Origin of the sequence: Iodidimonas gelatinilytica (assembly GCF_008579125.1) — a bacterium.
Classification (GTDB): domain Bacteria; phylum Pseudomonadota; class Alphaproteobacteria; order Sphingomonadales; family Rhodothalassiaceae; genus Iodidimonas; species Iodidimonas muriae.
Genome location: NZ_BKCL01000002.1, coordinates 113,817 through 227,229, shown reverse-complemented (window position 1 = coordinate 227,229; position 113,413 = coordinate 113,817). Strand labels below are relative to the sequence as shown.

Sequence of the window (113,413 nt, the reverse complement as noted above, 5' to 3'; positions counted from 1 at the left end):
AGACCTTGCATCAGCACCGCGCCGGGGCGTTCCATCAGGGCCAGTCCGCGGCCACGGGAAAAGGGGAGGATGGGCGGCAAAAACAACGCCCGCTGAAGGGCGCAGACCGGCAGCAAATGATTGGCCAAAGTCGCTTCCAGCTGTTGGCTGCTATAGGGTTGTCCGGATCCATAAGGGGTTTGTTCGAAGCCCGACCATAAGCCCCTCCGGCGCGGCACAATGGCGATCATCCGCCCACCGGGGGATAAAATCCGCCACACCTCGCGCAGCAGATCGCGCAACGGATCGGCAACTTCCAGAGCATGCACCAAAATCACCCGGTCAAAGGCTCCATCGGGCAAAGGCAAGTCTTGTTCATCCACCAAGGCGGTGGCGTTGCACCGCGGGCTAGGCCAATGCACCACGCCCTGAGCCGCCGGCATCAAGGCTACAAGACTGGCCGGACCGCTTTGGCCTTGCGCCACAGAATGTTGCAACAGGCGGTCCAGAAAGGGCGGTGTGTAACCAATGCCCGCCACATGCTGCCCGCTTAAATCCGGCCATAATCCCATAATTTTTTGCGAGAGAATATCCGCCGTCGCGCGCCCCAGCGGCCGGTCATAGAAGTTTCGCAATGCGATAACATCAGGTCGCATATGGCACGCCTTCCCAACAGCCCCACATCCGCCCAGTATAGCCCAGACTACCCATAATAGATGCGTCCGTCATAGGCCCCGGTCAAGGCACCGCTTCCAACGTGGCTCAGACCGTTTTCACATTGCTCAGGAACTGGCGGATTTCCTCGTCAAGACTATGGCTCAAACGCGTCACCTGCTCTACCGATGCGCCGATACAACCCACCGATTCGCGCATGGTTTTGGCTTCCAGACCGATATGGGTCAATCGCGTGCTGACTTTGGTGGCATCATCCGCAGCGGAACGGACATTGCCGAAAATCCCCTCCATCAAGCTGGATTGACGATCAATTTCCGCCACCGTTTCCTTGGACAGATTATCGACACGGTCAATAATTTCACCAATCTGGCGCACCGCATCCGAAGCTTTTTGGCTGGAATCTTGAAGGCTTTGAATTCGTGCACCAATATCACCCGTGGCCTTCGCCGTTTGTTGCGCCAGCCCCTTCACTTCATGGGCCACAACGGCAAATCCCCGGCCCGCATCCCCCGCCCGCGCAGCTTCAATGGTGGCGTTCAACGCCAAAAGATTCGTCTTTTCAGCGATTTCATTGATCAATCCGGTGATTGCATTGATCTCGCCCGCCACCGCCACAAAGGCATTCACCGATTGTACCGCAAGCTGCACCCGCTCTGATGCGCCGTTCACTTCTTCATCGGCACGGGATTGGCGTTGCGCAATGGCTTCAATGGCGCGGGACAGATCCGATGCAGCATCGGAGGCCGCCGCCACAGCATTGGCGGCCCGTTCCGACAAAGCCCCGGTATCCGCCATGCCGTCTCCCACTTTGCCCGTGGCCCTATCAATCTCTGCTGCGGTTTCGCGCAGCGTGTTCATGGCGTCGGCCACCAAACCAAGAGTCTTGGCAACATGGGAATCAAACTCCCCGATCAATGCCTGCAAATCCTGCTCACGCTTTAATTGCGCTTGGGTCCTGTCCTGATCTTCCTGACGTTTTTGCTCTGCCGCTTTTTCCCGCTGGGCCAGTGCTTCTTGTTCCAACCGAATACGATCTTCGGCCCGCTGTCGGTTTTCTTCTTCCAATCTGGCGCGCTCTGCTGTCGCCTCTTTGAAATGGTCAAGACTGCGGGCGAAATTTCCAAGTTCATCGGGACGGTTCATATCCGGCACATCCACAGAAAAATCACCTTTCCCCAAATGCTCCACCGCCTCTTCCAGCCGGGTAATTGGCCCGGCAATGGCAAAGGCCGTCCAAATCCCATAAGCCGCGCCTATAGCCCCGGAAATCCAGGTCAGGGTCACCAGAGCAATAACGATACGGCTATTGAGGTCATCCACCGGCTTATCAAGCTGATGGGAATAATCGAAAAACGCATTGGCATAAGGGGCCAGACGATCTTGCAAACGGGCAGACCAGCCCGCGCCGGCTTCATGCCCTGACAAGATCGCCATCATACGGTCGGCAGAAGCCACCGTTGCTTCACAGGCTTTTGTAATTTCTGGCGACCCGGCAAGAGTCAAAAACAGGCTGCTGATGCCACCTTGCATGCGATCAAGGCACGCGGCCCCGCTTTCCTTCACCCGCACGACCGCCGTGCGCACATCTTCTATAGATGTCTTGGCGTCACCTGCCTCCAAGCGTTCCATCGCCTGTGTCACGCTATGGGCGCTTTCCAGATGCTCAAAGGTCAGGCGGTGCAAAATACCGCCATCCTTGAGAATCTGGACCGCCATAAAAACGAGAAAAGAGTAAAAAAGAATGGCGGCGGCAATGACGAACAAGCGGCCACGTACTGTAAAGACAAACTTCATTTCAATCCCCATCCTTGGGGCGGGAGCTGCGTGAAAGACATCACCCCAAGGAGAACAGCCTTGCTGCATGGACTGTTAAGAGAATGTAAATTTGAAGCACTCGGTAATATCAAGAAATTGTGCGCATCAGTACATATGCTGGCCACCATTGATCGAAAGGGTTGAGCCGGTGACAAACCCTGCATCCTTGGAGACAAGAAACAGAACGCCCCGCGCAATTTCCGGTGCTTTTCCAAGTCGTCCCACCGGAATTTTGGCGATGATCTTTTCCAACACCGCTTCGGGAACGGCAGACACCATGTCCGTATCGATATAGCCCGGCGCAATGGCATTCACGGTGATATTTGCCCGCGCCCCTTCTTGTGCCAAAGCTTGGTAAAGCCATGGATTCCCGATTTCGCGGCGGCATAATTCACCTGCCCATATTGCCCCGCCTGCCCGTTGATGGAGCCGATATTGACAATCCGGCCATATTTGCGTTCGCGCATACCACCAAAAACGGCATGGGACATGTTGAAGCACCCGCCCAGATTGACATCTATCACTTCCTGCCACATCTCATGCGTCATTTTATGCATGGTGGTATCGCGGGTGATCCCCGCATTATTGACCAGAACATCAACAGGCCCCAGATCGGTGGCCACCTGCGCGCACCCGGCTTGGCAGGCCTCATAATCGGCCACATCCCATTTATAAACGGAAATGCCTGTTTCTTCATTGAAGCGGCGCGCCCGTTCATCATTTCCGGCATAAATTGCGGCAACCGTGAAGCCATTATCCTTCAACATCGTAGAAATCGCTGCACCAATTCCGCGTGTTCCGCCCGTAACAATTGCAACCTGTGACATCGTTTTCTTCCCCTTTGATCAATTCATAAAAGATCCGGTTGTCCTGTCATGTCCACTCACACCCGCTCCACACACATGGCAATGCCCATGCCGCCGCCAATGCACAAAGTGGCAAGGCCACGCTTGGCATCACGGCGGCCCATTTCATGCAGAAGCGTCACAAGAATACGGCATCCGCTGGCTCCGATGGGGTGCCCGATCGCAATGGCCCCGCCATTCACATTCACTTTATCCGTATCCCAGCCCATATCCTGATTGACGGCACAAGCCTGCGCCGCGAAGGCTTCATTTGATTCGATCAAATCCAGATCCGAGGCTTTCCACCCTGCTTTTTCAAGAGCGGCACGGCTGGCCGGAATCGGGCCGGTCCCCATCAAGGCAGGATCGACCCCCGCCACCGCATAGCTGGCAATCCGGGCCAAAGGCGCAAGACCGCGTGTTTTGGCTTCCTCCGCCGTCATCACCACAACAGCCGCGGCCCCATCATTGATCCCGCTCGCATTGCCTGCCGTTACCGACCCATCTTTTTGAAAGGCCGGGCGTAATTTCGATACCGCTTCAAGGGTGGTCCCCGCCCGTGGATGTTCATCCGTATCCACCACAATATCACCCTTGCGGGTTTTGATGGTGACGGGGGTAATTTCATCCTTGAACTTACCCGCCTTCATGGCCGCTTCCGCCTTTTGCTGGCTGGCCACCGCAAGGGCATCTTGCTGGTCGCGGGAAATCTGCCAGCGCTGGGCCACATTTTCCGCGGTGGTGCCCATATGATAGCCGTTAAAGGCATCCCATAGGCCATCCCGAATCATCGTATCCACAAACGACAAATCACCCATTTTCTGGCCCGAGCGCAAATGCGCCGCATGGGGGGCAAGGCTCATATTTTCCTGACCGCCGGCAATCACCACGGTGCTATCGCCATTACGCACCGCTTGCGCCGCCAGCGCCACGGCCCGCAAGCCGGACCCACAAACCTGATTGATGCCCCAAGCCGGCGTTTCTTTGGGCAAGCCGGCATTCATCGATGCCTGGCGTGCCGGGTTCATCCCCTGTGCCGCGGATAACACCTGCCCCAGAATGACTTCGGACACATCCTCAGGCTTCAGCTTGCTACGTTCAAGAAGAGCGCGGATCACATGCTCCCCCAAATAATGGGCGGGAACAGTGCTCAGCCCGCCATTAAACGCCCCAACGGCTGTGCGGGTGGCGGCGGTAATTACAATGTCAGTCATTTTATCGGCTCCTCGTGTGATCCTTGATGCGCTCCTTTGAAATAAGGGAACCCATCCTGCCATGGTGCCCCACCTTGACACGACTGGACACCGGATCAAAGACCTTGAATCTGCCGATCTGCTGCCCTTGAATTGATTGTCTTAAATGAATGGCTGACTTTTCATCATTGGGCCAACAACCAGCGCGCAAGCGGATCCCACAAATCCACGCGGGCGCGGCGCCCCACCACCATGCCCACATGCCCACTGCCGGGCCGGATCAAGGCATCGCACGTCAAGCCCCCGGCCAGACCAAGCGCACTTGGTGGCGGCACGATCACATCCTGCTTGGGGACAGCGGCAAAAACAGGCAGACGGCACGCCTTTGGTTGCACAAGACGATCCTTCAAAAGCCATCCGCTGACCGGGCATATTCAAGGCGTACCAGTCGCGTAGCACTTCGATGGCCACGGGGCCTGCCAACGGCGGGCCGTTATTGGCCCAATCTTCCAAAGCCACGAACAACTCCGCTTCCGCGCTTTGCGGATCAAGGCGTGAAAAGCGCGTGAATTTCGACAGGCTGGCCGATGGATTAAGTCCTGTGAAAAAGCTTTGAACCAGATCCACCGGCGCGTACCCAAGGCGTTCGATCACCGGCACCAACGACAAGGCCATGGCCGCCAAAGATCGGTGCCGCGCAGCATGGGCATGAAAATCCCATGGCGCTGCCAGCACGGCCAATCTGGAAATATGGCTGCTATCCATCAGACTGGCCGCAAGCGATAAAGTACCGCCCATGCAATAGCCCACCACCGAAATTGGCCTACCAAACACTTCAGCCAAGGCCGTGATGCTTTGGCTGATCCGGTCCACATAATGCGCAAGCCCAAAATGTCGTTCTTCTTCGCCCGGCTGCCCCCAATCCAACAAAAGTGGCGACAAACCCTGCGCACGCAACGCGCCGATCAGGCTGTTTTGCGGCAATAGATCAAGAATATAAGCGGGGTTCACCAAGGACGGCACCAGCAGAACCGGTGGCCCATCCCCGCCATAATCCCGAATATTCATGGTGCCCATGGTCAGGCGGATGGGCATTTGGTGGTCAGGTCGATGAAAAGCATGGCCCCGCCACGCCTCAACCCCTGCAAGGGCCGCGGCCAGTTGTGCGGGCTTGCCTGCCGATGCGCAGATCATATTGCCTAGATGCAACCCGAAAGGATGAGGCCCACGGCGCACGCCTTTGGACCAAAGCCGCCGCGCCCCGCCCCGAAGGCGGTTGATCCGTCGCAGAAAATATAGTGCGGTCTGTTTTGGCCATCCGTTTATGCTGCACTTTTTCCCCAAAATGCTGCACGACACCCGATTTTACGTTGCGCAGCAAAATCTTGTTCGCACCTGCATCAAAATAAGCCTTGCCATTGCGCCCCACAAAAGGCCAGACTTAATCTGGCAAAAACAGGATCATCAGGAAACATGGCTCAAAAGAAACAGGACGCCGATTGCGTCATCATCAAAAAATACGCCAACCGGCGTCTTTATAACACAGAGACATCAAGCTATGTAACGCTGGATCATCTGGCGCAATTGGTGCGCGATGGTCGCGATTTCGTTGTACGTGATGCAAAGTCGGGCGACGACATCACCCGCGCTGTTCTGGCCCAGATCATTTTCGAGCAAGAAAGCCGTGGGCAGGAAATGTTGCCCATTCCCTTTCTGCGCCAGCTCATCGGATTTTATGGCGATCGCCTGCAAAGCATGGTGCCCGGCTATCTCCAAACATCCATGGATGCCTTTTCCCAAAATCAAGAACATATGCGCGCCGCCTTTGAAAACAGCCTGAATCCGGCACAAGCCATGTCCATGCTGGATGAAGCCGCACGAAAAAACATGCAGGTCTTTGAACAGACCTTTAAAATGTTCAATCCTTTCGCCGATAAAACGCCTGCGACTTCTCCGCACGACACCAAAGCGGACTCTCGCTCCGATCAGGCTCCAACCGCATCCGAAGGCAAAATCGATGCTCTGGAAAAACAGCTTGCAGCCATGCAGTCGCAACTGGACGAAATGCGGAAAAAATAACGCCCAGAGCACAGCCAATCCCGTCATAGGGGGCACAGCCTCCCTATGAGCCCGGCTTTTGTTCTTTTACTGTGTCTGTTCATCGACCTTGTCGGCTTTGGCATCATTCTGCCGATCCTGCCCTTCATCGTACAATCCTTCGGTGGAGGAGAGATGACCGGCGGGTTGCTTTTTGGCATCTATGCCGCCATGGCCGCGCTTTTCGGCCCCTTATGGGGGCGGTTGTCCGACCGTATCGGCCGCAAACGCGCTTGATGCTCACGCTTTTCGGGGCCGGGGTTTCCTATGTGCTTTTGGGGCTGGCCCATTCCATGGTCATGGTGTTTGTGGCGCGGGGCATATCAGGGGCCATGGCTGGCAATGTGGGCGTTGCCATGGCGGCCATGGCCGATCTCAGCTCCAACGAAGGCCGCACCCGCGCCATGGGCCTGATCGGCGTCAGCTTCGGGCTGGGCTTTGCCGCAGGGCCGGGCTTGGCCGCGGCGCTGGCATCGTTCTCCCAAACCAATGCCTTGGCCTTATCGGCCTTTGCCGCCGCTATATTATCTTTTACCGCGTGCCTTTTGGCATTTTTGCGCCTTCCCAAACATCTCCGCCGCCCCGACACCAATACAGATACAGAAACGGGAACAGCCACCACCCCCGAAGCACAGCAAAGCGCCGCACCACATTCGGATGAGCAAATCATCCGCTCCAAACGCTTTTTGGCTTTCCTTGATAGTCCGAGAAAGACCCTGTTGCTGATGCAGTTTGTTGTGTCTTCCTCTGCACAGAGCATGGTTTTTTCCATGACCGGCTTTTGGGCCAATGATGTATGGAATTGGAACGAACGGCAGGTGGGCTTCCTGATTATGGCAGTGGGTCTGGTGATTGCTGCGCTTCAGGCCTTTGTCGTCTCACCGCTTGCGGACCGCCTGGGCGAGGTGCGGACCTATCTGGTGGCCTTGTGTTGCTCCATTATTGGATGTTTGATGGTACTCTTGATGCCCACCATTCTGCCGGTCGTTTTGCTGGCCTTCCCTCTGATGATGGGAGGCATGACATTGTCTTTTCCCGTTTTGAACAGCTTGGTTTCGCAACGCAATGAAGCCCATGTACAAGGGGCCGCTTTGGGCCTGGCCAACGGTTTTTCAGCCATTGGACGAGTGATCGGCCCCACATTGGGCGGGGGGTTGATGGCTGCCTTTGGGCCTCGGGCTCCCTTTATGGCAACCATGACCTTTGCCTTCATGGGCGTCGTCTGGGCGCTTTTTGAAATCAGGAACGGTCCAAAGCCGCGTTCTGGGCGTCGTCTTGCCGCCCCAACACTTCGCCAAGCCAAATGGCGAGGTCTTTGACCGCCATATCGGTGGCCGCATTATAGGCGGCAATCACATCCGATGGGCTATCGGACGCAGCCTGACGATCCGCAACCAAATTCCGCTGGCCAATGATTTTCGATGATGTCGCCTCTATGATCATGGCCACCCAATTGACCCGCACAGTCAACCCATCGGCCCGGTCTGCATCCGTTTGGGCTTCAAAATTGCGTACATCCAACCGCAAGCGATAGCCAACCGGCAGGTCGATATTAAAATCGCCCACGGCTTCAAGCCCCGCGCGATTATCAAGGGATCGCGCCACATAGCGCTGGAGCAAACGCGATGTACGCTCTTCCCACCGAGCGACAGCCAGATATTCAAAGCGGTTGGCCCCGCGGCGCACCGCAATGCGTGTGGTATCAAGCGCACCGGAAAGCTGGGGCTCTTCCACAAAGATCAAAGGCGCGCGCTGGTCGTCTTTATCGGCACGGGGCAAGGGCTCAAGCGTGAAAATGGATGGGGGCGGCCCATTTTGCCCCAGATCCACAAGGCCGCCACAGCCCGAAAGCGGCAAGGCCAAAGCAACGGACAAAAGGCTTGAGCGCACAGAACGACGGATAAAACATCCGTTAAAACAACGCATGAAATGGGTCATCAGTTTTTCTGCCCTTCAAACTCTGGTTGCTTGGAGCCAAACAGCGCCTCGATCGGTTTGTCTTCAAATTTCTGCGCAACCGTATCAAGCCGTTGAGTCAGGCGCCGCAGATCGCCAATCAGTCGCGCCACTTCCGGCAAGCCGGTATTCACAAAGCGCGATACCCCTTCGCGGTTATCGGACACCAGCCCCGTCAGTTCATCAGCCAAAGCATCGGCAGACCGGGCGGCCTCGGAGGCTTGTTCAAAGGTCTGGCGCACATCCGTGGTCATCACATCATTGGTGGTTGCAGCCAGGCTGGAAAAGGCTTTGGCGGTGTTCTGGAAATCAATGATGGCATCATCCAGATGCAGCAAAACCGCATTGATTTCCTCTGAACGGCCCGCAAGACTGCTCGATAGAATATCGATATTTTCCAAGATATTGGCCACCCGCTGCTGTGTGTCCGGCCCCAAAAGTTCCTTCACATTATTGACCGCCAGAATGGCTTCATTGATCAGATTGGGAGCCTCTTCGAACACCTGCTGGATGGGCGATCGTTCCGACGGGATTTCCCCCACACCCGCATCTTCAGAAATGGGAAGGGCACGGCCCCTTTGGCCGCCGGAAATCTGCACAAAGGCAATGCCGGTAAATCCTTGCAATTCCAAACGGGCCACGCTGCCTTCCAGAATCGGAACGTCATTTTCGATGCGCACCAAAACCCGCACCTTGGACGGATCTTCGGCAGGGATGGAAATATCCAGAACAGACCCCACAGGCACACCGTTCAGCCGCACCGCGCTTCCCTCGCTCAGCCCGGCAACCGATCCTTCGAAGAAAATCTCGTACCGCTTATATTGCTGATCCACATCCACCTTTGCCAGCCAGATCACAAAGGCGAAAAGGCCGCTGATAAGCAGCAGCATGAACGTGCCGATAAGCAGATGATGTGCGCGCGTTTCCATTCGGATCTTCTCTCGCTTAAAGGACAGTCATCGTTTCTACGGGTGCAACATCTGCCGCAAGGCCCCGCCCTGAATATAAAGTGGTCATTCCGCCCTGTGACGGGCTTTTTGCGCCGCCCGCGAGCGTGGCCCATGGAAATACTCTCGCACCCATGGGTGATCGAAGGCCAGCAATTCCTCGATCGTTCCTGTTATGATTACTTTTCTCTCGGCCAGAACAGCGATCCTGTCACAGCTTGTGAATAACGTGTCCATATCATGGGTAATCAAAAATACCGTCAGCCCCAAAGTGTCGCGCAGTTCCAAAATCATTTGGTCAAAAGCTGCGGCCCCAATGGGATCAAGGCCAGCCGTGGGTTCATCCAGAAACACCAGATCAGGATCAAGAGCCAAAGCCCGTGCAAGGCCCGCCCGGCGCTTCATGCCGCCAGATAATTCCGACGGATATTTCGGCCCCGCATGGGCAGGCAGCCCCACCATCGCAATTTTATAAGCCGCGATTTCATTCATCAACCGCGGCGACAAATCGAAATATTCCCGCAAGGGCACCTGCACATTTTGCGCAACCGTCAGCGAAGAGAAAAGCGCCCCTTCCTGAAAGAGAACGCCCCATTCACGGCGTGCTGCTTTTTTATCTTCATCGGAAAGCAGCGCCTGATCGCGCTCTGCCACCTCGATCTTGCCCGCATTGGGCTTATGCAGGCCGATGATCGACTGCAACAAAACCGATTTTCCGGTGCCCGATCCGCCAACAACGCCCAGAATTTCCCCGCGCCTTACATCCAGATCAAGATCGTGATGGACCACAAGGCTGCCAAACTGATTGTGCAGGCCGCGCACCTTGATCACACAGTCATCGGCGTGGTCTTGGGCCTTTTCGGCCCGATCCTTTATGATCATATCCTGAACCATCACCATCCAACCGATGTGAAGAACACAGCGAAAAACGCATCCAGCACAATCACCAGAAAAATCGATTCCACCACCGCTGCCGTGGTGTTCCGCCCCAGGGATTCTGCGGTTCCATGCACCGACAGCCCCTGAAAACACCCGCTTACCGAGATGACACCCGCAAAAAAGAACGATTTAATGAGACCGATATAAAGCTGGTTGAGCAAGCTCAGGTCCGACATACGGTTGAGAAATTGGGACGGGGTGATATCCAATGTGAACCAGGCCATCAAAGCCCCGCCGATCAGGCCCATTACATCGGAAAAAAAGGTCAAAAGCGGCAGAACAAGCGCAAGGGCCACAATGCGGGGCAAAACCAGAACATCAATGGGATTGATGCCCAATGCCTTCATGGCATCCACCTCTTCGCGCATCACCATCGAACCGATTTGCGCGGCAAAAGCACTGCCCGACCGCCCCGCAACAATCACCGAGGTGAGCAAAACACCCAATTCGCGCAACACACCGATGCTTACCAGATCCGCCACCAGAATTTCCGCGCCGAACTGGCGAAGCTGCACAGCCCCTTGATTGACGATCACCGCCCCGATCAAAAAGGAAATAAGCCCAACAATCGGCATGGACCGTAAGCCGACCACTTCCATTTGATAGACAAGCGGCGTCAGGCGAATACGCCGTGGATCAAGGATCGACCTGAAAAGCCGCCCGAAGACATTTCCCAAAAACGAAAGCAGCGCCCCGAAATTAACGATGATCGTTACAGTAGCGATCCCCACATCTTCGACCAGCTTCAGCAAAGCCGATTCACGGGGCGGCTCGATATCACAATAGGCATCGCTTTTGCAGACATGCTCGACAATGCGTTTTTGTTTATCATTGCCAAAGCGGAAAACAGTTTTCACCTGAACCGCATCAAGCTGAAGTTCCAGCCGATGCACCAGCCAAGCCCCCACCGTATCCAAGGCGGTGACCTGACACAGATCGATTTCCGCCCGGTTTTGCGCCATTGGCTGAACACGCGCGACAATATCTTCCAGCCGGGACGCCGTTTCAATCAACCAGGATCCACGGGCGATCAAACGCAAAACATCGCCATGGCCATCAATCTCAAGCCCCGGCTCTTCAATGGTTTTTTGTCCGACACCCGACACAAAGGCTCCCATTCTTATGATGCCCGGAATTTCCACACCGGCATGACAGCTTAGCTATTAATGCCGCGCTTTCCAAACGGATTGACGCCCCCGCGCCCAAGGCACGAAGGCGTTTGCTGCAAAGGCTTAATGATTAGCTCTGGTTTGTTCGCGCACTTCCTGTTTGGCGATCTGGTTGCGATGCACTTCATCGGGGCCATCGGCCAAGCGCAGCGTGCGGGCCTGCGCATAGGCATAAGCAAGGCCGAAATCATCCGATACACCGCCGCCGCCATGGGCCTGTATGGCCCAATCGATCACGTCGCACGCCATATTTGGGGCCGCCACTTTGATCATGGCGATTTCCTTTTTCGCCGCCTTATTGCCCACCGTATCCATCATCCACGCCGCTTTCAGGGTCAAAAGCCGGGCCGTATCGATGCGGATTCGCGCGTCAGCAATGCGTTCCGACCATACCGATTGACGCACCACCGGCGTGCCAAAGGCTTCACGCGCCGTCAGACGCTGGCACATTTTTTCAAGCGCCCGTTCCGCCAGCCCAATAAGCCGCATGCAGTGATGAATACGGCCCGGCCCCAAGCGGCCTTGGGCAATTTCAAAACCGCGTCCTTCGCCCAACAGCATATTCTCTTTGGGAACGCGCACATCGGTGAAGGTCATTTCCGCATGGCCGTGCGGCGCATCATCATAGCCAAACACCGGCAGCATCCGCGTCACCTTAACCCCCGGCGTATCCATGGGCACCAGAATCATCGATTGCTGGCGATAAATATCTTCATGATCGGGATCGGACTTGCCCATGAAGATCAGAACCTTACAGCGCGGGTCCCCGGCTCCTGATGTCCACCATTTGCGGCCATTGATCACATAATCATCGCCATCACGAACAATGCTGGATTGAATATTGCGGGCATCGGACGACGCCACATCCGGCTCTGTCATGGCAAAGGCCGACCGGATCTCGCCCGCCAATAAAGGTTTGAGCCAGCGTTCTTGCTGAGCCGGCGTGCCATAGCGCACCAACACTTCCATATTGCCCGTATCGGGGGCAGAGCAATTGAACACTTCCGACGCAAAGAAAGAACGGCCCATTTCTTCGGCCAAAGGCGCATAATCAAGATTGGACAGTCCGGCGCCTTGATCGCTGTCGGGCAAAAACAGATTCCAAAGCCCTTCCTTGCGCGCCTTGTCTTTCAGCTCCTCGATAATCGTCAGGGGTTGCCAACGGTCCCCCTTTGCCACTTCGGCGAACATATCCGCTTCAAAGGGATAATAATGGGTTTCCATAAAGGCGCGAACGCGGGCCAGCATGTCTTGGCAACGGGCGGAATAAGCAAAGTCCATGGTCGGCGCTCCTGATTGGGGCAAAATCGGTGTGGCCCATAGTATCGGGCCTTCCCGCTTTGAAATCCACCGCTTGCATCATTGCCCTGCCAATTCAGGAGGGAGCTGTCAGGCCGCAAATACTGAAAAGGGGCGGCAATATGCACCGCCCCTTCCCTGATATAGGACGCAGCAACCGATCAGGCCAAGTCTTCCATCATGTCTTCGAACATGGGGAAGGTGAGCGCCTGCGGGCCATCGGACAAAGCCTCTTCCGGCTTGGGATGGAATTCCACAATAATGCCATGTGCGCCCACGGCTTTTGCCGCCTTGGCCATGGGGATCACCATATCGCGCCGACCCACCGCATGGCTGGGATCGACAATCACCGGCAGGTGGCTCATTTGCTTCAACAAAGGAACAGCAGACAGATCCAGCGTGTTGCGGGTGGCAGGCTCGAAGGTGCGGATGCCGCGCTCGCACAAGATCACCTGCTTGTTGCCTTCGGACAGAATATATTCCGCCGCTTGCAACAATTCATCCAGCGAAGCCATCATGCCGCGTTTCAAAAGAACGGGACGATGGGTGCGGCCCACCAGCTTCAACAGCGGGAAATTCTGCATATTGCGCGCGCCGATCTGCAAAATATCCGACTGCTTGGCCACATCCACCACCTGATCGGTGGACAAAACCTCCGTCACGATGGGCAAGCCATGCCGGTCGCCCGCCTGTTTCAGAAGGTCCAGGCCCTCATAACCCATGCCCTGAAAGCTATAGGGATTGGTGCGCGGTTTGAAGCAACCGCCGCGCAGCATGGCCCCGCCATTGGCCCGCACATGTTCGGCGCAGGCCATCACCTGCTCCGGCGATTCCACAGAGCACGGCCCGGCGATCACTGTGAAGCCATCGCCGATGCTGGCAGACCCCACACGGATCACCGTATCATCGGGCTTGTGCTGGCGACTGGCCAGTTTCCACCCTTTTGGTGCAGGGGCTGCCGGGGACGTGTCGGATTTGGGTTGGGCCGGGATTTTTGCCCTAGCCTTGGCCTGCTCTTTGGCCTGCAATTTGCTTTCTTTGTTTTGCACATCACGCAAGGCATCGGGCGTCACTTCGGTGGGTGCCACATCTTCCGATGGATAGCATCCCAAAACCTTCAAGAACCGCGTGCGCCGCGCCAGATCGTCAAGGGCGGCCGCCACAGCCCCGTCGCGGACATTGCCCAGAATGTCGATATAGAACAGTTCCTCCCACGGATTGCCGTGCAAAGGCCGCGATTCCAGCTTCAACATATTGATACCGTGATCGCGGAACACCAAAAGCGCATCCACAAGAGCGCCGGGCTTTTGATCCACCGACAAAACCAGCGTGGTTTTCGCCGGAACGCTTTCAGGAACCGTTGCCGGAGTGCGGGCCACCACAATGAAGCGGGTGTGATTTTGCCGCTGATTGGCCAGATCGCTTTTGATGTCGTAAAGGCCCCACAAAGCCCCCGCTTCCCGTGAGGCAATGGCGGCTGCCGTGCCCCCTGCATCGGCGGCACGCTCCATGGCGTGGGACGTGGTTTCGCAATAAATAATTTCCACATCCCCAAGCCTAGCCAAGAAATGGCTGCATTGGGCATGCACCTGCGGATGCACAAACAAGGTCGTCACCTGATCGGGCTTCAAACCGGTATCGACCGCCAACAGGCTATGTTCGATCTTGTGCGTCACCTCCCCCACAATAGACAGACCCGTGTGCTGCAACAGGTCATACACATCGTTGATGCTGCCAGACGTGGTATTTTCGATGGGCAGAATGGCGCAGTCCGCCTCCCCTTCCTCGGCTTTTTTCAAGACCGCCTCAAAGGTATCACAGCCCAGTTCCACCAACTTTCCGGCGCGGCGGGCAAAATATTTCTGACAGGCCGCCTGACTGTAAGACCCGGACCCGCCAAGATAAGCCACCCGACGCAAGCTGGTCCCGTCTTCGGCATTTTCCCGCGCATGAAGGCTCGCTTGCTGCAACAGCACAGAATCTTCAATGATCCCTTGGAATAATTTGGTTACCAGATGCGCATCCAACCCCAATTCGCGGCCCCGACGGATCATCGACACCAGACTTTTGCGTTCGACCCCGGTATCGCGCACGGCCTGACCGCTTTTGAGCTTGTTTTCTGCCACATGAAGACTAAGGCTGCGTCGCTGGGCCAGAAGCTGCAAAAGCTGCTGATCCACGTCGGAAATTTTGCTCCTCGTCTCGTCCAGTTCTGTCGTTTTTGTCGCTGACATGGTCCTCACCTTGCATAAAAAAAGCCTCCCGGGGTTCCGGAAGGCCTGTCGCTTGGATTGATGCTGTGTGCAATTCAGCAGCCGAGCGCTATACGACCTCCCCGGTGGGGGACGTAAAATAGAACCCAAAATAATAAAAGCTGCGTTGCATAATCATGGGGCGACCATAAGTGCGCCTTACGCGCAATGTCAATAAAGAAATTACCAAAACTACGCAATATTTGTTTCCTTTGAAACCATTAGGGCTCACGAGAAATGGACTTGCATCCCCCGGATCAAGCCTGCAACAAAGAAAGAGAGACGCATTAGACAAGAGACAAGGCGTGATTTGATATGTCGGAACAAGGCGATACTCTGCGCAAACTCTATCCGCCACTTGCCAGTGAATTCTCTGATTATCTGGATGTGGGAGACGGGCATCAGCTCTATTACGAGTTGTCGGGAAACCCTGACGGGCGGCCTGTGGTGTTTTTGCATGGTGGCCCGGGAGGCGGCACATCGCCTGTACAACGCAGATTTTTCGATCCCAAGCGTTACCGCATCATTTTATTCGACCAGCGGGGCTGCGGCAGATCCAGGCCCTTTGCCAGCCTTGACGCCAATACCAGCCAGCATCTGGTAGCGGATATGGAGCGCCTGCGCCGCCATTTGAAAATAGATCGCTGGCATGTGTTTGGCGGGTCATGGGGCAGCACTTTGGCGCTGCTTTATGCCCAAAGCTATCCCGAACGGGTCACGGCGCTTATTTTGCGCGGTATTTTCCTGATGCGGCAGCGGGAACTGGACTGGTTTTATAAAAGCGGCACCAACGCCCTTTTCCCCAGCGAATGGCAGGATTTTCTGGCCCCTATCCCCCTGGAAGAACGGGGGGATATCATCGAAGCCTATTATCGCCGCCTAACAGGGCCCAATGAAGCGGAGCGAATTCAGGCCGCCAAGGCATGGAGCCGGTGGGAAAGCAGTTGCGTGACTCTGGTTCCCGATGAACAACAGATCCGGCAAAGCGATAACGCCCAGTTCGCCTTGGCTTTTGCACGCATAGAATGTCACTATTTCAAGCATCGCGGGTTTCTGGAACATGATGATCAAATTCTGCGCCACGCAGACCGCTTGCGCCACATTCCCACAATTCTGGTGCAAGGGCGCTATGATGCCATTTGCCCGCCAATATCCGCATGGGAGCTAAAACGCGCCCTGCCCGATGCCACTTTGCGGCTTGTCCCCGTGGCAGGGCATTCGGCCTTTGAACCCGCCATCGTGCATGAATTGGTCACGGCAACGGACCGGTTGGCCTGACCGTGCGTCCGCCGTTTTTCATACCGTCTCTTTAAAGAAAGCGCCCGATAGTGCCGTTCAAAACAAAAGCGGTATTGCGCTAGACAGGCAAGTGCGACACTCTCTTGGTGGCTGCAACCTTGTTAGAATTTAAAGGGCTTCATTATGTTTCGCCGATTGTCTTTAGCCATTTTCATGCTTACTGCCGGTCTTGCAAGTGCAAGCTGCGGATCCCCATCGGGTGAGCTTCTGGTTGAAAATGCGTGGGCACGGGAAACACCGGAAGGGGCGCCCAACGGGGCCATTTATCTCACCATTCGCAACAATACCGGCAGCGATGACCAATTGATCTCTGCCGCATCCTCTCTGGCCCGGCATGTGGGGCTTCACACCAGTGGCGAAGAAGACGGCATGATGCGCATGCGTCCCATCGACAGCGTTGCCATTGCCTCTGGCAGCACCGCGCAATTAAAACCCGCGGGCGATCATATCATGCTGATGGGGCTGGAAAAACGGCTGGAAGCGGGAACCCGGATACCACTCACATTGCAGTTTGAAATCGCCGGAGAAAAAACCATCGACGTTCGCGTTATCGGCATGACCGACAGTCCGGATTGATCTGCCTTAATCGTATAAATCCTGCCATTATACTGCCAGATCGACCTGCCTTTATCACGGGAACGGATGAAAGATATTTAAATAGAATATTGAGCGTGGAGACCTTTATGCCCTTCCGCTATCTCGCCTTTTTTATACTGGTTTGTGTCGCGTCTCCGGCCCGGGCGCAATGGTTCATCCCCGGCGATCCGGAAGATTGGAACGCGCAAATCGGCCTTGGCGCTGCCGTGCGCCCCGATTTTCCCGGAGCCGCATCCCTTGTTGCTTCGCCCGTTCCCTATTTCGATATCACCTATAAGAAGCAATTTTTTCTCAATACCGGCCGTGGCCTTGGCACGTTTCTATATGGCGACAAGAACGGACGCCTGAAATATATGCTCGGCGCCAGCATCGGTCCCAGCTTCGACACACGGGGAAGCAAGGATGTCCCCGGCCTGCCAAAAGTGGGCGTTACCGCATCGGGCCAAGCCTTTGGCGAGATATTCTTTGATCGCTGGTCGGTGGAATTGACCGTCCACAAGGATATGATCGGCAAGGGGCATGAAGGCCTGCGCGCTGATCTTGGTCTTAATTACACCCAGCGGATCGATGGCAAACGCGGCTTGTTGCGCGTCGGGCCGCAGGTGCAATTTGGCTCCGGCGATTTCATGGACAGCTTTTTCAGCGTAACATCGGAGCAAAGCCCCGCCGCGAACCTTCCCACATTCAATGCCAAAGCGGGGGCCGCCCGGCTGGGTGGACAAGCCTTCCTGAGCTACCCCATTGCCGAGCACTGGAATGTGGTGTCTGCGGCCACCTATTACCGGCTCGTCAATGATGCAGCCGACAGCCCTGTCACCCGCGACAAAAACCAGCTCAGCCTGTTTCTGGCGCTCGCTTACCGGTTCTAGGCGGGCCAGAGATTACGGAACATTACATCCCTGCGCGATAGACAATCTCACCATCGATGATGGTCAAAACCGCATGGGTTTGGGGAATATCCGCAACGGGAACGCGCATGATATCTTTTGAAAAGGCGCTGAAATCGGCGCGTTTGCCCACTGTGATACTGCCAATTTCATCTTCTTGGAATGAGGCAACAGCAGGCCAAAGGGTAAACATCTTCAGCGCTGTCATGCGGTCCACCGCCTGTTCAGGGTGCCAGCCTTGGGCCGAAAATCCATTCAGGTCCATGCGCCCTACGGCAGCATAAAATTCGATCATCGGATCACCGCGTTCAACCGGCGCGTCAGAACCCGCAACGATCATCGTGCCCTTATCAAGCAGCGTTTTCCACGCATAGGCCCCCACAAGCCGTTCCTGGCCCAAACGGAAGGGAGCAAAATGCAGATCGCCAATGGCATGGCTGGGCTGCATAGAGGCAATCACCCCCATTTCGGCAAAGCGGTCCATATCATCGGGGTCAAGAATCTGGGCATGTTCAATACGCCAGCGGGGATTTTCCACGCCCCGGTCTGCCGCATCCACAGCATCAAACGCGTCTTTGTACCAATCCAGCAGCATCTGATTGGCTTTATCGCCAATGGCATGGGTGTTTATCTGGATGCCGGCTTTCAAGGCCCGTTCCAAAAAGGCCGAAGTTTCTGCCCTTTTCATCATCAAAAGACCGCTGGTTGGCGCATCCGCATAAGGGTCGAGCAAAGCCGCACCGCGCGATCCCAAGGCTCCATCCATATAAAGCTTCACCGCCCGCGTCTGGATACGGCCATTTTCCGACAAGCTTGGCCCCGAAGCCATCAAGGTCGCGGCCCCCTCTTGATCAATGGAATTATAAACCTGAGCGTAATCTGCCCTTCATCGGACAACCGTTCTAGCAAGGGCACATCTGCGGGCAAAACCGACATATTGTGCAAGCCGGTCCAGCCATAGCTGCGATACACCTTATCGGCCTTTTCATAGACCGCCACACGATCCACAGATTGATCCTGATCATCCCCTGTCAGCACCAGATTCATCGCGGTATCGATCAGCATGCCCGTAGGAACGCCTGTTTCATCCTTTAGAATATCGCCACCAAAGGGGGGCGTGCTGTCCGCCGTAATACCTGACTGGGCCAAAACATTGGAGGAGGCCACCGCCGCATGACCATCGGCACGCACCAGAATAATCCGGTGATCTCTAGACACCGCATCCAGATCGGATCGGGTGGGAAACCGCCCTTCGGGCCAGTGGGTTTCAATCCAGCCGCGCCCCACCACCAACGCGCCCGGCGCCACCGTTTCCAGATGCTTGCCCAAGCGGTCCTGCAAGTCTGCGATCGAGCAACGCCTTCCAGATTCAGGGTCATCTCGCGCATGCCAATGCCATAAAGATGTGCATGGGAATCGGTAAAGCCGGGGAAAAGTGCCGCACCGTCAAGATCGATCCGCGTGATATCGGTGCGCCCTTCGGCTTGCGCTTGCGCCTCGGCCAAGGCGCCCACATAGCGGATAATACCATCGTCCACCAGCACCGCTTCAGCCATCGGGGCGGCATCATTGGCGGTATAAATGGGGCCGCCATGGATCAGCAAGCCGTCTGCCTGCGCTGCCTGCAGCCCGGCCACAGACAACGCCACAGATAGACCCGCCGTTTTCACCGCCTGCACTGTCAGAAATCGACACATGATCCGTCCCCTTTGCCCTTATAAACACCGCCACATGGTGCCTGTTTTCACGAATATAGCAAGGCGGCTTATTTCAGATCGAAATCGAAAGGCTCCCGGCGCTTTTTAAAAAAGCGCATGAACAGCTTGGCCAGTGCCACCACAAAAAAAGCCGCCAGCGCAATGCCAAAGATAAACAGCATCATACCGTAGACAATGGTTTCGGCCTGCGTGACATCGCTGGCCCCGTAGCGCACATAAAGCCGCCATGCCGCAAAGCTAAGCGCCAAGGCCCCGGCGATCAAAGCCAGGCGAAAAAGCGGAAAAGGAGGCTGTGTTTTCATGGAGTTCCCTTGTTCATAACCCGCCCGCTGGGCTTTTATCCCTAACAGGGCCGCACAGCATTATAACAAACCATATTTTTTTGCAGCATGGCGGAACTGATCATAGCTCAGCCCCAGCATTTTTGCGGTTTCGCGTTGATTGAATTTACAAGTTTCATAGGCCCGTTCCAGCAAATCCCGCTCATAATTTTCCATGTGCGCGCGAAAATCATAAGGCAAGGACGGGGAAAGGGGCCCGTCCGCAGGGCGAATGATCGTCTGCTTTTCTTCTTTCTTTGCAAAAGGGGCGCTCTCTTTATCTGCATTATCTTTCGCTAATGGGCGATAAGGCGAGGCAAAGGGGTCGAAATCCACCACCTCCACCGCATCATCGGGACGGGCCCAGCGATAAACGGCGCGCTCCACCACATTTTTCAGTTCCCGCACATTGCCCGGCCACTGCCAATTGCAAAGCTGCTCCATGGCTTGGGGAGAAAATCCGGCAAACGACGCCCATCCCAGTTCATGGGCCATCGCCCGGGCAAAATGATCCACCAAAAGCGGAATATCGTCGCGCCGCGCCCGTAAAGGCGGCACCGTCAACACATCAAAGGCCAAACGATCCAACAAATCGGCACGGAAGCGATCCTGATCGGCAAGGCTCGGCAGATCCACATTGGTGGCCCCGATGATCCGCACATCCACTGTCAGGCTATCATTGCCCCCCAGTCGTTCAAACTGGCCATATTCAATAATGCGCAGCAATTTTTCCTGTGCCGCCTGAGACAAAGTGGCAATCTCGTCCAGAAACAGGCTGCCTTTGTCCGCTTGCTCGAACCGGCCTGCCCGGCGGCGCACCGCTCCTGTAAAGGCGCCCGGCTCTACCCCGAACAATTCGCTGTCAATCAAGGATTCAGGCAAGGCCGCGCAATTGAGTTTGACAAAATTCTGCCCCCAGCGCCGCGACAGAAAATGAAGCCGCGCGGCAATCAGCTCCTTACCGGTGCCGCGTTCTCCGATCACCAGAACCGGACGATCCAGCGGGGCCAATTGGCTCACCTGATCCATCAGATCCAGAAAAACCGGATCGCTGCCCAGAATATTGATATCCGCTGGAGACATAATGCAAATTATTCGTAATTTTTGCCACTATTTGTGAATTTTCACAATATCGCAAAATATCAAAAATCACACCCAAAAAAATAATTGATGCAAATCAATGAGTTACGATTTTATAGAAAACTGGCACGCCATTTGCTTTTATGGAGATATCGAGATTAAACACGACAGGGAACGGAGATAAAAACAATGAATATCCTGACACATATGGGCGCAGCCCTTGCCAGCACCGAAGCTCTTCACTGCGAAAATGATGGCATGATGACCTTCTTTGGCAATGCCAGCCGCCACCGTGCAGAATTTGGCTGGGGTCCGCGCCAACGCCGCCGCGACCGTAACCGTCGCCGGGACGCCTGAACCGGACCAATCCAGCCAATCCGGGCGGTCTGATATTCTGCCCGAGTGACGACAGCGAGACAACAAAGATAAAAGGAGCCAAAAGCCATGGGTATTTTTTCCCGCCTCACCGATATCATCAATTCCAATCTGAATGCCTTGCTCGACCATGCGGAAGAGCCTGAAAAGATGATCCGCTTGATGATTCAGGAAATGGAAGACACCCTTGTCGAGGTCCGCTCGGCCGCCGCCAAGACCATTGCCGATCAAAAAGACGCCGAGAGAAAATTGCGGCGCCTGGACGACGCCCAGGCCGAATGGCAGCGAAAGGCCGAATTGGCTCTGTCAAAAGATCGCGAAGATCTGGCCAAAGGGGCTTTGATTGAGAAAAGCAAGCTCGCCGAAATGGCCGCACAAATACAAGAAGACCTCGAGCATCTGAGCGAAGCCCTTGGCCGCCATGAAAACGATGTGATCAAGCTGGAATCCAAGCTGCGTGAAGCCCGTGCGAAGAAAGCCACCATCGAGGCACGTTATAAAACCGCAGAAAACCAGTTGCGCGTAAAGCGGTCTTTGTACGATACCCGGATCGAAGATGCGTTCTTGCGCTTCGACAAGGTGGATAGCCGCCTTGACCGCCTGGAAGGCGAAGCCGAAGCGCTTGACTTGGGCCGTGGGCAAGGTCGCACATTGGCCGATGAATTCGCCTCTTTGGAAACGGAAGATGCCATTCAGGCCGAACTGGATGCGCTGAAATCAAAATTGAAACCAGCCAAGAAAGCTGATCAATAACAGGGGCTGATCATGGAATTTTTGGAAGTCCCGCTTATCATCTTTCTCGCAGTGGTTCTGCCCATCGCCATCATTTTTCATTACGCAACCGAAATGAAAAAGGCCAAAGGGCTCTCTGCACAAGATGAAGCAACATTGGACGAGCTCCGCAGACTGTCAGAAAAGCTCGAGGACCGTACCACCACCCTTGAGCGCATTCTGGATGATGAAGTTCCCGATTGGAGGTCACGTCGCCATGAAACGCTTTAGCCCTAACAAACTCTACAAAGATCCGGCCAATGGCAAAATCATGGGCGTGTGCGCGGGTCTGGCGGATTATACCGGCATCAAAGCAACATCATCCGCGTCGCTCTTGTGGTTGGCTGTATGATCGGCTGGTTTTTACCCCTCGTGCCCATCTATTTCATTCTTGGCTTCGTTCTCGATGAAAAGCCCAAGGATCTTTATGAAAACGAGGAAGAAGAAACCTTTTGGCGCACAGCAAGAAACCGTCCGGATGTCAGCGCCGTCGATTTGAAAAGACGCTTTCGCAGCATCGACCGTCGCATCCAAAGCATGGAATCCTACATGACATCCAAACGCTTCAAGCTCGACCGAGATCTGCGCAGCCTTGAAGACTGATCCATCAGCGATCTGACATCAAAAAAGGCATATAGCCGGGGGATCACCCCCCGGCTTTTTTAATGGCCTTCAAAGGCACGCACTTCAGCCAGTTGCTTGGCAAAAGCAGGACGCGCAATCAGCAGGCACACAAGAGCAATAGGAAGGCACAGCAGCGCCATCCACAAATAGGCCAGATCGATCTTGCTATCGTCGGCGAACACGGTGGTGGTGAAAAAGCCGAACATGGTGGGGCCAAGCCCCATACCGATCAGGTTGACCACAAACAGATAGATCGCCGTGGCCTGCCCGCGCAATTCATTGGGGCTGGCTGCAGCCACCCCCGCATAAGCCGTGCCCCAGACCCAATTATTGAAAAAGATCGACAGCGCCAAAAGCCCCGTTGCCAAAATCGGTGAGCCCACCATAGGAAAGCTGAAAGCAAAGGGCGCACCACACAGAATCGCCAAGATCAACAAGCGGAAATGGGTATCATTGCGGCCCTTTGCCATCCAACGATCGGTAATCACCCCGGCTGTCAAAATGCCTCCGGTGCCCGCAATCAGCATCACAAGCCCAAATACCAGCCCCACCTGTCCCGGCGTAAACCCGTGCACCCGGCCATAAAAAGCCCCGATGAAATAGATGGTGCCATATCCCAAAGCAGACAGAAACGCGATGCCGATGAATCCCAGCACAAACACCCGCCAACGCTGAAGGAAATAACGCACGGTTTCTTTAACGGGCACCGTCGATGATCCTGCCGCCGTCATGGCCCGCCCCCGCCGAAAAGGCTCTTTTACAAAAATCAGCATAGCCGCAGACAGCAACAGACCGGGCAGCCCCACCAAAATGAAGGTCATCTGCCAGCCGCGGATCTCTCCGAATAAAGGCAAGGTGCGAGTTCCGGCACTGCTGACAAGTTCGATCACCGCGCCGCCAAACAAAAACGCAAGAGCCGATCCGAACGGAATACCCAAAGTATAAATACTAATGGCCCGGCCCCGTTTATGAGGGGCAAACAGGTCGGAAATCAGCGAATTGGCCGCAGGTGTCAGGGTCGCTTCCCCAATGCCCACTCCCATGCGCGCCAGAAACAGCATGGAAAAGCTTCTGGCCAAGCCGCAAGCAGCGGTGGCAATGCTCCAGACTGCAATACCAAAGGCAATCAGGCCGCGGCGGCTGCGGCTATCCACCAACCGTGCAAATGGAATCCCGAAAAAGGTATAGAACAACGCAAAAGACAGACCGGTCAGCAGCCCGAATTCCAGATCCGACACATCCAGATCCGCCTTGATCGGGCCTACAAGAAGGGCCAGCACCTGCCGATCAATGAACGACACAGTATAAATCAACAGCAACAAAGCCACCACGGCCCAGGCATAGCGCGGCGCAGGATAAGGCGGCTCTTGATGCGGCAATTCTGATGAAATATCGGGGGATGATGGGGAGGCTTTCCGAGCCGCCTGCGCGGAATTACTGGTTGAGCTACCCTGATCTGTCACGCGGTATTTCCTCTATTTTCACAAGCAACGATTGCCGCTTATGGTCCTCTTTCACTGTCTGATACATTGACATTGACGCATGAGGGGGCCAAATCCCTCAATGAAACCATGAAAAAAACACATCCTGACCTTTAGCGCGGACCCAATGACCCATATGCCCAATGTACAGAATCAAATCGCTTATGAAAGCCTTGATGGCACCACGCTTCAGGATGTGAAGGACAGTTTCGAGCTGCTTGATGATTGGGAAGACCGCTATCGCTATATCATCGAGCTGGGCCGTAAGCTGCCCGAATTACCGCAAGATGCCTATAATGAAGCCAATAAAGTGCGCGGCTGCACCTCGCAGGTTTGGCTGGTCGCGACCCCGGAGCCCGGAACACCGGCTGGTTCTGAAAGGCGACAGCGATGCCCATATCGTAAAAGGGCTGGTGGCGCTGATGCTGCTGATTTTCTCCCGAAAAACGCCGGACGACATTCTAAGGACCGATGCCCGCGCCATTCTGGAAGAATTGGATTTGCGGCAACATCTTTCCCCCATGCGCGCCAACGGGCTGTTTTCCATGTTGGAACGGATCGAAGCTCTGGCCGCCAGTGCCAAAAAACAGACGGCCTGAGACGTGCTGGCCGGGCCATAGATTTGGCCCGGATCATCAACCCTGATCAGAATCGACGGGGCGCACTTTCAAAACAATTCCATCCACATCCCAAACCTCGACCACAGCACCTTGAGGCGCATCGTCTCCATGTGCAGTCCATACCGTGTCACCGGCCTTTACCCTGCCCACACCATTGACAATGTCCCCGGTTACCACCAGCCGCCGCCCCACATAAGCACGCGGCCCGCGATTGAGCAACGCACCATCTTCGTCTTTGGGCCGTGCGCGGAAGTAACGGCGGCCCGCCCATGTAACCAAAACCGCCAATACAGCAAAGGCCGCCCCTTGCATTTCGGGGCTGAGAAACGGCAATTGCAGCGTCAACAACCCGGTCGCCCCGGCGGCAATGGCAATCCACAAAAACAAAACGCCCGGTGCCACCATTTCAACGATCAATAACAGAAGGGCTATGATGAACCACATCCATGGGCCAAACCAAAAATCATCCATAATCATGCCCTTCCTTATTCCTGATCGTCACCGGACTGCGGCACAGAAAAAGGCTGTGCAACATTATAAGGATTCTGAGGTCGAGAAGGCCGTTTGCCAGAGGGCTTTTGTACCTTGTCCTCTTTTTGTACACCGCCTACACCTTTTTGAAACAGCTCTTGCATGCCGCCCAGCGCGCCAATAACCCCCGTGGCCTCCAAAGGCATGAACACCATTCGGGCATTGGGGGAATCGGCAAATTTGCCTAAGGCTTCCACATATTTTTGCGCCACGAAATAGTTCACCGCCTGCGCGTCGCCGCTAGCAATCGCTTCTGACACCAGGCGTGTGGCTTCCGCTTCGGCAGCCGCTAATCGTTCGCGGGCTTCGGCATCCAGCACCGCTGCTTCACGCCGCCCTTCTGCTTCCAGAACCTTGCCCCGTTTTTCCCCTTCGGCCCGCAAAATCTCGCTGGAGCGCTTGCCTTCCGCTTCCAGAATCGCCGCACGTTTTTCCCGCTCCGCCTTCATCTGGCTGGCCATGGCATTCACGATATCACGCGGCGGATTGATGTCCTTGATTTCGATCCGCGTCACCTTCACGCCCCAAGGGGTGGTGGCATCATCAACCACATTCAGCAAGGAAGCGTTGATCTTGTCCCGCTGCGACAGGATCTCGTCCAGATCCATCGAACCGATCACCGTCCGCACATTGGTCATGGTGAGATTGAGGATGGCAATCTCCAGATTATCTACCTCATAAGCCGCCTTGGAAGCCTCCAGTACTTGGAAAAACACCACGCCATCAACGCCCACCATGGCATTGTCCTTGGTGATCACCTCTTGGGTGGGGATATCAAGCACCTGTTCCTTCATGGTCAGCTTCGCGCCGATCCGTTCGATGAAGGGCGTAAGAAAATGGATCCCCGGCTCCAAAGTGCGGGTATAGCGACCCAGGCGCTCAACAGTGCAGGCATAGCCTTGGCGCACCATTTTAACGCCCGCAAAAATGATCAAAAATGCAAGGGCTATCAATAAAATGACAAAAATCTGCATCGGAGTCATGGATCTGCCTTCTTGTTATTTCAATTCACTAAGTTTGGCGCGATAATACCCCTTATGGCAAAAGAAAAACGCCTCCAGCCAAAAGGCCGAAGGCGTTGCGACAAACATCACCTGATCGACAGGGGAAATTATAGCGCTTTCAGCACATGCTCGGCGCTAGACACCTCGAACGCGCCCGGCTCTTCCACGAACAGCTCGGACACCACGCCGTCTTTGACGATCATGGCATAACGCTGGGAGCGTGTGCCCATGCCAAAGCCCGTGCCATCCAATTCAAGCCCCATCGCTTTTGCAAAGTCGCCATTGCCATCGGCGAGCATCTCGATGCCCTTGCATCGGCCGATTTGCCCCAGGCATTCATCACAAACACATCATTGACGGACAGGCAGGCCACCATATCCACACCTTTTGCCTTGATGGCATCCAGATGATCCACGAAACCGGGCAGATGGCGGGCCGAACAGGTGGGAGTGAAGGCACCGGGAACCGCGAACACAACGGCGGTTTTGCCCGCAAACAAAGTATCGGTTTCAACTTTTTCCGGCCCGTTTTCACCCATGCGGCTCAGAGTTTTCGAAGGCAGTTTATCACCTTTTTTGATCGCCATAACATTCTCCTGTTTATGTGAAAGATTCGCATTTGGGTGATCCAGCATGCGGGGCAGAACACGCCCGAAAATGAGGCCATTCCCATGTCAGAATTCGGCCAGAGGATAGCGCCATTTATCCCGAAGTCCAACCATGTTCAAAGCCTTTCGGAAAATAACAAAAAAGGGTGGAGCACGCTTGCTCACCCCGCCCCCGTCCAAAACAAGAAGCCTGTCAATGAACGCTTTTGCGCCGCCGCATAAAACCAAAGCCGATCAATCCAAGCCCCAGCAATCCAAGGCTTGCCGGAACCGGCACAACGCGCACATCAATGGCCGCAAGAACGGTGCCGCCCGTAGGAGAAATGGCGCTCAATTCAAAGGAATACAGGCCCGCAACACTGGGATTGAACCCACCGGAAGGCGCGGTGATGAAAGGCAAGCCATCATCAAACAAGAAGGAGAACAGCAAATTCTGGCTGCCTTCAATGGTGGCCTGCCCCCCTAAAAAGGGATCGAACAGCAATATCCCGAAATCGGTCCCATTGCCTGGGTCCACATCATAGGCCAATTGAAAGCTGTATCCTGCACCGACAAGATCATCAAATGTGTTGCCTTGCCCTTCCAGATTGATATGGAAAGCGAAGTTCCACACGGCCCCTTCTGTTCCGCCTGGGCTGAAATTGGTGCCGGTATTGGCAATGAAGGTGCCTGCACCGTCATTTTGCAAATTCGGGCCGACAAAGCGCTGATGCGCTGTTATCCCCAATGTCAATTCCCCGGCAGATGTTTGCGCCCGCGAAATGGCCACCGCCCCATTGGGAATGCCATCGCCGCCAAATTCCACCCCCGGCAAGGCTCCGAATTCATCGAATATGGGGCCTGCCTGTGCCACCCCGATCCCTGCAACAGATAGAGCAAGCGCCCAAACACCCCGTTTAAAACCTGTTTTGATCCCCAGATTCATCATTATCTTCCCCGTCCCCATCCACAAATTCGTACGGCAAACACGAAGACGTGCCGCACACCCAAAAAACCAACCGGCAAATATATTTACCACGAAGCAAATACCGTGCCGGTTGCAGGAACCTTGAAAATCAGCCGATTTCAAGAGGAGGGTTTTATTTACATAATTATAATGGTTAATTGGACTTTACAAATATCCGCCAAATGTCGGGTATCTGTAAGAATTCCTGACAATGAATAACAAGCCAATCATCAGGCTATTGCATGGCTGCAAGATGCTGCAAGGACTGCTCAAGCCGGTTTTTGTGCTGGCGCATGGTAAACAACGCGAACAACCGGGGGAACAATCCGGAAAATTGCCGCGTTTCTTGCCAATGAAGGCGGCTTCCTTGGGGTGTTTGAGCCAATGTCCAGTGCACCGAGGCGCGCCACATATCGGTGCTGCGTTCCACCGACCAGGAAACCGGATGAGCATAGCCGGTCAGGGTTTCATCAATCTGCCATGTGCGATCATTCGCCCGCATATAGAGCAAGCGCGTTGCTCCCGCCGTGCCGTCCTCTCCCATCAAAGGGGCCACAAGGGTTACACCATATTCCCAATCCACCCGATGCTTGGCATCCGCAAGGGCGACAAAGGCTTGTTCTGGCGTCAGCGGCAAATCAACAGTCAAATCAATGCGCCAGTCTTCTTTCGACCAGGAAAAGGCCACAACGCCAAGAGCAGCCAACGCAAAAAGCGCCAACATCGCTAAAATCGCCCATTCCCACGGCTCTTTCTTATGCATCTTTGCTGCCATTTTTCTTGAGGATTGCAGCCAACAGATCGGCTTTTTTCAGGGTAAAATCACTGGTCACCCAGCGTTGTTCGGCATTTTTCAAAAGCTGTCCCATCTGCGGCCCCGGCTGGATACCAAGAATGGAAAGATCGCGGCCTTGCAGCGGAAAAACAGGGCGGCGCCAGCGTTGAATGTCAGAAAAAACGGCGGGGCTCAATCCCTTGTCTGACAGCAAGAAACGATCCACAAGGGTTTGCGCCCCATCCAACCAAAGCGCCTGCCGCACGGCTTTTTCACCATCATCGGGAAGCGGCCCTGCCATGGCCGTCAAGCGTGTTGCATCGGCCCGCGACAGCTTGAAGCGTTTGGCGACACGTTCATATGTTTCCGGCCGCAATAAGGCAGCCAATCGCCGCAAAGGATCGGCCAGATCCAAGGCATTTTCACGCAGCACCAGCCGATCCAGTGCTTGCAGGCCAGCGGATATGTGCCACTCCGGCAGCAGAGGATCCAAAATACCGCCCTTTTCCATCAACTGCAGGCTTGGCACAGGATCAGGCGCCATCAACAAACGCAAGAGTTCAGCGCGTATCCGCTCCACCGACAACAGATCAAGCCGATCACGCAAGGCAATACAGGCCTCATAGCCGGCCGTATGGGGTACCCCCTTGCCATAATGGGCAAAAAACCGGAAAAACCGCAAAATCCGCAAGGCGTCTTCACGGATACGCTCCTGTGCATCACCGATAAACACGATCCGTCCGGCCCGCGCATCGGCCACGCCCCCATGATAATCATAAAGGTGTCCATCCAGATCGGCATATAAGGCATTCATGGTGAAATCGCGCCGCCGTGCATCGGCCTGCCAATCATCGATGAAGGCCACTTGGGCATGGCGCCCAAAGGTTTTCACATCATGGCGCAAGCTGGTTACCTCGAACGGCTGATGCGCCACAATGGCCGTGATGGTGCCATGATCGATCCCCGTTGGAACCGCTTTCAAGCCTGCAGCCTTTAGCCTTTCAATCACCACATCCGGTGGGTGGCTGGTGGCAATGTCCACATCCTGCACCAAGCGGCCCAGCAAGGCATCGCGCACGGCCCCTCCCACAAAACGCGCCTGGCCTTCGCCCAAAGCCTTGATCACGGCGCGGCTTTTTTCATCCGTTATGAAGGGCGCAGAAAGATGCATGGGCACAGTCAATTATCGGGGATTTTCTCGAAATGTCCGGGAACGATCTCGCCATCCACAGTGGTTGCCGGCACATAGCGCATGTTCTCATCGGCCCGTTCGGTGGTGCCCGCATAAAAATAAAGAACCACAGCATAAGCCAGCACAAACACGCCACCGCCCAGCATCACCGCTTTTTCCAAACGGGGATTGGTTTCATCGCCGGCCTGTTTCAAACGGCGCACCAGCCACAGCCATAACAAGAAAAACGCAAAGGGCAGCAAGAACAGCCCCAATCTCAAGAACACAGCGCTCATAAACCATCCTTTTGTTCATCGTCGCGGCGCAAAACCTGAGACAAATTCACCAACATATGCGCCGTTGCCCCCCAGATATAAAAGCCCTCATAAGGCATGGCATAGAAATGGCGTTTCGTCCCAAGAAACATGCGGCTGTGGCGTTGGTGATTATTGGGATCAAGGATAAAATCCAGCGGCACCTCAAAGGCTTCCGCCACTTCCGACTTCTGCAAATAAAGCTCGAAAGGCGGCGTAACCAGCCCCACAACGGGGACAATGCGAAATCCCGTCATCGTTTCATAGGTATCAAGCCGCCCCACGATATCGATGGCTTCGGCGTCTATACCGATTTCTTCTTGTGTTTCGCGCAAGGCTGTGGCCACCGCATCGCGGTCGCCCTTATCGGCTCGACCACCGGGGAAGCTCACTTGCCCGGCATGGGTGGATAAATGATCGGCACGGCGGGTGAGCAAAATCGTCGGCCTGTCACCGCGATTGACAATAGGCACCAATACGGCGGCCTTTTTATGCTGCTTTGGCCGATCTTGAGGTGCATCCGGCCCATTATAAAGATCGAAATCGCTGCGCAATGGTTTCCGCGGCGCACAGTCCAGCCGGTGTTTGATATGGGCGAAAACCACTCAATCCTCCACCAGATCGCCAAGAGGAAAAAATGCGCCACAGCTCCACACGCCGATTTTTTCCGCACCGTCGATCATCATGGGCTGCGCAAGTTCCGCCAGTTCATAATAAACCGGGCGGGCAATCAATGCTTCCAGTCGGTCGCGCACCAAAAGATGCGGCAAGGGATCGCCCCGTTCATCCTGCCCCAGCCAAATGGGGTGATCCTCATCGGCGACCACCAGATCGCCCACATGGGTTTTAAAGGAAAGAACCTGATCTTCACCCTTCCCTTCCACCTCCATGGAGGTGGCAAGAAACGGCGCATCATCCACAATGATTTTCAATTTTTCCACGGGGGTGACAAGATAATAGCCATCATCATCATGGCGCAGCACACCGGAAAACAACCGCACCATTTCCGGGCGCTTGATGGGCGTTCCCATATAATACCACGTGCCATCGCGGGCGATCCGCATATCAATCTCGCCGCACAGATCGGGATTCCACAGATGGACCGGCGGATATTTTTGTTTCGATAGCTGCGCAAACAGCGCATTCAAGCGCTTTCCGGCCGCCAAATCGGCCTTCGTCACGATTTTTGAATGTAATCCAACCATTGTTACGTCTTTCGTCTCGACCACCTGTCTCTATATAGTGATGATAGCATGCACCACAAACACCGCAGCACCTTGGTGATAAAAGGGGCTGCGCAGCACCATCTCTCAGACAAGAGGCCCGCCTATATGAGCGACCTGCAACACACAGCCCCCGATGCAATTTCCGATGCCTTAACCCATGAAGCCGATGCAGCCATAGAAATGGCGACGCATATCAAGGCCGAAATTGCCCGCCATATCTTCGGGCAAGACAGGGTGATCGAAGAAACCTTAACCACTTTGCTATCGGGCGGCCATGCGCTGATTGTCGGGGTGCCGGGCCTTGCCAAAACCTTGCTTGTGGAAACGCTGGGTACGGTTTTGGGCTTATCGGAAAAGCGGGTGCAATTCACCCCGGATCTTTTGCCTGCCGATATTTTAGGCAGCGAAGTTCTGGAAGAAGATGCGCAAGGGAAGCGGGCCTTCCGGTTTTTACCCGGCCCCATTTTCAGCCAGCTTTTCATGGCCGATGAAATCAACCGCGCCAGCCCGCGCACTCAATCGGCATTGTTGCAATCCATGCAGGAACGGCAGGTTTCCATCGCCGGGGAACGTCACAATCTGCCTGAGCCTTTTCATGTTCTCGCCACCCAGAATCCCATCGAGCAAGAAGGCACCTATCCCTTGCCGGAAGCGCAGCTGGACCGGTTCTTGATGCAGATCGATGTGGATTATCCCGACCGTTTATCAGAGCGCCAGATCTTGCTCCATACCACGGGGATTACCGCCACCAGCATTGCCAAGGTGATCGATGCCAACCAGTTGCTCATGCTGCAAAAACTGGTGCGCAAATTGCCCGTGGGGGAAGCGGTGGTTGATGCCGTGCTTGATTTGGTGCGCGGAGCACGCCCCGGCAATGACCACCCCGAAATCATCTGGCCCCGGCCCGCGCGCTGCCCAAAGCCTGATGCTGGGATGCCGCGCCCGCGCCTTGCTGGATGGCCGCCTCGTGCCTTCGGTGGACGATGTGAAAGCCCTTGCCATGCCGGTTTTACGCCACCGCATGGCTTTAAGCTTTTCCGCCCGCGCCGATGGCTTGACCAATGATCAGGTAATCACCGATCTTGCGGGCAGGCTTTAAGCAATTGGCCATGAAACGCCCCATATCCAACGCACTTGGCCAAAAGGCTTCCCCCGCTCTGGTGCCAATGATGGACCTGTGGCAACGCGCCCAATCCTTGGCCGATCGCCTGCCCGCCCATCAGATACGCGCCGATAAAAGGCTGCATGCCGCCCAAAAAGGCGTGCATGGGCGACGGCGGGCCGGTCCGGGTGACAGCTTCTGGCAATTCCGCCCTTATGAAAATGGCGAACAGGCCTCCAATATCGATTGGCGGCGCTCGGGCCGCTCCGATGCGCTTTATGTGCGGCAGCAGGAATGGGAAACGGCCCAGAATATCTGGTTCTGGGTCGATAGCTCGGCCTCCATGCAGTTTCGGTCCCCCCTTGCCCAAGACAGCAAAGCGGATCGGGCGATCCTTTTGGCGCTGGCCACCGCCCGGCTTTTGACCGGTGCAGGCGAACGGGTCGGCCTTTATGGGCAACATGAAAAGGCCGCAGGCGGGCGCTTCGGGCTGGAACGCTTGTTGGAAGCCATCAGCCGCACCCGAATGACGGACTGCCCGCCCTTTCCCCAAAGCAAACCGCTGGACCGCCACGCCCATCTGATCCTGATCGGGGATTTTCTGGGGGGAGAAGACGACACCCGCCAGAAATTGCGCCAGCTGGTCGGGCTTGGGGTGGCTGGCCATTTGATGCAGATTGTCGATCCTGTGGAGAGTGATTTTCCTTATCGCGGACGGGTGCGCTTTTTAGGCATGGAACACGAAGACAGCCTGCTTCTGGATCGGGCCGACGATCTGGCCGACAGCTATCGCAAGCGCATGAAGGCATGGTCTTCGATGCTGGGCGACATGACCCGACGGGCGGGCTGGACCCATTCTGTGCACCGCAGCGACCACTCCCCCGCGCTGGCGCTTTTGACCCTCATCGCATTAACGGGACGGACAGGCTGATGATGTCATTGGGTGGATTGGGCAGTTTGGGATTTACCGCGCCTTTCGTGTTGCTTGGTCTTTTGAGCCTGCCCGCTTTGTGGTTTTTGGTGCGGGCCTTGCCGCCACATCCCCGAAGCGAACAGTTCCCGCCCATGGTGCTTTTGGGCGATTTGATAAACAGCGAGCCCCCGCCTGCCCGCACTCCGCTTTGGCTTTTGATTTTGCGCTTTTTGCTGGGGGCTTTGTTGTTCTTGGCATTGTCCGGCCCGGTTCTGAACCCCATAGAAGAAACACCCGGCGATGGTCCGGTGCTTCTTGTGGTGGACAATGGCTGGGAAGCCGCCAGCCGCTGGGACGACCGCATTGCACTTTTGGACCGCTTGCTAAACACCATGGCGCGGGAAAACCGTCCGGTGGTTTTGCTGCCCACGGCCCCGCCGCCCGGTGGTTGGCGCAGCGGGGAAGGTGCGGCAAAACCCCAGCCACAGGCCGCCAGCGACATGCGGCGGTCCTTGATGGGCTTTGCGCCGGTTCCCTGGTCGCCCGATCTGCAACAGACCACAGAAATTGTGACGCAACTGGATCATGATTTTGCGCGCATTTTCTGGATAAGCGATGGTCTGGCCCATCCCCGCAACGATGATTTATGGACGGCCCTGAACGCCATGGGCACGGTGACACTTTATGCCGATGGGACCGCCGATTATCCTGTGGCCCTGCTGCCTTTGGTGCAAACCGGGCTGGATTATAGCCTGACGGTGGTTCGACCACCCCGCCAAACCCCTGCCCGTTTTGTCGTGCAGGCGCTGGGATCAGATGGCCGCCGATTGGGTGAAGCGGATGCCGTATTTGATGAAGGGGCCCAAACCGCACAGGCACGGATCGATCTGCCCCGCGATTTGCGCAATCAGGTGGCCCGCATTGATATCGCCAATGGGAAAAGTGCCGGTACTGTCGCCTTGTTGGATGCCCGATCCGGCCGGCCCCTGGTGGCCTTGTCTGCGGGGGAAGCCTCCAGCGCCATTCAACCACTGAAATCGCCCTTGTTCTATTTGCGCCGCGCTTTGGAGCCTTATGCAGAACTGACCGACGGTGCGCCGGCCACATTATTGGATCAATCGCCAAGCGCGATCATTCTGGCCGATGTGGGGCGCATGGCAGAGCCTGTTCAACGGCGCTTGGCGCATGGGTTGAAGAAGGGGGATTGTTGATCCGTTTTGCCGGACCGCGCATGGCGGCAGGCGGGGATGATTTGATCCCGGTGCGCCTGCGTTCGGGGGACCGGGCGGTGGGCGGCGCCCTTTCCTGGGAAGAGCCGCAATCCTTGGGGCCGTTCAATCCCGATGGCCCTTTTGCAGGATTGACGCCCCCCGAAACCGTGCGTGTAAGCCGCCAGCTTTTGGCCGTTCCCGATATCAATCTGACCGACCGCACATGGGCGCGGCTTCTGGACGGCACACCCTTGGTGACCGCCAATCGCCGTGGCAATGGCTGGATCGTACTGTTTCACACCAGCGCCAATGCCGATTGGTCGTCTTTGGCTTTATCGGGCCTGTTTGTGGATATGCTCAAGCGGCTTTTGCCCTTGGCCCAGCATCGGGCAGGAGCAGACCAGCAACATAACGGCCCCGAATTTCTGGCCAATAGAACGGTGATGGATGGCTTTGGTCGCCTTGGCCCCGCCAATACCGATATTGCCCCCATCAGCAGATCGGCCTTTGACCGCACATCCGCCTCGGCGGCACATCCTCCGGGTTATTACGGCCTTGCGGCCAATCCGTTGGCTTTGTCTTTGATGTCGGCCAATGGCCCGATCACCGCCGATTATCAGTTCCTTGAAAGTAGCCGCCCCGCCATGGACATTGCCACCGGCAGCCGCACAGACCGCGCCCTTGCCCCCTTATTATTTGCGCTGATGGTGGCCCTTGTGGCCCTTGATATGATCGCCAGCCTTTGGATGCGCGGTCTGTTCAACCGCCCGCTTACCGCCTTGCGCCGCGCTGTAACACCCGCCGTCATTCTGATAGCGGGCGGGGCCTTGTTCTTGGCAGCCCTCCCCGGCACCGGCCATGCGCAAAACACCGAACGGCTCGAAACCGGCTTTGCACTGGAAGCCACAGCGGCCACCCGCATCGCCTATATCCGCACCGGCAATGCCCAGACCGACACCCGGTCCCATGCCGCCCTTTATGGCCTGAAGCGCATCATGGAATTACGCACCGCCGTGAAGATGGGCGATCCGGTGGGGCTTGATCCGGCCCAAGACCCACTGGTGCTGTTCCCGCTGATTTACTGGCCTGTGCCACCGGATATCCAAAGCCCAAGCCCCGATGCCATCCGTGCCTTAAGCCGGTTTTTGCGGAGCGGCGGTATTGTGTTGATGGATACGGGGGTAAACGATAGCGCCAGCGACAGTCTGGGATTGGAAAATCCCGTTTCACGCCAAGCCTTGCAACGCCTTCTCGGCCAGCTTGACCTGCCCCCCCTTGCGCCGGTGGACCGCGAGCATGTTCTGGCCCGCAGCTTTTATCTGCTGGATGAATTTCCCGGCCGCATCACCGGCCGCACCTTGTGGGTTACCGATGATTCTGTGGGGGAAGAAGCCCGTGTCAGCCCCATCTTGATCGGGGGCCATGATTGGGCATCCGCATGGGCCATCGATGAATTCGACCATTTTCTGGAACCGCGCCTGCCCGGCGGTGTGCGCCAGCGCGAATTGTCTTTTCGCTTTGGTGTCAATCTGGTGATGTATGCACTGACCGGCACCTACAAGGCGGATCAGCTTCATCTGCCCGCCTTGATCGAACGTTTGGGGGAATAAGGGATCATGATGGCGCTTTCCCTTGGGTTCGACCCGATTTTCCCGCCATGGGTTTTGGTCGGTCTGGCAATTTTGTTTGCGGCGTTCAGCGCCCTTTTGTTGCTGCGCCGGGCGCGCGGCAGCCTGATCCGCACCCTGTTTTTCGCAGCCCTTATCCTTGCTCTTTCAAATCCCCATCTGGTGCAGGAAGACCGCACCGCGCTGTCCGATATCACCGTGGCTATGGTGGACCGCAGCGCCAGCAACCGCATTGGCGATCGGGAAAGCGAAACCGATAAGGCCATTGATGCCCTGCGCGCCAATATTCAAGCAACGGGCGGGGAATTGCGGGTGATCGAAAGCGACCGCAAGGCTGATCGCACCGAATTGTTCGGTCCCTTGGCGGCCGCTTTGGCGGACGTTCCGCCAGATCGCCTGTCCGCCGCCCTTTTGATCACCGATGGCCGCATCGACGACATATCCCGTGGGGAGGCCCTTACTGCCGCCGAGCGCCCCATCCACAGCCTGCTGATCGGCAACCGCAAGGCCCCCGACCGCCGTATCGAGGTGATCCGCGCTCCGGAATTCGGGCTGGTGGACCGGCCTGTGACCATCGAATTGCGTATCGAAGAAGACAATATCCCCGAAAGCGGTCCGGTGGCCCTGACCATTCGCCGCTTCGACAAGGCACCGCAACAGCGCATGGTGATGCCCGGCGTTCCCTTCGAGATTACGCTGACCCCGGAACGGCGCGGCGAAATGCTGGTGGATGTTTCGGTGGAAACCGCCCCCGATGAAACGGTTCTGGTCAATAATCGCGCGTTGTTTTCTGTGAATGCGGTGCGCGACCGGCTGCGGGTGCTGCTGGTTTCGGGCGAACCGCATCCCGGTGAACGGGTCTGGCGCGACACGCTGAAATCCGATCCGGCGGTGGATCTTATCCACTTTACCATTTTGCGCCTGCCCACCAGTCAAGATCCCACGCCGGTGAGCCAATTGTCCTTGATCCCCTTCCCCACCGAGCGTTTGTTTTCCGAACAGCTTGAAGATTTCGATCTGGTGATTTTCGACCGCTATTCCCTGCGCGGGGTGTTGGATGTGCGGTATTTCTCCAATCTTTTGTCCTATGTGGAAGGGGGCGGCGCAATCTTTGTCGCCAATGGACCGGAATATGCCGAGCCTTTGAGCATTTTCCGCACCCCCCTTGAGCAGGTCTTGCCCGCCTCTCCGACCGGCACCATCAGCAGCACCGGCTTTGTGCCCGCCCTTACCGAACTGGGCCGCCGCCATCCGGTTACACAAGGATTGGAGCAACCGGGTGCCGCGCCATGGGGCCGGTGGTTCCGTATGGTGGACAACCGGGTGGTTGACGGCCAAGTGCTGTTATCGGGCCCCGGCGAACAACCGCTATTGGTTTTGAAACGCGCCGGAGAAGGCCGCATCGCCGAATTGATGTCGGACCATGTATGGCTGTGGGCGCGGGGTGTGGAAGGCGGTGGCCCATATCAAGAGCTTTTGCGCCGTAGCGTTCATTGGCTGATGAAAGAACCGGATCTGGAAGAAAAGGCCCTGTCGGCCCGATCCGACGGCGAAGACATCATAGTGGAACGGCGCAGCTTGTCCGGCGAACAGGCTACGGTCACCGTCACCGGCCCGGACGGGAGCGAACGCACCCTGATGTTAAACCCCGGTGCCAACGGCATTGCCGAAGGGCGGCTTCTTGCAACAGAGGCAGGATTATACCGCATAAGCGATGGCGAAGATGAAACGGTGGCGGGCATCGGGCCTGTGGGCGGCCATGAATTGTCGCGCATCATGCCAACAGACCAGATCGTGCGCGATGTGGCGCAAAAAACCGGTGGTGGTACCTTCTGGCTGGAAGATGGACTGCCCGATATTCGTCACCCGTCAAAACAGGCCACAGCGGCGGGCAATGGGTGGATGGGGCTGCCCCAGCGCCGCGCCAGCCGCATCGAGGATATCGCCCAGACAGCGCTTCTCCCCGCATGGGCATGGGCGGCTTTACTGGCGGGCTTGCTGGCGCTCACCTGGAGAAAAGAAAGCCGTTAAGTGGAAGACGGCACATGGGTGAGAACCGAAACAGGGCAGAGCGAAAACCGCTCCGGCAAGGTTTTCCACCCGCTTCCCGCCGGGTGAAACAGCAAACGCTCCGGCGGCACCGGCCCGGGCATGATGCACAGGCTTGGCATAACCGGTTGAAAGCCCACCCGGCCATAATAGACGGCATCCCCCACAAGAAACACCGGCCCAAGCGCCCTGTCTGTGGCCACGGCCAATCCCTTGCGCATCAGGGCCGTACCGACGCCGGTGCCTTGCACGGCGGACGACACAACCAAAGGCCCCAATAAAAGCCCCGCTGTTACTGTATCCTCGACATTTATATGCAAAGGCCAAAAGCGTACCGAGCCCAACAGGCCGTTTTGCCCCCGCGCGATAAAGCCCAGACCCTCGACCGGCTGCACATCATCACGAAAGCGGTAAGCGGTGCGTTCAAACCGCGCGGCACCGAATGCCTGATCCAGCAGGGCATCGATAGCCACGGCATCTGCCGCTTTCTCTTGTTCCAAAACGAAGCTCAATGGCTTTCTCCCTGCCAAGGATCGCCTGATAGACGATCACGGATAAGGAGCGCAAGAGAGGGTTTCAAGATATAGGGTCTTACCAATCGACCTGGGCACGAAGTCCGAACATATTCAGCCCGAAATCATCCTCCACGGTCCCATCATTCTTGAGATGCAAATGGCTGGCGCTATCGTAAATTTCCATATGGCTGATATTGGCCATGAAGCGGATATGATCCACTGGACGCCAGCTTAGACCCGCAAGAAAGGTCAATTGCTGGCCACCAAAAATGCTTTCATCGCTGGCATTAAGATCAACCCAATCCGCACCAAAGGCAACGTCCAGCGCACCGAAACCGCCTTTCCCCAAGGGATTGTCGGGCTTGGTGCGCGACCATGTTCCCGCCGAGCGCTTATAGGCCCGCTGCTCACCCGTCAGGAAATAACCCAGATGAAGGCTGGCCCCGTTGAACCGTGCCGTCGAGGACTGACCCGCTTCGTCACGCACCGATAACCCCAAAGTGGCCAGTTCGGTTTCGAAATAGAACGCCCCATATCCTCCGGCCAGTTCCAGACCGGTATAAAGGCTGGAGGTGCTGTCAAGACTGCCGGTATCCAGCAAACGGCTATCGGACGCATGAAACAGCGGACGATTGCGCAAGCGCCCTTGCTCCGCTCCGGAGTCGCGATATTCCACCGATGCCCCCATATGGGTGAAGGCATGTTTCGGGCCGAATGTGTAATGACCGCGCGAACTGACGATCAGGCCATTGACCTCGTCATCCTCATCAAAGGCCCCATCGACGAAAATGCCGGATTTCCAGTGCCAGTTCTCGCCGCTCCAATCGGCGGTGACGCCCATTTCACGGCGCAGATCAATGGCATCGGTAAAGCGGCTGCGCTCCATGAAAACCACATCCAGCGACGACACCTGCTCTTCCATAGAGGCCTGGGTTTTCTGATAGCCGACGATCAGTGCCAGATTGTCGATCCCCTTATAGGCCAGATAGGCATCCGCCACATTCGTTTCACCACCGGCGAAATCCACTTCAAACTTATAGCCCCAATCGCCCATTTCGCCCTGCGCACCGATCCGCACCCGGCGAATTTCCGCAACCGTCCCCAAGCCCCGGTCCGGCGTGAACCCATCTGCGCCCAATGTCCCGATCTTGTCGGGATCACCGATCTGCGCAAAATCCGATTGGATGCGCCCACGGATCTTGAAATTTTTAAAGCCGTCACCTGTGAAGCTGGGGGCACCGGCCGCTTTTACCACCAACGGTTTTTCTTCCGGCACAGAATGTGGATCATCCGTTGATGTTGCCGTCTCACGCTCGGCCAAAGGGGCCGGGGACAAGGGCGCTGCGGGCGAGCGCTCTGCTTTCAGCTTTTCGATCTCCGCCCGCAGAAAATCGATTTGCGCTTGCAGTTCTTCTACGCTTTGCGCTGCCGCTGATACGGCCCCGCCCATCAAAGCCAAGCCGCAAACACCCGCCAAGCGCACATGACGCCACTTCTTGTTTTCCATGCCCTTATCCTGTTCTCGCCCGTCAATAAAGCCCGTACAGTCTGCACATCACGTCACAATGGCCACAGGACTTTCGCATATTTCTTAAAGATCCGGCCATTGCATATCCATGATGCTTTCGTGACGCTTTTATTTCATGCCGTTGTCTTATACGCCGTCTGTTCGAAAATACGCAACAGTGCGTTTCGCACACACCACCCTGACAAACCGGCAGAAAACATCCATCTTCAAAGCCGTAGCAAAACAGGAGACGACGGATGGGACTGCTTGTTGACGGCAAATGGCAAGACACATGGTACGATACCAAATCCACCGGTGGAAAATTCAAGCGGCCCGATACGCGGTTTCGTCATCAGATCACCGCAGATGGAACCGGCCCCTATCCGGCCGAGGCGGGGCGCTATCATTTATATGTCAGCCATGCCTGCCCATGGGCCAACCGTGCCATGATCTTGCGTCACATCAAAGGGTTGGAGGATGTGATCGGCGTTTCTGTGGTCCATTGGCATATGGACAGCGAAGGCTGGCGCTTTGATACCAGCACCCCCGGCGCCACCATCGATCATGTCAACGGCTTTGCGCGCTTGCATCAGGTCTATACCAAATCCCAACCGGATTATACCGGACGCGTGACGGTGCCGGTTTTGTGGGACAAGAAAAGCCAAACCATCGTCAATAACGAATCCGCCGAAATTATCCGCATTCTAAACAGCGCCTTCAATGGCCTGCCGCAAACCCGGCATCCCCAGATCGACACCTATCCCGAAGATTTGCGTGCCGATATCGACCGCCTGAATGACCGCGTTTATCACGCCATCAATAACGGGGTGTATAAAGCCGGCTTTGCCACGACCCAAAGTGCTTATGAAGAGGCATATCTGGAGCTGTTCAAAGCACTGGACGAGATGGATGACCGGCTGGCAAACAATCGCTATCTTTTAGGGGATCGGCGAACGGAAGCGGATTGGCGGTTGTTTACCACCCTTGTGCGCTTCGATGCGGTTTATGTGGGGCATTTCAAATGCAACAAACAGCGCATCGCCGATTATCCGCATCTTTCAGGCTATCTGCGGGATCTGTATCAGGTTCCCGGTGTGCGCGAGACTGTGCATTTCGGCCATATCAAAGCGCATTATTATGCCAGCCATGCCAGCATCAACCCCACCGCCATCATCCCCTTGGGGCCGGATATGGATCTTGATGCGCCCCATGGCCGCGATCACCTCCGCGCACGATGATAGCAAGGAAAATATCCTTCCGGTCTAAAGCCGTCCCGATTATCCTCGGCCATCAAAGCTGTATGGGGAAAAGGGAAACCGGATGGACAGCACAACAACAGACGCATCCCAAAACGCGCCCGATAATGAAAAAACCGGCCACACCCATTGCCTGAATTGTGGCGCCTCTCTCAGCGGCCCCTATTGCTCCCAATGCGGACAACATGATCGGGATCTACGCCGTCCTTTCTGGACCTTCACCATAGAGTTCGCCGACAATATCTTTTCGCTGGACAGTCGGCTGGCCCATACATTGATCCCGCTCTTTTCCCGCCCCGGCCGTATGAGCCGCCTATATGTAGAGGGCCACCGGGCCAATTATGTAGCACCTGTGCGCTTGATGCTCATCAGCGTATTGGTGTTCTTTCTCGCGGTGGAATTGGGCAATGTGGCATTGCTGCAACTGGTGCGGGCCGCCGATCCGGCACCCCTTACGGACCAGGAAGCCATAGCGCCATCCGGACCGGAGACAGAGCCTGCGACAGAGGCGGAGGCAGAAGCAGAGGCCGGCATCCCGGCGATGACCTTGGAGTTTTTTGAACCAATCCAGAAAAACGCCTCCCCCGCCCTTTCCTTTGATGACAGCATCGAGACGATCAAGCGCGAAATCGCTGAAAATAATGAACCGGACATAGACAGCGCCCCCCTTCTGGACTTCATCTCCCGTCTTCTGACCGGAATGGGCCAATTCGCAAAGAATCCGGAACTGATCAATGGTGTGTTCAACACATGGATGCCGCGCGCCATGCTGGTTCTGGTGCCTGTCTTCGCCCTTTTATTGCGCGCGATGTATTGGCGGAAAGACGCTTATTTTTTCAACCAGCTGGTTTTCTCGCTGCATTTTCACGCCTTCTTGTTCCTCTTGCTCACCGGCCTTGTCGTTCTTGGGTCCATGGGCATGGGGGCCGCCAGCGGCTGGATTTATTTTTTCGGCGTGCCGGCCTATCTGCTGCTCTCCATGAAGCATTTTTATAGGCAGGGCTGGTGGCGTACCATCTTCAAATTCCTGACCCTAAGCGCGCTTTATAATATCGTGCTGATCGCTGTTTTATTAGCAATTTTGCTGATCGGATTGACACAAAGCTGAAACAAGCCGGCCGGCTGTTCAAGAAGACTCTGGCTCAAAGGTCAGGGACAAGGAATTAACGCAATAGCGCTGCCCTGTGGGGGCGGGGCCATCGGGAAACAAATGCCCCAAATGGCTGTCGCAAGCACCACAGCGCAGCTCTACCCGCACCATACCCAAACTTTCATCGCGGATTTCGGTGATCGGGGCATCCTTGACGCGATCAAAAAACGAAGGCCATCCCGATCCACTGTCATATTTGGCAGCAGAGGAAAACAACGCCGCGCCGCAGCCTGCACAGTGAAACGTGCCGGGGCGTTTTTCGGCCAAAAGAGCGCCGGTAAAGGGCGGCTCGGTGCCGCCCTTTCGGCAAATATAATAGCGCTCCTCGCCCAATTTCTCACGCCATTCCTGATCGGAGCGAGGAGCGCTCATCTTAGTTTACCTTACAGTGCATGCAGATGGCATAAGCCCCTTTGGGATCTTTCAGCCACTGCAACTCTTCCATCGCCGTCATGAAGCGGCCCTGTATATCGGCAACCACCGGAACCGTCTGCCCCATGCTGTCGGGAACCATTCCGCGAACCTGCGCCTGTTCGAGAACACTCACTATGAAGTTTTCAAAGGGATCCAATTGTTCTTGAACATGACGCACGCCATAATCGCCCTCTTCCAGCCCGGCTTTTTGCGCCGCAGCCTTCACCGCATCATCCAATCCGCCCAAATGGTCCACAAGCCCCAATTCCTGCGCGGTTTCCCCCGACCACACTCGGCCTTGGGCAATGGCGTCCACAGCCTCCACGCTCATGGAGCGGCCCTCCGCCACGATGGACAGGAATTTCCCATAGCCATGTTCGATCGAGCTTTGCACCAGATCCGCCACCATTGGCGACAAAGGCCGGGTAAGATCAAACGCACCGGCAAGCTGGGTGGTTCCCACGCCATCGGTGTGCACACCCAACATATCCAGAGATTGATCGAATGTTGTAATCATCCCGAAAATTCCGATGGACCCGGTAATGGTTTCCGGCATCGCCAGATTTCATCGGCATTGGCTGAAATCCAGTAGCCGCCCGATGCCGCCACGGTTCCATAAGAGGCGATCACCGGCTTGCCAGCCTTTTGCACATCCAACACCGCCTGACGAATGACCTCGGAGGCGAACACACTGCCCCCGGGGCTGTCGATACGCAGCACAAGGGCTTTCACCTTATCATTGGTGCGGGCCGCCTTGATCAGCTTGACCGCGGTATCGGCACCGATCTGCCCCACCGGAGCCTTACCCGGCACGATGGCCCCGCGCAGGCTCACCACAGCCACCAAGCGATCGTCCTTGTCGTCTTTATCATGCGATCTGAGCTGCTTTAAATAATCGGTCAGGCCAATGCCTTTAAAGCCTTCGCCCATATCGGCCTTGCCCACAAGGTCCACCAAGGCGGCGGTCATTTCACTGCGGGTTTTCAAAGCATCTACCCAGCCCAGATCCAGAGCCATTTTGGATACATCCCCGTCGGCGGCACGCAAATTGTCCACCATTCCGTCGATCGCAGCCGACAAGGCCCCCTCGTCAAAGCCGCGCAACCGTGTCACATCCGCAAGATAATTCCCCCAAAGGCTGTCCAGAAAGCCTTTGGTAGCTTCCTTTGCGGCATCGGACATATCATTGCGAATAAAAGGCTCCACCGCAGATTTATAAGTGCCGACACGGAAGACATGCACATCGGCCTTCAGCTTGTCCAAGGCATCTGAAAAATAAGGGCCATAAGCGCCATAGCCCATTATGCCCACGTCCCCCGCCGGATTGAGCCAGATTTCATCGGCATGAGCCGCCAGATAATATTGCGGCTGACCGAAAGAATCACCCACAGCGATGATCTTCTTGCCACTTTTCCGAAAGGATTCCAGAGCGCCTCCAAGTTCGTGCAGAACCGCAGGCCCCGCCCCGGTGAATTTATCCAGATCCATCACCATAAGAGCGATTTTGTCATCGTCCTTCGCCGCTTTAACCGCCTTCATGGCGTCACGCAGCTTCACCTCGACGGGTTTGGCACCACTGAGCACATCATTGATGGTCGGTATTTTTTTCTGATCGACAATCTGCCCGACTGGATTGAACACAAAGGCACCGCCCTGAGGCACCTCAACCCGCTGCCCATCCCCGGAAATTCCCACAATTATCACAAAAACAAGAATGAAAAAAATAAAAGCCGCCACCGTCGTAAAGGCGCGAATAGCCCCCCAGATAAAACTGAAAATAGCTTTCATAATGTCTGTCCGTTCCTCATATTGCACCAGATGGTGGCGGAATTTATCTGCAAGGCGCCTTATAAACCACAGTGATTATTTTTTCACCTGCTGCGTTTCAATAGCCTCATTGCCAATGACATCAAGCATATCATCAAGGCGCGCAAATTTTAAACGCGGGTTTTCACCTTCGGCGGCCTGCCGTTCGGCAGCATCGATTTTCTGCCAATCGCGGAAGGTGACTGCCCGGATCTGGCGTTTGGCGATCAGGGCATCCAGACCTTTACGCCCGGGCTTATCCATGGGTTGCACATCGTTTAGAATACGTTTGGCAATCTCGGCCCCATCGGGCTTGTTGGTACCAATGGTGCCTGTTGGCCCGCGCCGCGCCCATCCTACGGCATAAAGCCGGTCACTGATAAAGCCGTCATTGTTGACAAAACGCCCAAGGCGCTCGTCGAACGGAACACCTTCGATGGCGCTGCTGCGATAGCCGATGCAGCTGATCAGCAATCCGCACGGCACAGTAAACATCTCGCCGGTGCCAATACACGCGCCATTTTCAACACGGGTGCGCTCCATCAAAACACCGTCCACCCGATCATGGCCAAGAATTTCCACTGGCCGGGCATAAAAGCCGAAATGCACCTGAACCGGTTTCTCCTGCGCCGAATGGTCGCCAAATCCCCGTAAGGCGGCCAGCACTTTGCGCTGTTTGGGCTCCAGATCCGCATCACCGTCCATGGGGGGCAGATCGGCCTTATCAACCAAAGGAACAGCGCGTTCCAGGCGTCCCATTTCCCCCAGCTCCTTGGGCGTAAAGCTGGCATCCATCGGGCCACGCCGCCCGAAAATCCGGATGGTGCGCAAGGGCATCCGGGAAATGGCATCTTTGGCCTTCGGAGAAATATCCGATCCTGCCATCTCGCTTCGGTTTTTGCCAGCACCCGCGCCACATCGATGGCCACATTGCCGTTCCCGATGATCACAACAGAAGGGGTGTTCAATTCCGGCGTCAGCGCCACATAATCGGGATGGGTATTGTACCAGCCCACAATATCTGCCGAACCGCGCACGCCGGCAAGATCTTCACCGGGAATCCCCAGCTTTCTGTCTTGCAAGGCCCCCGTAGCCAGCACCACCGCATCATAAAGATCCAGCAATTCCGCCACACTGACATCACGGCCAATGGACAAATTGCCCACAAAACGCACATCATCGCGGCTGGCGGTTTGATCATAGCGCTTTGTGACATTTTTGATGGATTGATGGTCGGGCGCGACACCGGTCCGGATCAGCCCGAACGGCGTGGGCAACCGATCGATCACATCAACCGAAACCGCATGGATACTTTCCGCCAAGGCCTCTGCCGTATAATATCCGGCAGGCCCGGAGCCAATGATCGCCACCTGCAACAAATCTGTGCTCACATCCCCTCCGCAATAGCAGCCCCCTGCCAACATCTACGGACAAGACTGCCACGACCATAGCGCCAAGGCGAGACTTTATCGCATCCCTGTGCCGCGGCTCGGCTCCTAACGCCCTTCATCCGCACCGCGTTCCAGATGCAGCTTTTTCCCGTCGGAGAATTGGTAGAAGGCATGCAGCAATTGAATACTGGTGTCCGTTTCCAAAAGATGATCGCCCCGGCGGCTATAGGCGGTGATATTGCCCACATCCCGGTCATTGTCTTTACCGAAAGAATCCGGTGCGGCCTGGCGGCCCGGCTCCCACAAAATCAGCAAATCATCGGTTTCCAGCCGCCCTGCCTTACGCAACAATTCCAAGGGCCATGCTTCGCGGTCCACCACCACCACACGATCCCATGCCTTCAGACTTCCCGCATCTTGTTCCATGCTTGGGATATAGACCGTTTGGCGCACTTGCTGCGGCTGGCTGCTCAGCGCAGAATCCGCCACCACCATCAAGCCCGGCTTGCCCGCACCCGCTTCAGGAAGGCCGCAAAAGATTCCATTTTCGACGGGATCACATCCAGCGCGCCATCCGCTTTCGGCCCGGACAATCCAAGGCCGTTGATCTGTTGCCACCATGTGCGCGTGGCCTCGTCATAAAGGATGATATTTTCTTCATAAGAGGCCCCGACCAAACGGAGCGGCGTGGCATTGCCGTCCACATCCCGCTTGAACACCATGGCCGAAGAGCACACTTGGCAATAGGTAACGGCAATGGGCACGCCCCCCAGGCTATCATTGATAATCCGGTGGGCCGCCACGATACGCATGGGATAGCCCCGCACCGCGCCATTGATTTCAACGGTGATCAGCGGCTCCAGATTGCCGGTTTTATGATCGGCCAAGGCCGGAAGCAGTGATGGCCTGTCATAAGATGGTGGCACATCTTCGGGGCGATCAAGACGGAAGCCACTGGATCCTACGATCCCCACAGTCAGATCCCGATCCGACCACTGCGTCTTGAAATCTTCCGACAACACCGTTTGCGCGGCTGCCTGAGAGATCCCTCCTGCGAAATTCGGGGATCCCCCCACCAGCGACAGCGTGAGAAACGATCCGAGAAGAATTGATTTCAACATAAAATACCCTTTTGCCCCCAATGGGGCCTCATCATCCAAAAGTCATCCCCGATGACCTTCATATGGTGGCCCACCCAAAGCCCGGAAAGCCCTTCCCCGTCACGAATGACCAGGGGCCTTTCACAAAGCCGTCACACTTAAGATACATGGACAAAACAGATTATGAGAGAAAATACGTCCCTTGTGATCAGAATGGGCCCGGTATTTTTTTCTTTGATAAAGTGCGGAAATTTCAAAAAACCCGCCCGCCCTGCCTTGACATCTTTTCCCGCCATCGTAATTAGAGGTGCAGCTGTTAGCACTCGCATGCTTTGAGTGCTAGCAGGGGGCCGTAAGGCACCACATATCAATTTTCAGGGGCATCAAGCACCTATAGAGCCACAAGGAGGAAACTTCATGGCATTCCGTCCATTGCATGACCGTGTTCTGGTCCGTCGCGTTGAAAGCGAAGAAAAAACCAGAGGCGGCATTATCATTCCCGATTCTGCCAAGGAAAAGCCTCAGGAAGGCGAAGTTGTTGCCGCCGGAGCCGGCGCCAAGAACGAAAAGGGCGAAGTGACACCGCTTGACGTGAAAGCTGGCGACCGCGTTCTGTTCGGCAAATGGTCCGGTACAGAAGTCAAGATCGACGGCGAAGACCTGCTGATCATGAAAGAATCGGACATTTTGGGCATCATCGGCTAAGGCCGCCCCACCCTTTTGTTCCATAAGCTATCATTGAAACAAGGAGTCAGTCCATGGCTGCCAAGGAAGTTAAATTCCACGCTGATGCCCGCGCCCGTATTCTGCGTGGCGTCGATACGCTTGCCAATGCTGTTAAAGTGACACTGGGCCCCAAAGGCCGCAATGTGGTGATCGACAAATCATTCGGTGCCCCGCGCATCACCAAAGACGGTGTGAGCGTTGCCAAAGAAATCGAACTGAAAGACAAGTTCGAAAATATGGGCGCGCAGATGGTCAAAGAAGTGGCCTCCCGCACCAATGATATGGCTGGCGACGGCACCACCACCGCCACCGTTCTTGCCCAGTCCATCGTTCAGGAAGGCGCCAAAGCTGTTGCCGCCGGCATGAACCCGATGGATCTGAAGCGCGGCATCGAACTTGCTGTCACCAAAGTCGTGGAAGACATCAAGTCCCGCTCCAAAGACATTGCCTCCTCCAGCGAAATCGAGCAGGTCGGCACCATTTCCGCCAATGGCGAAGCCGCTGTCGGGCACATGATCGCCGAAGCAATGGACAAGGTTGGCAAAGAAGGTGTGATCACCGTCGAAGAAGCCAAAGGCCTTGAAAGCGAATTGGATGTCGTTGAAGGCATGCAGTTCGACCGTGGCTATCTCTCGCCTTATTTCATCACCAACTCCGAAAAGATGGTGACCGAGCTTGAGAACCCCTTCATCTTGCTGTTCGAAAAGAAACTGTCGAACCTGCAAGCCATGCTGCCGATTCTGGAAGCCGTTGTGCAGTCCAGCCGTCCGCTTTTGATCATTGCCGAAGATGTGGAAGGCGAAGCCCTTGCCACTTTGGTGGTCAACAAGCTGCGCGGTGGCCTCAAGGTTGCTGCTGTGAAAGCCCCTGGCTTCGGCGATCGCCGCAAAGCCATGCTGGAAGACATCGCCATCCTGTCCAAGGGTCAGGTGATCTCGGAAGATCTTGGCATCAAGCTTGAAAATGTCACGCTCGACATGCTGGGCACAGCCAAGTCGGTTACCATCACCAAAGACGACACCACCATCGTTGGTGGCGCCGGCGATGGCGACGACATCCGGGCCCGTTGCGAACAGATCCGCGCCCAGGTGGAATCCACGAATTCCGACTATGACAAGGAAAAGCTGCAAGAACGTCTTGCCAAGCTGTCTGGCGGCGTGGCCGTGATCAAAGTCGGCGGCGTGACCGAATCGGAAGTGAAAGAACGCAAAGACCGCGTTGATGATGCCCTGCATGCAACCCGTGCAGCTGTGGAAGAAGGCATTGTTGCCGGTGGCGGTACGGCTCTTCTTTATGCCACCCGCATTCTGGCCGATCTCAAAGGCGAAAACGACGATCAGACACGCGGCATTGCCCTTGTCCGTCGCGCTTTGGAAGCTCCGGTTCGCCAGATTGCTGCCAATGCCGGTTTCGATGGTGCCGTGATTGCCGGCAAACTTCTCGAGCAGAAAGACACCAATTTCGGTTTCGATGCCCAGAAGGAAGAATATGGCAATCTGGTTGAGCGCGGCATTATCGACCCCACCAAGGTCGTGCGCCATGCTTTGCAAGACGCTGCATCCATCGCAGGTCTGCTGATCACCACCGAAGCCTTGATCGCCGATGCGCCTGAAGACAAATCAGACGCTGCCGGTGCTGCCGGTGGCATGCCCGATATGGGCGGCATGGGTGGTATGGGCGGCATGGGTGGTATGGGCTTCTAAGCCTTTCCCCTTATGCTTGCTGTATCTTCGGATACACCTACAGTCGAAGAAGCCGTGGCGCACCTTGCGTCACGGCTTTTTTTCATATCGGAATGGCGTTATGCTGGCGCCCTGTTTTGCTTTCGTCCTCCCCTTTCGGAGACTGTGATGCGCTCTATTTTTGTATTTCTTGTCCTTTTGTTCATGTTTTTCTTTCGCACCGCCCATGCGGGCGACCATGCGGATAGCCAAAACATATCGGGGCTGTTGCGCTTTGAAGCCAGTGACAGCGTTGCAGCCACCATGGACCGTTTGGAAGCCGCCATTACCCAACGCGGCTTCAAGGTCTTTGCGCGCATCGATCACCAAGCGGGCGCCCGCTCTATCGACATGGACCTGCGCCCCACCCAATTGCTGATTTTCGGCAATCCCGAAGGCGGCACACCCTTGATGCAAAACGCCCAGACAATGGGGATCGATCTGCCCTTGAAGGCATTGGTTTATGAAGCAGAAAATGGCCAGGTCTTTGTGGCGTTCAACGATCCGCACTTTCTCGTTCATCGCCACAGCCTGAAAAATGGCGAGGCGATTACAAAGAAAATGACCGGCCTGATAACGGCCTTGGCAAAAGCGGCAACCGCCTCGGATTAAGACAAGAACTGTTGCTCTTTATCCGCCTCCATTCATCCTGTGCAAATTAACCGTCATCCCCGGGTTTGACCTGAGGGTCCAGTCCGGTCGATCCACACTGTGCCATAAGCCAAGAACGGGATTCCCGGGTCAAGTCCGGGAATGATCATAGAGAACCGCAGACACTCCGGGCTCATTCAAATTCCAGAATCACCTGATCCACGGCAAGGCTATCACCAACCCCTGCCTTGATCGCCGACACGGTACCATCGCGCTCGGCGCGCAGGATATTTTCCATCTTCATGGCTTCCACCACCGCCAAAGCCTGCCCGGCTTTCACCTCGTCGCCTTCGGCCACATTGATGGCCACCACAAGGCCCGGCATGGGGCAAAGCAGGAATTTCGAGGTATCGGCCTCTATCTTTTCCGGCATATGGGTCATCAACCGGTCCACATGCGGGGAAAGCACAGTGACGGTTTTGGACACACCGCTGGTGGACAATTGATAGCCCATATTCAGCCGGTCCAGCTCCAACGTGACCGACCGTCCGTCGATCGTGCCGGAAAACACCGTCTTGCCCGGTGTCCAATCGCTGGCCAGTTCAAAACTTTTGCCGCCCATCACCAATGTGGCCCCGCCCTGTGACGGATAAATGCGGGCGCTTATATGGCTATCGTCCAGATGGATGATCCATTCGCGGCTTTGCACCGCCGCCACAGACGCAATGCGCCCCGGCATCTGGGAATCGCGCGATGTTTCCACCGCATGAATGAAACAGGCCGCAGCACGCATGGCCAGCTCGATCTCCGGCGTCATCACCCCGCCTTCAAAGCCGTCGGGATATTCTTCTGCGATGAAATTGGTGCTCAACCGCCCTTCGGCAAAGCGCGGATGAGCCATCACCGCGCCCAGAAACGGTATATTATGGGCGATGCCGCGGATATAAAACTGGTCCAGACTGGTGCGCATTTCCGCCAAAGCGGCCTCACGGGTTTCGCCCCATGTGGCCAATTTAGCGATCATCGGATCATAATACATGGAGATTTCCGCGCCTTCGAATACGCCGGTATCATTCCGCACGGACCCGGTTTCCGAAGGGGGGCGGTAACGGGTCAGGCGGCCAATGGAAGGCAGGAAATTGCGGTAGGGATCTTCGGCATATATGCGGCTTTCAATGGCCCATCCCGTCAACCGGATATCCTCTTGCGTCATGCCCAAGGGCTGACCGGCCGCCACTTTGATCATTTGCTCGACCAGATCCAGCCCGGTGATCATTTCCGTGACAGGATGCTCCACCTGAAGGCGGGTATTCATTTCCAGAAAATAGAAATTGCGGTCTTTATCAACGATGAATTCCACGGTCCCGGCCGAGCGATAATCCACCGCTTTGGAAAGCGCCACCGCCTGTTCGCCCATGGCTTTGCGGGTGGCCTCGTCAATGAAGGGCGACGGGGCTTCCTCGATCACCTTTTGATGGCGACGCTGGATCGAACATTCCCGCTCCCCCAGATACAAAACGGTGCCTTGGCTATCGCCCAGAATCTGGATTTCGATATGGCGCGGCTCGACAATATATTTCTCGATGAAAATACGCTCATCGCCAAAGCTGGACCGCGCTTCCGACCGTGCCGAGAGAAAGCCTTCCCGACATTCCTCTTCATCCCACGCAATGCGCATGCCCTTGCCGCCACCGCCCGCCGATGCCTTGATCATCACCGGATAGCCGATGTCCGCCGCGATTTTCACCGCTTCGTCATCATCGGCAATTTCACCGATATAGCCGGGAACGGTGGACACACCGGCTTTCTGAGCCAGCCGCTTCGATTCGATCTTATCGCCCATGGCTGAAATGGCATGGATCGTGGGGCCGATGAAGACAAGACCCGCCGCTTCTACCGCCTCTACGAATTTCGCATTTTCCGATAAAAACCCGAAACCAGGATGAATGGCCTGCGCGCCCGTATCTTTCGCCGCCTTGATGATCTTATCAGCCAGCAAATAGCTTTGCGCTGCAGGGGCTGCCCCGATATGCACATGCTCGTCGGCCATTTCCACATGCAGGGCATCCGCATCGGCATCAGAATAAACGGCGACAGTTCTGATTCCCATGCGTTTGGCAGTTTTGATGATGCGGCAGGCGATCTCGCCCCGATTTGCAATGAGAATCTTTTCAAACATAATGGGTCTCTTCCTGATCCCGATCATAAGCGATAAAAACGAGCTTTCCTGTCTAGGCCGATCATCGCTTCGAGGCAACCAATCCCTTGCTGCATAAGACGGAACTTACGATTTCATAAAGGCGGTTTCTAAAAAGAAGGACCATCTTTCCGCCCGATCATGGCAGTGCAGCCTGTGGTTTTTTTTCTTCGCCCCATATGCGGTAAATTGCCGACAAAGATCGGTCTTGATTTTCAAAGAAAGCCCGCTTATTGTCCGCCGCTCAATTCGGGATCGGGATATGTGCGTCTTTTGCCGCCCCCTTTCTTGAACAAATCGGAATTTGGCTCGCGCCGAACAGCGGTGCGGCATCGGGTAGATGAGGACGAGATGGCTGTACCTAAAAGAAAAGTGTCGCCGATGCGCCGTGGCAATCGCCGCGCTCACGACAAGCTGGAGCGGGTCAATTATCAAGAAGATCCGCATACCGGCGAATATGTTCTGCGTCACCATGTGGACCTGAAGACCGGCATGTATCGTGGTCGTCAAGTGATCGCGCCCAAAGGCGATTGATTCCAAAACACGACCAATGAATAAAACCGGCTTGAAGCGTGCTTCAGGCCGGTTTTCTTTATGGAATTTTGCGTTTTCTGCGGGCGAGATACCCCACCCGCAGATAGAAGCGCCTTATTGGGCTGCTTCGCTTTTCGGAGCTGTCCATTCAAGCGGTTTGAACTGCTCGTCCAGCTTCGGCTCCATCATATGATTGCTGTAATTAGACAGGGTTTTGAGCGTAATGCCCAACACCACTTCCAACACATTCTGCTTGGAATAACCGGCATCGAAAAATGCCTTCAGATCGCTTTCATCCGCATAGCCGCGCTTTTCCACAACAGCTTGGGTGAAGGCCCGCAATGCTTGGAGCTTCGCATCGGGAAGTTCGGTGCCAGTCCGCAATGCTTTTAAGACAGCATCATCCATCTGCGCCATTTTGGCAGCGCCGGAATGGGCCGCCATGCAATAGCTGCACCCGTTTTCAAAGCTCGTGGCCAGCAAAACCACCTGGCGTTCCACAGGGCTGAGGCTGGCCTTGTCGTAAATGCCGGAAAGGGTTGCATAACCTTCAAGAGCTGCCGGTGCATCGGCCAGACCACGGAGAATATTTGGAACAAATCCGTATTTTCCCTCCGCCTTCTGCAAAATCCCCTTGGATCCTTCCGGCGCGCTTGCTGTATCGTGAAATGTAAACTCAGACATGACTATGTCCTCCTTCTGTACGGACTTTTTCCTAAAACCGACCACATGGACAGTCCCCGTTCATCTGGTGTCGAGCCTGCGAATAAACACCCCTTCACGAAAAATTAATCCCGATGGTCAAAGCACTTTAAGAGGGGCATGGCTGCACCCTGAAATTCCATGATAAGATGGCCCATGACACATTTTTCAAAACCCGCGACCACCCGTTGGAAATTGGAAAACGGCACTCCGGTAACCGCGCACGACCTTGCAACAGAAATCAAAGGCGTTCCCCGCACCAAATTCTGGCGATTAAGCATTTGGCGATCCTTTGGCCCATAGACGCAGACCCCGACAGCCTGGAAAAGAAAGACGGGTTCGCAGACGGATTCGTTTTGGAACTGGTGCCAACACAAACGGGGGTGGATTGGCTTTTGCAGCCGGTGGATGCGGACGCACAGCAAAGAATCACCGGTAGTGAAACCGATGGCCCCTCTGCGGTCGCCGCAGCCTTCCAACATCTTGATGATATGGCTGAAAAACGCCGAAAGGAGCGGGAAAGGATGCCCGATGCACCCTCCCCCGATTCGCTTATTTGAATTCGATTTTTTCGATCTCGAAATATTTCTCACCAGACGGGGTGATCACTTCCACCTCGTCCCCCAAAGACCGGCCAATCATCGACCGCCCGATGGGCGAGGTGAAGGAAATCCGCCCTTGCTTCACATCGGCTTCTTCCACGCCGACGATCTGGTAGGTGGTGGATTTATCATCCTCATCCAGCAAGGTCACCGTGGCTCCGAACATCACCTTATCCCCCTTCAGGGTGGTGGGGTCGATCACCTCGGCACGGCTGAGACTGTCTTCCAGTTCCATCACCCGCGCTTCGATCATGCCCTGCTTTTCTTTCGCCGCATGATATTCGGCATTTTCAGAAAGATCGCCATGGGCCCGCGCCTCTTCAATCGCTCTGACGACGGCTGGCCGTTCGACGGTCTTCAATTGTTGCAGCTCTGCCTTGAGGCTGTTGAAACCGGAGGCCAGCATAGGGACTTTTTCGGTCATCTTTCGTGCTCTTATTGCAAATTATTTTAAATCAAACGCCGGTCGCACGCAGGAGCCATAAGCTCCAAAACAAGCGGCCGGCGAACGGCGAGCTCCATTCTGGACAATGGCCAGAATCAGCCCGAACGCATAGCGTAGGATTGCAGGGGCGCAACTTCAAGGGTTCCGCGCTTTCCAGTGCCAAGGGCTTTCACAGCAGCGCGGGCGCCAGCCATGGTCGTGTAATAGGGAGTGCCCATAATCAAGGCACTGCGCCGGATTTCATAAGAATCGGCGATGGACTGGCCGCTTGACGTGGTGTTGAACATCAAATCGATTTCGCCGTCCTTTAGCAGATCAACAATATGGGGACGGCCCTCGGCCACTTTATTGACGATTCGCACCTCGATCCCGTGTTCCGCCAAAAAGCCTGCGGTGCCGCGTGTGGCAATCAGATCGAAACCCAATGACAGCAATTCACGCGCCACGGGCACGATGGCGTCTTTATCCGTATCCCGCACCGAAATGAAGACCAGCCCTTGTTCGGGCAAAATCGTTCCCGCCGCGATCTGGCTTTTTAAAAAGGCCCGGTCAAAGCTCACATCAAGGCCCATCACCTCACCAGTGGAGCGCATTTCCGGCCCCAAAATCACATCGACACCGGGGAAACGCGCAAACGGGAACACCGCTTCTTTCACGGCCACATGGCGGCGCGGGAAAGGTGTCAGATCGAAATCCGAAAGCTTTTCCCCGGCCATCAGGCGGGCCGCGATCTTGGCGATGGGAATGCCGGTAGCTTGGCAACAAAGGGCACGGTGCGGCTGGCACGGGGGTTCACCTCGATCAGGAAAATATCCGTCCCGCGCACCGCAAACTGCACATTCATCAAGCCCTTCACGCCCAGTTCCAACGCCAAAGCGCGGGTCTGGCGGCCGATTTCGGCGATGATATCGTCGTTCAGGGAATAAGGCGGCAAAGAGCAGGCGCTATCGCCGGAATGGATTCCCGCTTCTTCGATATGCTCCATCACTCCGGCCACATAAACGTCGGTGCCATCAGACAGCGCATCCACATCCACCTCAATGGCATCACGCAAATAGCCATCCACCAAGACCGGACTATCGCCGGACACACGCACGGCTTCGCGGATATAACGGTCAAGCTGGGTATGGTCATAGACGATTTCCATGGCCCGCCCTCCCAAAACATAAGAGGGGCGCAACAGCACCGGAAAGCCGATTCGTTCAGCGATGCACACCGCTTCTTCCCGCGTGCGGGCAAGGCCGTTGGGGGGCTGTTTCAGCCCCAGATCAGTCAGCATCTCTGCAAAACGGTCGCGGTCTTCAGCCCGGTCGATGGCATCGGTGCTGGTGCCCAGAATAGGAACGCCCGCCTGTTCCAGCCCCTTGGCCAGTTTCAAGGGTGTCTGGCCGCCAAACTGGACGATCACACCAAGGAAATCGCCTTTCGCCTGCTCTGTCCGGACGATATCCAGCACCGTTTCCAGGGTCAGCGGCTCGAAATACAGCCGATCCGAGGTGTCATAATCGGTGGATACCGTTTCCGGATTGCAGTTCACCATGATGGTTTCATAGCCTGCATCCGACAGCGCAAAACAGGCATGGCAGCAGCAATAATCAAATTCGATGCCCTGCCCGATGCGGTTGGGCCCGCCGCCCAGAATCATCACCTTGCGCCGATCGCTGACATCCGCTTCATCTTCTGCGGGCAAGGTTTCGCCGGTCAGGATATTGGAGATGCCGTTTTCATAAGCGGAATAAAGATAAGGCGTTTGGGCGTCAAACTCGCCCGCACAGGTATCAATGCGCTTGAACACCGGGCACACCCCCGCGCGATCACGCAAAGCCGCCACATCCTTAGGCGTGGTCGACGCCAGATGCGCCAAACGCTCATCGGAAAAGCCCAGCTTCTTGAGACCCAGCAATCCTGCGCTTTCGCTCGGAAGGCCCTTGGCGAGAATATCCGCTTCCGCATCGGTGATGCGCTTGATCTGGCCCAGAATCCACGGATCATATTTGGTGATGGCGGCAACCTGATCCACGGTCATCCCTAGGCGAAAAGCCTGCGCAATACGCAACAACCGGTCCGGTGACGGCTGCACAAGACTGGCCGAAATGGTGTTTTCATCCGGCTGTTCGGGGTCGTAACCATCGATCTTTACATCATCAAGGCCGGTCAACCCCGTTTCCATGGACCGCAGAGCCTTTTGCAGGCTTTCAGGGAAAGACCGCCCGATGGCCATGGCTTCCCCCACCGATTTCATCGATGTGGTCAGCAAGGCCGAGGTATGGGGGAATTTTTCAAAGGTAAAGCGCGGCACCTTGGTGACCACATAATCAATGGTCGGCTCGAAAGATGCCGGTGTCACGCCGGTGATATCATTGTCCAGTTCATCCAGCGTATAGCCCACCGCCAACTTGGCGGCGATCTTGGCAATGGGGAAGCCCGTGGCTTTGGAGGCCAGCGCCGATGACCGCGACACACGCGGATTCATCTCGATCACCACCAACCGTCCGGTTTTCGGGTTCACCGCGAACTGGACATTGGAGCCGCCGGTTTCCACGCCGATCTCTCGCAATACCGCAATAGAGGCATTGCGCATGACCTGATATTCCTTGTCGGTCAGTGTCAAGGCCGGGGCAACGGTGATCGAGTCGCCGGTATGCACCCCCATGGGATCAAGATTCTCGATGGAACAGATGATGATGCAATTGTCCGCGCGATCGCGCACCACCTCCATTTCATATTCTTTCCAACCCAGCACCGATTCTTCCACCAGCACTTCATCTACCGGCGACGCATCAAGGCCCGATTTGATGATCTGCTCGAATTCTTCTTTGTTATAGCAATGCCGCCGCCGGTGCCGCCCATGGTGAAGGACGGACGAATAATGGCGGGCAGCCCCACCTGTTCCAGCACGTCTTGCGCTTCGGCCAAGCTGTGCGCCACAGCGGATTTGGGGCTTTCAAGGCCGATTTTATCCATCGCCGTCCGGAACAATTGCCGGTCTTCCGCCTTGTTGATGGCCTCTTCATTGGCGCCGATCATGGCAACGCCATAGCGCTTTAGAACGCCGTTTTTCGATAAGGCCAATGCCGTATTCAGCGCCGTCTGGCCGCCCATGGTGGGCAGCAGGGCATCCGGCCGTTCCCGCGCGATGATTTTTTCCACCATTTCAGGCGTAATCGGCTCCACATAAGTGGCATCGGCCAGTTCCGGGTCTGTCATGATGGTCGCCGGGTTGGAATTCACCAGAATAACCCGGTAGCCTTCCTCTTTGAGCGCCTTCACCGCTTGCGTGCCGGAATAATCGAACTCGCAAGCCTGCCCAATAACGATCGGTCCGGCCCCGATAATCAGAATGGATGAAATGTCCGTGCGTTTGGGCATGATCGCGGCAAACTCCCGAATGAAGGGCCACAACGCACCATGTCATGCGTGTGGCCCAGCAAGGTTCCAGTCCTAAACCGCCTGCCCATAAGGGCTTGCGGCTCTCATATGTCACGCCCCAGAAGAAGCCCCTGCGACGAATGTTTCAAACAGATCGAAATTGTCTTGCGGTCCCGGTGAGGCTTCAGGGTGTTGTTGAACGGAAAATACCCGCCCTCCATCCATCTCCAATGCGCACACAGTACCGTCAAACAAGGACAATTGCGTGATGCGGACATCTTCAGCCAATCCGCTGCGATCCACGGCAAAGCATGGTTCATCGATGTAATGGCCACCCGCCCCGTATCCAGATTCTTGACCGGGTGATTGGCCCCGCGATGGCCTTGATGCATTTTCACGGTTTTGCCGCCCATAGCCAAGCCCAACATCTGATGGCCAAGGCAGATGCCAAAAACCGGCAAACCACTTTCCAGCAATTTACGCACCACCGGCAACGCATAGCTGGCGGTGGCCGCAGGATCGCCCGGCCCGTTGGACAAAAACACGCCATCGGGGGCCAGCGCCATAATATCTTCAAAAGAAGATGTGGCAGGCACCACCGTCACCCGCGCCCCGGCATTGGCCAAATTGCGCAAGATATTATATTTGATTCCGAAATCCATGGCCACCACATGGCGCGTGGGGGCTCGCATATCGCCATAGCCACCATCAATCCGCCACAGGGTTTGCGTCCATTCATAAGCCTGACCGGTGGTGACACTGCGTGCCAGTTCCATGCCTTGCAGCCCCGGCCAGTCCCGCGCCTGCGCCAGCAAGGCAGGCAGATCAAAGCGGCCATCAGGGGCATGGGCAATCACCCCGTTGGGGGCACCCTCGCGGCGGATCTGCCGTGTCAGCCTGCGGGTATCCACGCCACTGATGCCGATAAGGCCTTGCGCCTTCGCCCAATCGCACAAGCCCTGTTCGGCGCGCCAATTGGATGGGGCCGATACCGGCTCACGCACAATGAACCCTCGTGCAGCAGAGCGGGCCGATTCCATATCGTCCGCATTGGTTCCCACATTTCCGATATGGGGGCAGGTGAAGGTGATGATTTGCCCGGCATAGCTCGGGTCTGTCAGGATTTCCTGATAGCCGGTCATGGCGGTGTTGAAGCACACTTCCCCTACGGCATTCCCGACAGCACCGATGCCGATGCCCCAATACACACTTCCATCCGCCAAAACCAAAGCCGCTGTGATATCGTCACGGGGCGGTGTCGGCATTTTGGGATATTCCATGGTCGGGACGGCCCTCGCATTTTAATCGGCACATTGCCTGGTTGCAGGTGCCTTCAGATAGGGTTAGTGAGTCCGCATCAGGACATCTGACACTGAGCGTTCAAAATCGGGGCGGAGATTAGTGAAAGCGGGGCGCAAGGTCAAGCCAAGGACGACACTAAAATGATGAACAATAACAATATGTTACATAAATAGCCAACAGCAGTTCCGCCCACCGGTCAGGGATACTGCAAAAACCGAAGCGACTCAGCCCGATCATAATCGATAAAAAAGAGCCGCCACGGTGATTGAGAAACAGGGATTGAAAGAATGACGTTACGCGAAAAACTGAATGCGGCAGTGAAAGATGCCATGCGCGCCCGCGAACCGCGCAAAGTGTCCACATTGCGCCTGATTCTGGCCTCCGTGAAGGACCGCGATATTGTCCGCCGCACCGAAGCGGATGAACGCGATGATGACGTGATCATCTCGGAAATCATGACCCGCATGATCAAGCAGCGGCAAGACAGCATCACCGCCTATGAAGAAGGCGGACGGCTGGAACTGGCGGAAAAAGAGCGCGAGGAAATCGCCGTTATTGAAGGCTTCTTGCCCCGTCAATTGGGTGACGGCGAAATTTTGGCCGCCTGCAAGGCCGTGGTTGAAGAATTGGAGGCCACCTCTTTGAAAGATATTGGCCGCTGCATGGCTGTCTTGAAAGAGCGTTATGCAGGCAAAATGGATTTCTCGAAGGCCAGCAAGCAGATCAAAGCCCTTTTATCGCAATGAATGACATGCCGGGCCAATTTGGCTGTGGTATAGTTTCGCACCCGAAACAATCAGCTTTCCCCGTAGCGGGAAAAATCAGGGCTTACGAAAACGGATAGAATGATGCGTTTTCAACCACGTTTCATGGATGAGTTGCGTGATCGGGTCCCCATTGGCGATCTGGTGGGGCGCAAGGTCAAGCTGACGCGGGCGGGCCGTGATCTCAAGGGCCTTTGCCCGTTCCACAATGAAAAAACGCCGTCCTTCCATGTGGTGGAAGACAAGAATTTCTACCACTGCTTCGGCTGTGGGGCGCATGGCGATGCCATCGGCTGGCTGATGGAAACCGAGGGCCTGAGCTTTCCCGAAGCGGTGGAGCATCTGGCGGATCTGGCCGGGGTTCCCATGCCCCGCCCCGACCTGGAAGAGCGAAAACGCGCCGCCGTCGCCGCCAATCTGCATGATGTCATGGAAACGGCCACCACTTGGTTCCAGCAGCAGTTGGGCGGCAGCGCGGGTCGGGCAGCGCGGGCCTATCTTGCGGATCGCGGCCTTGATCCGCGCACCATGATGGCATTCCGCTTGGGATTTGCCCCCGATTCTTATGACGCGGTGCATGATGCCTTGACCGCACGCGGCATAAAGCTGGACCAACTGATCGATGTGGGCTTGCTCAAACGCTCGGATAAAGGGGGCAAGCCCTATTCCTATTTCCGCAACCGGATCATCTTTCCCATCACCGACCGACAAGGCCGGGTGGTCGCTTTTGGTGGCCGCTCCATGGAAAAAGACAATCCTGCAAAATATCTCAACAGCCCGGAAACGACGCTCTTTCACAAAGGCCGCACGCTTTACAATCTGGCCGGCGCCCGCAAAGCCGCCCATGAAAGCGGCACGGTTGTTGCCGTGGAAGGCTATATGGATGTGATCGCTTTGGCCCAGGCCGGTCTTGCAAATGCGGTTGCCCCCCTTGGCACCGCCCTCACCCCTGAGCAGATCAAGGCTTTATGGAAGCTCAGCGCCGAGCCGGTGCTATGCTTTGATGGCGATACCGCCGGGGTGCGCGCGGCCAGCCGTGCCGCCGAACGGGCTTTGCCGCTTTTGAAGCCCGGCCACTCTTTACGCTTTGCCTTGCTGCCCAAAGGCCTTGATCCCGACGATCTGGTCCGCCGCGAAGGGAAAGAAGCCATGGAAGCGGTCTTGAAAGCCGCCGAACCTTTGTCTGACCTGTTGTGGCGCAGCCTGACCGAAGGCGTTGATGCGTCCACCCCCGAACGGCGTGCCGGCCTGGAAAAAAATGTATTCTCCCGCCTTGCCGATATCAGCGATGAAAAAATTCGCGGCTTTTATATGCGGGACTTTCGGGACCGTTTTTTCCAAACCTTTCGCACGAAAGGACGTTCTTTCTCGAAAGGGCAGGCCAACAGAAACCAGCAAGGCGGCAACAAAAAATCGCCCTGGGGCAGATCCCAGGCCATGTCCGGCCCGGCTTCACCACAACTGAAAGCCAGCCGTTTGGCGCGATCGGGCCTTCGTGAAGACCTTCATTTGTTTGAACAACTGATTTGCCTTTATGCCATCAATCATCCGGCGCTTGCACAATCTCATGCCGAAGAGCTGGCCGGGCTTGATTTCACCGACAGCGTGCTTGACAAATTGCGTCTGGAACTCCTAGTCACGCTGAGTTCCGATCAAGGTCTTGATCCTGATACTCTGAAGGACCATTTGGCTAAGAACGGATTTGGGGAAACCGTGGCGCATCTTATGCGTGCACCTTTGTTAAGACCGGCTTGGTCCGCATGGCCCGATGCCACAGTGCGTGAAGCGGAGATAGGCTGGTGCCATGTGATGGCACGCTTGCGCCGTTTGGCGCTAAAACGGGAGATTGCCGCCATCGAGGCAGCCTATCGTAAAAACGGGAGCGACGACACTCTGCGGCATCTTATTCAGTTAAAGCGGGAATTCGACAAGGCCGAAGGCACGGAAGCCGAATTGGAAGGCTATGTATTTCGGCCAATTTAAGCGAATTTAAAGACCCGTTGAGTGACGTCGATCACATGGGAATGACTTGAGACAGACGGAAACGAACTGGAACGACACGGTTACAGAACCATTCTGGATGGCGCATCGCATTGGTCGTACGCGCACCGGACGATTTTGAAAGCAAGAGACAGAAAATATGGCAGCCAGCCTGAAGCACATGACGCCATTGACGCAGGCGAGGACGGCGACAGCCCCATTCTCGATTTGAGCGAAGCCTCCGTCAAAAAGATGATTCTTCGCGCCAAAGAACGCGGATATATCTCTTATGACGAGCTGAACAAGGCGCTTCCGAGCGAGGAAATGTCGTCGGAGAAAATCGAAGACGTTATGAGCCTCCTGTCGGAAATGGGGATCAATGTCATCGAGGGTGAAGACCCCGACGAAGACAGTGACACGGAAGAGGCAAGCGCGAAGCCAGCCAAGAAAAAAGCCGCAGCCCGGAGTCGGGCAAAGTCCACCAAATCCAGCCCGGCCGGCAAAGCCGAGGCCGAGGATGACGACGAGGATGACGATAAGGACGAGGAAGAAGAAGAAACCTTCAAAGTCTCTGAAGTAAAATCGGAAAATGATCGCACCGATGATCCCGTGCGCATGTATTTGCGGGAAATGGGCTCGGTGGAATTGCTCTCCCGTGAGGGCGAGATCGCCATAGCAAAACGCATCGAAGCCGGGCGGGAAACGATGATTTTGGGCTTGTGCGAAAGCCCTCTTACCTTCCAGGCACTGGTTTCGTGGTCCGAGGCCCTGAATGAAGGGAATATGCTGTTACGGGACATCATCGATCTGGATGCCACCATGGGAGGCGGGCCAGACGCCGCTGTTGCCGCATCGGCCCAGGACGATTCAGACGGTGAAGATGCCCAAATTGGCAACGACTCGGCTGCATCTGTTGCTGACGACTCGAAAAAAGTCGAACAAAAAGCCACCAATCCGAAAGACGACTCGGAAGAGGCATCCGAAAACACCACCGCATCGGACAATGACGAGGATGATGACGACGAGGCCAATATGTCCTTGTCGGCAATGGAAGAACATCTCAAACCCGAAACCCTTGAGAAGTTTGAAACCATCACCGCCACCTATAAAAAGCTGCACCGTTTGCAAGGGGCGCGCCTTGAAGCCGCTGCTTCCGGCGAGGTTTTGTCCGCCGCCAATGAACGCAAATACAAAAAGCTGCGCGCCGAACTGGTAGAGCTTGTGCGCTCGGTGCGTTTCAATAATCTGCGCATCGAAGAAATGGTGGATCAGCTGTATTCCTTGAACAAACGGCTGTTGACTCTGGGTGGCCGGGTTCTGCGCATGGCGGAAACCTATAAAATTCCCCGTTCTGATTTCCTGAATGAATATATGGGGCAAGAGCTGGAAGAAAACTGGTTGGAACGCGCCTCCACCAAAGACAAAAAATGGGCGAAATTCGCTGCAGCCGAAGCCAGTGCTGTTGCCAATATCCGCGATCAGGTGTCTGAAATTGCCAGTGAAGCGGGCCTGCAGGTGGCGGAATTCCGCCGCATTGTGCACACGGTACAAAAAGGCGAGAAAGAAGCCCGCATCGCCAAAAAGGAAATGGTGGAAGCCAATCTGCGGCTGGTTATTTCCATTGCGAAAAAATACACCAATCGCGGCTTGCAGTTCTTGGATCTCATTCAGGAAGGCAATATCGGCCTGATGAAAGCGGTGGATAAATTCGAATATCGCCGCGGCTATAAATTCTCCACCTATGCCACATGGTGGATCCGGCAGGCCATCACCCGCTCTATTGCCGATCAGGCCCGCACCATCCGTATTCCGGTGCATATGATCGAAACCATCAACAAGCTGGTACGCACAGGCCGCCAGATGTTGCATGAAATCGGTCGGGAAGCGACGCCTGAAGAATTGGCCGAGCGGCTGTCCATGCCTTTGGAGAAAGTCCGCAAGGTGATGAAAATCGCCAAAGAGCCGATCAGCCTTGAAACCCCCATTGGCGATGAGGAAGACAGCCATCTGGGCGATTTCATCGAAGACAAGAATGCCATCTTGCCGGTGGATTCCGCAATCCAGTCCAATCTGCGTGAAACCACAACACGGGTTCTCGCCAGCCTGACACCGCGTGAAGAACGTGTGCTGCGTATGCGTTTCGGCATCGGCATGAACACGGATCACACTTTGGAAGAGGTGGGCCAGCAATTCTCGGTGACCCGCGAGCGTATTCGCCAGATCGAGGCGAAAGCCCTGCGCAAGCTCAAGCATCCGAGCCGCTCTCGAAAGCTCAGAAGCTTCCTCGATACTTAAGAGAACACCAAATACGGCCATCCATATCGGGTGGCCGTTTTGCATAAAAAGCCGGTTCTTAAAAGGACGAGCCGCGCAAAGCCTGTCGCCACGCTATGGGCTTTTCATGCGTTCGTCGGAGGCGGAACCAATCATGGCCGGTCCGGCGGCATGCTGCGCTTTCATAAGAAAGTGCGTAAATCAAAAGACATGAATAACGATTTAAATTAGAATATTCTTATCATTTTGCTGTCACCGTATTTTCAAACGGCGACGTTCGGAATTGAGTATGACGACCGGTCAATTGGAATCAAAAAGTGACGCTGGCCTCACAGCCCTTCCGGCCTCTTCCGCCTGCGCCCAATTATGTCGCTCTGCTGAAATAATCTGCCCGTCCGTCATTCTTATCGGAATCGACATCGAAGGCCATATCCTCTGGATGAACGAACAGGCCCGCGCCGTCTTATATGGGCTTCCCCCTACCCACAAAACCGACACCATCTTCCAGTTGATCGAAACGGTCGATCACCCGGCCTTGACCAGCAATTTACGCACTTTGGTAAGAACCTGCGTCAATGCTGTGCAGATCGCATTTCATCTGAAGACCCCTATGGGGAAAGCACCCTATTTACGGGGCCATATTATCACGACCCCAAAAAATCCAGATGGAACAGATACTTATGTGATATCCGTCCATGCTGTCACGCCCTATAGCTCGGAAGATGATCATTTCCATAAAATCATCCATCAGGCGCTTGAAGCCACCATTGTGCATCGTGATGGCAAAGTGCTTTACGCCAATCAGAAAAGTGCCGACATCTTTGGCGTAGAAGACCATCAAAAGATGCTGGACATTCCCGATTTCCATTCCTTCATCCATCCCCATGACAAGGATTTATTCGAACAGCGCGACAATCACACCAAATCCGAAGGCATCTCTTCGGAAGAATTCGAATGTCGCCTGATCTCGGAAAAGGAAAAAATCACCTGGGTCCGGTGCCGCATTGGAACCATCATGTGGAATGGCCGCCCGGCCACGGTGACAACCTTCATCGACATTACCGACAAAAAATCGGAAGAGCATGCGCAACGGGAAAGAGAAAAGCTCTTCACAAGAATTCTGGAGATTTCGCCCGATGTGGTCGCCATATCAGATTGCGAGAGCGGGGAATATCTCTGGGTCAATACCGCATTTTCCAAATTCTTTGGAATTCCAGCCAAAGAGGTCTATGGGCGCACATCTCTTGAGCTTGGCATCTGGCACAGCCTGAACAACGGGCACAGCTTCTGGAAATTCTGAAAGAAAAAGGGGTTGTGGAAAATTTTGAAGCACGGGCCCATCTGGCCAATGGCCAGATCCATGACACATCGCTTGCGGCCACGAAAATCCGCTTCATGTCCAACGATTATATTGTCACCGTTGGCCGCGACATCACGCAACAAAAGCGGCAACAAAAAGATCTGGAAAACAGCATCGTGGCGGCGGAATTGGCCAACCGCTCGAAAACCGATTTTCTCACCAATATGAGCCATGAATTGCGCACCCCTCTGAACGCAATCATCGGCTTTTCAAGCCTGATATCCGAACAGGTGCATGGGGAAATCACCGCCCCTAAATATATCGAATATGCCGACGATATCCAAGACGCCGGCAGGCATTTGCTGCATATTGTCAATGATCTTTTGGATATGTCCAGAATCGAGGCCGGAAAAATCGATATCTATCTGGAAGCATTCGATATTCTTGAAACCTATGAGCAAATAGAGCGGCTATTGCGCGAAAGGATTATCGAAGAGGGCCTAAAAACAACGATCCATCCCCCTTCGCAGCCATTGCTGGTTTGGGCCGATATAAGCCGCACGAAACAGATCATGATCAATCTGCTCTCCAATGCCATAAAATTCACACCCAAAGGTGGGGAGATTCATGTTTTTGCAAAAGCAAAGGATGATGCTCCATCGCCTTTTCCATCAAAGACACCGGCATCGGCATGACAGAGGACGAAATCGTAACGGCCCTCTCCCCCTTTGGGCAAAGCGATACATCCTATACCCGGCATCATGACGGCATCGGCCTTGGCATCCCCATTGTAGAGAATCTGACCACGCTTCAAAACGGCACCTTTTCCATCCGGTCCAAACCGGGGGAAGGCACCACCGTCACCATCACGCTCCCCCAAGCCTCCTGACCTTCAGATAGGCCGCCGTCCATATCACGGCCCCGCCCTGTTCACCTTTTTCAAAGGGAAGGCTTTCCTTTTCAGTGCGACGTTGAATAAATGGACTGCACGCCATTCCCATCGCTTCAGGCATATGCCCATCATGCAGGAACGCACCACCATGCCTTTGCCCATAACCCTTGCCGCCGCATCGCTTTTGGGGCTTGTTCATCTTTTTCTGGTGGTCCGCAATGCGCTGGCCCGCCCCTCAAAAATCGAAAATGGCACTTATGTTGAGCAATCGCCTGAAAAGGCGGCGATTTTGGAGCACCGCATGCGTGTTGTGGCCAATTTCACCGAATACGCCCCCTTGGGGTTGATCCTTCTGGGCTTGTTGGAAAGTTCACAAGCTCCCCATCTTTTGGTGTTGGGCCTTGCCATCATATTGGTGCTGGGCCGCATTTTACATGCCTGGGGGTTCTCCCACACACCCGGTTACAGCTTTGGCCGGCTATGGGGAACGCTTCTTACATGGTTTTCCATCACGGGCCTTTCGCTGTCAGGGCTTTATGTCACCCTGATCATGGGCTGATCCACCATCCCTGATCAACGCGCCAGCAGAATGCTGGCCGCCGCATCCAAAATGGCATCCTCATCCAAACCATATGTCCGATAAAGGTCGGTCACGTCTCCGGATTGGCCAAAGCGATCCACGCCCAAAGGCGCCACCCGATGCCCACAAACCGCCCCCAACCAGGACAAACCGGCTGGCGCACCGTCCATCACCGTCACCAGTCCGGCATCAGGGGACAAGCGCCCCAAAAGCCTGCGAATATGGCTCTTTGGCACATGGCCTCCGGCGCGCTGTGCCCGGATTTCGGCGCTCCATTCCTGATGCAAGACATCCAGAGATGTCACAGCCAGCAAGCCCGCACCGGGGACATCCTCGCGGATCGCCTCGAACGCGGCCAAGGCTTCCGGTGCCACGGCCCCTTGATAAACAATCGCCAGATCGGCACCGGGGGCGGGCTCCACAAGCCAATAACCGCCATCCACCACATCCTGTTGCCATTGGGCATCCGTCACCCGCTCCGGCTGGGCGATGGGGCGGGTGGACAGCCGTAAATAAACCGACCCGCCATCCTCGGCCTGCATATGGGAAAAGCCAAAGCGCATGATATGGGACAGCTCATCCACAAAGGCGGGCTCATAAGACCGCAGATTGGGCTGCGCCATGCCGATCAATGGCGTGTGGATGGATTGATGGGCGCCGCCTTCAGGAGCCAGTGTCAGCCCGGACGGAGTGGCCACCAGCATGAAACGGGCATCCTGATAACAGGCATAATTCAGCGCATCCAGACCGCGATTGATAAAGGGATCATAAAGCGTTCCCACCGGCAAAAGCCGTGTTCCGAACAGGCTGTGGGACAAGCCCAGCGCCCCAAGGGCCAAAAACAGATTGTTTTCAGCGATACCCAATTCCAGATGCTGCCCGTTTTTTGTTCCGGCCCAGCGTTGCGGGCTGACCACCGCTTCACGCTTGAACACATCTTCACGGCTTTCCCGATTAAATAAGCCACGCTGATTGACCCACCCCCCCAGATTGGTGCTGGTGGTCACATCCGGCGAGGTGGTGACGATATGATCTGCCAAAGCGCTATCCGTGCGCCCCAGATCATTGAGAATCTTGCCAAAGGCCACCTGCGTTGCCTGTTCTGCCCCGCTTGGGCAGGGAAACGCTGCCGGCACATCAAGACGGGCGGCTTGGTGGCGGCGGAGACCGCATGCCTTGAACGGCACTTCATCGAGAAAAGCCTGAAGGGCGGTGACTGTTTCCTCATCAAGGCCCGCAAAACGGTCCCATTCTTCGCCGTCCGCAATGCCGTTCAGAGCGCGGAATTCAGCCATCTGCGCCGGATTCATCAATCCCGCATGATTATCCTTATGGCCTTTGAACGGCAGGCCATAGCCCTTTATGGTATAAATAATGAAACAATGGGGGCGATCATCGGTGATGCCTTGGAAGGTTTCTTGCAGTAAAGCCAGATCATGCCCGGCCAGATTGAGCATCAAATCCTCAAGGGCTTCATCGTCATAGCCCGCCAATAGCGCCGCCACATCCGAACCATCCCCAAGATCGGCCAGCAACCGTTCCCGCCAAGCCTTTGCCCCTTTATAGGTCAGCGCGGAATAAAGATCATTGGGGCAGTTCTCGATCCAGTCACGCAGGGCCGCGCCCCCCGGCTTGGCAAAAGCCGCTTCCAGCTTTTTACCGAATTTCAGGGTATGCACCGTCCAATCGGTGGCTTCAAACATCGCTTCATAACGCCGCGACATGCCAAGCGGTGTCACCGCATCAAGGCTTTGCCGATTATAATCGATGATCCACCATGTGTTGCGCAGGCCGTATTTCGCCCCTTCCAGCATGGCTTCATAAATATTGCCTTCATCCAGTTCCGCATCGCCCATCAAGGCGATCATGCGTCCGGTTTGCTCCTCGGACAGCCAGGATTTGGCCAGCAAATAATCCTGCACCATGGACGCAAAAGACGTGATGGCCACCCCAAGCCCGACAGAGCCGGTGGAAAAATCCACATCATCTTGGTCCTTGGTGCGCGATGGATAGGATTGCGCCCCGCCCAAAGCCCGAAAGCGTTTCAACTGCTCCACATCTTGCTGGCCCAGAAGATATTGGATGGCATGGAATACCGGACTGGCATGAGGCTTGACCGCCACCCGGTCTTCGGGGCGCAAAATATCAAAATAAAGGGTCGTGAGCACGCTGGCCAACGATGCCGAAGAAGCCTGATGCCCGCCCACCTTTACTTTATCCCGCGCCGGGCGCAGATGATTGGCATGATGCACCATCCACGCCGACAACCAGCGAACCCGCTTATCCAGAAGGGTCAAATAGTTTACGGTTTGATCGTCTACGGGTTGGCGCTGTTGTCCGGTCATTGTTGCCCCTTGATGTGCAGCCGGTTGATCCGGCCTTGTTGAAGAAGGGGGCATCATAAGCAAGCCTTGTCACTTGTCTATCCTTGACGCACGAGAAACCACGGACTAGAGCGCCATCTCCACGCGCCGCTGAGGAATGCCGCCAGATGCCCTTGCGCCACCCGCCTTTTGTTTTCCTTGATAACCCCACCACCCCTATGGGTGCGCCGGTGGCCCGGCTGTTTTCCAACCCCTTAAAAATTCTGTGCGCGCAAACATGGGATGAGGTTCCCGCAACCCTTGAAAGCGCCGACGCGGCCTTGGCATCCGAACAATATCTGGCCGGCTGGATTGCCTATGAAGCCGCGGCCTGTTTCGAACCCCGTTTGAAAGCGGCCATCCACAGCCTCCCCGAAGAACCATTGATCTGGCTGGGCGTGTTCGGCCCGCCGCAACAGATGGATCAAGCCGAATGTGAAGCCGCCTTCATAAAAGCACAGGGGGGCAGCGCGCGCCGGGCGCGGATCTCCGCGCGCCGCATTGGCGAAGATCCTGCCCGATATGCACAACAACTCGGCCGGATTCAGGAGGCCTTGACCGCCGGCGATGTGTATCAGGTGAACCATATTTTCCCCCTTGATCTGGATATCGAAGGTGATCCACTGGCCCTCTATCAAAGGCTGCGCCGCAGCCAGCCGGTAGAATTCGGGGCGTTCATTGATACGGGCGAGCGCAAGATTCTGTCTTGTTCGCCGGAATTGTTCGTCCGCAGCACCAATGGCCACCTGGAAGCGCGCCCCATGAAGGGCACCGCAAGGCGCGGTCTGGGACCAGAGCAGGATGCGGATCAAGCCAACAGGCTTGTGAGCGATGAAAAATCTCGCGCCGAAAATCTGATGATCGTCGATCTGTTGCGCAATGATCTGACACGGATCGCCGAACCGGGCAGTGTTTCGGTGCCCACATTGTTTGAGGTAGAGCGTTATCCGTCCTTATTGCAAATGACATCCACCATCACTGCCACCCGCCGTGCAGATGCGCGTTTCAGCCATATTGTGCGCGCCCTGATGCCGTGCGGTTCGATCACCGGCGCACCCAAGATCCGCGCCATGGAGCTGATCGCCCAAACGGAACCCCAACCGCGCGGGATCTATACCGGAGCCATCGGTTGGGCCGCGCCAAATGGTGATCTGTGCTTCAATGTGGCCATCCGCACCCTTGTGGAACAAACGTCGGGGGCGTTTCGGTTTGGCATTGGCAGCGGCATCGTTGCCGATAGCAACACCGATGCGGAATATGACGAATGTCTTTTGAAGGCCCGGTTTCTGGAAGACGAGCCGGACGATTTCGCTCTCATCGAAACACTGCTTTGGACAGCAGAAAAAGGGTTCCCTTATTTAAGCCGTCATATGGCGCGGCTGGCGGAATCAGCCCGCCATTTCGGGTTTCCGTTCGATGACACCGCTCTCAAGGCCGCCCTGCACGAAACTGTAATCAATTGTGATGGCAGCAAGCGCATACGCCTGCTTTTGGGGGCGTCGGGCCAGATCAGTGTCACCGCAACGCCCTATGAGGCATGGCCCGCACCGGTGCGCCTCGTCTTGGCGGATAGCATTCTACCGTCCCTGCATAGATTTTCGCGCCACAAAACCACATGTCGGGAGCGGTATGAAGCGCCGCTGGCCGCTGCCAAGCGTGCACATGCAGCCGATGAAGTGCTATTCCTCAATGAATATGGTCACTTATGCGAAGGATCGCGCAGCACTCTTTTTGTGCAAAAAAAGGGACAGCTTTTCACCCCGCCTTTATCCGACGGCCCCCTCCCCGGCGTTTTGCGCGCCCATATGCTGGCTTCAGGGCAAGCGGTGGAGGCCCATCTCAAGACAAGCGATCTGGAAGAATGCGACGCCATCTTTGTGGGAAATGCTGTGCGTGGCCTTGGTCGGGCCGAATTTTATCCGCACATTCCGGTCACAAATTGATAAGCCGGATTTGAAAAGAAGACTGTCTCATCACAAACAAACCATGATTCGGCCAAAACTTGGGCTTATTACAAGCACATGTATCGATTGTTAAGGGTCATTTTACACGTATCTTGCATAATCAGGCGATCGAGAGTCGCAATGAATCGCTATAAAAAAAATGCGCAGTGCAAATAACGCGAGAATAAAATCGAGCCTCTACGCGCTTTGAATGAGTTGGAAGCAGATTATGGCCGCACAACACAAACATGTGACAATGCAATATGCCGACACATTGGCAGCGGAATTACTCCGTCATTTGGGCTATGAAGCCGCCCAGAGAACCTGCTGCGAAAATCATTGGGACGGCGTCTTGGAGGCTTTGAAACGTCAAAGTGAGCATAAAACAGCCTCTCGCTAAAGCGCAGAGCCTGCCTCTCCCAAACGATTCAAAATCAAGCCAATCCGCGCCCTGTCCGCCCCTGCGGGCGGCCTTCCGATTCTGTTATTTTGCCCCCACCTCCCCGCGAATCGCGCGCGTTAATAAACTTATGCATCTCCTGCAAGGCATAATTTGGAAACTTTTTGCTTGGAATTAGGCAAAATTCTTGGATTATGTGGCGCTGTTCTGGCTCTCTGAGTCAGAATAGGTACGATGCGCGGAGAAAGCTGCCCTTGCTTTTTGGGCGGTTTCTTTTCGTTGACGGTTAAATATTCAACAAAGATCGGCGCGTAAGCCTCTCCCTGCAAGGAACTGTGGTCGCCCGGTCGATATTGAAAATCGATTTTACGCCCAAAAAGGGGTAAGATCGATCAACGTAGGAGAGATGGTTTAGTCGTGTGTGGCAATCAAGCCCGCAAGTTCAACCGTTTTTTGCTGTTCGGCAGAAGGGATACCTCTGTCGGCGCGATCTCCCTAATCTCTCAACAATGTCCTGAATTCAGGCTGAATGGGGTGGTGTTTTAAATATATGATACACTGCAAACATATCACGCCGGAATCGAGCCGCGGCAGGTGCTGCGGTAAAGTGGCAAGTCCTATGGGAAGAAAAATGCAACCACGATTGAGAAAGCTCGCTTGCTCGACGGCGGTGGCCGTCGCCTTTGCCTGCGGCGCCAGTGTCGTACAGGCACAGACCGCAGCACCGGCACAGAGCTCCCCCCCCCAGATCCAATCTGGCCAGGATCTGGAGCAAATTTTTCAAGAAGCCAACGAGCTGAACAAGCTGGCACAGGCTTCACAGGAAAGAATCGAAGACACGGCATCCGAAACGCAGCGCCTGCTGCGGGATTTTCAAGCCGTTCTTCGTCAAATCGAAAGCCTGAAGGCATATAATGCCCAGCAACGCCGTGTTGTGGCTGATCAGGAAGAACAGCTTGCTGAGCTTCAACAGTCCATCAACGATGTGGTGTCGATCCGTCGTGAGATCACCCCGCTGATGCTGCGGATGATCGATCGTCTTGAGGAATTCGTCGCACTCGACGTTCCGTTCTTGCATGACAAACGCACGCAGCGCGTTGCGAATCTGCGGGACTTCATGGACCAGTCCAATATTTCTCCATCGGAGAAATTCCGTCTCGTTCTTGAAGCCTATCAGATCGAAAACGAGTTTGGCCGCACCATTGAATCCTATCGTGGAGCGCTGGAGATTGACGGTCAGGAACGCCAGGTCGACTTCCTCCGTATTGGCCGCGTGGTTCTTGCTTATCAAACGCTAGATGGCCAGCTTCAGGGCCGTTGGAACCAAGAAACCAAAGCCTGGGAAGCCCTTGGCGCAGAATATAGCGGGTCCATCGATGCCGCCATGCGCTTTGCGAAAAAGCAAGCAGCCCCGCAAATGTACCTCCTGCCGGTTTCCGGCCCCAAGCAGTCTAAGGAGGCAAACTGATGAATAAATTTCTCACCACAGCCATTGCGCTTGTGATGGGTGGGCTCGCCTCCACAGCCTTTGCTCAGGATGCGACGGACGAACAACCCGCACCGCCGCCTTCGCAGATGCGCCCTGCAGACCTTGATAGCCTGCTGGATCAGGTGCGCCGCGGTCGTGTAACGGAAACATCCGAACATCGTCAGCGCGAAGCGGAATTCCGCGCCCGCCGCGATCAGCAGGATCGCTTGCTCACCGAAGCCAACCAAGAACAGGCATCGGAAGAAAGAACCTCTGAACGCCTTGAAAAAGCCATTCAGGACAACGAGCAAAGCATTCGTGAGCTTGACGCCACCTTGCAAGAGCGCTTGGGTGAACTGAAAGAAATGTTCGGGGTGCTGCAGCAGGTTGCAGGCGACACCCGTGGCACGATCGAAAGCTCCCTCATCACCGTTGAATACGGCAAAGAGCGGCGCCTTGAAGGCATCAATAACCTGATTGCCAAGGCATCACGGTCTTCGACCCTGCCATCCATCAACGAGATCGAAGTTCTCTGGCAAGAGATGATGCTGGAAATGGTCGCCTCCGGCGAAGTGACCAAATTCGATCACTCCATCGTTGCGGCTGATGGCGAAAAGAAAAATGTCGAACTGGTTCGCGTCGGCAATTTCAATCTCGTCTCCGATGGCAAATATTACGATTATCTGCCTGAAAGCGGTAATGTGGTTGAACTGGGCCGCCAGCCCTCCGCACGCTTCACCGGCTCCACAGCGGACCTTGTGAATGCATCCGCCGGCGATACCGTTGCCTTCGGTGTTGACCCAACCCGCGGTCAGCTTCTCGGCCTTTTGATCCAGTCTCCGACGCTGCAAGAGCGTGTGGATCAAGGGGGCGCTGTTGGTTATGTGACGCTGGCTCTTGGTGCCATCGGCGTGGTGATCGCGATCTTGAAGATGATCACCCTTTCGATCACCACAGCCAAGGTTCGCAGCCAGACCAAAACTCCAGGCGATCCCAAAGCCAGCAATCCGCTCGGTCGTGTTCTTACGGTTTATAAAGAAAACCCGACGGTCGATGTGGAAACGCTTGAGCTCAAACTGGATGAAGCCATTTTGCGTGAAACCCCAGCTCTTGAGCGGGGCCTGACGGTGATCAAGCTGATCTCCGCTGTGGCACCGCTGCTGGGTCTTTTGGGAACGGTGACCGGCATGATCGCCACCTTCCAGGCCATCACGCTGTTTGGTACCGGCGATCCCAAGCTCATGGCGAACGGTATTTCGCAAGCCCTCGTGACGACCGTGATTGGTCTTGTCGTGGCCATCCCGACCCTTTTGCTGCACAGCTTTGTTGCTGGCATGAGCAAGCGGGTGATCCACGTCCTCGAGGAACAAAGCGCCGGTATCGTTGCCGTGCACGCGGAAAAGGAGCAAGGGCGTGCAGTCGCTTCTTGACGCATATACCGCAATCCTGATCTTCATGGAGAAGGGCGGCGTCGTGCTTTACGGCGTCCTCGCCGTCACCTTCTTCATGTGGGTCCTGATCATCGAACGCATCTGGTATTTCACTGCCAGCGCCAAAACCGACGTCCGTCGTGCATTGGCCGCTTGGGAGTCGCGCGACGAACGTCGTTCGTGGTATGCTCACAAGGTGCGGACAGCGATGATTTCCGAGGTGTCCCAGAACCTCAATGCCAATGTGGATCTCATCAAGACTTTGGTGGCCACCTGCCCGCTTGTGGGCCTGTTGGGTACTGTGACCGGCATGGTCAGTGTGTTTGATGTGATGGCGGTTCTGGGAAGCGGCAATGCCCGCGCCATGGCGGATGGGGTATCGAAAGCCACCATTCCCACCATGGCAGGCATGGTCGCCGCCTTGTCGGGCGTGTTCATGAGCACCTGGATCGAGCGCAAAGCAAAGCGCGAGAGCGAGCGGCTGGAAGACACGCTGACAATGGACCACTGAGGAACGAGCGGACCCAACAAGGTATGCCGTTGCGCTTTTTTGGCGCAGCGGTCCCTGGAAAAGTCCCTCTCAGCAACCGAGAGAACCGATGCGCAAGTTTTCAAAAGCGGAAGAAGAAGCCGAGATCAACATGACACCGATGCTCGACATCGTGTTCATTATGCTGATCTTCTTCATCGTCACTGCATCGTTCGTGAAGGAATCCGGGCTTGATGTGAACAAGCCGCCGCCAAACGAACAGCAGAAGAAAGATGACGATAAGAAAAACATCTTGATTCAGGTTGATAGTTCAAACCGGATCTTCGTCAATCTGCGACCCGTCGACATCGCCTCCGTCCGCGCCAATGTGGAACGTCTGCATGCGGAAAACCCCGAAGGCGTCGTTGTGATCCAACCAGCCGAAGATGCCTTTGCGGGCATTGTTGTGGAAATTTACGACCAAGCACGACAGGCCGGTGTATACAATGTGTCGATCGCGGAAGGTCGCCAATAAACCGATTGGGGTGTCTGCCCCCAAGGCAGATACCCCGTTTGATCCAATTTCCGGGCATAGGCAGAGCCAATCATGAGAGATCACGCTCAGACAGAAGAAGATGCCGAAATCAACATGACGCCGATGCTCGACATCGTGTTCATCATGCTCATCTTCTTCATCGTGACGGCCACTTTCATCAAGGAAGCGGGCGTTGAGATTAATAAACCGCCGGCAGTTACAGCCGAAAAGAAAGACCGCGCCAGTATTCTGATCGCGATCACCGAAACGGATGAGATCTGGATCAACCGCAAGCAGGTTGATTTGAAGTCGCTGCGCACAAATATAGAGAAGCTGCACGCAGAAAACCCGCAAGGGACTGTTGTGGTACAAGCGGACGCCCGTTCAAAAGCCGGTCTGATGATCGCGGTGACAGAAGCCGTGAACGACTCAGGCGTTCCCAGTGTGGCCGTATCCACCAAGGAGAAATAAAATGGTTGCTCGCTATGTAACGGCCTTGTTGGTCGCAACTGGTGTAACCTTCACCCTCTTCTACGTCATGCAGGCGCTGGTCGTCAGTGACAAAGTGGAATTGAGCGATGTCCAGAGCGTCCGCTTCCTTGATACAATACGTGTGGATCGCCCTCAGGAGGCCAAGGTTGAAGAGCGCAAGGTAGAAAAGCCTGTGCCACCAGATGCCCCCCCGCCAGATCTCGATATCCCCAATGTTAGTGCCAACAATGCATCTCAGGGGCTGAATTTCGGCCAGTTGAGCGTGGACACAGGGATTGAAGGCGTTGGCGTTGGCTTGGTGCACCCACCGATGGCGACTATTTGCCCTTGGTGCGTATTCAACCGCAATATCCCCGTCGGGCAGCTGAGCGTGGGATTGAGGGTTATGTGATCGTCGAACTGACAGTGACCCCCCAAGGCACGGTTGAAGATGTGCGGATCGTCGAAGCGGACCCGCGCGGTTATTTCGAGCGCGCCGCAGAACAGGCCGCATATAAATTCAAATACAAACCCAAGGTTGTGAATGGTGAGCCCATTGCGGTGGACGGTGTCCAATATATGTTCAGCTTCAACCTCGAAGAAGGCGGACGTCGGCGTTAAGCCGACCGTTCCCTTGCTTAAACCATTGGGAGGTTTCAAGGCATGAAAACAAAACAGACAAAAATGGGCCTGTCGCTGATAGCAACACTGGCAGTGGTTTCTGTGGCAGTCCCTAATGTACCGGGTGGATTCTCCCTTTTGGATATCCGCTCCGCTCAGGCGCAAAGTGATGAAAAGCCAAAGCGCAGCAGCAAGAAGGTGGATAGCCTTCGTGCCAATGTATATGAGAAGATCGCCAAGGCTCAGGAGAAGCTCGAAAAAGGTGAAAAAGCGGATGCTATCAAAGATCTGAACAGTCTTCTGGAAGACAAGATCAACGATTACGAAACCGCTATCGTGTACCAAATCCTCGCCAGCTCGGTTTATATCGAGGAGGAGCGGTACAAAGAGGCCATCACAGAATATGAAAAAATTCTCAAGTTGGAGCGCGTTCCTGATAGCCTGCAGATTGCCAGCTTGAACGCATTGGCCCAGCTCTATCTGGTCGACGAGCAATATGAGAATTCAATCACCTATATGAAGCGGTGGATGGAGACTCAGGAAGCTCCCGGCCCGACGGCTTATTATTTCCTAGCGCAGGCTTATTACGGGATGGAGGACTATGCAAATATTGTCCCCAATATCTTGAAAGCCATTGAGCTTGGTCGGGCCCGTGGCGATGAGCCAAAAGAAAACTGGTACCTGATGCTGCGTCTGGCTTATTTCGAGCTGGGAAATTTTGAAAAAGTCCGCGATGTTCTCGAATATCTGACGGTCAATTTCGAAAAGCCGGAATATTGGCGCCAACTGGCTGCGGTTTATTCCGAATTGGGCCAGGAAGACAAGCAATTCGCCACCATGGAAGTGGCCTATCGCCAAGGCTATCTGGATAAAGAAAGCCAATTGATCAATCTCGCACAGCTTTATCTTTATCATAATGTCCCGATCAAATCCGCCTGGGTTATTGAAAAGGGCATGAAGGATGGCATCATCGAGAAGGATGGCGAGAATTACGAATTGCTGGGTCAAGCCTATCTGAATGCCCAAGAAATGCGCAAAGCTGAAGAACCCTTGCGCCTTGCCGCCAAAGATGAGGACAATGGTGATATCTGGATGCGTTTGGGGCAGGTTTATGCCGAGCAGGAACGCTGGAAAGAAGCGATTGAGCCCCTTCAAAAAGCCGTTGACTCCGATGATTTGGACAAGCCCGGCTATGCGCATATGATGATCGGGATGGCGTACTTTAACACCGGAAAATTGGAAGACGCGAAGAAAACCTTCCGTCAGGCTGCCAAGTTTGAAGAAACGAAAAAAGCTGCGGCTAAGTGGATCGACTATACCGGCAAAGAACAAGAACGCCGTGCCCAGCTTACGGAATATTACGGAGGTGGCGGGCAGTAAGCGCCCCACATCTCTGTGCCTTTGAAGGGTCGCCCGCAATTGCGTGCGGCCCTTTTTACGGTGCTCCCCCCGGCCTCAGGAGGACTATATCTGGCTCCTCCTATCCTCGCGAAGACGAGCCAAGCCTTCCCCGCTTGACTGTTAATGCTTCCCATACCCCCAAATCGGATTGGGACGGCGCTGAAGCCTATAGGGATAGGAAGCAACGAATATATTTGCGAAAGCCTAATGCAGCCACGGTACCGACGGAAAAGTCCATCCCATAACAGCAAAAACTGCCATACATATAGATGAGGCATACGGGCTGAAGAAATAGATGTTATGAGAGCGCACAGAAAATACGCGCCGGACTTCATGATTTTTTCTGGAAAATATTGAGGCCCGCGCCGTATTTATCGACGCCTATGCCCCAAGCAGATCCTGCAAATATGTTGCTTTGGCAATCAGCATGTGCTGCTTGAAGCAAAAACATAAAACACTTGGTGCCCCCAGTCGGACTCGAACCGACACTCCCTTGCGAGAACCAGATTTTGAGTCTGGCGCGTCTACCAGTTCCGCCACAGGGGCCCTGTGTGGTCTGCGTTGTGAGGGCGCATATTAGGGTTTGTTACGGCCGCGTCAAGAGGGTCTATGACAAACCTGAAAAATAAACATAACGCCACAATCATCCCGCCAATTTACACAGAATGGATCAACGACCCGGCCCGCCTTGCAGTCATGGTCTTCGTTGGACAAAACCACTACGTCCTTTTAGAATCAGAATTCATATAGGGAACAGGCTGAATATAAAAACCGGAAGACAAAGGGGATATGGCGGCCCAATCGGAACACGAATCGGCTCTTTTGGAGCGGGAACTCGAAAAACAGCGCCTCGGTTCTTATGCCCGCCTAAAAGGTGGTTTCCCGGTGCTGTTGGCTGGCGCCAGCTATTGGCTTGTGCTTGGCCTTCTCGGATGGAAAGAAAGCGGCCCACTATGGTACTGGGTGGCGCTATTCGGTAACGGCGCGATTTTTCCGTTGGCCCTGCTCTATGCGGCTCTCTTCAAAAACAACTTTCTCAAAGATCGCACGGCGGTAAGCAGCGTTCTGCTTCCCACGTTCATCAGCATGTTGCTGTTCTGGCCCATGGCCATCGCCGCTCTATGGGAAGGTCTAACGATTTTCCCCCTGATTCTGGCCATAGGCTTGTCCTTGCATTTCCCGGTCATCGGTTGGAGTTACGGGCGCACCGTCCCTTTCAGTCTTCATGCAATCATCCGCGCTGTTGTTGTGTTCCTGATCTGGTGGTTGCTGCCGGAATTCCGCCTGAATCTGTTGCCTCTGGCGGTCGCTCTTCTTTATCTTCTCATGGTGGCGTTTGTTCTTTTCGATTCTGCAAAGGTACAAACCCGCCTGACCGCTTCATGACCGGCCCTCCCGCTATCTCTTTTTCGCGCATTGCCTTTGCTGTCTGCTGCTGCTAGCCAAGAGGCGCCCCTTTAAAGGACTTTAAGCCCATGCTGCGCCGGCTCTATGATTGGACGCTGGAAAAAGCCCGCCACCGCCATGCCGAGTGCTGGCTGGCCTTCATCTCGTTCATAGAAAGCTCTGTCTTTCCCATCCCCCCTGATGTGATGCTGCTTCCCATGACTCTGGCGGCAAGGGAAAAAGCCTTTCGTTACGCCTTTATTTGTACAGCAGCCTCCGTTTCCGGGGCCTTGGCGGGATACGGCATCGGCTATTATCTATGGGATCTGATTGGCCAGCCCCTGATTGCCTTTTATGGCTATGAGCACCAGTTCGCCTTGTTTCATGACCGCTTTACAGAATATGGCGGGTGGCTGGTCTTTCTGTTCGGGCTGACCTTTTTTCCATTCAAGGTCATCACCCTTGCCAGCGGCGTTGTGGCCTTGAACCCACTGGTGTTTCTGATGGCCGCCACCTTATCCCGCGCACCGCGCTTTTTCATCGAATGCGCTTTGTTGTGGAAATTTGGTGCCCCCATTCAATCTTTCATCGAAAAGCGCTTCACCCTCTTGGTCAGCCTGTTTGTGATCTTGCTGTTGGGTGGTTTTTTTGCGATCAAATATCTATAGGAGCTTCCATGCCAGCCATGTCCCTCATGACCGATCTGATCGCCAAGAAACACCCTGCCACCCTGCCAACTTTATTGGCGCTGGCTGCCGCTGCCATGCTGGCGGGGGCACTGTTTTTCGAGCATGGGATGGGCCTTGCACCATGCAAGCTGTGCCACTGGCAGCGCCTGCCATATTATCTGGCCCTTGCCCTTTTTATCCCGCCACTGATTTTCGGCCGGAAAGCCCTTGTGCCGACACTGGCTGCTGCCATGCTGCTATTTGCAGCAACGGCCAGCATCGGCGGTTTTCACACCGGTGTGGAACAAGGCTGGTGGCAAGGACCAAGCACCTGTTCCGGCGGCGGGATTTCCGATGATCCCGCTCTTGCGCTTGAACAGATCATGAATGCACAATTGGTCCGGTGCGACGAAATCGCCTGGTCTTTCCTAGGGCTTTCCATGGCTGCATGGAATATGATCATCGCACTTGGATTGACCGCTGTGGCGGGACTTGGCTTGATCGCTGCCCGCAGCACCCCGTTGACGGAGCTACCCGATGCCCCATAAGGCAAAACACCCTTCACCAATGCGCCCCCTGCCCGGGGACCGTCCGCATGACGAAACGGTCGAAGAAATGATCCGTGTGGATCATGCGGGAGAATATGGGGCGGCACGCATCTACGCCGGGCAGCTTGCCGTATTGGGCCATCACCACCGTCTGAGCCCGCTTATTCGCCATATGGAGGAACAAGAAGCCCGCCATTTGGCCCGCTTTGATGCCATCCTGACAGAACGACAGGTGCGTCCCTCTTTATTGTCACCATTTTGGCATGTGGCAGGCTTTGCACTGGGGGCCGGAACGGCTTTGATGGGCGAGCGTGCCTTGATGGCCTGCACCGCCGCCGTCGAGGAAGTGATCGAAGATCATTATGAGCAGCAGCGGACCACATTGGGGGAAAGCGAGCCAGAGCTGGCCGCAACCATTGCCGATTTTCAGGCGGAAGAAGCCGAGCATAGAGAAACCGCCATCGCCCATGGAGCAAAAGACACCCCCGGCTATGGACTGCTGGCAAGCGCCATCAAAACCGGCTGCCGCGCCGCTATTGCGCTGGCCAAAAAGATCTGATCACGCCCGGAAATCACCAAGGCAAAGCCGCCCGTGATCAAGGCTCCAATTCGCTATCCCAGTAAAGATAATCCCGCCAGCTATCATGCAGGAAATTCGGCGGGAAGCGGCGGCCATTCTCGATCAGCTGACGGCTGGTGGGGCGAAAGCCTTGATCATTGGGAACATATTCGCTTCGTGCGGTGTGCGGCCTCCCTTGCGCAGATTGCACGGGGCGCAGGCCGTGGTCACATTTTCCCATGTGGTTTTGCCACCATAAGCGCGGGGAACCACATGATCGAAGGTCAGATCATCCCCAATCCCGCAATATTGACATTCAAACCGGTCCCGCAAAAACAGGTTAAAACGCGTAAAAGCCGGCCATGTGGCCGGCTTTACATATTTTCGTAAGGATATCACAGACGGTAAGCGGATCTCGGTGGAGGGTGATTTGATCACCCTGTCATACTCCGAAACAATATTGACCCGATCCAGAAACACCGCTTTCAAGGCCGTTTGCCATCCCCATAAAGACAACGGGTAATAGCTCAAGGGCCGATAATCGGCATTTAAAACAAGAGCAGGGCAGCTCTCGGGGGAAGGAATAGGTCTTCCATCCAGCATCTTTGACCGCCTCCTTGTTGCCTGCGCCGACATTGTCCGCTTTTTTTGAAAAACCAGACCAACCGGTACGTTCAAAGCCATTCAACAAGATACAGTGTTATTTTTGTATAACAATCCTTCATCTTGTCTCTGTCAATAAAAAGGCGCTTTGATCGGCTTTTTTCAACCAAGGGTGTTTTTCAAAAAGTCCGCCGCTTTTTTAAGGCCATCCGGTGCAATGGAATGCTGCGTGTTCTGACTGACATGCCGGTCAACGGGGACTTTCAATGCCTCCAGCGCGCCATAAGCTTCGAACATCAGCCACACGGGCACCACATCATCGGCCGCCCCATGCACCAGCAAAACAGGAGACGACGGTCCCATTTCATCCATCAAGCTCCCCGGCGCGGCCAACGAACCGGAAAAGCCCACAATGCCCGCCAAAGCCTGCGTACGGCGCAGCCCCACATGCAACGACATCATGGTTCCTTGTGAAAACCCGACCAAGGCAATGCGATCTGCGGGAAGGCCAAAACGCGCCATCTGTTCATCGATAAAGCGATCCAGTGTACCGGCCGCACTGCGGGTGCCTTCATCGCGCTCTTCACGGCTGATGGTGGTCAGGGGAAACCACTGATATCCCTGCGGGGCGCCATTACAAGGCTGCGGCGCATCGGGGGCGATGAAATGTGTTTTGGGCAGCACGGTTTGCAAATGTGGGGCCAGACCGATCAAATCCTGACCGTTTGAGCCATAACCATGGGCAAAAATGACGAGACTATCGGGCGTACCACCATTTTTGGGGGCAATCTCGGGGCCGCTAAGCGTGGGGGAAGAAGTCACGGGACGAAAGGCTCCTTTGGACAAAACGCAATTCAGGGTAAAAGACCTCTTCACAAAAGCCCATTCTATAAGGACCTGACAAGCCCCAATGCACACGGCCTTCGTTACCCGCTTTGCGCCCAGCCCCACGGGAAAACTGCATTTGGGCCACGCCTTCTCCGCCCTGACCGCCTTTGAGGCTGCGCAAAAAGCAGGAGGGCGCTTTTTATTGCGGATCGAAGATATCGATCAAAGCCGCTGCCGTGATCCCTATATTTCCGGCATTTTTGAAGATCTGGAATGGTTGGGCATCACATGGGAAAGGCCGGTACGGCGGCAATCAGAGCATTTCAGCGATTATCAAAGCGCCCTTGACCGGCTGAAAAGCATGGGCGTGCTTTATAAATGCATCTGCACCCGGAAAGATATTGCTGCTGAAATCGCCCGCTCGCCCAGCGCCCCCCACGGCCCCGACGGGGCCCATTATCCCGGCACCTGCAAGCATCGACCAGCCACAGAAATCGCGCAGGCCATAAGCGATGGTCACCCCTTTGCCCTGCGCCTTGATAGCATGCGCGCAGCGAAACTGATCGCCGCGCACAGCCCCTTATTGTTCACCGACAATGAAGGCCATGTCCATGAAGCGGACCCTTTGGCCTTTGGGGATGTGGTGCTCGCCCGCAAAGACACGCCCACAAGCTATCATCTGGCCGTAACGGTGGATGACGCCCTGCAAGGGATAAGCCATGTCGTTCGCGGCGAGGATCTGTTTCACGCCACCCATATCCACCGGACTTTGCAAGCGATTTTTGGCCTGCCCAGCCCCGTCTATCATCACCATAAACTGCTTCTGAATGAAACCGGGCGCAGGTTGGCCAAGCGGGATAAGGCGCAAACCCTTCATAGTCTACGCCAATCCGGCTGGACGGCGCAGGATGTGCGGGAGAGGCTCGACCGCCTGTCCGCAAATTGTTAAACCGCCCCCAGCACCAGACCAATCAGCATGAATTGCAGGCTGTGATAGCCCGCATTGATGCCGAACAATCTCAGGCTTTTCTGCTCGAACAGATAATTGATGCCGAAGGAGCTGCCCACCCAGGCAACGCCCGCCAACAAGCCATAAAGCGCGCCGGTGGCCATATCGATGTCAGGGCCCAAAAACATATGGAACACAAAGGCGGCCAATAAAGACAGCAGAAAAGAAATCCCGAATACCTTGGCCATATTGCCGCTTTGGATCTGTTCGTCGCTCAAGCCCACTTCTTTTTGCCATGCCTTCCCGAACAGAATGGGGGAATACCATAAACCACCCAATATGAATCCGGATAAAGCCGCCAGGAAAACCGCCAGATAATCGATTTCCATTTTTTCCTCCCAAAGAGTTGCCCTACTATGTGCAAAAAAGCGCGCAGGAAAAAACCTCTCTGCATCCCGTTCGGATCTTGATGCAATCAGACTATCTGAAGGGAAGGGCTCCGCAAACGAAAAAGGCGCAGCCTATGGCCACGCCTTCTCCAACAAACTTTCAATCCGCGCCTTTAGCTAACGCCACCGATCAGGCTGATACGCATTTCTCCTGAATCCGCCAATTGGTCGCCGGTATCCGCCTCACCTTCTTTGGCCAACCGCTCCATGCGGACAACAGTGTCCAGCATTTTATTGATACCTCGCTGGGTTTCTGAATAGAGAAGATGCACACGTACCTGCGCATAATCCGCACGATAACTGGCCGGCAAGGCAGGAAGCTTTTCTAAACTCTCCCCAAGCTTTCTGCTGCTCCGATCAAAATAGGCATGCCCGCTGGATCGCGCCAATTCCCATCCCAACACCTCGCCATCCCGATTGATCCTCAGATCCACAACCGCATGGGCGTCGGGCAAAGTCTGGCGTTTGGTAATGGTTGGATAATCCATTTTCCAACTGATGAGCTTCGAGCATTCGGCTTTCCAATGTGTCAAGTCCAGTGCCTCTCCTGCCTGCGCGGCAACCCCCAATGTCAGGGCAAGCGCTGCGCCAGCAGTGGATAAAACAAACTTTCTAATGGTCATGATCATCACTCCTCGCTTTTGCTGTGTCGTGTAAGAGACCGCTGTTTTTTTGTGCAGCCTTTATTGTGTCTCAAACCGCTTCAATCGCCAGAAACCAAGGGATTGTTTACGTTTTGATGAGAAAAGTGTGTGGATTTCACGGGAAGGGGTCAAGAGATCAAACGCATATTTCGCGATGCAGCATAACCAAAGTGCGCAATTTAAAGTCAGTTTATAAACGTAAATAGGATTTTTTATTACTGAAAAATGACACGAAAGATTAGGTCTTTCGCCCGCCATACATATCGGACTGTTATATGGAGGCCGCTTGATCCGAGTCGCATCAGACGCTTTCATCCAAAAGCGTACAAATCTCTTCCATGATGGCTGTCAGCTTAAAATCTTTTGGCGTAAAAACCCGCGCCACACCGGCTTTGGTCAAACGCTTGGCATCTTGTGCAGGGATGATCCCGCCAAGCACCAAAGGAACAGCCTGCATCCCGGCTTTGTGCATACGGTCGATCACATCCTCCACAAGCACCAGATGCGAACCGGACAGAACCGACAAGCCGATCACATGCACCCCTTCTTCCAGCGCCGTATTCACGATACGCGCCGGCGTTAGGCGAATACCTTCATAAACCACATCGAATCCACAATCGCGCGCTGCAGCGGCGATTTGTTCGGCCCCATTGGAATGGCCATCAAGACCGGGTTTCCCCACCAGAAATTTCGGGCGACGACCCAGTTTTTTTGCCAGATGCTCCACCCGCGCCCTGATCGCCGCCACCGGTTCGCCTGCTGCCTGTGCCTCTCCGCCAACACCTGTGGGGGCCCGGAACTTCCCATAGACCTCACGCAGGGCTGCCGCCCATTCGCCGGTGGTCGCCCCGGCTTTCGCGGCCAGAATGGATGGCGGCATGATATTGTCCTGGCTTGCAGCGGCCGCTTTCAAAGCCTCGAGAGCACGATCCACCGCCTGTTGATCGCGGCTTTCGCGCCATGCGTGAAGATTGGCAATCTGCACCTTCTCTGCCGACGCATCCACGGTCAGGACAGCACTTTCCGACGTGGACACCAGCGGCGATGGCGCACTGTCTGTGTAGATATTCACCCCCACCACTTTTTGGGTACCCTCTTCAATGGCGTGCAAGCGGCGACTGTTAGACTGTACCAAGCGGCGCTTCATATAACCGTTTTCCACCGCCGCAACGGCACCGCCCATTGCCTCGATCTTCGCCAGTTCCGCCAAGGCACCGGATTTCAGCGTCTCGACCTTTTCCGCCACCACGGGAGAACCATCAAACAGATCACCGAATTCCAGAAGGTCGGTTTCATAGGCAAGGATCTGCTGAAGGCGCAAAGACCATTGCTGGTCCCATTCACGAGGCAATCCCATGGCTTCGTTCCAAGCCGGAAGCTGTACGGCACGGGCGCGGGCATTTTTCGACAAAACCACAGACAGGGTTTCCAGCAAGATCCGATACACATTGTTTTCAGGTTGCTGTTCGGTCAGGCCAAGACTGTTCACCTGCACCCCATAACGAAAGCGCCGGAAGGTCGGATCTTCCACGCCATAACGCTGCCGGGTGATCTCGTCCCACAATTCGACAAAGGCGCGCATCTTGCACATTTCGGTAACAAAACGGATGCCCGCATTCACAAAAAAGCTGATCCGCCCCACAATCCGCGGGAAATCATCCGGCGCAATGGCTTCGCACGCGCGCACGCAATCAAGAACCGCAATGGCCGTTGCCAAAGCAAAGGCCAGCTCTTCTTCAGGCGTCGCCCCCGCTTCTTGTAAATGATAAGAACAGACATTGGTCGGATTCCATTTGGGCAAATGCGCCGCACAATGGACCACCACATCGCGGATCAGCCGCAAGGACGGTTCCGGCGGAAAGATATAGGTGCCGCGCGACAGATATTCCTTGATGATGTCGTTTTGAACCGTGCCTTGCAGCATGGCGCTATCCACACCGCGCTCTTCCGCCAAAGCGATATAAAGCGCCAACAACCACGGAGCCGTGGCATTGATGGTCATGGAGGTGTTCATTTTCTCAAGCGGAATATCCGCGAACAGCGCCCGCATATCGCCCAGATGCGAGATGGGCACCCCCACCTTTCCCACTTCGCCTCGCGCCAAAGGATGATCGGCATCATAGCCGGTTTGGGTGGGCAAATCGAACGCCACCGACAGGCCCGTCTGGCCACGTTTCAAATTGGTCCGGTATAAGGCATTGGAGGCAATGGCCGAGCTGTGCCCGGAATAGGTGCGCATCAGCCACGGCCTTGGCGCTTTGCTTGTTTCGGAAAAAGCGGCAGGCCCATTCTCTTTGCTTTCTTTCTCAACCATCGCCTTTACATCTCCAATATGTCTTCCCAAAGTACTCTTTGGATAGAAAATGTCGCCGTCCGAGCCATCCAAGTCTAGTCTTTTTTGTGCGCCGCACAAGTCGAACCACTAAACCAAAAAGTAAAATAGACTTACAGTTGTATTTTTTATAATCTGTCAACTTATAGCCGCCGGGATTTGCAGGGTGGGCGCACGTCAAGTCGGCAGAGCAAACGGTTCTTTTCTCAAGGCTGTAAAATGCTTCATGCCGGATAGGGCTGGTGGTTCGGCGGGCTCCTCCCCTCTCGACCCGTTGATCCACCGGTCCGACTATCACCACGTGCAACGGCAAGACATTGTCCATTTTTAAACGTCCCGTCTGCTTTTTTGGAAACCTCACCAGAAAAGACGCATGGATAATGCACATGTTCGGACTATTTTTTTCATATATTTCAACAAACCTGTTTATTTTGATAGAAATAAGCTATTGTGCAGTGCAATAGTTTTCTGTCAGTCTGGCACATATGCGCCACAAACGACGTTTTGGGAGAGCACGATGCCGGCACAGCCAACAGCCTTGAACCCCACAGAAACGACAGAGAAACCTGCTGGGCCGCCCTTAAAAGATCTTTATGATGTGGGCGAGATCCCCCCTTTGGGCCATGTCCCGAAAAAAATGCATGCCTGGGCCATCAGGCGCGACCGTCATGGGCCGCCCCAATCCGCCATGCTGGAAGAGGTGGTGGACACCCCTGATATCGATTCCGATGAAGTGCTGGTTCTGGTGATGGCTGCCGGGGTCAATTATAATGGTGTGTGGGCTGCCTTGGGCACCCCCATCTCCCCCTTTGATGTGCATAAGGCCGATTATCATATCGCCGGGTCCGATGCGGCAGGCATCGTTTATAAAGTGGGCCGGCGGGTAACCCGCTTCAAAGTGGGCGATGAAGTGGTCGTGCATTGCAATCAAGACGATGGCGACGATGAAGAATGTAATGGCGGTGATCCCATGTTTTCATCCAGCCAACGCATTTGGGGCTATGAAACGCCCGATGGGTCTTTTGCTCAGTTCGCTCGCGTGCAAGCCCGCCAGTTGATGCCGCGCCCCAAGCATCTCACATGGGAAGAAAGCGCATGCTACACACTGACATTGGCCACGGCTTACCGCATGCTGTTCGGCCATCGCCCCCATATTCTGCGCCCCGGTGACAATGTTCTGGTGTGGGGGGCCTCGGGCGGGCTTGGCTCTATGGCCATCCAGTTGATCGCCACCGCCGGAGCCAATGCCATTGGCGTGATTTCCGATGATACAAAGCGAGAATTCGTTTTGTCTTTGGGTGCCAAGGGCGTGATCAACCGCCGTGAATTCGATTGCTGGGGCCCTTGCCACCGGTTCAGGATGTGGAAACCTATAGCGCCTATATGAAGCGGGTGCGGGCGTTTGGCAAAGCCATCTGGACGATCACCGGCAAGGGCAATGATGTGGATGTGGTGTTTGAACATCCGGGCGAACAAACCTTCCCGGTATCGTGCTTTGTGGTGAAACGCGGCGGTATGGTGGTGTTCTGCGCGGGCACCACCGGCTTTAATCTGAGCTTTGATGCACGGTTTGTCTGGATGCGCCAAAAACGTATCCAAGGCAGCCATTTCGCCAATCTCAAACAGGCCAGCAAAGCCAATCGGCTGGTGATCGAACGGCGTATCGATCCTTGTATGTCCGAGGTATTTGGCTGGGCAGACATCCCCCGCGCCCATGAGAAAATGCGGGCCAACAAGCACAAGCCGGGCAATATGGCAGTGCTTGTATCCGCCCGCCATCCCGGTCTGCGCACCTATGAAGATGCCGTCGAGGCAGGCAATGTCTGATCCTTTGATTGCCGAAAGCCCCGACGATCTGATTGATCTTGCGGATCTGGAAGAAGCGGTTACCCGCGCACAAGCCTTGGTGGCGGCCCTGACAAAGGCTGTGGCAGCAGATATATGCCGCAATGGCCGGGCCGACCGGGCCTTGCTGGAAAAGCACCAAACCAAAGCCCATGGCCTTGCCTGGTATGCCACCTATGCGGAAACCTTGAAAGAATCCCTTGGCTGGGCGCGCACCTTGGAAAAGGCGGAGCAGCTATCCCAAACGGAAAAGCTGATTTTGGCCATTGGCTGCGGGGAGTATCTGTCGCAAATGGCGAGCGGTATTCCCATGAGCCAGACAGAGATCGTCCGCCCCGGCAGTGTAGGCGCAAGCCCGGAGGACTTTCAGGCATTTATGACAGAGCCGGTGATGCGCCTGATCACTACGGGCAACACCGAAGACAATCGCCGGGCGCTGGCAAAACAGCTGGAGCACGGTCAGTTCGGGCAAAGCAGGCTTGATGAAACGCTGGAAATGGTGCGCGACAGCTTCCGCCGCTTTGCAAATGATCACAAAGACGCCGCCCATAGCTGGCATCTCAAGGATCAACTGATCCCCATCGAAGTCATCTCCGCACTGGCGGACATGGGGGTGTTTGGGCTGACCATCCCCGAACAATATGGCGGCGCGGGCATGGGCAAAGCGGCCATGTGCGTTGTGTCGGAAGAATTGAGCCGGGGCTATATCGGCCTTGGGTCTTTGGGAACCCGCAGCGAAATCGCCGCCGAACTGATCCTCACCGGCGGCACCGACGCGCAAAAACAATATTGGCTTCCGAAATTGGCCAGCGGCGAGATTTTGCCCACCGCCGTGTTCACCGAGCCCAATACGGGGTCGGATCTGGGATCGCTTTCCACCCGCGCCGTGAAAGACGGCGACCTCTATCGTATCACCGGTAACAAAACATGGATCACCCATGCCGCCCGCGCCGATCTGATGACCATGCTGGTGCGCACGGACCCCGATCAGCCCGGCTATAAGGGCTTATCCATGCTGTTGGCGGAAAAGCCGCGCGGCACCGATGCCGATCCCTTCCCCGCCAATGGCATGACCGGCGGAGAAATCGAGGTTCTGGGCTATCGCGGCATGAAAGAATATGAACTGGGCTTTGACGGCTTTGCTGTGGACGCCGGCAATCTCTTGGGCGGCACTGAAGGTCAAGGCTTCAAGCAATTGATGGCCACCTTTGAAAGTGCGCGCATCCAAACGGCCGCACGGGCCATTGGCGTGGCCCAATCGGCGCTGGATATGGGGCTGGCCTATGCCCATGAGCGCCGACAATTCGGCAAACCCATTGCGGCCTTCCCCCGCGTTTATGGCAAGCTGGCAATGATGGCCGCCGAGATCATGATGGTACGCCAATTGAGCTATTATGCCGCCGAACAAAAAGACAGCGGCAGGCGCTGCGATCTGGAAGCCGGCATGGCCAAGCTGCTGGCGGCCCGCATTGCATGGGCATCGGCGGACAATGCGGTGCAAATCCATGGCGGCAATGGCTATGCCACGGAATATCCCGTCAGCCGGATTCTGGTGGATGCTCGTATTCTCAATGTGTTTGAAGGGGCTGCCGAAATTCAAGCCAATGTGATCGCCACGCGTTTGCTAGAGGCGGCTGGTTAGACTAGCCTGCCGGCTGGTCGATCTTTGATGTGTCTGCCGACACATTTTGTCGCGGCAAGAAAAAGAATGAGCATTTGAGAAGCAAACACCTTAGGCTTCGCCCCTTAAATCTTCTAAACGGCTCATGTCTTCACACGGAAAGTACAGACACCCATGTCTTCGACCCTGCTTCTTTTGATCCCGATTTTCATGGTAGCCGCCCTTGGAGCGGTTTTGCTTGGCGTGCTCAATATGGCCCGTCAGGGAAAAGCCAGCCAACAGCGCTCCAACAAGCTGATGCAGTGGCGGGTATTGCTTCAATTCATCGCTGTTATTTTGATGGGCTTGCTGTTCTATCTGGCTGCGAACTAAAGCATTGTGAACGAAAACTCATGGTCAAGCTGACAAAAATCTACACGCGTGGCGGCGATGGTGGCGATACCTCGCTGGTAGATGGCAGTCGGGTGCGTAAATATAACGCCCGCATTGACGCTTATGGCACCGTTGATGAAGCCAATGCGGTGATCGGCCTTGTGCGGCTTCATACCAGCGGCACGTTGGATGACATGCTGGCCCGTATTCAAAATGATTTGTTCGATCTGGGGGCGGATCTTGCAACCCCTGAACTGGACCCCGATGCAGAAAAAAATGCCCTGCGCATCACCGATGACCAAGTGGCGCGGCTGGAACGGGAAATTGATGCGCTCAATACCGATCTTTCCCCCTTGCAAAGTTTCATTTTACCGGGTGGCACAGCGGCCTCGGCACATCTGCATCTGGCGCGCACCGTGGTCCGCCGTGCCGAACGGCTTATGGTGCTCGCCGCCGAAGATACCCCCGTCAACGGGGCGGCCATCCGCTATGCCAACCGATTAAGCGATCATTTGTTTGTTTTATCGCGGATTACCAACGATCATGGCGCCGGAGATATTTTATGGAAACCCGGTGCAACACGGGGCGATAGCTAGATCATGTATGATCCTGTTACATTGACTCAAGCACGGGCTTGACCTATGTCTCATCGTCCAACATTCGCCATTTTTTTGGAGGGGCGTATCCTGTGTTCTCCGAAGAAATATGAAAAGATATGACGGTAAGCCAAGGAGCTGTTTTCCATCATGAAGGTGCTGGTCCCTGTTAAACGGGTCGTTGATTACAATGTCAAAGTGCGGGTGAAGTCCGATCAGTCGGGCGTCGAACTCGCCAATGTCAAAATGTCGATGAACCCCTTCGACGAAATCGCAGTTGAAGAGGCGATCCGTCTCAAGGAAGCCGGGAAGGTCGATGAAATCGTCATCGTCTCCATCGGCCCCAAACAAGCGCAGGAAACCATCCGCACAGCCCTTGCCATGGGTGCGGACCGGGGCATTCTGGTTGAACATGATGGCCCCACCGAGCCTTTGGCCGTTGCCAAATGTCTGAAAGCCATAGTGGATGCGGAAGAGCCCGGCCTTGTAGTGTTGGGCAAGCAGGCCATCGATGACGATTCCAATCAGACGGGGCAGATGCTGGCGCAGCTTCTTGGCTGGTCGCAAGGCACATTCGCCTCGAAAGTGGTGCTGGAAGACGGGGCTGCCATTGTCACCCGCGAAGTGGATGGCGGCCTTGAAACCATCAAGATCACAATGCCTGCCATCATCACCACCGATTTGCGCCTCAATGAGCCGCGCTATGCCTCTTTGCCCAATATCATGAAGGCCAAGCGCAAGCCCATCGACATGAAGACCCCCGATGATTTCGGTGCCGATATGGCCCCGCGTCTCAAAACGCTGAAAGTAGAAGAACCACCCAAACGCGAAGCGGGCATCAAGGTGGAAAGCGTTGCCGAACTGGTGGGCAAATTGCGGGAAAAAGGAGTGATCAAATGACAGCCCTTGTTCTTGCCGAACATGATAACAGCACGCTCAATGATGCCACCTTGTCCACCGTGACAGCGGCGAAGGCTCTTGATGATGTGCATATTCTGGTTGCCGGCCATAATGCGGCCAGTGTGGCCGAAGCCGCTGCCAAGATCGATGGCGTTACCAAGGTTCTGCATGCGGATGCCCCGCATTATGAGCACAGAACCGCCGAAGCGCTGTCGGCTTTGCTCATCGGGCTTGCCGATGGCTATGACAGCCTGCTGGCACCGGCCACCACCATGGGCAAGAATGTGATGCCCCGTGTGGCCGCCGCACTGGATGTGACGCAGCTTTCCGATATCATTGCGGTGGAAAACGCCACCACCTTCAAACGCCCGATCTATGCGGCAATGCCATTGCCACCGTGGAAACATCGGATAGCAAAAAGGTCATCACCGTGCGCGGTACGGCCTTTGAAAAAGCCGGGGCCGAGGGCGGCTCGGCTTCGGTGGAAACAGTGGAAGCCCCTGCAGATCCCAAACTTGCGGAATTTGTCGGGCAGGAATTGTCGAAATCCGACCGCCCCGAACTGACCAGTGCCAATATCATCGTCTCCGGTGGACGCGGCATGGGGTCGGGCGAGAATTTCGCTCTCATTGAAAAAGTGGCCGATAAATTGGGAGCCGCCATTGGTGCCAGTCGCGCCGCTGTAGACGCGGGCTTTGTTCCCAATGATTATCAAGTGGGTCAAACCGGAAAGATCGTTGCCCCTGAACTTTATGTGGCTGTGGGCATTTCCGGCGCGATCCAGCATCTTGCCGGTATGAAAGACAGCAAGATCATCGTCGCCATCAACAAAGATGAAGAAGCGCCGATCTTCCAAGTGGCCGATTACGGCCTTGTGGCGGATCTGTTTGAAGCGCTTCCGGCTTTGGAAAAAGAACTGTCTTGACAACCATCAATCATAACGCCCCGCGGACACCGGTTCCGGGGCGTTTTGTTTTAAACAGGAACGGATGTAGCAATGCGTAAGGTGGGTGTGATCGGCGCAGGCCAAATGGGCAACGGGATTGCTCATGTGATCGCCTTGGGCGGTCATGATGTGATTTTGGCGGATATTTCCAAAGAACGCGCTGTCGAGGCTTTGGGCATCATCCACCATAATATGGAACGACAGGTCAATCGGGGATTGACCACCCAAAGCGCCATGGATGAAGCCATAGGCCGTATCATCGCCACAGATAAGCTCTCGGATATGAGAGACGCCGACTTGGCAATCGAAGCGGCCACAGAAAAAGAAAATGTCAAAGTCGCCATTTTCAAGGAATTGTGTGAAACGCTGAAGCCTGAAGCCCTGCTTGCCACCAATACCTCATCCATTTCCATCACCCGCCTCGCCGCGTCCACCGACCGGCCGGAAAAATTCATCGGCATGCATTTCATGAACCCGGTGCCGGTCATGAAATTGGTGGAAGTAATCCGGGGCATTGCCACCTCGGAAGAAACCTATAAAACTGCCCGGGAATTCGTTTCGGATCTGGGCAAAGAGGTGGCCATTGCAGAAGATTTCCCTGCCTTTATCGTCAACCGTATCCTGCTGCCGATGATCAATGAAGCCATCTACACCCTTTATGAAGGCGTGGGATCGGTGGAAGCCATCGATAAAGCCATGCGGTTGGGAGCAAATCACCCCATGGGGCCTTTGCAATTGGCGGATTTCATTGGCCTTGATACCTGCCTGTCCATCATGCAGGTGCTTTATGAAGGCTTGGCCGATACCAAATATCGCCCCTGCCCCTTGCTGGTGAAATATGTGGAAGCCGGCTGGGTTGGCCGCAAGGTTGGGCGCGGTTTTTACGATTATAGCGGCGACGTCCCCATCCCCACGCGCTAAGGCGTCACACGGGACTCCCCCCCTGCAAAGCGCCGTTTCATGCGGCGCTTTTCGCTATTTCCTGTCCATGCCTTATTCGCTGTGTGTCCGCCTAAAAGCGGCGCAACAGGCGGCGCAGATATTGCCGTTCCTCATCACTGAGATCGGGATTGCTGATGCGCTGGCGCAGCTCTTCCAAAATGCGTTCCACCTGCCGCGCATCCAACATATCGGGCAATTCAAAGCCCCGCGTGTTCATACCCGGTTGGGGCCGCCCCAAGGGATCAAGGCCATTGCCCGATGGCATTTGCTGCATGGCCTGTTCCAGCATCTGTTCCAGAGCCCCTTTTGCCTCATCCAAGGCACGCACAGCCTCGGCCTGTCCGCGAATGGCCCCCGGCCCCGATTGTTCGGACAATGCCCGACCCGCATCTTCCATGGCCTGCAGGGCTTGCTCCAGCCCGCCGGGAACTTCCATACCGCCGTCCCCCAACCCTTGCAGGATGTCGCCCAAGCGCTGGCTCAGGCCCTGTTGTTTTGCACCCAATGAATCAAAGCCCCCTTGTGGCTGTCCGTTCTTCTCCCGCAGGCGATTGACCAATGTCTGGCGGCTGGTTTGGTTCAAAAGCGTGCGCTGGTCTTCGCTCAAGCCTTCCAGAGCCTCGGCGGCACGGCTGGCCGCCATCATCCGCTCATAATCTTCGGCGGTCATGCTGTTGGCGCTGGCATTTTCCATAATGTCGCGCAGTTGATCCAGCATGGCCTTGGCCGCATCCATCTCGCCCGCGGCGGCCAGATCACGCATCTGCCGGATCATCTGTTGCAGCATATCCGACCCCACCACCTGCATGCGCTGGGTGCCATCGGTGCGCATGGGCGCGGTTTCGCTTTGCTGGCGGGCCATTTGCGACAGGAATTGCTGCATCATCGCTTCAAGGGCGGCCGTTGCCTGATCCAGGCCGTCCTCGCCGCCCTCTAGCGCCTCTTCAAATTGGTCCAAGGCATCGCGCAAGGATCGGGTGGCCAGCGACATCTGCCCATCTTCCAAACGCAAAGCGGTTTCCCACAGGATTTCCCCCACTTCTGCAACGGCTTTCCGCGACGAATCGCTGTTCATGCGCCAATAGGCACTTCGCAAGGCGGCAAATACCGTAAGATCGCCTTCATAGGCATCAAGGGCACGCGACACCCGGTCGATACGGTCCGTTTCCCTTGAGGCTCTGGCGGGCGAAACCAGCATATCTTTACGGATCGCCACCAATTCCTTTGCCACGGGATGGCTGAACACCCGTTCAGGCAAGCGAAACACCAGCGCATCGCTTTTCCCTGTCTGACCGGCCGCATCGGTAGCGGACAACACCGCCGTTACCAAGCGCCCTGCGAAAGGATGCGCGGTCAGATCCTCATAAACGACCAAAGAGGTCGCCTCACCGCGCGTTTGTGCCCCACGCAAGGCAATCTCCAGGCGATCATCGCTGGTCGTGCCGGGGGCCTGCGCCCCTTCTGGCAAGGGTACAAGGGTGAGACTGGCATCTGTCACGCCATAATCATCATTCACCACATAAGTTAACCGCATGGCTTGCCGACGACTTTGAGTGGGGGTTCCGACAAAGCTGATGCTCGGCGGTTGATCGGGGATAAGGGCCAAAGGCCAGAGGGCGCGGCTGCGGCCACCTTGGCGAATTTCCAACACCGAAAGATCCGGATCAGACAGTACAAACTCAAGACGATGGTCCACCGTTCCGACCGTATCAAACGGAATGTCATCCTCTCCCGCCAATAAAACAGGGGCTTGGCGCCCACCATTCAGCCGCACCACCAGCATCGAGCCCACCGGCGCGGACAATGGGGCGGCGGCCTCGTCATGGGCTTTATTGGCGGTTATGGGGCCATGCAAAACAATGGGGCTTTTGCCGGTATAATCGGGCGGGGTGAGCCAGGCATCCAGCACCACCGTGCGCGGCGCATCCCCGAAGGGTGGCTGCAAGGCCTGAAAAAGCCGCCTCCCGGCATCCGGTCCCGCATAAAGCGCACCGATAAACAAAGCCAGCAAAACAATCGCCCGCAAAGCGCGGGGATCTTCATAAACCAGCGACAAACGCGGTGCCTTGACCGGCAAATCCTGTGCCATCTCTGCCATATGGTCGCGGTGCCTGCGCCACAGCACAGACGCCCCCGCAGCCATAGCCGGAGCATCAAAAACCGCATCAATAGGGCGATGCCGTGCGCCACCGCTTTCTTCCAAACGGCGCCGTGCATCGACATCACCGGGCCATATGGCCCGACGCAAGCGGTGCCATAAAATCCCCGCCCCGCCAAGCAGCACAAGCCCGAACACCGCCAAATGAACAAAGGCCGGGGCCTGCTCCCATATCCCCAAAAGCGCCAGCGCAAAATACGCCCCAATCATCGCCCCAACAGGCCAGGCCGCACGCCACACCGTTTCCAGAACCAACCAGCCACGCACCACAAACAGGCGCCGGGCCAAACGGGCTCGGATCTGTTTGTGCCTATCCAAAGGGCTGCGTTTGTTCATTCAATCCTCATGCCACATGGTGTTCTTGTATATCGGCAGCCGGGGCGGGGGCATCAAGCCTTGTCGGTCTTGCTATCCATATCCAGCCACGGAGCCACGCGATCCAGCGCCAAAAGATCCTCCACCTCCACGCGAGGCCGGATCACCGCATACTCATGGCCATTCACCAGCACTTCAGGCACAAGGGAGCGGCTATTATAGCTTGACGCCATCACCGCGCCATAAGCCCCTGCCGACCGCATCACCACCAAATCACCCGCTTTTACCGCTGTCGTTTCGCGGCCTTTGGCAAAGCTATCACCGGTTTCGCATACCGGACCGACAAAATCCGCCGGCATTGTCGGTGCATCAAGGGCCGCTTCCATAACCGGCGCAATGGCGTGATAAGCATCATACATGGCCGGGCGCAAAAGATCATTCATCGCCGCATCCAGGATCACGAAGCGCCGCGCCTCGCCTTCTTTTACATAAATCACTTTCGACAACAAAACCCCGGCATTGCCTGCAATCAGGCGGCCCGGTTCGGTGATGATCTGGCACCCAAGGCCGGATGCCACCTCTTTCACCATCAAACCATAATCCTGCGGCGAAGGTGGGGCAGGTTGGCCTGGTTCATAGGGAATACCAAGGCCGCCCCCCAGATCCAATCGAGCGATTTTATGGCCATCAGCACGCAATGCCGCCACCAGCTCTGCCACCCGGTCGAACGCCGCGCGAAACGGCCCCAAATCGGTCAATTGCGAGCCGATATGCACATCAATGCCAACAATGTCGATGCCGGGAAGGCTACGGGCATGGGCATAAGTCTCACGCGCACGGTCCCACGCAATGCCGAACTTGTTTTCCGCCCGGCCCGTAGAGATTTTGGCATGGGTTTTGGCATCCACATCGGGATTGATCCGCAAAGCAACGGGCGCACGCTGCCCCAAAGACACCGCCATCTGTGACAGCGCGTCCAATTCCGGTTCCGATTCCACATTGAACTGATGGATGCCTGCCGCAAGGGCCATGGCCATTTCATCAGCGGTTTTGCCCACGCCGGAAAATACGATCCGTTGCGGAGGAATCCCCGCCCTTAAAGCGCGGGTCAATTCACCACCGCTGACCACATCGGCCCCGCAGCCCAAACGCGCCAGGGTAGCCAGAACCGACAGGTTGGAATTGGCCTTCACCGCAAAACAGGTCAGATGGTCGGTGCCCGAAAGCGCATCATCAAACACCCGGAAATGGCGTTCCAAAGTGGCGGCGGAATAAACATAAACCGGCGTGCCCACCTCTTTGGAAATGCGAGACAAGGCCACGTCTTCCGCATGAAGCTGGCCTTCATGATACTGAAAATGATCCATCAGAGTTGCTCTGGCCCCTCTGCATCACGCGGCGGAATTTTGCGGAAATCTTCAATTCGCGGGTCTTCGGTTTTTCCATCGGGCGGCACAATATCGCCGCGCCGTCCACAAGCAGATAGCCCCATCACCGCAATCATCAAACCAAGCGTTAAAAAACGGCTCATGCGCTGTGCTCCGCCTTGGAATTCCTTGCCGTCAAAGCCTGCCGCGCTGTTTTGATGGCCTGCCTTACCTGCCGGGGTGCCGTACCGCCAAAGCTGGTGCGCGATGCAGCCGATGCCTCCACACTCAGCACGCTGAATACATCCTCGGTGATCCGCGCATCGATGGCCTGCATGTCCGCAAGGCTCAGATCTTCAAGGGCGGCCCCGCGATCTTCCGCAAGTTTCACAATGCGGCCCGTTACATGATGCGCATCACGGAACGGCAAATTCGCCCCGCGCACCAGCCAATCGGCCAGATCTGTGGCGGTGGAATAGCCCGCGCCCGCCGCAGCGGCCATCTTGGCCGCATCAACATGCAAATCCTGCACCATGCCGGTCATGGCCGCCAGCGACAAAGTATAGGCCTCGACCGCATCGAACACGGGTTCTTTGTCTTCTTGCATATCTTTGGAATAGGCCAGCGGTAGCCCCTTCATCACCATCAGCAGCGTTTGATAGGCGCCATTCACCCGCCCCAATTTTGCACGCACCAGTTCCGCAGCATCCGGATTGCGTTTTTGCGGCATGATGGACGAGCCAGTGGAAAAGCTGTCGGACAAGCGCACAAATCCGAATCCGGCGCTGGTCCACACCACCAGTTCTTCCGCCAAGCGGCTGAGATGCATCGCCGCCAGATTAAGGGCCGCCATGAATTCCAATGCAAAATCCCGATCCGACACCGCATCCAATGAATTGGCCGTTGGCCGATCAAAACCCAAAGCCGCCGCTGTCATATGCCGGTCGATGGGGAAAGACGTTCCCGCCAGCGCCGCCGACCCCAAGGGACTTTCATTCAGGCGCGCCCGACAATCCGCAAGGCGGCCTCTGTCCCGGCGGATCATTTCATAATAGGCCATCAGATGGTGCCCGAAGGTCACCGGCTGGGCGGTTTGCAAATGGGTAAAGCCGGGCATCAAGGTGTCGGCATGTTCCTCGGCACGATCCAGCAAGGCCTGTTGGAAAGCCTGCAAATCCGCATCCAGCCGGTCGATGGCCGCACGGGTCCATAATTTGAAATCCGTCGCCACCTGATCATTGCGCGAACGCGCCGTATGCAACCGTCCTGCCGCCTCACCGATCAGATCGCGCAGCCGCGATTCCACATGCATGTGGATATCTTCCAAAGCCGGATCAAAGGCCATCTCGCCGCGTGCGATTTCCTCTTCCACCTGATCCAGCCCGCCAAGAATGGCCTCACCATCTGCTGCGGTCAAAATGCCCGTTGCCACCAGCATGCGACAATGTGCCTTGGAACCGGCAATGTCATGGCGGAACAGCACATGATCGATATCAATGGAGGCATTGATATTTTTCATAATGTCCGAAGGGCCGCCAGCAAATCGCCCGCCCCAGAGTTCATTGGATGACGCGGAAGATTCTACCGGATTTGAAACAGTGCTCCCGCTTTGCCGGGACGCGCTTTTTTTGCTAGGGTCATGGGACATAGGTAATTTTTACGATCGGTTGTTATGAACAAACAGATGGTATTGGCCGCCGCCGCACTTGCAAGCATCGGCCTTATTGGATGGGCAGCATATGAAATGCTGAGCCCCGGCGAAAGCTCTCAGACGAGTCAAAATGAAGTTTCTCGGCAAACCGCCGGCCTGAACGCCGCCTTGGCGCAAGGCGCAATGGCCACATTCGACCTGACCGAAGGGCGGCCAAGCCTTCCCTTGGACATGCAAATCCAGGGGCCGGATGGGACCATGACCTTGGGCGATTTGCGCGGTCAGGTGCTGTTGATCAATCTTTGGGCGGAATGGTGCGCCCCCTGTATCGAGGAAATGCCCACCTTGGCGGCATTGGAAGCGGATATGGGCAGCGCCGATTTTCGGGTGGTGCCCATTTCCATCGACCGCAGCCCGGTGGCGCAGGCGCAAACCGTTTTGGAAAAATTCAAAGCCGCCAATCTGACCACCTTGGCGGATCCCAGCATGCGATTGATGGGTGATTTGGGCATTATCGGCCTGCCTGCCACCTTATTGGTAGACCGCGAAGGCCGGGAAATCGGGCGGCTTGTCGGCCCCGCCGATTGGAACAGCCCGGATGCCAAAGCCTTGGTAAAAGCCGCCTTGGCATCCTGATCGCCCGAACAGCATCAAAGGGTTTTGAGTAACGGAAATAATGAAGGCGGCGCGATCAAATATCCCCCAATCGCGCTGCCCCCAACAAGATGATCCGCCGGGTTTCCGACCAAAGCGGCACATCACCAAGACCATCCAACGCCACCCATTGCGCCTTGCGGGCATCGCTGGCCGCTTTGGGCTCCCCTGCTGTCCAGCGCGCCAGATAATCCACAAGAGTATAATGATGGCGGATGGCGTGGCTTTCATCGGGCTCGATATAATCGACCACATCCAAAAGGCCTATGATATCCGCATGAACGCCGGTTTCTTCCAAAACCTCCCGCGCGGCCGCAGCGCTGGCGGTTTCCCCCAAATCCTGCGCTCCGCCGGGCAGGCTCCATTCGCCAATCTTCGGGGGCTTTGATCTTTGGATCAAAAGCACCGATGCCCCCTTGAAGACAACGGCCCCCACCCCGATGATAGGGCGCTTGGGATAATGGCGGCTCTGGCTCATTTCAACACCTTTGTTCCATACTCTCGTGATCCGGTTCATGTGGCTTTATAAAGGACAAATCTATGTGTGGACGCTTTGTCCTGAGTTCTCCATTGGAGGCCGTGGCCCGCACATTCGACCTTGACCCACCCAAAAGCAATTTCCCACCACGGTATAATATTGCGCCCACCCAAGCCATTGCCGTTGTTCGCCAAGCCGACGAGGACAGTGGAACCGGCGCCCCCATAGGAACGCGGGAGCTGATCCCCATGCGCTGGGGTCTGGTGCCATTCTGGATGAAAGAGTTGCCCAAAAGCCGCCCCTTGATCAATGCGCGGTTGGAAACGGCCGCACTAAAGCCCAGCTTTCGCGCCAGTTGGCGGCATCGACGCTGCCTTGTGCCGTTCGATGGCTGGTATGAATGGATGGCGGCGCGCGGCGGGAAAGGCAAACAGCCCTATTTCATCCATCCCGCCAATCCGCAGCAATGCCCCTTGGCCTTTGCCGGTCTGTGGGAACGCTGGTATGGCCCCGATGGTGGAAGCTGGCTGGAAACGGTGGCCATCCTGACCATGCCTGCGCCTTCTTCCCTGTCACATCTGCATCACCGGATGCCCGTTGTGCTGAACCGCAGCTATCATGACAGATGGCTGGGCGACGGCGTGGAACGCACCCCAAAAGATATCCCGCCCGATGCCTTGGTTTCCTATGCGGATTATAAAGCCTATCCCGTTTCCGACCGTGTAAACCGGGTGTCATATGACGCAGCGGATCTTGTCGTCCCCCTCACGGGCCATCAGCCAAGGCTGTTCTAGGATTGCCCTTGGGGCCTTTTCGGGATCACTCGCCCCCCATATCTTGTTTTTGAACGGCACGGACCACAGCCACCGCCGCCGTAAAGATGATCAACACCCCGATGCCCGTAAACACCGATCCCACAAGCGTTGATAATTTGGTGGGGCTAGTTCCATCACTGAGAAAAGGCATCACCACCAACGCCCCAAAAAGCGAGGCGGATACAGGCCCCAGAACCGCTATGGCTGCGAAGGGCTTCCAATGGGGTTTCATGCGCAACAGGGCTTGGCGAATACCCCGTTTTTGCCCCAAGGCGGCATAAACCACCGCCACGCTATAAGCCGTATAAAGCCATAGCAGCGACACCATCGCCAATACGAACATGATCGAACTCAAAATGCCATCGCCAATCCCTAGCAAACCGCCAAGAACGGCAAGCAAAAGGGACAGCACGAACAATCCGATGATGACCGCAAAAAGATACAAAAGAAAAGACAAGGTGTGGAGAAGCGACAAGCCATAGCTTCGGCCCAAGCTCCGCCCGAACACCCCGCCCCGGCCAAGCAACAAGGCCCGCGCCCACAAAACCGGTACAACAACCAGCAGAAAGAAACTGGCAATGGTTTGCGCCAGAATTTTCGGAAGCAAGGTGCGCAGGTCCGCCGCAGCACCTTCCGGGTCATCCTGCATCGCGTTTTGCCACGCCACAAGATCATCAAATAACGGAGCCGTCAAAATAGTGTTGATAATGGCCCATAACAACGCCAACAACACAAATACTTCTGCATGAGCCCGAATATCTTTGGCGATAGATGCCAGAATTTCCGAGAATCCCAGACGTGCGCGGTCAGTGCTCATGCCGGTTCCTTATTCTTTTCTTCGGCATCGGCCCCAACGCCTTTGCCATATTTTGTTCCGTTTACGAAATGATCCACGATAGCATTGGCGGCGCGCCGTTCTGATGGCCTGTCTGTCAAATCAAAAGTCTCTTGAAACAGGCTTTTTTGCATGGGCAGATAATGGCCATGCCGGGCATCGGCTTCGGCCAATGCCTTGGGGAGATCGGCCATCGAACGCACCACATCGCCCGCGTGCCACATCTTGAAGCTGTCATCATCTTGCCAGCCCTCCACCCCCCGCGCATCGAGAAAAATTGCCGGACGCGGGCGATGCAAAAACTCATAGATCTGGCTGCTCACATCGCCCAGATAAATATCTGCCCCATCCATATAGGTCATATCCAACACCGCATCGCTACCCGTATCCAGATGCATATGCGGCACAGCGCGCCACCGCCCCAAAGGCCGTGCCCGATGCCGAAACCAGCGTTGATACAGCAAAACATGCGGCGCAAAAATCAGATTATAGCGATCCGATTGGCCGAAATATTCCAGCACCGCGCGGCCCATGGTCGGCCAGGAGGATTCGCGGCGGCTATAATGCGGATTGTAAAGAACGGTCTTGCGGCCGGAAGGCAAGCGCGGATAGGGGGCGCCCAAACTCTGGATCACGGAAAATTTCGGATAGCCCACAATGGCGCAATTTTCCGGCTTCACAAGGCCCGATGCCAAAAGACGATCGGTAATCTTGGGACCGGGGGCAAGAACCAGATCGAATTGCGCCAGTTCGGGATAATAAGCCTCTGCCCGGTCGCCCGCCCCATGATGGGTATAAACGATTTTCAAATGCTCCAGCCCCGGTTCGCGCTTTAGCTTCAGGCTGGTTTTCTCCGGCACCACAAGCACATCAAAATCCGCAAACAGCGCTTTATTGGCATCCAGAACCGCTTGTTTTTTTGCAAAAGCAAAGGGCTTTATCACCGGATCGATCAATCGTGCATAAAGCGGAACCTCCACCATATGCACCCAGACCTTATGGCCGGGATAGCGCTGCGCCACCCGCTCCACCACCGAACGCAGGGCCGCCCCCAGCACGAAAATCTCCACCTGATGTTGGGGATAGCCCGCGACAGCTCGAATGCGATGGGCGCGGCATGCAAGATCTGATGGCCCGCATAATGATTGAACAGAAATCCAAAACGCATGATCTATTGCTCGACAGAAGAGTAAGACGACGACTGGTCAAGCCATGACTCCAAGGCAGCGCGGCGATGCTGGCTTTCCGCCTGCAGGATCTGCACCAGATGCACCAAAAGGCTGAGCACCGTCCACAAGGCCACCCACAAAAATCCGGTGGTCGGGGTGGCGATCAGCAAAGCAAGGCTAAGCAGCACAAGATTGGGATTGCGCCGCGACACGATCAGCCGGAAAAAACTGTCAAAGCGCCGCCAGATATGCAGTTCCATCTTGAAGCGGGCGATGAAATATCCCTCGATCAAGCGCCCGGCAATATAGCCGCCGACAATCACCAAAAGCGCCGGATCAAGCCACAAGGGAGCCGCCTCTCCCGCGCTTGCCACCAATCCGTGCGCCCAGGCCCAATACCAAAAGGGCGGATGGATCAGATCAATGCCATGATCGAACACATTGCCCCATTTGGAAGAGGTAAGCGTGGTACGCGCCAGCTTGCCATCCACCGTATCCAGAAAGGTCATGCCCCATGCGGCCAACAATCCCGGTGCGAACGCGCCGATCCAGAAAAACCAGAAGGCCGCCACCACCAGAATAGCGGACAGACTGGTGACCATATTGGGAGAAAGATGAAGCCGCGCACAAAGGCGCGTCACATGAAAGGCGGGCAAAGGCCACAGATATTTCGTCACCACATCCGTCACGCCTTTATACGACCCTTGAAACAGCCGCTTTTCCGCCGCCCGCGCACCAATGTCCGATACCCGCAGGCAATAGGGAGCCTCGCGTTTACGCAATGCGCTGCGATACGCCTGCGCTATCTCCTGGGGGCTGGCGATCTCCAGTCCTGCAGGAGCCGCATCGCGCCCTTCCATCCATGCCCGCGCCGCCTTTACCAGCTTCGCGCTGGCATGGCAGCCCCGCGCCCCATCCGCCTCCACCGCCCGATCGGGGTGCTGCAACAACCACTCCAGAACCGGCGCATCATAAAGGCAATCCGCATCCAGAATCAGGCGGGGGCCCGCAGCCACAAGGGACAGCATACCCGGTTTTTGCGAAAGCTGGCGCAACAGGCGCTCTTTTCCGGAAAGGCCAAACAGCCAAACGGGATCGGCGGCCTCGATTATCTCGACATAGGGCATTGTCTCGTCAGCCGTGCCATGTGACGGTGTCGCGTCAGCCTCGACAGGGGCACGATCATCTTGCACAGTACGGTCCATGGGATTTGCCGTCATGCTTTTATCTTCCCGGTCTGATGGGGGCCTGTTCCCATTGAAGCTGCACCGCATAGCCTACCAGAGACGCTGCTGTCCAATATCGCGCACAATAAACGACCATTTTCAGGCCAAAGTTCATGTTTACCCTTGCCCATATTTCCGATCTTCATTTCCCGCCTTTGCCCCCTGCCAGCGCCAAAGAGCTTTTGAGCAAACGCATCCTTGGGTATTTATCATGGCACCGCAAGCGCAAGCATGAACATTGCGCCACTGTGCTAGAAGCGCTGTTGGACGAATTGAAGGCAAACCCAACCGATCATATCTGCGTCACCGGCGATCTCACCAATATTGCCCTTCCGCAAGAATTCAAAACCGCACAAAACTGGCTGGAGCGCTTGGGGAAAGCAGAAGATATCAGCATCATTCCCGGCAATCACGATGCCTATGTGAAAGGCGCATTGGACCGCGGCATGGAAAACTGGCGCCAATGGATGACCTCCGACGCGGGCGCACCGGACCAACTGTGCCATCCGCAAATCTTTCCCTTTGTGCGGCGCCGCGATGGCGTGTCGATCATCGGCACTTCCACCGCTGTCGCCACCCTGCCCGCACTTGCCAGCGGGCGCTTGGGAGAAGATCAACGGGATGCTCTGGAGGCCTTGTTACAAGCCGAACACAAGGCGAGGCAATTTACCATCATCATGATCCATCATCCGCCGCAGCCCGGCGCGGAAAGCCCGCGCAAAGCCCTGAGCGATGGCGCACCGTTTCGCAAGATGATCGCCCGCACCGGCGCGGGCCTGATCCTGCACGGGCATACCCACCGCGCGCTTGTGTCGCAGATTGATGGCCCGCACGGCCCCGTGCCCGTTCTGGGATGCGGATCGTCGTCTTCGATCGGGTCCCATAGAGGGCCGGGCCATTATTACCGTATCCAATTGAACCCAAAGACGCCTTCGGCCGGAATTAAAGTGGAGTCCCGCCATTTTGATGCCACAAAAACACGCTTTTTTCCTGCAAAGTCACAGACTTTGATACAAGACAGCCATGCGGCGCTATCCCATGGATGATGCTGTGGGCCCATTCCCCACACAGACACGTGATTTGTCTGTCAGGGCTTGGATAAGATGTATTGTCTGCGTATCAAAGAGTATCGACACAAGAAACAAACACGCCGATCAAAACGCAATATCATCAATCAATTAATGTGCAGGACGCCCGTGAAAGCAATTATTTTAAGTGCCGGACAAGGAAAACGCCTGTTCCCCCTTACCGAAAATACCCCCAAATGTCTGCTTGCGCTTGGCAGTGGCACCACATTGCTTAGCTGGCAATTAAACCAGCTTGCACAAGCAGGAATCAAAGAAGCGGTGGTCGTCACCGGCTATCAGGCGCAGCATGTGGAGCAAGAAATCGACCGCTGCCGCAACCAGCTCCATATTCGCACCATTTATAATCCCGACTATGCCACATCGGACAATCTGCGCAGTGTGTGGCATGCCCGCGAAGAAATGACCGGCGATTTCATTTTGCTCAATGGCGACACCTTGTTCACCGCAGATGTGGTGACAACGCTGATGGCCAGTCCGCCACAACCCATCACGGTGACCACAGCACGCAAAGACCGCTATGACAGCGACGATATGAAAGTGAAATTGAAAGACGGCCTGCTGCATGCCATCGGCAAAACGCTGGATCTGGATAGCGTGGATGCGGAATCCATCGGCATGATCCGCTTCCAAGGCGAAGGTGTGGCCCATTTCCGCAGCACTGTGGAACGCATTGTAGAAAGCGGCAAGGGCGATGCGGTGTGGTATCTTTCGGTGATCGATACATTGGCCAAATTGATGGACATCCACATCACCACCATTCCCGGCGAAAATTGGTGTGAGGTGGATTTTCCCGTGGATCTGCAACGCGCCCGATCCGCCATCACCCAATGGGCCATGACCGGCGATCAAGGTCTGGAAGCCGCAGCATCCTGATTGGGCGGCGTCTTCAGGCGCTGCGTTTTTCCATCCGGCTCTGGAAGATATGGCGGGCCAGTTTCAGATCTTGCAGGCTATCGATATCGGTGGCCGCATCGGCATCATGCAAGATCACCGGAACCACCCTCAAATCCACGCGCTGCCCCAGGCGCCCCAGCGCATCGGCCAGGGTGAGACGCCCCAAAAACCATTGCACCAGCCCCATGATGCCAAGACGCGCCACCAGCCGCAGCGGCTTTTTACGGTCATGTTCGATGCGACGCCAGAAAGCCACACCGCGCACCGCCTGAGGCGCTTTCATGGCAAACATATTGCATCCGGAAAAAGCCCCGTCACGAAAAGCCAGTTTCGTGCGTTTGCCACGTGGATAGGTGGCTTCTACCAAAGCCAATGGCGCCAAAGCCGCCGCAATATCCGCGTCTTGCCGATCGGCTTCATCCAGAAATTGCCGCACCAGATCACCGGTAAGCAAAGGATGATCCGCCGTGGTAACAAACAGTCGCTCACCGGGTTTCATATCTTTCAAAGCCGATAAAACGCTGGCACTGGGGCCTTTGGCCGCTTGATGCCGCACCACATCGCCATTGGCCAAGCGTTGCGCCAAATGGGGGGCTTCCCGCTCTAAAGGGCTGTCTTTTGCCATGCTGATGCGAATATCCGCAGCACGGCCACTGCCTTCAATAGCCGCCAGCACATGTTCGATCATCGGCTTGCCGGCAAGGGGAACAAAGGCTTTGCTGCTAACCCCTTGATCCGCTGCAACGGGGTCGCCTTCAGCGCGGCGTCCGGCAAGGATGAGAACGCGATAAGCATGATGTGTCATCAATAGATCCAAAAAGAGGGAGCGTGCTTCAGCCAACCCAGCTTGCGCGAAGATGGGCGATCAAGTCTGCCTTTAGCAAGTCGTCACAGCTATTTTTATGGCCAAGATCAGCACACCCGGCCAACCGGGGTCGGCAAAAGACTGGCCTTGGAACTGACGCACCCCTTCATAGCGCGGGATCACATGAAAATGCACCTGCGGATCCACCATCATCAGCATCAGCCAATTGATTTTGTCATTGTGAAAACAGGTGAGCAAAGTGCGCTCCACCGCACTGACGATTTGATGAAATTCCAATGCCGCATCTTTGGAAATCCCGGAAAAGGCCGTAGCCTCTTCCTTGCAGATAACCACCAGCGCCCCCAGCGTTGTCTGCGCAGGGCGTAGAGTTACCGCCCAAAAATCTCCTTCAAAGATCACAGAGGACGGATAACCAAATTTAAGCAAGGTCGCATGAGGCATAAAGACATCCATGATGCTGTGCTGTGCACACAAAGGGGTGATCACGGTGATAAACGGCTGCCGCGAAACTGGCAAGTAAGCGCCGCTTTCTTGTCATATAAGGCTGCTACTCCCATCTAACAGACAGCCGTTGAAGTGCCTGACATCGGGAAAAACAATGTCTCCATGATGTCGACGGCAACGGGAACACGTCCATTTCCGCAAGGAGTACGGCCATGACAAGCATGGATCCTATCTTTCATGAAGAGACTCTAGAAACCCTTTTGAACGATGAGATCTGCCTCACCTTGATGCGATGCGACGGCATTTCAATGCCGGAGGTGCATCATCAAATGCGCGTCGTTGGACAACGCTTGCGAAACAAAAACGCCTCGCGCCCGCCAAAAGCGGTTGAATTCCGCCAGTTGGCACAGGCAGGCTAATCAAGCCCCCCTTAAAAGACAGAGCGCATAAAGACCGGCGATCATGGCCGTCCTTTATGCGCTCTTTTTATATGCGCCCCTTCAAAGAGACGTGCGAAATCAAAGAATTAGTGAACCGATATCGAGGCTTCTTCCAAGAAAGACAGGATCTTGTTCTCATCCACCAAGCCCTGCCCGCGTGTAACCAGCGCCCCATTGCGGAAGACCAGAAGCTGTCCGGTGGACGTCACCTTATACTGTTTCAAAAAGTCCGTATGACGGTCGAAATCCACGCGGAAAAGCTGCGCATCCGGCACCTGCCCCTTGGCTTCAAGGGCCTGAAAGCTGCGATGTTGGGCTTCGCAAACCGGGCACCAGGAGGCATAGATCTGCACCAGAAGATCAGCCTTGCTCTCTATCGCCTGTGCAAAACGTCCGGTATCATAATCCTGCCATTGCTGCAACAAAGGGTCATCGGCCCGCACATTCAGATAGATCAATTTGCCAAGAGGGCTCACCGCCACAAGGCCCGCCACCAGCACCAATGGCAAGATGATTTTCAGCCAACGGGGCATGTCAAAGTCCCCTGACCGCCAGCGCCACGCGGGAACTGGCCGCCAAAAGTGCGGCAGGTTCGGGGCCGTTTTCCGCCAGGCGTTCCGCATTGGGATAGGCTTTTTCCAACAGGTCGAGCGCGTCGCTGATTTTGTCCCATGCCCGGCTGTCTCTGGCTTTTATACTCTCTTTCGCCGCATTGGCCCGCGCGGCAGCGGCACTGAAATAGCCATAGCCATCCAGAAAGGCTTCCCCCGCATCACCGGCCCGCGCAAGGCGATATTGCAAGGCGGCGCGTTCAATCATATCAGCAGCCACTTCCGCTTCCACACCGGCTTTGCTGCGGTCACTTTTGGGCGCATGGCTGGCGGCATCTTCGGTGGCTTTCAACACAGCTTCAGCGGCGGCAACCACCTCGGGAACGGGTTTCTTAGAAAACGCATGATCGCCGGCGCGCACCATCAAGCCATCAAAGGGGCGCACATCATGGGACGCAAAGATTTGTTCCAGATCAAAATAAATTTCGGCAATGGGATGAACGAACATTTCCGCCGCAGCTTCCGCATTGCCAGCCCGATAAGCGCCAATCCCCGCCAGATAATGGGCGCGGATCACATCCAAAGCGATCAGATAGGCAACGGGATCACGGGCAGCCCGTTCGGGATCGACACCGGCTTCACCGCCTTCGCCTCCCTCTCCGCCTTCACCACCCTCGCCCCCTTGGGCGATAGCGAGGGGCGCGGCGGCCATATCCGCCATATGGGAAAGCGGCGCGTCCACATCCACAGCCCCCTGATCATGGCCCATAGCCACAGTCGGTGATAACAAAGCCGCTGCACTAAGGCTTGTCCATAAACGCCGACGACGCCATTGTGTCATGAGAGGCTCTCCCGAGAAGTTGCGAGTGATGATCATTTTCATTTCAGATGTACTGAATCAAGACGCCCTGTCAAGGGCACGCGAGGCTGTGGCCGGGCTTTCTTTTGAGCCGGGGCAAACCACAGCCGGTTGGCATGCCCGGTCGGTGAAAGCCAACAGCCAAGCCATGCCCTCGGCGGGTCTGCGGGTTCTGCAACAGCGGATCGTGAAAGCCATTGAAGCCCATCCGGTCGTGCAAATGTCGGCCCTGCCGCGCCATATGGCCCCGCCTTTGATCAGCCGCTATGGGCCGGGCGATGCCTATGGCTGCCATGTGGATGATGCGGTGATGGGCACCCCGCCTTTACGGTCTGATCTATCGGCCACATTGTTTTTGAACGACCCCGATGCCTATGACGGCGGCGAACTGATAATCGAAGGCCCCGGCGGCGAGGAGGCCGTCAAATTGGCGGCGGGGTCTTTAGTGCTTTATCCGTCCACCAGCTTGCATCAGGTGGCCCCTGTCACAAAAGGCGAGCGACTGGTGGCGGTGACATGGATACAAAGCCTGATCGCCGATGAAGCGGCCCGCGCCATATTGTTCGATCTGGCGCAGGCAAAACAGCAGATGTTTGAACAGGCCGGCAAATCCCCCGCCTTTGATCTGCTGGCCAAATCCTATGCCAATCTGTTGCGCCGCTGGGCACGCCCCTGAACCGGACGCAACCGCACAGAACGTTGCCCTCCTTAAGCCGACGGGGGCCGATTACTTATGGTTTGCGCAAGTGCTTTTGCAATAATCGCGGATGGTTTCCCACGCCTCTTCGGCGCTTTCCACATATTGGATCAAATCCAGATCCTTATGGGCGATCATGCCCGCATCGGCCATGACCTGAAGATTGAGAATACTGTCCCACCATTCCTTCCGGTACAGCAGCACCGGGATCGGATCGATCTTGCCCGTCTGGATAAGGGTCAGGGTTTCAAACAGCTCATCCATCGTGCCAAAACCGCCGGGGAAGCACACCAAGGCCCGCGCCCGCATCAAAAAATGCATTTTGCGCAAAGCGAAATAGTGGAACTGGAAGCATAATTCCGGCGTAATATAGGGATTGGGAGCCTGTTCATGGGGCAAAACGATGTTCAGGCCAATGCTTTCCGCCCCCACATCATGGGCACCGCGATTGCCGGCTTCCATGATGCCCGGCCCGCCGCCCGTGACCACCATCAGTTTTTCCGGGCACCCGCCTTCCGCCTGCGAAATCAGCCGGGCAAGCGCACGCGCGGCTTCATAATCGCGGCCACATAGATCATCATTCGAGCCATCCTTGGCAAATCGCTGCGAACGGGCGCTGCCGAAAATCACCACCGTTGCGTCGACCCCGTGCTCTTGCAACAACAGTTCGGGCTTCATCAATTCAAGCTGGAGGCGCGTTGGCCGCAAAGCATCACGCTTTAAAAAATCCAGATCCGTAAAGGCCAGCCGATAAGCCGGCGAGCGGGTTTGTGGCGTATCCGGTGTGCGACGGGCGCGCTGTTCATCTTCGCTGGCTGATGGAAACGCCGAACGACGTTTATCCGCGTTCATAAGTAGGTCCCCGTTTTGTGATGCCTATGGATGATTGAGTGTATCCTCAAAACGTGGCATCGGAGGGAACATTTTTCAAAGAGGACTTTCCCATGTCAGGCCAACAAACACGCGCCCCGGCTTTGGAAACGCCCTCGGGGAAATCCGCTGAAACCGAAAATTTCCCCGTTGGCTCGCGGTTGATCGCGAAACATCTGCGCCCCCATGTGGCGCTGTTTTATGCCTTTGCCCGCGCCATCGACGATATCGCAGACAATCCCGATCTGGATGCTGCGGACAAAATCGCCCGGCTTGATGCTTTTGGTGCAGCGGTCCGGGGCGAAGAAAAAGGGGCAGGTCTTGAAACAGCCCAGCGCATGCATGACAGCCTTGTGGCAAGCCATGTGCCGGTGCAGCACTGCCTTGATCTGATTTCCGCCTTCAAACAGGATGCGGTCAAATCACGCTATGAACATTGGGAAGAGCTGATCGATTATTGTGATCGTTCGGCAGCGCCGGTGGGCCGCTATTTGCTGGATCTGCACGGCGAAGATCGCGCCCATTGGGATATAAGCAATGCCTTATGCAACAGCTTGCAGATAATCAATCATATGCAGGATTGTGCCGATGATTATCGCCAGATGGACCGCATCTATCTACCGCAAAACTGGATGCGCGAAGTCGGTGCCATGGATGAGGATTTGGGCAAAGCGCATGCCACTCCTGCGTTGCGCCGGGTTCTGGATCGCTGTGTTTCGGGTTGCGAGACATTGAATGAAACGGCGCGCGATCTGCCCGTTGTTTTAAAAAATAAGCGCCTGGCATTGGAATCCGGGGTGATTGTCCAGATCGCCAGACGCCTGACCCATGAATTAAGCCATCGCGATCCACTGGCCCAGCGGGTAAAATTGCGTAAACCGCGCCTGATGATGACGGGGGCAAGCGGGATTTTCAAAGCACTTTTGGGGGTTCGCTGACCATGACGATGGTGCTTGTTCTGGCCATATCCAGCCTTGTGGCATGGCTTTATCTGTTGATCGCCCATCATCGCTTCTGGCGCGCCGATCAAAGACTTGAGGCGGCAAAAGCGCTCGATCACTGGCCGCATATAACGGCGATCATCCCGGCCCGCAATGAAGCAGAAAGCATCGCCCGGTGCCTTACCGGTTTGCTGGAGCAAACATATCAAGGCCAATTCGATCTGGTTCTGGTGGATGACAACAGCTCTGACGACACCAAAGCCATTGCCCAACAAACCGCCATGGAACACGGCGCCGAAGACCGCCTGACGAT

105 protein-coding genes, 1 tRNA gene and 12 pseudogenes (2 of these 118 only partly in view) are annotated in these 113,413 nt (G+C 55.7%); 60 read left to right on the top strand and 58 right to left on the bottom strand.

Going from position 1 to position 113,413, the window contains the following annotated elements:
* The 5 genes and pseudogenes from JCM17844_RS04055 to JCM17844_RS04035 all read right to left on the bottom strand — a co-directional run.
* Nucleotides 1-635 carry the 5' portion of a class I SAM-dependent methyltransferase gene (locus tag JCM17844_RS04055; RefSeq protein WP_149999783.1) on the bottom strand. It extends 226 nt beyond the left edge of the window, so 635 of the gene's 861 nt are visible here — the first part of the coding sequence; its start codon is at nucleotides 633-635; its stop codon lies off the left edge, out of view.
* A 106-nt stretch (nucleotides 636-741) separates the two neighbouring features.
* A complete protein-coding gene (locus JCM17844_RS04050; RefSeq protein WP_210431320.1) occupies nucleotides 742-2,448 on the bottom strand; it encodes a methyl-accepting chemotaxis protein in 1,707 nt (568 codons plus the stop codon).
* 126 nt (nucleotides 2,449-2,574) lie between these two features.
* Nucleotides 2,575-3,296 (bottom strand): annotated as a pseudogene (gene phbB / locus JCM17844_RS16845) (acetoacetyl-CoA reductase).
* Between the two features lie 56 nt (nucleotides 3,297-3,352).
* The gene (locus JCM17844_RS04040; RefSeq protein WP_149999781.1) at nucleotides 3,353-4,528 is read right to left on the bottom strand and encodes an acetyl-CoA C-acetyltransferase; all 1,176 of its coding nucleotides are present in this window, start codon (nucleotides 4,526-4,528) and stop codon (nucleotides 3,353-3,355) included.
* Between the two features lie 141 nt (nucleotides 4,529-4,669).
* Nucleotides 4,670-5,743 carry an alpha/beta fold hydrolase gene (locus tag JCM17844_RS04035; protein WP_149999780.1) on the bottom strand — a complete coding sequence of 358 codons (1,074 nt, stop codon included), beginning with the start codon at nucleotides 5,741-5,743 and terminating at the stop codon, nucleotides 4,670-4,672.
* Nucleotides 5,744-5,980: 237 nt separating this feature from the next.
* Here JCM17844_RS04035 and phaR point away from each other — a divergent pair, with 237 nt between their 5' ends.
* Together phaR and JCM17844_RS04020 are read left to right on the top strand one after the other, a co-directional pair.
* Nucleotides 5,981-6,586: a polyhydroxyalkanoate synthesis repressor PhaR gene (gene phaR, locus JCM17844_RS04030; RefSeq protein ID WP_149999779.1), complete on the top strand. Its 606-nt coding sequence runs from the start codon at nucleotides 5,981-5,983 to the stop codon at nucleotides 6,584-6,586.
* Between the two features lie 45 nt (nucleotides 6,587-6,631).
* Nucleotides 6,632-7,923, top strand: a pseudogene (locus JCM17844_RS04020) (MFS transporter).
* Here the strand turns inward: JCM17844_RS04020 and JCM17844_RS04015 are convergent.
* The 6 genes from JCM17844_RS04015 to JCM17844_RS03990 form a co-directional block, all read right to left on the bottom strand.
* Nucleotides 7,844-8,530: an ABC-type transport auxiliary lipoprotein family protein gene (locus tag JCM17844_RS04015; RefSeq protein ID WP_210431317.1), complete on the bottom strand. Its 687-nt coding sequence runs from the start codon at nucleotides 8,528-8,530 to the stop codon at nucleotides 7,844-7,846. The pseudogene JCM17844_RS04020 and the gene JCM17844_RS04015 overlap by 80 nt on opposite strands.
* Nucleotides 8,531-8,541: 11 nt before the next feature.
* Nucleotides 8,542-9,489 (bottom strand): MlaD family protein, encoded by a 948-nt coding sequence (locus JCM17844_RS04010; protein WP_149999775.1) that lies wholly within the window; start codon nucleotides 9,487-9,489, stop codon nucleotides 8,542-8,544.
* Between the two features lie 84 nt (nucleotides 9,490-9,573).
* Nucleotides 9,574-10,389, bottom strand: coding sequence for an ABC transporter ATP-binding protein (locus tag JCM17844_RS04005; protein ID WP_210431316.1), 816 nt, complete (start codon nucleotides 10,387-10,389; stop codon nucleotides 9,574-9,576).
* A gap of 11 nt (nucleotides 10,390-10,400) precedes the next feature.
* On the bottom strand, nucleotides 10,401-11,552 hold the full coding sequence (locus JCM17844_RS04000) for an MlaE family ABC transporter permease (RefSeq protein ID WP_210431315.1): 1,152 nt from the start codon (nucleotides 11,550-11,552) through the stop codon (nucleotides 10,401-10,403).
* A 126-nt stretch (nucleotides 11,553-11,678) separates the two neighbouring features.
* Complete coding sequence (locus JCM17844_RS03995) at nucleotides 11,679-12,896, bottom strand: acyl-CoA dehydrogenase family protein (RefSeq protein ID WP_149999772.1); 1,218 nt, start codon at nucleotides 12,894-12,896, stop codon at nucleotides 11,679-11,681.
* A gap of 179 nt (nucleotides 12,897-13,075) precedes the next feature.
* Nucleotides 13,076-15,148 (bottom strand): bifunctional 3-deoxy-7-phosphoheptulonate synthase/chorismate mutase, encoded by a 2,073-nt coding sequence (locus JCM17844_RS03990; RefSeq protein ID WP_210431314.1) that lies wholly within the window; start codon nucleotides 15,146-15,148, stop codon nucleotides 13,076-13,078.
* Nucleotides 15,149-15,481: 333 nt separating this feature from the next.
* Between JCM17844_RS03990 and pip the strand changes: the two genes are divergently transcribed.
* The 3 genes from pip to JCM17844_RS03975 all read left to right on the top strand — a co-directional run bounded on the left by pip (nucleotide 15,482) and on the right by JCM17844_RS03975 (nucleotide 17,931).
* Nucleotides 15,482-16,444 (top strand): prolyl aminopeptidase, encoded by a 963-nt coding sequence (pip, locus tag JCM17844_RS03985; RefSeq protein WP_149999771.1) that lies wholly within the window; start codon nucleotides 15,482-15,484, stop codon nucleotides 16,442-16,444.
* Between the two features lie 144 nt (nucleotides 16,445-16,588).
* Nucleotides 16,589-17,041: a copper chaperone PCu(A)C gene (locus tag JCM17844_RS03980; protein ID WP_149999770.1), complete on the top strand. Its 453-nt coding sequence runs from the start codon at nucleotides 16,589-16,591 to the stop codon at nucleotides 17,039-17,041.
* Nucleotides 17,042-17,148: 107 nt separating this feature from the next.
* A complete protein-coding gene (locus JCM17844_RS03975; protein WP_149999769.1) occupies nucleotides 17,149-17,931 on the top strand; it encodes a MipA/OmpV family protein in 783 nt (260 codons plus the stop codon).
* 22 nt (nucleotides 17,932-17,953) lie between these two features.
* On the opposite strand, the gene JCM17844_RS16385 is transcribed toward JCM17844_RS03975, so the two are convergent.
* Both JCM17844_RS16385 and JCM17844_RS16380 read right to left on the bottom strand, forming a co-directional pair.
* Nucleotides 17,954-18,778 (bottom strand): amidohydrolase, encoded by an 825-nt coding sequence (locus tag JCM17844_RS16385; RefSeq protein WP_210431313.1) that lies wholly within the window; start codon nucleotides 18,776-18,778, stop codon nucleotides 17,954-17,956.
* Nucleotides 18,778-19,463 (bottom strand): annotated as a pseudogene (locus tag JCM17844_RS16380) (amidohydrolase family protein). Before JCM17844_RS16380 ends, JCM17844_RS16385 begins: the two are co-directional and overlap by 1 nt.
* On the opposite strand from JCM17844_RS16380, the gene JCM17844_RS15805 reads away from it, so the two are divergent.
* Nucleotides 19,359-19,604 (top strand): hypothetical protein, encoded by a 246-nt coding sequence (locus tag JCM17844_RS15805; protein ID WP_235898919.1) that lies wholly within the window; start codon nucleotides 19,359-19,361, stop codon nucleotides 19,602-19,604. The pseudogene JCM17844_RS16380 and the gene JCM17844_RS15805 sit on opposite strands and share 105 nt — an antisense overlap.
* Before the next feature lie 110 nt (nucleotides 19,605-19,714).
* On the opposite strand, the gene JCM17844_RS03965 is transcribed toward JCM17844_RS15805, so the two are convergent.
* Nucleotides 19,715-19,969, bottom strand: coding sequence for a hypothetical protein (locus JCM17844_RS03965; RefSeq protein WP_149999768.1), 255 nt, complete (start codon nucleotides 19,967-19,969; stop codon nucleotides 19,715-19,717).
* 60 nt (nucleotides 19,970-20,029) lie between these two features.
* On the bottom strand, nucleotides 20,030-21,070 hold the full coding sequence (pspF, locus tag JCM17844_RS03960) for a phage shock protein operon transcriptional activator (protein ID WP_149999767.1): 1,041 nt from the start codon (nucleotides 21,068-21,070) through the stop codon (nucleotides 20,030-20,032).
* 186 nt (nucleotides 21,071-21,256) lie between these two features.
* On the opposite strand from pspF, the gene JCM17844_RS14320 reads away from it, so the two are divergent.
* The 5 genes from JCM17844_RS14320 (at nucleotide 21,257) to JCM17844_RS03940 (ending at nucleotide 22,816) form a co-directional block, all read left to right on the top strand.
* On the top strand, nucleotides 21,257-21,424 hold the full coding sequence (locus tag JCM17844_RS14320; protein ID WP_188873701.1) for a hypothetical protein: 168 nt from the start codon (nucleotides 21,257-21,259) through the stop codon (nucleotides 21,422-21,424).
* A gap of 87 nt (nucleotides 21,425-21,511) precedes the next feature.
* A complete protein-coding gene (gene pspA / locus JCM17844_RS03955; RefSeq protein WP_149999766.1) occupies nucleotides 21,512-22,195 on the top strand; it encodes a phage shock protein PspA in 684 nt (227 codons plus the stop codon).
* Nucleotides 22,196-22,207: 12 nt separating this feature from the next.
* Entirely contained in the window at nucleotides 22,208-22,444 is a 237-nt protein-coding gene (pspB, locus tag JCM17844_RS03950) for an envelope stress response membrane protein PspB (RefSeq protein ID WP_149999765.1), read from the top strand.
* Nucleotides 22,398-22,565, top strand: a complete 168-nt coding sequence (locus tag JCM17844_RS17120) for a PspC domain-containing protein (RefSeq protein ID WP_371863752.1) — start codon at nucleotides 22,398-22,400, stop codon at nucleotides 22,563-22,565. Before pspB ends, JCM17844_RS17120 begins: the two co-directional genes overlap by 47 nt.
* Nucleotides 22,493-22,816 (top strand): hypothetical protein, encoded by a 324-nt coding sequence (locus JCM17844_RS03940; RefSeq protein WP_371863759.1) that lies wholly within the window; start codon nucleotides 22,493-22,495, stop codon nucleotides 22,814-22,816. The genes JCM17844_RS17120 and JCM17844_RS03940 overlap by 73 nt, the downstream gene beginning before the upstream one ends.
* A 59-nt stretch (nucleotides 22,817-22,875) precedes the next feature.
* Here JCM17844_RS03940 and JCM17844_RS03935 read toward each other — a convergent pair whose 3' ends face one another.
* Nucleotides 22,876-24,300, bottom strand: coding sequence for a spinster family MFS transporter (locus tag JCM17844_RS03935; RefSeq protein WP_149999762.1), 1,425 nt, complete (start codon nucleotides 24,298-24,300; stop codon nucleotides 22,876-22,878).
* A gap of 154 nt (nucleotides 24,301-24,454) precedes the next feature.
* Between JCM17844_RS03935 and JCM17844_RS03930 the strand changes: the two are divergent.
* Nucleotides 24,455-24,917: pseudogene (locus tag JCM17844_RS03930) on the top strand (SufE family protein).
* A gap of 36 nt (nucleotides 24,918-24,953) precedes the next feature.
* Here JCM17844_RS03930 and JCM17844_RS03925 read toward each other — a convergent pair.
* From JCM17844_RS03925 to JCM17844_RS03885, 9 genes and pseudogenes are all read right to left on the bottom strand, one after another.
* Nucleotides 24,954-25,409: an NfeD family protein gene (locus JCM17844_RS03925; protein ID WP_210431308.1), complete on the bottom strand. Its 456-nt coding sequence runs from the start codon at nucleotides 25,407-25,409 to the stop codon at nucleotides 24,954-24,956.
* Between the two features lie 14 nt (nucleotides 25,410-25,423).
* Nucleotides 25,424-26,452, bottom strand: a complete 1,029-nt coding sequence (locus tag JCM17844_RS03920) for an SPFH domain-containing protein (protein ID WP_149999760.1) — start codon at nucleotides 26,450-26,452, stop codon at nucleotides 25,424-25,426.
* Between the two features lie 128 nt (nucleotides 26,453-26,580).
* Nucleotides 26,581-27,059 (bottom strand): annotated as a pseudogene (locus tag JCM17844_RS03915) (peroxiredoxin).
* A 214-nt stretch (nucleotides 27,060-27,273) separates the two neighbouring features.
* A complete protein-coding gene (locus JCM17844_RS03910; RefSeq protein ID WP_210431305.1) occupies nucleotides 27,274-28,008 on the bottom strand; it encodes a VPLPA-CTERM sorting domain-containing protein in 735 nt (244 codons plus the stop codon).
* A gap of 253 nt (nucleotides 28,009-28,261) precedes the next feature.
* Complete coding sequence (locus JCM17844_RS03905; RefSeq protein ID WP_210431304.1) at nucleotides 28,262-28,789, bottom strand: SRPBCC family protein; 528 nt, start codon at nucleotides 28,787-28,789, stop codon at nucleotides 28,262-28,264.
* Nucleotides 28,782-29,972: a CCA tRNA nucleotidyltransferase gene (locus JCM17844_RS03900; protein WP_149999758.1), complete on the bottom strand. Its 1,191-nt coding sequence runs from the start codon at nucleotides 29,970-29,972 to the stop codon at nucleotides 28,782-28,784. Before JCM17844_RS03900 ends, JCM17844_RS03905 begins: the two co-directional genes overlap by 8 nt.
* Nucleotides 29,973-29,980: 8 nt before the next feature.
* Nucleotides 29,981-30,268, bottom strand: a complete 288-nt coding sequence (locus JCM17844_RS03895) for a DUF6111 family protein (protein ID WP_149999757.1) — start codon at nucleotides 30,266-30,268, stop codon at nucleotides 29,981-29,983.
* A complete protein-coding gene (locus tag JCM17844_RS03890; protein WP_149999756.1) occupies nucleotides 30,265-30,891 on the bottom strand; it encodes a CoA pyrophosphatase in 627 nt (208 codons plus the stop codon). The genes JCM17844_RS03895 and JCM17844_RS03890 overlap by 4 nt, the downstream gene beginning before the upstream one ends.
* Entirely contained in the window at nucleotides 30,892-31,491 is a 600-nt protein-coding gene (locus tag JCM17844_RS03885) for a DUF1285 domain-containing protein (protein ID WP_149999755.1), read from the bottom strand. It abuts the gene before it with no gap.
* Between the two features lie 126 nt (nucleotides 31,492-31,617).
* Here JCM17844_RS03885 and JCM17844_RS17115 point away from each other — a divergent pair.
* From JCM17844_RS17115 to JCM17844_RS03860, 5 genes and pseudogenes are all read left to right on the top strand, one after another.
* Nucleotides 31,618-32,611: pseudogene (locus tag JCM17844_RS17115) on the top strand (AAA family ATPase).
* A gap of 10 nt (nucleotides 32,612-32,621) precedes the next feature.
* Entirely contained in the window at nucleotides 32,622-33,545 is a 924-nt protein-coding gene (locus JCM17844_RS03875; RefSeq protein ID WP_149999754.1) for a DUF58 domain-containing protein, read from the top strand.
* Complete coding sequence (locus JCM17844_RS03870; RefSeq protein ID WP_210431303.1) at nucleotides 33,545-34,738, top strand: BatA domain-containing protein; 1,194 nt, start codon at nucleotides 33,545-33,547, stop codon at nucleotides 34,736-34,738. Before JCM17844_RS03875 ends, JCM17844_RS03870 begins: the two co-directional genes overlap by 1 nt.
* Nucleotides 34,735-36,348 carry a DUF4159 domain-containing protein gene (locus JCM17844_RS03865; protein WP_149999752.1) on the top strand — a complete coding sequence of 538 codons (1,614 nt, stop codon included), beginning with the start codon at nucleotides 34,735-34,737 and terminating at the stop codon, nucleotides 36,346-36,348. The genes JCM17844_RS03870 and JCM17844_RS03865 overlap by 4 nt, the downstream gene beginning before the upstream one ends.
* Nucleotides 36,349-36,354: 6 nt before the next feature.
* Nucleotides 36,355-38,397: a hypothetical protein gene (locus JCM17844_RS03860; protein ID WP_149999751.1), complete on the top strand. Its 2,043-nt coding sequence runs from the start codon at nucleotides 36,355-36,357 to the stop codon at nucleotides 38,395-38,397.
* Here JCM17844_RS03860 and JCM17844_RS03855 read toward each other — a convergent pair.
* A complete protein-coding gene (locus tag JCM17844_RS03855; RefSeq protein ID WP_149999750.1) occupies nucleotides 38,394-38,927 on the bottom strand; it encodes a GNAT family N-acetyltransferase in 534 nt (177 codons plus the stop codon). The two genes, JCM17844_RS03860 and JCM17844_RS03855, sit on opposite strands and share 4 nt — an antisense overlap.
* Nucleotides 38,928-39,006: 79 nt before the next feature.
* Nucleotides 39,007-40,437 (bottom strand): OprO/OprP family phosphate-selective porin, encoded by a 1,431-nt coding sequence (locus tag JCM17844_RS03850; protein ID WP_149999749.1) that lies wholly within the window; start codon nucleotides 40,435-40,437, stop codon nucleotides 39,007-39,009.
* A gap of 257 nt (nucleotides 40,438-40,694) precedes the next feature.
* On the opposite strand from JCM17844_RS03850, the gene JCM17844_RS03845 reads away from it, so the two are divergent.
* Nucleotides 40,695-41,675 (top strand): glutathione S-transferase family protein, encoded by a 981-nt coding sequence (locus JCM17844_RS03845; protein WP_149999748.1) that lies wholly within the window; start codon nucleotides 40,695-40,697, stop codon nucleotides 41,673-41,675.
* Nucleotides 41,676-41,757: 82 nt separating this feature from the next.
* Nucleotides 41,758-42,801, top strand: coding sequence for a DUF3667 domain-containing protein (locus JCM17844_RS03840; protein ID WP_149999747.1), 1,044 nt, complete (start codon nucleotides 41,758-41,760; stop codon nucleotides 42,799-42,801).
* Nucleotides 42,802-42,819: 18 nt separating this feature from the next.
* Here JCM17844_RS03840 and msrB read toward each other — a convergent pair whose 3' ends face one another.
* From msrB to JCM17844_RS03810, 6 genes and pseudogenes are all read right to left on the bottom strand, one after another.
* Nucleotides 42,820-43,215: a peptide-methionine (R)-S-oxide reductase MsrB gene (gene msrB, locus JCM17844_RS03835; RefSeq protein ID WP_149999746.1), complete on the bottom strand. Its 396-nt coding sequence runs from the start codon at nucleotides 43,213-43,215 to the stop codon at nucleotides 42,820-42,822.
* Nucleotide 43,216: 1 nt separating this feature from the next.
* A pseudogene (gene sppA / locus JCM17844_RS03825) lies at nucleotides 43,217-45,045 on the bottom strand (signal peptide peptidase SppA).
* Nucleotides 45,046-45,120: 75 nt separating this feature from the next.
* Nucleotides 45,121-45,672: a ferredoxin--NADP reductase domain-containing protein gene (locus JCM17844_RS14300; RefSeq protein ID WP_210431302.1), complete on the bottom strand. Its 552-nt coding sequence runs from the start codon at nucleotides 45,670-45,672 to the stop codon at nucleotides 45,121-45,123.
* The gene (locus JCM17844_RS14295) at nucleotides 45,606-46,454 is read right to left on the bottom strand and encodes an FAD-dependent oxidoreductase (RefSeq protein WP_210431301.1); all 849 of its coding nucleotides are present in this window, start codon (nucleotides 46,452-46,454) and stop codon (nucleotides 45,606-45,608) included. Before JCM17844_RS14295 ends, JCM17844_RS14300 begins: the two co-directional genes overlap by 67 nt.
* A 105-nt stretch (nucleotides 46,455-46,559) precedes the next feature.
* Nucleotides 46,560-46,949, bottom strand: a complete 390-nt coding sequence (locus JCM17844_RS03815; protein WP_149999743.1) for a hypothetical protein — start codon at nucleotides 46,947-46,949, stop codon at nucleotides 46,560-46,562.
* Nucleotides 46,949-47,575 carry a DUF3179 domain-containing (seleno)protein gene (locus tag JCM17844_RS03810; protein WP_149999742.1) on the bottom strand — a complete coding sequence of 209 codons (627 nt, stop codon included), beginning with the start codon at nucleotides 47,573-47,575 and terminating at the stop codon, nucleotides 46,949-46,951. The genes JCM17844_RS03815 and JCM17844_RS03810 overlap by 1 nt, the downstream gene beginning before the upstream one ends.
* 396 nt (nucleotides 47,576-47,971) lie before the next feature.
* On the opposite strand from JCM17844_RS03810, the gene groES reads away from it, so the two are divergent.
* The 3 genes from groES (at nucleotide 47,972) to JCM17844_RS03795 (ending at nucleotide 50,613) form a co-directional block, all read left to right on the top strand.
* Nucleotides 47,972-48,259, top strand: a complete 288-nt coding sequence (gene groES, locus JCM17844_RS03805) for a co-chaperone GroES (protein WP_149999741.1) — start codon at nucleotides 47,972-47,974, stop codon at nucleotides 48,257-48,259.
* 53 nt (nucleotides 48,260-48,312) lie between these two features.
* The gene (gene groL, locus JCM17844_RS03800; protein WP_149999740.1) at nucleotides 48,313-49,983 is read left to right on the top strand and encodes a chaperonin GroEL; all 1,671 of its coding nucleotides are present in this window, start codon (nucleotides 48,313-48,315) and stop codon (nucleotides 49,981-49,983) included.
* A 147-nt stretch (nucleotides 49,984-50,130) separates the two neighbouring features.
* The gene (locus JCM17844_RS03795; protein ID WP_210431300.1) at nucleotides 50,131-50,613 is read left to right on the top strand and encodes a DUF302 domain-containing protein; all 483 of its coding nucleotides are present in this window, start codon (nucleotides 50,131-50,133) and stop codon (nucleotides 50,611-50,613) included.
* 172 nt (nucleotides 50,614-50,785) lie between these two features.
* On the opposite strand, the gene JCM17844_RS03790 is transcribed toward JCM17844_RS03795, so the two are convergent.
* A complete protein-coding gene (locus JCM17844_RS03790) occupies nucleotides 50,786-52,771 on the bottom strand; it encodes an acetyl-CoA carboxylase biotin carboxylase subunit (RefSeq protein WP_149999739.1) in 1,986 nt (661 codons plus the stop codon).
* 369 nt (nucleotides 52,772-53,140) lie between these two features.
* Here JCM17844_RS03790 and rpmF point away from each other — a divergent pair, with 369 nt between their 5' ends.
* Entirely contained in the window at nucleotides 53,141-53,323 is a 183-nt protein-coding gene (gene rpmF / locus JCM17844_RS03785) for a 50S ribosomal protein L32 (protein WP_149999898.1), read from the top strand.
* Nucleotides 53,324-53,437: 114 nt separating this feature from the next.
* On the opposite strand, the gene JCM17844_RS03780 is transcribed toward rpmF, so the two are convergent.
* Nucleotides 53,438-54,007 carry a carboxymuconolactone decarboxylase family protein gene (locus JCM17844_RS03780; protein WP_149999738.1) on the bottom strand — a complete coding sequence of 190 codons (570 nt, stop codon included), beginning with the start codon at nucleotides 54,005-54,007 and terminating at the stop codon, nucleotides 53,438-53,440.
* Nucleotides 54,008-54,306: 299 nt separating this feature from the next.
* Here JCM17844_RS03780 and JCM17844_RS03775 point away from each other — a divergent pair, with 299 nt between their 5' ends.
* On the top strand, nucleotides 54,307-54,585 hold the full coding sequence (locus JCM17844_RS03775; protein WP_149999737.1) for a hypothetical protein: 279 nt from the start codon (nucleotides 54,307-54,309) through the stop codon (nucleotides 54,583-54,585).
* Here the strand turns inward: JCM17844_RS03775 and greA are convergent.
* The 3 genes and pseudogenes from greA to carA form a co-directional block, all read right to left on the bottom strand.
* Entirely contained in the window at nucleotides 54,578-55,051 is a 474-nt protein-coding gene (gene greA / locus JCM17844_RS03770) for a transcription elongation factor GreA (RefSeq protein WP_149999736.1), read from the bottom strand. The two genes, JCM17844_RS03775 and greA, sit on opposite strands and share 8 nt — an antisense overlap.
* 116 nt (nucleotides 55,052-55,167) lie before the next feature.
* Nucleotides 55,168-58,441, bottom strand: a pseudogene (gene carB / locus JCM17844_RS03765) (carbamoyl-phosphate synthase large subunit).
* A 111-nt stretch (nucleotides 58,442-58,552) separates the two neighbouring features.
* Nucleotides 58,553-59,721: pseudogene (carA, locus tag JCM17844_RS03760) on the bottom strand (glutamine-hydrolyzing carbamoyl-phosphate synthase small subunit).
* 309 nt (nucleotides 59,722-60,030) lie between these two features.
* On the opposite strand from carA, the gene JCM17844_RS03755 reads away from it, so the two are divergent.
* The 7 genes from JCM17844_RS03755 (at nucleotide 60,031) to JCM17844_RS03725 (ending at nucleotide 67,512) form a co-directional block, all read left to right on the top strand.
* The gene (locus tag JCM17844_RS03755; RefSeq protein ID WP_149999735.1) at nucleotides 60,031-60,489 is read left to right on the top strand and encodes a GatB/YqeY domain-containing protein; all 459 of its coding nucleotides are present in this window, start codon (nucleotides 60,031-60,033) and stop codon (nucleotides 60,487-60,489) included.
* Between the two features lie 99 nt (nucleotides 60,490-60,588).
* A complete protein-coding gene (gene dnaG, locus JCM17844_RS03750; protein WP_149999734.1) occupies nucleotides 60,589-62,490 on the top strand; it encodes a DNA primase in 1,902 nt (633 codons plus the stop codon).
* Between the two features lie 135 nt (nucleotides 62,491-62,625).
* Nucleotides 62,626-64,782 (top strand): RNA polymerase sigma factor RpoD, encoded by a 2,157-nt coding sequence (rpoD, locus tag JCM17844_RS03745; RefSeq protein WP_210431299.1) that lies wholly within the window; start codon nucleotides 62,626-62,628, stop codon nucleotides 64,780-64,782.
* Between the two features lie 268 nt (nucleotides 64,783-65,050).
* Entirely contained in the window at nucleotides 65,051-66,061 is a 1,011-nt protein-coding gene (locus tag JCM17844_RS03740) for a PAS domain-containing protein (RefSeq protein ID WP_149999733.1), read from the top strand.
* Between the two features lie 14 nt (nucleotides 66,062-66,075).
* Nucleotides 66,076-66,756 (top strand): sensor histidine kinase, encoded by a 681-nt coding sequence (locus JCM17844_RS03735; protein WP_149999732.1) that lies wholly within the window; start codon nucleotides 66,076-66,078, stop codon nucleotides 66,754-66,756.
* On the top strand, nucleotides 66,753-66,950 hold the full coding sequence (locus tag JCM17844_RS03730; protein ID WP_149999731.1) for a sensor histidine kinase: 198 nt from the start codon (nucleotides 66,753-66,755) through the stop codon (nucleotides 66,948-66,950). The genes JCM17844_RS03735 and JCM17844_RS03730 overlap by 4 nt, the downstream gene beginning before the upstream one ends.
* 124 nt (nucleotides 66,951-67,074) lie before the next feature.
* Nucleotides 67,075-67,512, top strand: a complete 438-nt coding sequence (locus JCM17844_RS03725; protein ID WP_210431298.1) for an MAPEG family protein — start codon at nucleotides 67,075-67,077, stop codon at nucleotides 67,510-67,512.
* 14 nt (nucleotides 67,513-67,526) lie between these two features.
* Here JCM17844_RS03725 and JCM17844_RS03720 read toward each other — a convergent pair whose 3' ends face one another.
* Nucleotides 67,527-69,878, bottom strand: coding sequence for a thiamine pyrophosphate-binding protein (locus JCM17844_RS03720; protein WP_149999730.1), 2,352 nt, complete (start codon nucleotides 69,876-69,878; stop codon nucleotides 67,527-67,529).
* Nucleotides 69,879-70,024: 146 nt separating this feature from the next.
* On the opposite strand from JCM17844_RS03720, the gene pabB reads away from it, so the two are divergent.
* The 9 genes from pabB to JCM17844_RS03675 all read left to right on the top strand — a co-directional run bounded on the left by pabB (nucleotide 70,025) and on the right by JCM17844_RS03675 (nucleotide 78,613).
* Complete coding sequence (gene pabB / locus JCM17844_RS03715) at nucleotides 70,025-71,839, top strand: aminodeoxychorismate synthase component I (protein WP_149999729.1); 1,815 nt, start codon at nucleotides 70,025-70,027, stop codon at nucleotides 71,837-71,839.
* A gap of 1,031 nt (nucleotides 71,840-72,870) precedes the next feature.
* On the top strand, nucleotides 72,871-73,707 hold the full coding sequence (locus JCM17844_RS03710) for a DUF3450 domain-containing protein (RefSeq protein WP_210431297.1): 837 nt from the start codon (nucleotides 72,871-72,873) through the stop codon (nucleotides 73,705-73,707).
* The gene (locus tag JCM17844_RS03705) at nucleotides 73,707-75,137 is read left to right on the top strand and encodes a MotA/TolQ/ExbB proton channel family protein (RefSeq protein WP_149999727.1); all 1,431 of its coding nucleotides are present in this window, start codon (nucleotides 73,707-73,709) and stop codon (nucleotides 75,135-75,137) included. Before JCM17844_RS03710 ends, JCM17844_RS03705 begins: the two co-directional genes overlap by 1 nt.
* Nucleotides 75,121-75,648, top strand: a complete 528-nt coding sequence (locus JCM17844_RS03700; protein ID WP_149999726.1) for a MotA/TolQ/ExbB proton channel family protein — start codon at nucleotides 75,121-75,123, stop codon at nucleotides 75,646-75,648. Before JCM17844_RS03705 ends, JCM17844_RS03700 begins: the two co-directional genes overlap by 17 nt.
* Nucleotides 75,649-75,736: 88 nt before the next feature.
* Nucleotides 75,737-76,141 (top strand): ExbD/TolR family protein, encoded by a 405-nt coding sequence (locus JCM17844_RS03695; RefSeq protein ID WP_149999725.1) that lies wholly within the window; start codon nucleotides 75,737-75,739, stop codon nucleotides 76,139-76,141.
* A 72-nt stretch (nucleotides 76,142-76,213) separates the two neighbouring features.
* On the top strand, nucleotides 76,214-76,612 hold the full coding sequence (locus tag JCM17844_RS03690; RefSeq protein ID WP_149999724.1) for an ExbD/TolR family protein: 399 nt from the start codon (nucleotides 76,214-76,216) through the stop codon (nucleotides 76,610-76,612).
* Nucleotide 76,613: 1 nt separating this feature from the next.
* Nucleotides 76,614-77,024, top strand: coding sequence for a hypothetical protein (locus JCM17844_RS03685; protein WP_149999723.1), 411 nt, complete (start codon nucleotides 76,614-76,616; stop codon nucleotides 77,022-77,024).
* Entirely contained in the window at nucleotides 77,021-77,233 is a 213-nt protein-coding gene (locus JCM17844_RS03680) for an energy transducer TonB (RefSeq protein ID WP_235898902.1), read from the top strand. The genes JCM17844_RS03685 and JCM17844_RS03680 overlap by 4 nt, the downstream gene beginning before the upstream one ends.
* A 42-nt stretch (nucleotides 77,234-77,275) precedes the next feature.
* On the top strand, nucleotides 77,276-78,613 hold the full coding sequence (locus tag JCM17844_RS03675) for a tetratricopeptide repeat protein (protein ID WP_149999721.1): 1,338 nt from the start codon (nucleotides 77,276-77,278) through the stop codon (nucleotides 78,611-78,613).
* Between the two features lie 480 nt (nucleotides 78,614-79,093).
* Here the strand turns inward: JCM17844_RS03675 and JCM17844_RS03670 are convergent.
* Nucleotides 79,094-79,180, bottom strand: a tRNA-Leu gene (locus tag JCM17844_RS03670).
* A 243-nt stretch (nucleotides 79,181-79,423) separates the two neighbouring features.
* Between JCM17844_RS03670 and JCM17844_RS03665 the strand changes: the two genes are divergently transcribed.
* The 4 genes from JCM17844_RS03665 (at nucleotide 79,424) to JCM17844_RS03650 (ending at nucleotide 81,795) form a co-directional block, all read left to right on the top strand.
* Nucleotides 79,424-80,020 carry a DUF7010 family protein gene (locus tag JCM17844_RS03665; RefSeq protein ID WP_149999720.1) on the top strand — a complete coding sequence of 199 codons (597 nt, stop codon included), beginning with the start codon at nucleotides 79,424-79,426 and terminating at the stop codon, nucleotides 80,018-80,020.
* An 89-nt stretch (nucleotides 80,021-80,109) separates the two neighbouring features.
* Nucleotides 80,110-80,688 carry a YqaA family protein gene (locus JCM17844_RS03660; protein WP_149999719.1) on the top strand — a complete coding sequence of 193 codons (579 nt, stop codon included), beginning with the start codon at nucleotides 80,110-80,112 and terminating at the stop codon, nucleotides 80,686-80,688.
* 8 nt (nucleotides 80,689-80,696) lie between these two features.
* Nucleotides 80,697-81,236: a disulfide bond formation protein B gene (locus JCM17844_RS03655; protein ID WP_210431295.1), complete on the top strand. Its 540-nt coding sequence runs from the start codon at nucleotides 80,697-80,699 to the stop codon at nucleotides 81,234-81,236.
* Nucleotides 81,226-81,795: a demethoxyubiquinone hydroxylase family protein gene (locus tag JCM17844_RS03650; protein ID WP_210431294.1), complete on the top strand. Its 570-nt coding sequence runs from the start codon at nucleotides 81,226-81,228 to the stop codon at nucleotides 81,793-81,795. The genes JCM17844_RS03655 and JCM17844_RS03650 overlap by 11 nt, the downstream gene beginning before the upstream one ends.
* Before the next feature lie 37 nt (nucleotides 81,796-81,832).
* Here JCM17844_RS03650 and JCM17844_RS03645 read toward each other — a convergent pair.
* A pseudogene (locus JCM17844_RS03645) lies at nucleotides 81,833-82,398 on the bottom strand (HNH endonuclease).
* A 162-nt stretch (nucleotides 82,399-82,560) separates the two neighbouring features.
* Complete coding sequence (locus JCM17844_RS03640) at nucleotides 82,561-83,220, bottom strand: alpha/beta hydrolase (protein ID WP_210431293.1); 660 nt, start codon at nucleotides 83,218-83,220, stop codon at nucleotides 82,561-82,563.
* A gap of 88 nt (nucleotides 83,221-83,308) precedes the next feature.
* Between JCM17844_RS03640 and gluQRS the strand changes: the two genes are divergently transcribed.
* Nucleotides 83,309-84,175 (top strand): tRNA glutamyl-Q(34) synthetase GluQRS, encoded by an 867-nt coding sequence (gene gluQRS / locus JCM17844_RS03635; RefSeq protein WP_149999718.1) that lies wholly within the window; start codon nucleotides 83,309-83,311, stop codon nucleotides 84,173-84,175.
* Here gluQRS and JCM17844_RS03630 read toward each other — a convergent pair.
* The 3 genes from JCM17844_RS03630 to JCM17844_RS03620 all read right to left on the bottom strand — a co-directional run bounded on the left by JCM17844_RS03630 (nucleotide 84,172) and on the right by JCM17844_RS03620 (nucleotide 87,582).
* Nucleotides 84,172-84,564: a DUF1761 domain-containing protein gene (locus JCM17844_RS03630; RefSeq protein WP_149999717.1), complete on the bottom strand. Its 393-nt coding sequence runs from the start codon at nucleotides 84,562-84,564 to the stop codon at nucleotides 84,172-84,174. The genes gluQRS and JCM17844_RS03630 overlap by 4 nt on opposite strands.
* A 173-nt stretch (nucleotides 84,565-84,737) precedes the next feature.
* Nucleotides 84,738-85,247, bottom strand: a complete 510-nt coding sequence (locus JCM17844_RS03625) for a TonB C-terminal domain-containing protein (RefSeq protein ID WP_210431292.1) — start codon at nucleotides 85,245-85,247, stop codon at nucleotides 84,738-84,740.
* A gap of 322 nt (nucleotides 85,248-85,569) precedes the next feature.
* A complete protein-coding gene (locus tag JCM17844_RS03620; protein ID WP_149999715.1) occupies nucleotides 85,570-87,582 on the bottom strand; it encodes an ethylmalonyl-CoA mutase in 2,013 nt (670 codons plus the stop codon).
* A gap of 535 nt (nucleotides 87,583-88,117) precedes the next feature.
* Here JCM17844_RS03620 and ccrA point away from each other — a divergent pair.
* The 7 genes and pseudogenes from ccrA to JCM17844_RS03585 all read left to right on the top strand — a co-directional run bounded on the left by ccrA (nucleotide 88,118) and on the right by JCM17844_RS03585 (nucleotide 94,801).
* Nucleotides 88,118-89,427: pseudogene (ccrA, locus tag JCM17844_RS03615) on the top strand (crotonyl-CoA carboxylase/reductase).
* Nucleotides 89,420-91,087, top strand: coding sequence for an acyl-CoA dehydrogenase family protein (locus JCM17844_RS03610; RefSeq protein WP_149999714.1), 1,668 nt, complete (start codon nucleotides 89,420-89,422; stop codon nucleotides 91,085-91,087). The pseudogene ccrA and the gene JCM17844_RS03610 overlap by 8 nt, the downstream one beginning before the upstream one ends.
* 153 nt (nucleotides 91,088-91,240) lie before the next feature.
* Nucleotides 91,241-91,438: a twin transmembrane helix small protein gene (locus JCM17844_RS03605; RefSeq protein WP_149999713.1), complete on the top strand. Its 198-nt coding sequence runs from the start codon at nucleotides 91,241-91,243 to the stop codon at nucleotides 91,436-91,438.
* A gap of 20 nt (nucleotides 91,439-91,458) precedes the next feature.
* Entirely contained in the window at nucleotides 91,459-92,034 is a 576-nt protein-coding gene (locus JCM17844_RS03600; protein WP_149999712.1) for a cob(I)yrinic acid a,c-diamide adenosyltransferase, read from the top strand.
* 150 nt (nucleotides 92,035-92,184) lie between these two features.
* On the top strand, nucleotides 92,185-92,934 hold the full coding sequence (locus JCM17844_RS03595) for an electron transfer flavoprotein subunit beta/FixA family protein (RefSeq protein WP_149999711.1): 750 nt from the start codon (nucleotides 92,185-92,187) through the stop codon (nucleotides 92,932-92,934).
* A pseudogene (locus JCM17844_RS17110) lies at nucleotides 92,931-93,859 on the top strand (electron transfer flavoprotein subunit alpha/FixB family protein). Before JCM17844_RS03595 ends, JCM17844_RS17110 begins: the two are co-directional and overlap by 4 nt.
* A 72-nt stretch (nucleotides 93,860-93,931) precedes the next feature.
* Nucleotides 93,932-94,801 (top strand): 3-hydroxybutyryl-CoA dehydrogenase, encoded by an 870-nt coding sequence (locus tag JCM17844_RS03585; protein WP_149999710.1) that lies wholly within the window; start codon nucleotides 93,932-93,934, stop codon nucleotides 94,799-94,801.
* A gap of 91 nt (nucleotides 94,802-94,892) precedes the next feature.
* On the opposite strand, the gene JCM17844_RS03580 is transcribed toward JCM17844_RS03585, so the two are convergent.
* From JCM17844_RS03580 to argH, 4 genes are read right to left on the bottom strand one after another with little or no spacing between them, the layout of a single operon-like run.
* Complete coding sequence (locus tag JCM17844_RS03580; protein WP_149999709.1) at nucleotides 94,893-97,316, bottom strand: DUF4175 domain-containing protein; 2,424 nt, start codon at nucleotides 97,314-97,316, stop codon at nucleotides 94,893-94,895.
* A gap of 53 nt (nucleotides 97,317-97,369) precedes the next feature.
* Nucleotides 97,370-98,662, bottom strand: a complete 1,293-nt coding sequence (gene lysA / locus JCM17844_RS03575) for a diaminopimelate decarboxylase (protein ID WP_149999708.1) — start codon at nucleotides 98,660-98,662, stop codon at nucleotides 97,370-97,372.
* Nucleotides 98,662-98,826: a lipoprotein gene (locus JCM17844_RS03570; RefSeq protein WP_149999707.1), complete on the bottom strand. Its 165-nt coding sequence runs from the start codon at nucleotides 98,824-98,826 to the stop codon at nucleotides 98,662-98,664. Before JCM17844_RS03570 ends, lysA begins: the two co-directional genes overlap by 1 nt.
* Nucleotides 98,823-100,310, bottom strand: a complete 1,488-nt coding sequence (argH, locus tag JCM17844_RS03565; RefSeq protein ID WP_149999706.1) for an argininosuccinate lyase — start codon at nucleotides 100,308-100,310, stop codon at nucleotides 98,823-98,825. The genes JCM17844_RS03570 and argH overlap by 4 nt, the downstream gene beginning before the upstream one ends.
* 24 nt (nucleotides 100,311-100,334) lie before the next feature.
* On the opposite strand from argH, the gene JCM17844_RS03560 reads away from it, so the two are divergent.
* The gene (locus tag JCM17844_RS03560) at nucleotides 100,335-100,949 is read left to right on the top strand and encodes a TlpA family protein disulfide reductase (protein WP_149999705.1); all 615 of its coding nucleotides are present in this window, start codon (nucleotides 100,335-100,337) and stop codon (nucleotides 100,947-100,949) included.
* A gap of 55 nt (nucleotides 100,950-101,004) precedes the next feature.
* Here JCM17844_RS03560 and JCM17844_RS03555 read toward each other — a convergent pair whose 3' ends face one another.
* Nucleotides 101,005-101,445 carry an NUDIX hydrolase gene (locus tag JCM17844_RS03555; RefSeq protein WP_149999704.1) on the bottom strand — a complete coding sequence of 147 codons (441 nt, stop codon included), beginning with the start codon at nucleotides 101,443-101,445 and terminating at the stop codon, nucleotides 101,005-101,007.
* A gap of 62 nt (nucleotides 101,446-101,507) precedes the next feature.
* Between JCM17844_RS03555 and JCM17844_RS03550 the strand changes: the two genes are divergently transcribed.
* The gene (locus tag JCM17844_RS03550) at nucleotides 101,508-102,239 is read left to right on the top strand and encodes an SOS response-associated peptidase (RefSeq protein WP_149999703.1); all 732 of its coding nucleotides are present in this window, start codon (nucleotides 101,508-101,510) and stop codon (nucleotides 102,237-102,239) included.
* Between the two features lie 25 nt (nucleotides 102,240-102,264).
* Here JCM17844_RS03550 and JCM17844_RS03545 read toward each other — a convergent pair whose 3' ends face one another.
* From JCM17844_RS03545 to JCM17844_RS03535, 3 genes are all read right to left on the bottom strand, one after another.
* Nucleotides 102,265-103,077 (bottom strand): hypothetical protein, encoded by an 813-nt coding sequence (locus tag JCM17844_RS03545; protein WP_149999702.1) that lies wholly within the window; start codon nucleotides 103,075-103,077, stop codon nucleotides 102,265-102,267.
* Nucleotides 103,074-104,153 (bottom strand): CDP-glycerol glycerophosphotransferase family protein, encoded by a 1,080-nt coding sequence (locus tag JCM17844_RS03540; protein WP_149999701.1) that lies wholly within the window; start codon nucleotides 104,151-104,153, stop codon nucleotides 103,074-103,076. Before JCM17844_RS03540 ends, JCM17844_RS03545 begins: the two co-directional genes overlap by 4 nt.
* A 113-nt stretch (nucleotides 104,154-104,266) precedes the next feature.
* Nucleotides 104,267-105,484: a CDP-alcohol phosphatidyltransferase family protein gene (locus JCM17844_RS03535; protein ID WP_210431287.1), complete on the bottom strand. Its 1,218-nt coding sequence runs from the start codon at nucleotides 105,482-105,484 to the stop codon at nucleotides 104,267-104,269.
* A gap of 119 nt (nucleotides 105,485-105,603) precedes the next feature.
* Here JCM17844_RS03535 and JCM17844_RS03530 point away from each other — a divergent pair, with 119 nt between their 5' ends.
* Both JCM17844_RS03530 and JCM17844_RS03525 read left to right on the top strand, forming a co-directional pair.
* Nucleotides 105,604-106,536 carry a metallophosphoesterase family protein gene (locus tag JCM17844_RS03530; protein WP_149999700.1) on the top strand — a complete coding sequence of 311 codons (933 nt, stop codon included), beginning with the start codon at nucleotides 105,604-105,606 and terminating at the stop codon, nucleotides 106,534-106,536.
* Nucleotides 106,537-106,686: 150 nt separating this feature from the next.
* Nucleotides 106,687-107,451: a phosphocholine cytidylyltransferase family protein gene (locus tag JCM17844_RS03525; protein ID WP_210431286.1), complete on the top strand. Its 765-nt coding sequence runs from the start codon at nucleotides 106,687-106,689 to the stop codon at nucleotides 107,449-107,451.
* Nucleotides 107,452-107,464: 13 nt separating this feature from the next.
* Here the strand turns inward: JCM17844_RS03525 and JCM17844_RS03520 are convergent, their stop codons facing one another.
* Together JCM17844_RS03520 and JCM17844_RS03515 are read right to left on the bottom strand one after the other, a co-directional pair.
* Nucleotides 107,465-108,277: a nucleotidyltransferase family protein gene (locus JCM17844_RS03520; RefSeq protein WP_149999698.1), complete on the bottom strand. Its 813-nt coding sequence runs from the start codon at nucleotides 108,275-108,277 to the stop codon at nucleotides 107,465-107,467.
* Nucleotides 108,278-108,349: 72 nt separating this feature from the next.
* Entirely contained in the window at nucleotides 108,350-108,739 is a 390-nt protein-coding gene (locus tag JCM17844_RS03515) for an HIT family protein (RefSeq protein WP_149999697.1), read from the bottom strand.
* 215 nt (nucleotides 108,740-108,954) lie between these two features.
* Here JCM17844_RS03515 and JCM17844_RS03510 point away from each other — a divergent pair, with 215 nt between their 5' ends.
* A complete protein-coding gene (locus JCM17844_RS03510; RefSeq protein ID WP_149999696.1) occupies nucleotides 108,955-109,161 on the top strand; it encodes a hypothetical protein in 207 nt (68 codons plus the stop codon).
* A 107-nt stretch (nucleotides 109,162-109,268) separates the two neighbouring features.
* Here the strand turns inward: JCM17844_RS03510 and JCM17844_RS03505 are convergent, their stop codons facing one another.
* Nucleotides 109,269-109,715, bottom strand: coding sequence for a thioredoxin family protein (locus tag JCM17844_RS03505; protein WP_210431285.1), 447 nt, complete (start codon nucleotides 109,713-109,715; stop codon nucleotides 109,269-109,271).
* Nucleotide 109,716: 1 nt separating this feature from the next.
* Nucleotides 109,717-110,574: a hypothetical protein gene (locus tag JCM17844_RS03500; RefSeq protein WP_149999694.1), complete on the bottom strand. Its 858-nt coding sequence runs from the start codon at nucleotides 110,572-110,574 to the stop codon at nucleotides 109,717-109,719.
* A gap of 28 nt (nucleotides 110,575-110,602) precedes the next feature.
* Here JCM17844_RS03500 and JCM17844_RS03495 point away from each other — a divergent pair, with 28 nt between their 5' ends.
* Entirely contained in the window at nucleotides 110,603-111,268 is a 666-nt protein-coding gene (locus tag JCM17844_RS03495) for a Fe2+-dependent dioxygenase (RefSeq protein ID WP_149999891.1), read from the top strand.
* Nucleotides 111,269-111,319: 51 nt separating this feature from the next.
* Here the strand turns inward: JCM17844_RS03495 and JCM17844_RS03490 are convergent, their stop codons facing one another.
* A complete protein-coding gene (locus tag JCM17844_RS03490) occupies nucleotides 111,320-112,141 on the bottom strand; it encodes an LOG family protein (RefSeq protein WP_149999693.1) in 822 nt (273 codons plus the stop codon).
* Between the two features lie 92 nt (nucleotides 112,142-112,233).
* Here JCM17844_RS03490 and hpnC point away from each other — a divergent pair, with 92 nt between their 5' ends.
* Nucleotides 112,234-113,097 carry a squalene synthase HpnC gene (gene hpnC / locus JCM17844_RS03485; protein WP_149999692.1) on the top strand — a complete coding sequence of 288 codons (864 nt, stop codon included), beginning with the start codon at nucleotides 112,234-112,236 and terminating at the stop codon, nucleotides 113,095-113,097.
* 2 nt (nucleotides 113,098-113,099) lie between these two features.
* A protein-coding gene (locus JCM17844_RS03480; protein ID WP_149999691.1) for a glycosyltransferase crosses the window boundary here: on the top strand, nucleotides 113,100-113,413 show its 5' portion. The gene runs 865 nt beyond the window's last position; the window shows 314 of its 1,179 coding nt (coding positions 1-314); it begins with the start codon at nucleotides 113,100-113,102; its stop codon lies off the right edge, out of view.

What these genes read in the sequence shown, in the direction of transcription:
- JCM17844_RS04050 (WP_210431320.1), bottom strand. Translation starts at nt 2,448, where the DNA reads ATGAAGTTTGTCTTTACAGTACGTGGCCGCTTGTTCGTCATTGCCGCC.
- JCM17844_RS04040 (WP_149999781.1), bottom strand. Translation starts at nt 4,528, where the DNA reads ATGACTGACATTGTAATTACCGCCGCCACCCGCACAGCCGTTGGGGCG.
- phaR (WP_149999779.1), top strand. Translation starts at nt 5,981, where the DNA reads ATGGCTCAAAAGAAACAGGACGCCGATTGCGTCATCATCAAAAAATAC.
- JCM17844_RS04015 (WP_210431317.1), bottom strand. Translation starts at nt 8,530, where the DNA reads ATGCGTTGTTTTAACGGATGTTTTATCCGTCGTTCTGTGCGCTCAAGC.
- JCM17844_RS04010 (WP_149999775.1), bottom strand. Translation starts at nt 9,489, where the DNA reads ATGGAAACGCGCGCACATCATCTGCTTATCGGCACGTTCATGCTGCTG.
- JCM17844_RS04005 (WP_210431316.1), bottom strand. Translation starts at nt 10,389, where the DNA reads ATGATCATAAAGGATCGGGCCGAAAAGGCCCAAGACCACGCCGATGAC.
- JCM17844_RS03995 (WP_149999772.1), bottom strand. Translation starts at nt 12,896, where the DNA reads ATGGACTTTGCTTATTCCGCCCGTTGCCAAGACATGCTGGCCCGCGTT.
- JCM17844_RS03990 (WP_210431314.1), bottom strand. Translation starts at nt 15,148, where the DNA reads ATGTCAGCGACAAAAACGACAGAACTGGACGAGACGAGGAGCAAAATT.
- pip (WP_149999771.1), top strand. Translation starts at nt 15,482, where the DNA reads ATGTCGGAACAAGGCGATACTCTGCGCAAACTCTATCCGCCACTTGCC.
- JCM17844_RS03980 (WP_149999770.1), top strand. Translation starts at nt 16,589, where the DNA reads ATGTTTCGCCGATTGTCTTTAGCCATTTTCATGCTTACTGCCGGTCTT.
- JCM17844_RS03975 (WP_149999769.1), top strand. Translation starts at nt 17,149, where the DNA reads ATGCCCTTCCGCTATCTCGCCTTTTTTATACTGGTTTGTGTCGCGTCT.
- JCM17844_RS16385 (WP_210431313.1), bottom strand. Translation starts at nt 18,778, where the DNA reads ATGGCTTCGGGGCCAAGCTTGTCGGAAAATGGCCGTATCCAGACGCGG.
- JCM17844_RS15805 (WP_235898919.1), top strand. Translation starts at nt 19,359, where the DNA reads ATGGGAATCGGTAAAGCCGGGGAAAAGTGCCGCACCGTCAAGATCGAT.
- JCM17844_RS03965 (WP_149999768.1), bottom strand. Translation starts at nt 19,969, where the DNA reads ATGAAAACACAGCCTCCTTTTCCGCTTTTTCGCCTGGCTTTGATCGCC.
- pspF (WP_149999767.1), bottom strand. Translation starts at nt 21,070, where the DNA reads ATGTCTCCAGCGGATATCAATATTCTGGGCAGCGATCCGGTTTTTCTG.
- JCM17844_RS14320 (WP_188873701.1), top strand. Translation starts at nt 21,257, where the DNA reads ATGAATATCCTGACACATATGGGCGCAGCCCTTGCCAGCACCGAAGCT.
- pspA (WP_149999766.1), top strand. Translation starts at nt 21,512, where the DNA reads ATGGGTATTTTTTCCCGCCTCACCGATATCATCAATTCCAATCTGAAT.
- pspB (WP_149999765.1), top strand. Translation starts at nt 22,208, where the DNA reads ATGGAATTTTTGGAAGTCCCGCTTATCATCTTTCTCGCAGTGGTTCTG.
- JCM17844_RS17120 (WP_371863752.1), top strand. Translation starts at nt 22,398, where the DNA reads ATGATGAAGTTCCCGATTGGAGGTCACGTCGCCATGAAACGCTTTAGC.
- JCM17844_RS03925 (WP_210431308.1), bottom strand. Translation starts at nt 25,409, where the DNA reads ATGGATGATTTTTGGTTTGGCCCATGGATGTGGTTCATCATAGCCCTT.
- JCM17844_RS03920 (WP_149999760.1), bottom strand. Translation starts at nt 26,452, where the DNA reads ATGACTCCGATGCAGATTTTTGTCATTTTATTGATAGCCCTTGCATTT.
- JCM17844_RS03910 (WP_210431305.1), bottom strand. Translation starts at nt 28,008, where the DNA reads ATGATGAATCTGGGGATCAAAACAGGTTTTAAACGGGGTGTTTGGGCG.
- JCM17844_RS03905 (WP_210431304.1), bottom strand. Translation starts at nt 28,789, where the DNA reads ATGCATAAGAAAGAGCCGTGGGAATGGGCGATTTTAGCGATGTTGGCG.
- JCM17844_RS03900 (WP_149999758.1), bottom strand. Translation starts at nt 29,972, where the DNA reads ATGCATCTTTCTGCGCCCTTCATAACGGATGAAAAAAGCCGCGCCGTG.
- JCM17844_RS03895 (WP_149999757.1), bottom strand. Translation starts at nt 30,268, where the DNA reads ATGAGCGCTGTGTTCTTGAGATTGGGGCTGTTCTTGCTGCCCTTTGCG.
- JCM17844_RS03885 (WP_149999755.1), bottom strand. Translation starts at nt 31,491, where the DNA reads ATGGTTGGATTACATTCAAAAATCGTGACGAAGGCCGATTTGGCGGCC.
- JCM17844_RS03875 (WP_149999754.1), top strand. Translation starts at nt 32,622, where the DNA reads ATGAAACGCCCCATATCCAACGCACTTGGCCAAAAGGCTTCCCCCGCT.
- JCM17844_RS03870 (WP_210431303.1), top strand. Translation starts at nt 33,545, where the DNA reads ATGATGTCATTGGGTGGATTGGGCAGTTTGGGATTTACCGCGCCTTTC.
- JCM17844_RS03860 (WP_149999751.1), top strand. Translation starts at nt 36,355, where the DNA reads ATGATGGCGCTTTCCCTTGGGTTCGACCCGATTTTCCCGCCATGGGTT.
- JCM17844_RS03850 (WP_149999749.1), bottom strand. Translation starts at nt 40,437, where the DNA reads ATGGAAAACAAGAAGTGGCGTCATGTGCGCTTGGCGGGTGTTTGCGGC.
- JCM17844_RS03845 (WP_149999748.1), top strand. Translation starts at nt 40,695, where the DNA reads ATGGGACTGCTTGTTGACGGCAAATGGCAAGACACATGGTACGATACC.
- JCM17844_RS03840 (WP_149999747.1), top strand. Translation starts at nt 41,758, where the DNA reads ATGGACAGCACAACAACAGACGCATCCCAAAACGCGCCCGATAATGAA.
- msrB (WP_149999746.1), bottom strand. Translation starts at nt 43,215, where the DNA reads ATGAGCGCTCCTCGCTCCGATCAGGAATGGCGTGAGAAATTGGGCGAG.
- JCM17844_RS03815 (WP_149999743.1), bottom strand. Translation starts at nt 46,949, where the DNA reads ATGGTGGTGGCGGATTCTGCGCTGAGCAGCCAGCCGCAGCAAGTGCGC.
- JCM17844_RS03810 (WP_149999742.1), bottom strand. Translation starts at nt 47,575, where the DNA reads ATGTTGAAATCAATTCTTCTCGGATCGTTTCTCACGCTGTCGCTGGTG.
- groES (WP_149999741.1), top strand. Translation starts at nt 47,972, where the DNA reads ATGGCATTCCGTCCATTGCATGACCGTGTTCTGGTCCGTCGCGTTGAA.
- groL (WP_149999740.1), top strand. Translation starts at nt 48,313, where the DNA reads ATGGCTGCCAAGGAAGTTAAATTCCACGCTGATGCCCGCGCCCGTATT.
- JCM17844_RS03795 (WP_210431300.1), top strand. Translation starts at nt 50,131, where the DNA reads ATGCGCTCTATTTTTGTATTTCTTGTCCTTTTGTTCATGTTTTTCTTT.
- JCM17844_RS03790 (WP_149999739.1), bottom strand. Translation starts at nt 52,771, where the DNA reads ATGTTTGAAAAGATTCTCATTGCAAATCGGGGCGAGATCGCCTGCCGC.
- rpmF (WP_149999898.1), top strand. Translation starts at nt 53,141, where the DNA reads ATGGCTGTACCTAAAAGAAAAGTGTCGCCGATGCGCCGTGGCAATCGC.
- JCM17844_RS03780 (WP_149999738.1), bottom strand. Translation starts at nt 54,007, where the DNA reads ATGTCTGAGTTTACATTTCACGATACAGCAAGCGCGCCGGAAGGATCC.
- greA (WP_149999736.1), bottom strand. Translation starts at nt 55,051, where the DNA reads ATGACCGAAAAAGTCCCTATGCTGGCCTCCGGTTTCAACAGCCTCAAG.
- JCM17844_RS03755 (WP_149999735.1), top strand. Translation starts at nt 60,031, where the DNA reads ATGACGTTACGCGAAAAACTGAATGCGGCAGTGAAAGATGCCATGCGC.
- dnaG (WP_149999734.1), top strand. Translation starts at nt 60,589, where the DNA reads ATGATGCGTTTTCAACCACGTTTCATGGATGAGTTGCGTGATCGGGTC.
- JCM17844_RS03740 (WP_149999733.1), top strand. Translation starts at nt 65,051, where the DNA reads ATGACGACCGGTCAATTGGAATCAAAAAGTGACGCTGGCCTCACAGCC.
- JCM17844_RS03730 (WP_149999731.1), top strand. Translation starts at nt 66,753, where the DNA reads ATGACAGAGGACGAAATCGTAACGGCCCTCTCCCCCTTTGGGCAAAGC.
- JCM17844_RS03725 (WP_210431298.1), top strand. Translation starts at nt 67,075, where the DNA reads ATGCCCATCATGCAGGAACGCACCACCATGCCTTTGCCCATAACCCTT.
- JCM17844_RS03720 (WP_149999730.1), bottom strand. Translation starts at nt 69,878, where the DNA reads ATGACCGGACAACAGCGCCAACCCGTAGACGATCAAACCGTAAACTAT.
- pabB (WP_149999729.1), top strand. Translation starts at nt 70,025, where the DNA reads ATGCCCTTGCGCCACCCGCCTTTTGTTTTCCTTGATAACCCCACCACC.
- JCM17844_RS03710 (WP_210431297.1), top strand. Translation starts at nt 72,871, where the DNA reads ATGCAACCACGATTGAGAAAGCTCGCTTGCTCGACGGCGGTGGCCGTC.
- JCM17844_RS03705 (WP_149999727.1), top strand. Translation starts at nt 73,707, where the DNA reads ATGAATAAATTTCTCACCACAGCCATTGCGCTTGTGATGGGTGGGCTC.
- JCM17844_RS03695 (WP_149999725.1), top strand. Translation starts at nt 75,737, where the DNA reads ATGCGCAAGTTTTCAAAAGCGGAAGAAGAAGCCGAGATCAACATGACA.
- JCM17844_RS03690 (WP_149999724.1), top strand. Translation starts at nt 76,214, where the DNA reads ATGAGAGATCACGCTCAGACAGAAGAAGATGCCGAAATCAACATGACG.
- JCM17844_RS03685 (WP_149999723.1), top strand. Translation starts at nt 76,614, where the DNA reads ATGGTTGCTCGCTATGTAACGGCCTTGTTGGTCGCAACTGGTGTAACC.
- JCM17844_RS03675 (WP_149999721.1), top strand. Translation starts at nt 77,276, where the DNA reads ATGAAAACAAAACAGACAAAAATGGGCCTGTCGCTGATAGCAACACTG.
- JCM17844_RS03665 (WP_149999720.1), top strand. Translation starts at nt 79,424, where the DNA reads ATGGCGGCCCAATCGGAACACGAATCGGCTCTTTTGGAGCGGGAACTC.
- JCM17844_RS03660 (WP_149999719.1), top strand. Translation starts at nt 80,110, where the DNA reads ATGCTGCGCCGGCTCTATGATTGGACGCTGGAAAAAGCCCGCCACCGC.
- JCM17844_RS03655 (WP_210431295.1), top strand. Translation starts at nt 80,697, where the DNA reads ATGCCAGCCATGTCCCTCATGACCGATCTGATCGCCAAGAAACACCCT.
- JCM17844_RS03650 (WP_210431294.1), top strand. Translation starts at nt 81,226, where the DNA reads ATGCCCCATAAGGCAAAACACCCTTCACCAATGCGCCCCCTGCCCGGG.
- gluQRS (WP_149999718.1), top strand. Translation starts at nt 83,309, where the DNA reads ATGCACACGGCCTTCGTTACCCGCTTTGCGCCCAGCCCCACGGGAAAA.
- JCM17844_RS03630 (WP_149999717.1), bottom strand. Translation starts at nt 84,564, where the DNA reads ATGGAAATCGATTATCTGGCGGTTTTCCTGGCGGCTTTATCCGGATTC.
- JCM17844_RS03625 (WP_210431292.1), bottom strand. Translation starts at nt 85,247, where the DNA reads ATGACCATTAGAAAGTTTGTTTTATCCACTGCTGGCGCAGCGCTTGCC.
- JCM17844_RS03620 (WP_149999715.1), bottom strand. Translation starts at nt 87,582, where the DNA reads ATGGTTGAGAAAGAAAGCAAAGAGAATGGGCCTGCCGCTTTTTCCGAA.
- JCM17844_RS03610 (WP_149999714.1), top strand. Translation starts at nt 89,420, where the DNA reads ATGTCTGATCCTTTGATTGCCGAAAGCCCCGACGATCTGATTGATCTT.
- JCM17844_RS03605 (WP_149999713.1), top strand. Translation starts at nt 91,241, where the DNA reads ATGTCTTCGACCCTGCTTCTTTTGATCCCGATTTTCATGGTAGCCGCC.
- JCM17844_RS03600 (WP_149999712.1), top strand. Translation starts at nt 91,459, where the DNA reads ATGGTCAAGCTGACAAAAATCTACACGCGTGGCGGCGATGGTGGCGAT.
- JCM17844_RS03595 (WP_149999711.1), top strand. Translation starts at nt 92,185, where the DNA reads ATGAAGGTGCTGGTCCCTGTTAAACGGGTCGTTGATTACAATGTCAAA.
- JCM17844_RS03585 (WP_149999710.1), top strand. Translation starts at nt 93,932, where the DNA reads ATGCGTAAGGTGGGTGTGATCGGCGCAGGCCAAATGGGCAACGGGATT.
- JCM17844_RS03580 (WP_149999709.1), bottom strand. Translation starts at nt 97,316, where the DNA reads ATGAACAAACGCAGCCCTTTGGATAGGCACAAACAGATCCGAGCCCGT.
- lysA (WP_149999708.1), bottom strand. Translation starts at nt 98,662, where the DNA reads ATGGATCATTTTCAGTATCATGAAGGCCAGCTTCATGCGGAAGACGTG.
- JCM17844_RS03570 (WP_149999707.1), bottom strand. Translation starts at nt 98,826, where the DNA reads ATGAGCCGTTTTTTAACGCTTGGTTTGATGATTGCGGTGATGGGGCTA.
- argH (WP_149999706.1), bottom strand. Translation starts at nt 100,310, where the DNA reads ATGTCCCATGACCCTAGCAAAAAAAGCGCGTCCCGGCAAAGCGGGAGC.
- JCM17844_RS03560 (WP_149999705.1), top strand. Translation starts at nt 100,335, where the DNA reads ATGAACAAACAGATGGTATTGGCCGCCGCCGCACTTGCAAGCATCGGC.
- JCM17844_RS03555 (WP_149999704.1), bottom strand. Translation starts at nt 101,445, where the DNA reads ATGAGCCAGAGCCGCCATTATCCCAAGCGCCCTATCATCGGGGTGGGG.
- JCM17844_RS03550 (WP_149999703.1), top strand. Translation starts at nt 101,508, where the DNA reads ATGTGTGGACGCTTTGTCCTGAGTTCTCCATTGGAGGCCGTGGCCCGC.
- JCM17844_RS03545 (WP_149999702.1), bottom strand. Translation starts at nt 103,077, where the DNA reads ATGAGCACTGACCGCGCACGTCTGGGATTCTCGGAAATTCTGGCATCT.
- JCM17844_RS03535 (WP_210431287.1), bottom strand. Translation starts at nt 105,484, where the DNA reads ATGACGGCAAATCCCATGGACCGTACTGTGCAAGATGATCGTGCCCCT.
- JCM17844_RS03530 (WP_149999700.1), top strand. Translation starts at nt 105,604, where the DNA reads ATGTTTACCCTTGCCCATATTTCCGATCTTCATTTCCCGCCTTTGCCC.
- JCM17844_RS03520 (WP_149999698.1), bottom strand. Translation starts at nt 108,277, where the DNA reads ATGACACATCATGCTTATCGCGTTCTCATCCTTGCCGGACGCCGCGCT.
- JCM17844_RS03515 (WP_149999697.1), bottom strand. Translation starts at nt 108,739, where the DNA reads ATGCCTCATGCGACCTTGCTTAAATTTGGTTATCCGTCCTCTGTGATC.
- JCM17844_RS03510 (WP_149999696.1), top strand. Translation starts at nt 108,955, where the DNA reads ATGACAAGCATGGATCCTATCTTTCATGAAGAGACTCTAGAAACCCTT.
- JCM17844_RS03505 (WP_210431285.1), bottom strand. Translation starts at nt 109,715, where the DNA reads ATGCCCCGTTGGCTGAAAATCATCTTGCCATTGGTGCTGGTGGCGGGC.
- JCM17844_RS03500 (WP_149999694.1), bottom strand. Translation starts at nt 110,574, where the DNA reads ATGACACAATGGCGTCGTCGGCGTTTATGGACAAGCCTTAGTGCAGCG.
- JCM17844_RS03495 (WP_149999891.1), top strand. Translation starts at nt 110,603, where the DNA reads ATGATCATTTTCATTTCAGATGTACTGAATCAAGACGCCCTGTCAAGG.
- JCM17844_RS03490 (WP_149999693.1), bottom strand. Translation starts at nt 112,141, where the DNA reads ATGAACGCGGATAAACGTCGTTCGGCGTTTCCATCAGCCAGCGAAGAT.
- hpnC (WP_149999692.1), top strand. Translation starts at nt 112,234, where the DNA reads ATGTCAGGCCAACAAACACGCGCCCCGGCTTTGGAAACGCCCTCGGGG.